General features: G+C 51.9%; 118 protein-coding genes, 1 tRNA gene and 1 pseudogene (2 of these 120 running past the window's edge). 10 read left to right on the forward strand and 110 right to left on the reverse strand.

The features are described 5' to 3' along the window. The 76 genes and pseudogenes from NSS83_RS05460 to NSS83_RS05835 all read right to left on the reverse strand — a co-directional run. On the reverse strand, nt 1–1,010 hold the 5' portion of the coding sequence (locus NSS83_RS05460) for an anti-sigma factor (protein WP_341185401.1). It extends 10 nt beyond the left edge of the window; 1,010 of the gene's 1,020 nt are visible here — the first part of the coding sequence; the start codon lies at nt 1,008–1,010; the stop codon falls past the left edge of the window. Further along, nucleotides 1,007–1,507, reverse strand: coding sequence for an RNA polymerase sigma factor (locus NSS83_RS05465; protein WP_341185400.1), 501 nt, complete (start codon nt 1,505–1,507; stop codon nt 1,007–1,009). The genes NSS83_RS05460 and NSS83_RS05465 overlap by 4 nt, the downstream gene beginning before the upstream one ends. Before the next feature lie 153 nt (nt 1,508–1,660). Beyond that, on the reverse strand, nt 1,661–3,346 hold the full coding sequence (locus tag NSS83_RS05470; RefSeq protein ID WP_036692641.1) for a ribonuclease J: 1,686 nt from the start codon (nt 3,344–3,346) through the stop codon (nt 1,661–1,663). 579 nt (nt 3,347–3,925) lie between these two features. Next, nucleotides 3,926–4,801, reverse strand: coding sequence for a 4-hydroxy-tetrahydrodipicolinate synthase (dapA, locus tag NSS83_RS05475; RefSeq protein ID WP_341185399.1), 876 nt, complete (start codon nt 4,799–4,801; stop codon nt 3,926–3,928). Nucleotides 4,802–4,817: 16 nt separating this feature from the next. Continuing rightward, complete coding sequence (gene dapG, locus NSS83_RS05480) at nt 4,818–6,038, reverse strand: aspartate kinase (protein WP_036692638.1); 1,221 nt, start codon at nt 6,036–6,038, stop codon at nt 4,818–4,820. Between the two features lie 218 nt (nt 6,039–6,256). Then, a complete protein-coding gene (locus tag NSS83_RS05485) occupies nt 6,257–6,853 on the reverse strand; it encodes a dipicolinate synthase subunit B (RefSeq protein WP_341147960.1) in 597 nt (198 codons plus the stop codon). Further along, entirely contained in the window at nt 6,854–7,750 is an 897-nt protein-coding gene (dpsA, locus tag NSS83_RS05490; protein WP_341347831.1) for a dipicolinate synthase subunit DpsA, read from the reverse strand. A 179-nt stretch (nt 7,751–7,929) separates the two neighbouring features. Next, complete coding sequence (gene dut, locus NSS83_RS05495; RefSeq protein WP_209879021.1) at nt 7,930–8,376, reverse strand: dUTP diphosphatase; 447 nt, start codon at nt 8,374–8,376, stop codon at nt 7,930–7,932. After that, the gene (locus tag NSS83_RS05500) at nt 8,354–9,619 is read right to left on the reverse strand and encodes a pitrilysin family protein (RefSeq protein WP_341185397.1); all 1,266 of its coding nucleotides are present in this window, start codon (nt 9,617–9,619) and stop codon (nt 8,354–8,356) included. Before NSS83_RS05500 ends, dut begins: the two co-directional genes overlap by 23 nt. Before the next feature lie 79 nt (nt 9,620–9,698). After that, complete coding sequence (locus tag NSS83_RS05505; RefSeq protein WP_341185396.1) at nt 9,699–10,685, reverse strand: polysaccharide deacetylase family protein; 987 nt, start codon at nt 10,683–10,685, stop codon at nt 9,699–9,701. 264 nt (nt 10,686–10,949) lie between these two features. Then, nucleotides 10,950–13,052, reverse strand: coding sequence for a polyribonucleotide nucleotidyltransferase (pnp, locus tag NSS83_RS05510; RefSeq protein WP_341185395.1), 2,103 nt, complete (start codon nt 13,050–13,052; stop codon nt 10,950–10,952). Nucleotides 13,053–13,276: 224 nt separating this feature from the next. Further along, nucleotides 13,277–13,546 carry a 30S ribosomal protein S15 gene (rpsO, locus tag NSS83_RS05515; RefSeq protein ID WP_019910460.1) on the reverse strand — a complete coding sequence of 90 codons (270 nt, stop codon included), beginning with the start codon at nt 13,544–13,546 and terminating at the stop codon, nt 13,277–13,279. Between the two features lie 149 nt (nt 13,547–13,695). After that, nucleotides 13,696–14,643: a bifunctional riboflavin kinase/FAD synthetase gene (locus NSS83_RS05520; RefSeq protein WP_341185394.1), complete on the reverse strand. Its 948-nt coding sequence runs from the start codon at nt 14,641–14,643 to the stop codon at nt 13,696–13,698. Between the two features lie 36 nt (nt 14,644–14,679). Further along, on the reverse strand, nt 14,680–15,594 hold the full coding sequence (truB, locus tag NSS83_RS05525) for a tRNA pseudouridine(55) synthase TruB (RefSeq protein WP_341185393.1): 915 nt from the start codon (nt 15,592–15,594) through the stop codon (nt 14,680–14,682). Beyond that, a complete protein-coding gene (locus tag NSS83_RS05530; RefSeq protein WP_341185392.1) occupies nt 15,591–16,568 on the reverse strand; it encodes a bifunctional oligoribonuclease/PAP phosphatase NrnA in 978 nt (325 codons plus the stop codon). Before NSS83_RS05530 ends, truB begins: the two co-directional genes overlap by 4 nt. 26 nt (nt 16,569–16,594) lie before the next feature. Beyond that, nucleotides 16,595–16,942 carry a 30S ribosome-binding factor RbfA gene (rbfA, locus tag NSS83_RS05535; RefSeq protein WP_173133324.1) on the reverse strand — a complete coding sequence of 116 codons (348 nt, stop codon included), beginning with the start codon at nt 16,940–16,942 and terminating at the stop codon, nt 16,595–16,597. Nucleotides 16,943–16,960: 18 nt separating this feature from the next. Next, complete coding sequence (gene infB, locus NSS83_RS05540; protein WP_341186782.1) at nt 16,961–19,609, reverse strand: translation initiation factor IF-2; 2,649 nt, start codon at nt 19,607–19,609, stop codon at nt 16,961–16,963. After that, a pseudogene (locus tag NSS83_RS05545) lies at nt 19,607–19,925 on the reverse strand (YlxQ family RNA-binding protein); the annotation flags it as partial. The pseudogene NSS83_RS05545 and the gene infB, both read right to left, overlap by 3 nt. Further along, complete coding sequence (locus NSS83_RS05550; protein ID WP_036692616.1) at nt 19,918–20,226, reverse strand: YlxR family protein; 309 nt, start codon at nt 20,224–20,226, stop codon at nt 19,918–19,920. The gene NSS83_RS05550 and the pseudogene NSS83_RS05545, both read right to left, overlap by 8 nt. 30 nt (nt 20,227–20,256) lie before the next feature. Then, the gene (gene nusA / locus NSS83_RS05555; protein WP_036692613.1) at nt 20,257–21,354 is read right to left on the reverse strand and encodes a transcription termination factor NusA; all 1,098 of its coding nucleotides are present in this window, start codon (nt 21,352–21,354) and stop codon (nt 20,257–20,259) included. Nucleotides 21,355–21,380: 26 nt separating this feature from the next. Further along, complete coding sequence (rimP, locus tag NSS83_RS05560) at nt 21,381–21,848, reverse strand: ribosome maturation factor RimP (protein ID WP_036724721.1); 468 nt, start codon at nt 21,846–21,848, stop codon at nt 21,381–21,383. A 202-nt stretch (nt 21,849–22,050) separates the two neighbouring features. Beyond that, entirely contained in the window at nt 22,051–26,382 is a 4,332-nt protein-coding gene (locus NSS83_RS05565; RefSeq protein ID WP_341347832.1) for a PolC-type DNA polymerase III, read from the reverse strand. A 174-nt stretch (nt 26,383–26,556) separates the two neighbouring features. Beyond that, a complete protein-coding gene (gene proS / locus NSS83_RS05570; protein ID WP_341347833.1) occupies nt 26,557–28,005 on the reverse strand; it encodes a proline--tRNA ligase in 1,449 nt (482 codons plus the stop codon). Between the two features lie 94 nt (nt 28,006–28,099). Beyond that, complete coding sequence (gene rseP / locus NSS83_RS05575; RefSeq protein WP_341185389.1) at nt 28,100–29,374, reverse strand: RIP metalloprotease RseP; 1,275 nt, start codon at nt 29,372–29,374, stop codon at nt 28,100–28,102. A 147-nt stretch (nt 29,375–29,521) separates the two neighbouring features. Continuing rightward, nucleotides 29,522–30,661: a 1-deoxy-D-xylulose-5-phosphate reductoisomerase gene (locus NSS83_RS05580; protein ID WP_341185388.1), complete on the reverse strand. Its 1,140-nt coding sequence runs from the start codon at nt 30,659–30,661 to the stop codon at nt 29,522–29,524. Nucleotides 30,662–30,684: 23 nt separating this feature from the next. After that, nucleotides 30,685–31,488 (reverse strand): phosphatidate cytidylyltransferase, encoded by an 804-nt coding sequence (locus NSS83_RS05585; RefSeq protein WP_341185387.1) that lies wholly within the window; start codon nt 31,486–31,488, stop codon nt 30,685–30,687. 20 nt (nt 31,489–31,508) lie between these two features. Further along, nucleotides 31,509–32,276, reverse strand: a complete 768-nt coding sequence (locus NSS83_RS05590; RefSeq protein WP_341185386.1) for an isoprenyl transferase — start codon at nt 32,274–32,276, stop codon at nt 31,509–31,511. A gap of 78 nt (nt 32,277–32,354) precedes the next feature. Beyond that, nucleotides 32,355–32,909, reverse strand: a complete 555-nt coding sequence (gene frr / locus NSS83_RS05595) for a ribosome recycling factor (protein ID WP_036724711.1) — start codon at nt 32,907–32,909, stop codon at nt 32,355–32,357. Then, the gene (pyrH, locus tag NSS83_RS05600) at nt 32,910–33,638 is read right to left on the reverse strand and encodes a UMP kinase (protein WP_036692582.1); all 729 of its coding nucleotides are present in this window, start codon (nt 33,636–33,638) and stop codon (nt 32,910–32,912) included. 102 nt (nt 33,639–33,740) lie between these two features. Then, on the reverse strand, nt 33,741–34,391 hold the full coding sequence (gene tsf, locus NSS83_RS05605) for a translation elongation factor Ts (protein ID WP_036724710.1): 651 nt from the start codon (nt 34,389–34,391) through the stop codon (nt 33,741–33,743). A gap of 146 nt (nt 34,392–34,537) precedes the next feature. Next, complete coding sequence (gene rpsB, locus NSS83_RS05610) at nt 34,538–35,239, reverse strand: 30S ribosomal protein S2 (RefSeq protein WP_036692565.1); 702 nt, start codon at nt 35,237–35,239, stop codon at nt 34,538–34,540. A 161-nt stretch (nt 35,240–35,400) separates the two neighbouring features. Continuing rightward, complete coding sequence (locus NSS83_RS05615; protein ID WP_341347834.1) at nt 35,401–36,012, reverse strand: hypothetical protein; 612 nt, start codon at nt 36,010–36,012, stop codon at nt 35,401–35,403. After that, the gene (locus NSS83_RS05620) at nt 36,009–36,581 is read right to left on the reverse strand and encodes a hypothetical protein (RefSeq protein ID WP_341185384.1); all 573 of its coding nucleotides are present in this window, start codon (nt 36,579–36,581) and stop codon (nt 36,009–36,011) included. Before NSS83_RS05620 ends, NSS83_RS05615 begins: the two co-directional genes overlap by 4 nt. Nucleotides 36,582–36,649: 68 nt before the next feature. Beyond that, complete coding sequence (locus NSS83_RS05625) at nt 36,650–36,958, reverse strand: hypothetical protein (protein ID WP_341185383.1); 309 nt, start codon at nt 36,956–36,958, stop codon at nt 36,650–36,652. A 69-nt stretch (nt 36,959–37,027) separates the two neighbouring features. Continuing rightward, the gene (locus tag NSS83_RS05630) at nt 37,028–38,431 is read right to left on the reverse strand and encodes a FapA family protein (RefSeq protein WP_341185382.1); all 1,404 of its coding nucleotides are present in this window, start codon (nt 38,429–38,431) and stop codon (nt 37,028–37,030) included. A 30-nt stretch (nt 38,432–38,461) separates the two neighbouring features. After that, nucleotides 38,462–39,250: a FliA/WhiG family RNA polymerase sigma factor gene (locus NSS83_RS05635; protein ID WP_341185381.1), complete on the reverse strand. Its 789-nt coding sequence runs from the start codon at nt 39,248–39,250 to the stop codon at nt 38,462–38,464. 78 nt (nt 39,251–39,328) lie between these two features. After that, on the reverse strand, nt 39,329–39,739 hold the full coding sequence (locus NSS83_RS05640; RefSeq protein WP_341185380.1) for a hypothetical protein: 411 nt from the start codon (nt 39,737–39,739) through the stop codon (nt 39,329–39,331). Between the two features lie 2 nt (nt 39,740–39,741). Then, the gene (locus NSS83_RS05645) at nt 39,742–40,239 is read right to left on the reverse strand and encodes a chemotaxis protein CheD (RefSeq protein WP_036724701.1); all 498 of its coding nucleotides are present in this window, start codon (nt 40,237–40,239) and stop codon (nt 39,742–39,744) included. Beyond that, nucleotides 40,232–40,858 carry a chemotaxis protein CheC gene (locus tag NSS83_RS05650; protein ID WP_339310138.1) on the reverse strand — a complete coding sequence of 209 codons (627 nt, stop codon included), beginning with the start codon at nt 40,856–40,858 and terminating at the stop codon, nt 40,232–40,234. The genes NSS83_RS05645 and NSS83_RS05650 overlap by 8 nt, the downstream gene beginning before the upstream one ends. A gap of 3 nt (nt 40,859–40,861) precedes the next feature. Beyond that, nucleotides 40,862–41,323, reverse strand: coding sequence for a chemotaxis protein CheW (locus tag NSS83_RS05655; protein WP_036692546.1), 462 nt, complete (start codon nt 41,321–41,323; stop codon nt 40,862–40,864). A gap of 27 nt (nt 41,324–41,350) precedes the next feature. Then, complete coding sequence (locus NSS83_RS05660; RefSeq protein WP_341347835.1) at nt 41,351–43,441, reverse strand: chemotaxis protein CheA; 2,091 nt, start codon at nt 43,439–43,441, stop codon at nt 41,351–41,353. A 34-nt stretch (nt 43,442–43,475) separates the two neighbouring features. Beyond that, entirely contained in the window at nt 43,476–44,870 is a 1,395-nt protein-coding gene (locus tag NSS83_RS05665; protein ID WP_341185378.1) for a chemotaxis response regulator protein-glutamate methylesterase, read from the reverse strand. Nucleotides 44,871–44,905: 35 nt separating this feature from the next. Beyond that, nucleotides 44,906–45,787 carry a MinD/ParA family protein gene (locus tag NSS83_RS05670; protein WP_341185377.1) on the reverse strand — a complete coding sequence of 294 codons (882 nt, stop codon included), beginning with the start codon at nt 45,785–45,787 and terminating at the stop codon, nt 44,906–44,908. Then, nucleotides 45,784–47,202, reverse strand: coding sequence for a flagellar biosynthesis protein FlhF (gene flhF / locus NSS83_RS05675; RefSeq protein WP_341185376.1), 1,419 nt, complete (start codon nt 47,200–47,202; stop codon nt 45,784–45,786). The genes NSS83_RS05670 and flhF overlap by 4 nt, the downstream gene beginning before the upstream one ends. Beyond that, the gene (gene flhA / locus NSS83_RS05680) at nt 47,199–49,232 is read right to left on the reverse strand and encodes a flagellar biosynthesis protein FlhA (RefSeq protein ID WP_036692533.1); all 2,034 of its coding nucleotides are present in this window, start codon (nt 49,230–49,232) and stop codon (nt 47,199–47,201) included. Before flhA ends, flhF begins: the two co-directional genes overlap by 4 nt. A gap of 20 nt (nt 49,233–49,252) precedes the next feature. Then, on the reverse strand, nt 49,253–50,347 hold the full coding sequence (gene flhB, locus NSS83_RS05685) for a flagellar biosynthesis protein FlhB (RefSeq protein WP_083677977.1): 1,095 nt from the start codon (nt 50,345–50,347) through the stop codon (nt 49,253–49,255). Between the two features lie 22 nt (nt 50,348–50,369). After that, the gene (gene fliR, locus NSS83_RS05690; protein WP_036692526.1) at nt 50,370–51,161 is read right to left on the reverse strand and encodes a flagellar biosynthetic protein FliR; all 792 of its coding nucleotides are present in this window, start codon (nt 51,159–51,161) and stop codon (nt 50,370–50,372) included. A 4-nt stretch (nt 51,162–51,165) separates the two neighbouring features. Beyond that, the gene (fliQ, locus tag NSS83_RS05695; RefSeq protein WP_036692523.1) at nt 51,166–51,435 is read right to left on the reverse strand and encodes a flagellar biosynthesis protein FliQ; all 270 of its coding nucleotides are present in this window, start codon (nt 51,433–51,435) and stop codon (nt 51,166–51,168) included. 22 nt (nt 51,436–51,457) lie between these two features. Next, entirely contained in the window at nt 51,458–52,222 is a 765-nt protein-coding gene (fliP, locus tag NSS83_RS05700) for a flagellar type III secretion system pore protein FliP (protein ID WP_341022677.1), read from the reverse strand. Continuing rightward, nucleotides 52,219–52,749: a flagellar biosynthetic protein FliO gene (locus NSS83_RS05705; protein WP_341185375.1), complete on the reverse strand. Its 531-nt coding sequence runs from the start codon at nt 52,747–52,749 to the stop codon at nt 52,219–52,221. The genes fliP and NSS83_RS05705 overlap by 4 nt, the downstream gene beginning before the upstream one ends. A 9-nt stretch (nt 52,750–52,758) precedes the next feature. After that, entirely contained in the window at nt 52,759–53,124 is a 366-nt protein-coding gene (locus tag NSS83_RS05710; protein WP_036692515.1) for a response regulator, read from the reverse strand. Between the two features lie 26 nt (nt 53,125–53,150). After that, nucleotides 53,151–54,485 (reverse strand): flagellar motor switch phosphatase FliY, encoded by a 1,335-nt coding sequence (fliY, locus tag NSS83_RS05715; RefSeq protein WP_341185374.1) that lies wholly within the window; start codon nt 54,483–54,485, stop codon nt 53,151–53,153. Continuing rightward, entirely contained in the window at nt 54,475–55,473 is a 999-nt protein-coding gene (fliM, locus tag NSS83_RS05720; RefSeq protein WP_036692509.1) for a flagellar motor switch protein FliM, read from the reverse strand. The genes fliY and fliM overlap by 11 nt, the downstream gene beginning before the upstream one ends. A 39-nt stretch (nt 55,474–55,512) precedes the next feature. Then, nucleotides 55,513–55,980, reverse strand: coding sequence for a flagellar basal body-associated FliL family protein (locus NSS83_RS05725; protein WP_036724673.1), 468 nt, complete (start codon nt 55,978–55,980; stop codon nt 55,513–55,515). Next, on the reverse strand, nt 55,977–56,201 hold the full coding sequence (locus tag NSS83_RS05730; RefSeq protein WP_036724671.1) for a flagellar FlbD family protein: 225 nt from the start codon (nt 56,199–56,201) through the stop codon (nt 55,977–55,979). Before NSS83_RS05730 ends, NSS83_RS05725 begins: the two co-directional genes overlap by 4 nt. Nucleotides 56,202–56,314: 113 nt before the next feature. After that, nucleotides 56,315–57,133 carry a flagellar basal body rod protein FlgG gene (gene flgG, locus NSS83_RS05735; protein WP_341185373.1) on the reverse strand — a complete coding sequence of 273 codons (819 nt, stop codon included), beginning with the start codon at nt 57,131–57,133 and terminating at the stop codon, nt 56,315–56,317. 125 nt (nt 57,134–57,258) lie between these two features. Next, complete coding sequence (locus NSS83_RS05740) at nt 57,259–57,642, reverse strand: TIGR02530 family flagellar biosynthesis protein (protein ID WP_341185372.1); 384 nt, start codon at nt 57,640–57,642, stop codon at nt 57,259–57,261. Continuing rightward, nucleotides 57,639–58,175 carry a flagellar hook capping FlgD N-terminal domain-containing protein gene (locus tag NSS83_RS05745; protein ID WP_341185371.1) on the reverse strand — a complete coding sequence of 179 codons (537 nt, stop codon included), beginning with the start codon at nt 58,173–58,175 and terminating at the stop codon, nt 57,639–57,641. The genes NSS83_RS05740 and NSS83_RS05745 overlap by 4 nt, the downstream gene beginning before the upstream one ends. Before the next feature lie 27 nt (nt 58,176–58,202). Then, nucleotides 58,203–59,678, reverse strand: coding sequence for a flagellar hook-length control protein FliK (locus NSS83_RS05750; protein ID WP_341185370.1), 1,476 nt, complete (start codon nt 59,676–59,678; stop codon nt 58,203–58,205). A 22-nt stretch (nt 59,679–59,700) separates the two neighbouring features. After that, nucleotides 59,701–60,645 carry a kinesin gene (locus tag NSS83_RS05755; RefSeq protein ID WP_341185369.1) on the reverse strand — a complete coding sequence of 315 codons (945 nt, stop codon included), beginning with the start codon at nt 60,643–60,645 and terminating at the stop codon, nt 59,701–59,703. Between the two features lie 18 nt (nt 60,646–60,663). Then, nucleotides 60,664–61,107, reverse strand: a complete 444-nt coding sequence (fliJ, locus tag NSS83_RS05760) for a flagellar export protein FliJ (RefSeq protein WP_340940068.1) — start codon at nt 61,105–61,107, stop codon at nt 60,664–60,666. A gap of 6 nt (nt 61,108–61,113) precedes the next feature. Next, nucleotides 61,114–62,439, reverse strand: coding sequence for a flagellar protein export ATPase FliI (gene fliI / locus NSS83_RS05765; RefSeq protein ID WP_305954387.1), 1,326 nt, complete (start codon nt 62,437–62,439; stop codon nt 61,114–61,116). Beyond that, a complete protein-coding gene (locus NSS83_RS05770; RefSeq protein WP_341186781.1) occupies nt 62,420–63,268 on the reverse strand; it encodes a FliH/SctL family protein in 849 nt (282 codons plus the stop codon). Before NSS83_RS05770 ends, fliI begins: the two co-directional genes overlap by 20 nt. Further along, nucleotides 63,261–64,277 carry a flagellar motor switch protein FliG gene (gene fliG / locus NSS83_RS05775; protein WP_036692485.1) on the reverse strand — a complete coding sequence of 339 codons (1,017 nt, stop codon included), beginning with the start codon at nt 64,275–64,277 and terminating at the stop codon, nt 63,261–63,263. Before fliG ends, NSS83_RS05770 begins: the two co-directional genes overlap by 8 nt. A 4-nt stretch (nt 64,278–64,281) precedes the next feature. Further along, nucleotides 64,282–65,871: a flagellar basal-body MS-ring/collar protein FliF gene (fliF, locus tag NSS83_RS05780; protein ID WP_341185367.1), complete on the reverse strand. Its 1,590-nt coding sequence runs from the start codon at nt 65,869–65,871 to the stop codon at nt 64,282–64,284. 34 nt (nt 65,872–65,905) lie between these two features. Then, nucleotides 65,906–66,214: a flagellar hook-basal body complex protein FliE gene (fliE, locus tag NSS83_RS05785; RefSeq protein ID WP_036724654.1), complete on the reverse strand. Its 309-nt coding sequence runs from the start codon at nt 66,212–66,214 to the stop codon at nt 65,906–65,908. Between the two features lie 29 nt (nt 66,215–66,243). Then, entirely contained in the window at nt 66,244–66,690 is a 447-nt protein-coding gene (gene flgC, locus NSS83_RS05790; RefSeq protein WP_341185366.1) for a flagellar basal body rod protein FlgC, read from the reverse strand. 6 nt (nt 66,691–66,696) lie between these two features. Further along, entirely contained in the window at nt 66,697–67,104 is a 408-nt protein-coding gene (flgB, locus tag NSS83_RS05795) for a flagellar basal body rod protein FlgB (RefSeq protein ID WP_341185365.1), read from the reverse strand. Between the two features lie 376 nt (nt 67,105–67,480). Further along, nucleotides 67,481–68,881 (reverse strand): ATP-dependent protease ATPase subunit HslU, encoded by a 1,401-nt coding sequence (gene hslU / locus NSS83_RS05800; RefSeq protein WP_036724651.1) that lies wholly within the window; start codon nt 68,879–68,881, stop codon nt 67,481–67,483. 33 nt (nt 68,882–68,914) lie between these two features. Beyond that, entirely contained in the window at nt 68,915–69,457 is a 543-nt protein-coding gene (gene hslV, locus NSS83_RS05805; RefSeq protein WP_341147949.1) for an ATP-dependent protease subunit HslV, read from the reverse strand. Between the two features lie 40 nt (nt 69,458–69,497). Continuing rightward, a complete protein-coding gene (gene trmFO / locus NSS83_RS05810; protein WP_341185364.1) occupies nt 69,498–70,886 on the reverse strand; it encodes an FADH(2)-oxidizing methylenetetrahydrofolate--tRNA-(uracil(54)-C(5))-methyltransferase TrmFO in 1,389 nt (462 codons plus the stop codon). A gap of 23 nt (nt 70,887–70,909) precedes the next feature. Beyond that, nucleotides 70,910–73,006, reverse strand: coding sequence for a type I DNA topoisomerase (topA, locus tag NSS83_RS05815; RefSeq protein ID WP_341347836.1), 2,097 nt, complete (start codon nt 73,004–73,006; stop codon nt 70,910–70,912). Nucleotides 73,007–73,105: 99 nt separating this feature from the next. Continuing rightward, the gene (gene dprA / locus NSS83_RS05820; protein ID WP_341185362.1) at nt 73,106–74,224 is read right to left on the reverse strand and encodes a DNA-processing protein DprA; all 1,119 of its coding nucleotides are present in this window, start codon (nt 74,222–74,224) and stop codon (nt 73,106–73,108) included. Between the two features lie 251 nt (nt 74,225–74,475). Further along, nucleotides 74,476–75,405, reverse strand: a complete 930-nt coding sequence (gene sucD / locus NSS83_RS05825) for a succinate--CoA ligase subunit alpha (protein ID WP_341185361.1) — start codon at nt 75,403–75,405, stop codon at nt 74,476–74,478. Nucleotides 75,406–75,471: 66 nt separating this feature from the next. After that, a complete protein-coding gene (gene sucC / locus NSS83_RS05830) occupies nt 75,472–76,629 on the reverse strand; it encodes an ADP-forming succinate--CoA ligase subunit beta (protein ID WP_036724647.1) in 1,158 nt (385 codons plus the stop codon). 415 nt (nt 76,630–77,044) lie between these two features. Next, entirely contained in the window at nt 77,045–77,512 is a 468-nt protein-coding gene (locus NSS83_RS05835; protein WP_341185360.1) for a MarR family transcriptional regulator, read from the reverse strand. A 148-nt stretch (nt 77,513–77,660) separates the two neighbouring features. On the opposite strand from NSS83_RS05835, the gene NSS83_RS05840 reads away from it, so the two are divergent. Next, entirely contained in the window at nt 77,661–78,089 is a 429-nt protein-coding gene (locus tag NSS83_RS05840) for an organic hydroperoxide resistance protein (RefSeq protein WP_036692467.1), read from the forward strand. 103 nt (nt 78,090–78,192) lie between these two features. Here the strand turns inward: NSS83_RS05840 and NSS83_RS05845 are convergent, their stop codons facing one another. The 13 genes from NSS83_RS05845 to NSS83_RS05905 all read right to left on the reverse strand — a co-directional run bounded on the left by NSS83_RS05845 (nt 78,193) and on the right by NSS83_RS05905 (nt 88,112). After that, on the reverse strand, nt 78,193–79,890 hold the full coding sequence (locus NSS83_RS05845; RefSeq protein ID WP_341185359.1) for a YifB family Mg chelatase-like AAA ATPase: 1,698 nt from the start codon (nt 79,888–79,890) through the stop codon (nt 78,193–78,195). Between the two features lie 211 nt (nt 79,891–80,101). Continuing rightward, on the reverse strand, nt 80,102–80,611 hold the full coding sequence (locus NSS83_RS05850; RefSeq protein WP_341185358.1) for a phosphoesterase: 510 nt from the start codon (nt 80,609–80,611) through the stop codon (nt 80,102–80,104). A gap of 34 nt (nt 80,612–80,645) precedes the next feature. Continuing rightward, nucleotides 80,646–80,900, reverse strand: coding sequence for a hypothetical protein (locus tag NSS83_RS05855; RefSeq protein ID WP_083684912.1), 255 nt, complete (start codon nt 80,898–80,900; stop codon nt 80,646–80,648). Nucleotides 80,901–81,197: 297 nt separating this feature from the next. Continuing rightward, on the reverse strand, nt 81,198–81,584 hold the full coding sequence (locus tag NSS83_RS05860) for a YraN family protein (protein WP_341185357.1): 387 nt from the start codon (nt 81,582–81,584) through the stop codon (nt 81,198–81,200). Continuing rightward, a complete protein-coding gene (locus tag NSS83_RS05865; protein ID WP_341347837.1) occupies nt 81,581–81,883 on the reverse strand; it encodes an EscU/YscU/HrcU family type III secretion system export apparatus switch protein in 303 nt (100 codons plus the stop codon). Before NSS83_RS05865 ends, NSS83_RS05860 begins: the two co-directional genes overlap by 4 nt. Beyond that, on the reverse strand, nt 81,880–82,512 hold the full coding sequence (locus NSS83_RS05870; RefSeq protein ID WP_341347838.1) for a hypothetical protein: 633 nt from the start codon (nt 82,510–82,512) through the stop codon (nt 81,880–81,882). Before NSS83_RS05870 ends, NSS83_RS05865 begins: the two co-directional genes overlap by 4 nt. Before the next feature lie 19 nt (nt 82,513–82,531). Next, nucleotides 82,532–83,071 (reverse strand): hypothetical protein, encoded by a 540-nt coding sequence (locus NSS83_RS05875; RefSeq protein WP_341347839.1) that lies wholly within the window; start codon nt 83,069–83,071, stop codon nt 82,532–82,534. After that, nucleotides 83,065–84,258, reverse strand: a complete 1,194-nt coding sequence (locus NSS83_RS05880; RefSeq protein WP_341347840.1) for a hypothetical protein — start codon at nt 84,256–84,258, stop codon at nt 83,065–83,067. Before NSS83_RS05880 ends, NSS83_RS05875 begins: the two co-directional genes overlap by 7 nt. Nucleotides 84,259–84,425: 167 nt before the next feature. Further along, the gene (locus NSS83_RS05885; RefSeq protein WP_341185354.1) at nt 84,426–85,058 is read right to left on the reverse strand and encodes a ribonuclease HII; all 633 of its coding nucleotides are present in this window, start codon (nt 85,056–85,058) and stop codon (nt 84,426–84,428) included. Between the two features lie 488 nt (nt 85,059–85,546). Further along, on the reverse strand, nt 85,547–86,410 hold the full coding sequence (ylqF, locus tag NSS83_RS05890; protein WP_340753151.1) for a ribosome biogenesis GTPase YlqF: 864 nt from the start codon (nt 86,408–86,410) through the stop codon (nt 85,547–85,549). A 40-nt stretch (nt 86,411–86,450) separates the two neighbouring features. Next, a complete protein-coding gene (gene lepB, locus NSS83_RS05895) occupies nt 86,451–87,071 on the reverse strand; it encodes a signal peptidase I (protein ID WP_341185353.1) in 621 nt (206 codons plus the stop codon). Nucleotides 87,072–87,327: 256 nt separating this feature from the next. Continuing rightward, nucleotides 87,328–87,672, reverse strand: coding sequence for a 50S ribosomal protein L19 (rplS, locus tag NSS83_RS05900; protein WP_036701215.1), 345 nt, complete (start codon nt 87,670–87,672; stop codon nt 87,328–87,330). A 146-nt stretch (nt 87,673–87,818) separates the two neighbouring features. Continuing rightward, entirely contained in the window at nt 87,819–88,112 is a 294-nt protein-coding gene (locus NSS83_RS05905) for a hypothetical protein (RefSeq protein ID WP_341347841.1), read from the reverse strand. A gap of 274 nt (nt 88,113–88,386) precedes the next feature. On the opposite strand from NSS83_RS05905, the gene NSS83_RS05910 reads away from it, so the two are divergent. Beyond that, complete coding sequence (locus NSS83_RS05910) at nt 88,387–89,334, forward strand: hypothetical protein (RefSeq protein ID WP_341185351.1); 948 nt, start codon at nt 88,387–88,389, stop codon at nt 89,332–89,334. An 80-nt stretch (nt 89,335–89,414) separates the two neighbouring features. Here NSS83_RS05910 and NSS83_RS05915 read toward each other — a convergent pair whose 3' ends face one another. Further along, complete coding sequence (locus NSS83_RS05915; protein ID WP_076078592.1) at nt 89,415–89,672, reverse strand: hypothetical protein; 258 nt, start codon at nt 89,670–89,672, stop codon at nt 89,415–89,417. Between the two features lie 227 nt (nt 89,673–89,899). Here NSS83_RS05915 and NSS83_RS05920 point away from each other — a divergent pair, with 227 nt between their 5' ends. Next, nucleotides 89,900–90,094, forward strand: coding sequence for a hypothetical protein (locus NSS83_RS05920; protein ID WP_036701210.1), 195 nt, complete (start codon nt 89,900–89,902; stop codon nt 90,092–90,094). Between the two features lie 100 nt (nt 90,095–90,194). Here NSS83_RS05920 and NSS83_RS05925 read toward each other — a convergent pair. From NSS83_RS05925 to NSS83_RS05965, 9 genes are all read right to left on the reverse strand, one after another. Further along, nucleotides 90,195–90,268 (reverse strand) — tRNA-Pro (locus NSS83_RS05925). A 919-nt stretch (nt 90,269–91,187) separates the two neighbouring features. Continuing rightward, entirely contained in the window at nt 91,188–91,982 is a 795-nt protein-coding gene (gene trmD, locus NSS83_RS05930) for a tRNA (guanosine(37)-N1)-methyltransferase TrmD (RefSeq protein ID WP_341348712.1), read from the reverse strand. Further along, on the reverse strand, nt 91,982–92,506 hold the full coding sequence (gene rimM / locus NSS83_RS05935; protein WP_341185350.1) for a ribosome maturation factor RimM: 525 nt from the start codon (nt 92,504–92,506) through the stop codon (nt 91,982–91,984). The genes trmD and rimM overlap by 1 nt, the downstream gene beginning before the upstream one ends. Nucleotides 92,507–92,610: 104 nt before the next feature. After that, the gene (locus tag NSS83_RS05940) at nt 92,611–92,841 is read right to left on the reverse strand and encodes a KH domain-containing protein (protein WP_020432321.1); all 231 of its coding nucleotides are present in this window, start codon (nt 92,839–92,841) and stop codon (nt 92,611–92,613) included. A 22-nt stretch (nt 92,842–92,863) separates the two neighbouring features. Beyond that, nucleotides 92,864–93,136: a 30S ribosomal protein S16 gene (gene rpsP, locus NSS83_RS05945; RefSeq protein WP_036701203.1), complete on the reverse strand. Its 273-nt coding sequence runs from the start codon at nt 93,134–93,136 to the stop codon at nt 92,864–92,866. A gap of 352 nt (nt 93,137–93,488) precedes the next feature. Then, nucleotides 93,489–94,880, reverse strand: coding sequence for a signal recognition particle protein (gene ffh, locus NSS83_RS05950; protein WP_076160340.1), 1,392 nt, complete (start codon nt 94,878–94,880; stop codon nt 93,489–93,491). 21 nt (nt 94,881–94,901) lie between these two features. After that, nucleotides 94,902–95,258 (reverse strand): putative DNA-binding protein, encoded by a 357-nt coding sequence (locus NSS83_RS05955; protein ID WP_341185349.1) that lies wholly within the window; start codon nt 95,256–95,258, stop codon nt 94,902–94,904. Between the two features lie 170 nt (nt 95,259–95,428). Beyond that, nucleotides 95,429–96,076, reverse strand: a complete 648-nt coding sequence (locus NSS83_RS05960; RefSeq protein ID WP_341185348.1) for a hemolysin III family protein — start codon at nt 96,074–96,076, stop codon at nt 95,429–95,431. A gap of 150 nt (nt 96,077–96,226) precedes the next feature. After that, complete coding sequence (locus NSS83_RS05965) at nt 96,227–97,744, reverse strand: carboxypeptidase M32 (protein ID WP_341347842.1); 1,518 nt, start codon at nt 97,742–97,744, stop codon at nt 96,227–96,229. Between the two features lie 232 nt (nt 97,745–97,976). Between NSS83_RS05965 and NSS83_RS05970 the strand changes: the two genes are divergently transcribed. The 3 genes from NSS83_RS05970 to NSS83_RS05980 all read left to right on the forward strand — a co-directional run bounded on the left by NSS83_RS05970 (nt 97,977) and on the right by NSS83_RS05980 (nt 99,426). After that, on the forward strand, nt 97,977–98,540 hold the full coding sequence (locus NSS83_RS05970) for a carbonic anhydrase (RefSeq protein WP_036701195.1): 564 nt from the start codon (nt 97,977–97,979) through the stop codon (nt 98,538–98,540). A 164-nt stretch (nt 98,541–98,704) separates the two neighbouring features. After that, nucleotides 98,705–99,139: a hypothetical protein gene (locus NSS83_RS05975; RefSeq protein WP_200869617.1), complete on the forward strand. Its 435-nt coding sequence runs from the start codon at nt 98,705–98,707 to the stop codon at nt 99,137–99,139. Continuing rightward, nucleotides 99,139–99,426 (forward strand): YxcD family protein, encoded by a 288-nt coding sequence (locus NSS83_RS05980; protein ID WP_036701193.1) that lies wholly within the window; start codon nt 99,139–99,141, stop codon nt 99,424–99,426. The genes NSS83_RS05975 and NSS83_RS05980 overlap by 1 nt, the downstream gene beginning before the upstream one ends. A gap of 85 nt (nt 99,427–99,511) precedes the next feature. On the opposite strand, the gene NSS83_RS05985 is transcribed toward NSS83_RS05980, so the two are convergent. The 3 genes from NSS83_RS05985 to NSS83_RS05995 are packed head-to-tail and all read right to left on the reverse strand — an operon-like array spanning nt 99,512 to nt 103,026. Beyond that, nucleotides 99,512–100,471 carry a pectinesterase family protein gene (locus NSS83_RS05985; RefSeq protein ID WP_341348713.1) on the reverse strand — a complete coding sequence of 320 codons (960 nt, stop codon included), beginning with the start codon at nt 100,469–100,471 and terminating at the stop codon, nt 99,512–99,514. Nucleotides 100,472–100,522: 51 nt separating this feature from the next. Further along, a complete protein-coding gene (locus tag NSS83_RS05990; protein WP_341185346.1) occupies nt 100,523–102,025 on the reverse strand; it encodes an extracellular solute-binding protein in 1,503 nt (500 codons plus the stop codon). 41 nt (nt 102,026–102,066) lie between these two features. Further along, the gene (locus NSS83_RS05995) at nt 102,067–103,026 is read right to left on the reverse strand and encodes a sugar ABC transporter permease (RefSeq protein WP_341147936.1); all 960 of its coding nucleotides are present in this window, start codon (nt 103,024–103,026) and stop codon (nt 102,067–102,069) included. 278 nt (nt 103,027–103,304) lie between these two features. On the opposite strand from NSS83_RS05995, the gene NSS83_RS06000 reads away from it, so the two are divergent. After that, nucleotides 103,305–104,189 (forward strand): carbohydrate ABC transporter permease, encoded by an 885-nt coding sequence (locus NSS83_RS06000; RefSeq protein WP_340753137.1) that lies wholly within the window; start codon nt 103,305–103,307, stop codon nt 104,187–104,189. A 141-nt stretch (nt 104,190–104,330) separates the two neighbouring features. Here NSS83_RS06000 and NSS83_RS06005 read toward each other — a convergent pair whose 3' ends face one another. The 3 genes from NSS83_RS06005 to NSS83_RS06015 form a co-directional block, all read right to left on the reverse strand. Further along, nucleotides 104,331–106,574 (reverse strand): helix-turn-helix domain-containing protein, encoded by a 2,244-nt coding sequence (locus NSS83_RS06005; RefSeq protein ID WP_341347843.1) that lies wholly within the window; start codon nt 106,572–106,574, stop codon nt 104,331–104,333. 182 nt (nt 106,575–106,756) lie between these two features. Beyond that, nucleotides 106,757–107,125, reverse strand: a complete 369-nt coding sequence (locus tag NSS83_RS06010; protein ID WP_341347844.1) for a hypothetical protein — start codon at nt 107,123–107,125, stop codon at nt 106,757–106,759. A 181-nt stretch (nt 107,126–107,306) separates the two neighbouring features. Then, nucleotides 107,307–108,146, reverse strand: a complete 840-nt coding sequence (locus NSS83_RS06015; protein ID WP_341185342.1) for a DegV family protein — start codon at nt 108,144–108,146, stop codon at nt 107,307–107,309. Between the two features lie 151 nt (nt 108,147–108,297). Here NSS83_RS06015 and NSS83_RS06020 point away from each other — a divergent pair, with 151 nt between their 5' ends. Then, nucleotides 108,298–108,528: a hypothetical protein gene (locus NSS83_RS06020; protein WP_341185341.1), complete on the forward strand. Its 231-nt coding sequence runs from the start codon at nt 108,298–108,300 to the stop codon at nt 108,526–108,528. A 159-nt stretch (nt 108,529–108,687) separates the two neighbouring features. On the opposite strand, the gene NSS83_RS06025 is transcribed toward NSS83_RS06020, so the two are convergent. After that, nucleotides 108,688–109,557, reverse strand: coding sequence for an aminoglycoside phosphotransferase family protein (locus tag NSS83_RS06025; RefSeq protein WP_341347845.1), 870 nt, complete (start codon nt 109,555–109,557; stop codon nt 108,688–108,690). Between the two features lie 117 nt (nt 109,558–109,674). On the opposite strand from NSS83_RS06025, the gene NSS83_RS06030 reads away from it, so the two are divergent. After that, nucleotides 109,675–110,484, forward strand: coding sequence for an alpha/beta hydrolase (locus NSS83_RS06030; RefSeq protein ID WP_341347846.1), 810 nt, complete (start codon nt 109,675–109,677; stop codon nt 110,482–110,484). 105 nt (nt 110,485–110,589) lie between these two features. Here NSS83_RS06030 and NSS83_RS06035 read toward each other — a convergent pair whose 3' ends face one another. Next, the gene (locus NSS83_RS06035; RefSeq protein ID WP_341347847.1) at nt 110,590–111,276 is read right to left on the reverse strand and encodes a metal-dependent hydrolase; all 687 of its coding nucleotides are present in this window, start codon (nt 111,274–111,276) and stop codon (nt 110,590–110,592) included. Between the two features lie 195 nt (nt 111,277–111,471). Here NSS83_RS06035 and NSS83_RS06040 point away from each other — a divergent pair, with 195 nt between their 5' ends. After that, nucleotides 111,472–112,269 carry a PaaX family transcriptional regulator C-terminal domain-containing protein gene (locus NSS83_RS06040; protein ID WP_341347848.1) on the forward strand — a complete coding sequence of 266 codons (798 nt, stop codon included), beginning with the start codon at nt 111,472–111,474 and terminating at the stop codon, nt 112,267–112,269. Between the two features lie 48 nt (nt 112,270–112,317). Here NSS83_RS06040 and NSS83_RS06045 read toward each other — a convergent pair whose 3' ends face one another. The 3 genes from NSS83_RS06045 to NSS83_RS06055 all read right to left on the reverse strand — a co-directional run. Beyond that, nucleotides 112,318–114,240, reverse strand: coding sequence for a thioredoxin domain-containing protein (locus tag NSS83_RS06045; protein WP_341347849.1), 1,923 nt, complete (start codon nt 114,238–114,240; stop codon nt 112,318–112,320). Between the two features lie 37 nt (nt 114,241–114,277). Next, on the reverse strand, nt 114,278–114,439 hold the full coding sequence (locus NSS83_RS06050) for a DUF255 domain-containing protein (protein ID WP_341347850.1): 162 nt from the start codon (nt 114,437–114,439) through the stop codon (nt 114,278–114,280). 147 nt (nt 114,440–114,586) lie between these two features. Then, nucleotides 114,587–115,343 carry the 3' portion of a reverse transcriptase family protein gene (locus NSS83_RS06055; protein ID WP_341347851.1) on the reverse strand. 272 nt of this gene lie beyond the right edge of the window, so only the last 757 of its 1,029 coding nucleotides appear in the window; its start codon lies beyond the right edge, outside the window; it ends in the stop codon at nt 114,587–114,589.

Here is a 115,343-nt window from a genome sequence, read left to right on the forward strand (position 1 = left end):
TCCGCCACTGCTCCCAGTACAGCTCCGTGCACATAAGCTTGGCCTTTCAGACTTTTCAAGCTGCCAGCCGTGCCGGTCACAACTACGCCCAATATCCGGACATCACCGGCTTCCGGCGCCGCTTTGTCCTTTTTCAAATAGTTGTATATCCGTTCGTACTCGCTGTGATATTTGTCCCTTTTGTCCTTACCAATGGTTATGGCTCCGATGAAATCCTCGGGGTCCGCCTGATCCCAGTCCGGCTGGACGCCGAAACCGTAAACTCCGTAATTCGCACTCATCGGGGTCGGATAGTTCATTTTAGCGGGATCATTCTCATTTGGATACGGCTTGAAGCTGAACCCCTCACGGTCATCATACGTATCAACCCAGTACCAGACGGGCTTTGCGCCTGCGGGCAGCAGCCTTTTCACCTCATCGAACGAATAATCCTTGTCAAAAGATACGCCCAGCTCCACCCGCTTCTCTTCGTTCATCTTGTCCAGCTCAGGAAGATCATTGATGATTTTTTCGTTGTAATCCACTCCCGGGATATAGAAGGCCATCTCTCTTTGACCATTTTCAGAATTATACGCCCGGTAATACTCATAGCCTTCCTGCTTCATCTTGGCATCCTGTACGGTTAGATTATTAGAGCCTCCATAAGCACCTGTGGTGAACGGGAACCACCAGGCGTTGTAATTGAGCCATCTGTTCTTCCAGGGAACAGGCACATCATCGACGATTTTGTAGGTTTGAAGTTCAAGGACTCCTGATAAAAAGCCCCTGTTGTCCTTAAAACCTGAATCGAATTCATTAGGGCTGCTAATTCTCATATACTGCTGCTCGCTGTACAACGTATTGTTGGAGAGCTGGTTTACGAGCTGTGCCGCGCCAATGAACACAGCGATTAATACTACCGCACTGACCACAACTGAAATCAGAATACTGCGTATCAGGCTCTTACGTTTGGTCTTCTTCAAGGTCTGGATAATATTCTGGTCCTCTGCTTCTTCCCATGGGGCTGTCATTCGCCCTCACCTCCGTATAATTGTTGAAATTGCTGTCTGGCCCGGTAGAGCGTAGCTTTCACTCTTCCTTCAGAAATGCCGAGCATAGCGGAGATCTCCTTGTAGGATAGCTCCATTTCATATTTCAGCAGAATCAGCTGCTTATTCACCGGATGGAGCCGCGCCAATACTCCCTCCATCTCTTCCTTCCGTTCCCTGCGCAGCAGCACCGCTTCCGGCAGCTCCTGCTCACGGGCTGGATGTTCCTCCACTTCCTCGCCGCTATACTGATATCTCTTCTGACTGCGGCAATGGTCAAAATACCGGTTAATTGCGACCTTGTACAACCAGGCGCTGAATTTGCGCTCATCGATTGCATCCAGATACAGCAACGCCTTGTACAACGTATCCTGCACAATATCTTCTGCATCTGAGGCCCCGGCGCCGAGGCGGATCAAGTAGCGGCGGACCTCCGCCATTTTGGGTTGGAGCACCTTCTCCATGTCTCTTGGCTCCATGCTGCACCTCCTTGCCTGTATAACGGTCAGGTTGCCCAAATGTTGTTTTGTGCAGCGAAAAAAACATAAAAAAGCCCCTTCCCCCTGGAAACCGTCCAATATTTCCGGGAAAAGAGGCTATTGCCAAAGCTATATTGTTAAGGAATGCTTCTCTTATACTTCCATAATAATCGGCAGGATCATCGGTCTGCGGCGGGTCTGCTCGTAGAGGAAACGGCCGAGCGAGTCTTTGACACTGGTCTTCAGGGAAGCCCATTCATTGACCTTCTCACTCATCAGACGCTGCAGCGTTCCCGAGACAATGCGGTTCGCTTCATCCAGGAGACCTTCTGATTCCCGCACATACACGAATCCGCGTGAGATGATGTCAGGACCGGAGACAATTGCTCCGTTCTGCTTGCTGAGGGTAACCACTACCACCAGAATACCATCCTGCGACAACAGCTTACGGTCACGCAGTACAATGTTACCTACATCGCCGACACCCAGTCCGTCGATCAGTACGTTACCGGCAGTTACTTTACCCGCTCTGCGAGCAGCTCCTCCGGAGATCTCAATCACTTCACCCAGCTCGGTGATGAAGATATTGCTTGGCTCTACACCAACAGACTCCGCCAGAAGTGCATGCTTGCGCTGCATCCGGTATTCACCGTGGATAGGCATGAAGTATTTCGGCTTCATCAGGTTGAGCATCAGCTTCAGCTCTTCCTGGCTGCCGTGACCGGATACGTGAACGCCGGAGTTGGAGCCGCTGTAAATAACATTGGCACCCAGACGGAACAATTCATCAATGGTACGGCCTACATATTTCTCATTCCCCGGTACTGGTGTAGCTGCAATAATAACAGTGTCGCCCGGCATAATATCTACCTTGCGGTGGCTGGAACGCGCCATGCGTGTCAGTGCCGACATCGGCTCACCTTGGCTGCCTGTACATAATACTACTACACGGTTGCCTGCCATTCTGTTCATCTCTTCAGGCTCAATGAGCATGCCGTCAGGGATATGCAGATAACCAAGCTCGGAAGCAATGGATACTACGTTAACCATGCTTCGTCCAATAACGGTGATTTTGCGTCCGGTTGCTTCAGAAGCGTTCACTACCTGCTGAATACGATGCACGTTGGAAGCAAAGGTTGCCACTACCACACGCTGTTCAGCTTTGCGGAAAATATCCTCCAGCACGATGCCGACATTCTTCTCCGAAGGCGTGAAGCCCGGCTTCTCGGCATTGGTGCTGTCTGACAGCAGGGCCAGAACGCCCTTCGATCCGATCTCAGCCATGCGGTGCAGATTGGCAAATTGACCGTTGACTGGCGTGTGGTCGAATTTGAAGTCACCGGTGTGGACAACGTTGCCCTCTGGTGTCTCAATGCATACCCCGACTGAATCCGGAATACTGTGATTCGTTCTGAAGAACGTTACCTTAAGCGATGTGCCCAGCTCAACCTCGGAATCCTCGTTAATCAGAATCCGCTTCGTTTCACCCAGCAGGTTCGCTTCCTTGAGCTTGTTCTCTACAAGGCCCAGGGTCAGTCTTGTTCCATATACAGGAACATTCAGGTTCTTAAGCACATAAGACAATCCGCCAATGTGATCCTCATGGCCGTGGGTAAGAACAATCCCTCTTACCTTGTCACGGTTCTCAGTGAGGTAGGAGATATCCGGTATTACGATATCAATACCCAGCATATCTTCTTCAGGGAACTTCAGACCGGCGTCTACGACTACAATGTCGTTGCCGTACTGAACTACGTACATGTTCTTACCAATTTCACCGACTCCGCCAAGTGCGAATATCGTCAGTTTGTCGTTGTTGTTATTGTTTTTTTTGGACAAATGAATCTAACCCTCCTATGATGTTGGACGTCATACTTTTTATTTGTTAACAATGAGCTTCAATATTTCAGCGGCGCTGTAATATACATCAAATTGCTGTTAACTCCTTATTTCGACAAGGAATTCCCGGTAAGTCTGTATACTTGCGCAGGTCTAAACTCCCGAATCCGGGCAGTAATATCCTCTTGAAGCGGGCAAAAGCCCTCAAAATTCCACCACCGCGCCCCTCGCGCGTAAATCCGGCATATTTAGCACAGACTTATTCAAGGACCTATCCTGTCTTACAATGCAACAAATCCGCATTGCCGGAAGATTACCGCATATTCAATTAACCGCACCAAGTCACTTAAGTTCATTATACATGATTTTTTTGGCAAAAGACAAGTCACCCTGTACCTGGTCCTATTGTTTCCTTAACAAACCGCCAATATTTGAGGAAAAGACAAGCAAAAAAACGCAGTAATGCCTGACTTTTTTAACATGGAGTTAATGCAGGAGAAATAAAAGGAGCGGTCCTCCAATAATGGAGAATCGCTCCTTTTTCACATGTTAAATTGTATAAGAAGATCCTGGTCTATCTTATCTTAGGAGTGAAGCAATGAAAGCCGCCTCTTCTTCCGTCGGCGAAACCAGCGGCAGACGGACCGAGCCGACATCCATCCCGCGCAGCCCCAGCGCGTACTTCACGGCTGAGGGATTGGGCAGCGGCTGCGGACACTCGAACATTCCCTTGAAGACCGGAAACAGCTGCCGGTGAAGCTCGCCTGCACGTCGGACATCGCCGGAGTTAAAGGCCTCGATCATCTCCGACATCTGTGCTCCCACAACATGGCTGGCCACACTGATGATACCGTGGCCCCCCACAGCAAGCGTCGCGAGGCCGGCGGAATCATCTCCGGTGTAAACATGGAAGTCTTTAGGACAAGCCGAGGCAATCCAAGTAATCTGGTCTACCGAAGCACATTCCTTCGTGGCCACAATATTAGGAATCTCCGCCAGACGCAGGGTGGTAGCTACACTCATGCTTACTGTCGTTCGTCCCGGCACATTGTACAAGATGCAGGGCAGTGAAGTCGCGGCAGCAATGGCAGAGAAATGCTGGTAGAGCCCTTCCTGATTCGGTTTATTGTAATAAGGGACGACCAGAAGCACACCGTCCACGCCGATTTTTTCGGCTTCCTTAGTGAGCTCTATGGAATGTCTGGTACTGTTGCTGCCGGTACCGGCAATAATTTTACAGCGTCCGCCTGCTTGCTGCTTCACGTAGGAGAACAGCTTCAGCTTCTCCTTATCGGTTAAGGTCGGCGATTCACCGGTTGTTCCGCAAACTACTAGCGCAGCGGACTTTTGTTCCTCGATCAGGTAATCGACCAGCCTTGAAGTTGCTTCCCAGTTGATTTCTCCTTCCCCGTCAAACGGGGTTACCATTGCGGTGATCAGTCTTCCGAAATCCACTTTGAATTCCTCCTTGTCAGCGGTGCAATTCAAACTTGGCATGCAGGGCGCGAACCGACTGCACCATATCTTCTTTTTTCACGAGAACCCAGATGGTTGTGTTGGAATCGGCAGACTGCAGAATCTGGATGTTCTGCGAGCTGAGCGCTTCGACGATATGCGCCATGATTCCCGGAACACCGTTGATGCCTCCGCCGATGACGGAGACCTTGGCACAGCCGGACAAGCTCTTGGGACGCAGACCCAGTTCTTGCAGCGCGGCAATCGCCTGCTCTGATTTGTCATCGAACACCGTATATACAGCCTCGGTCGGCGTCACATTGATGAAGTCCACGCTGATTCCGTTATCGGCCATACTCTTGAAAATCTGCAACTGCACGCCCGTTCCGTTGCCCTCCGGACATTCCACCGAGATCTGCGTAATATTGCTGACATAGGCAACACCTGTGACGAACCGGTCTACGACTCCATGGGACACATCGCTGAAGCCCTCGGGATGGGTCACAAGCGTCCCTTCCGCTTCGGAGAAGGTCGAGCGTACACGCACCGGAATCTGGGCCTGCATGGCAATCTCCACAGCCCGCGGATGAATAACCTTGGCTCCCTGATACGCCATGTTACAAATCTCGGTGTAGCTGACATAAGTAAGCTGTCTTGCATCTTCCACAATCCGCGGATCAGCAGTGAGTATTCCGTCCACATCCGTATAGATGTCTACCATATCCGCACGCAATGCGGCCCCAAGGGCTGTGGCTGAGGTGTCGCTTCCTCCGCGGCCCAGCGTGGTGAAATCACCCGCTTCAGTCTGGCCCTGGAAACCGGTTACTATTACTACTTTATGCTCACGCAGTTCCCGTAGAATGCGTTCTGTCCGCACATCCAGGATTCTGGCATTACCATAGCTGTTGTCGGTCAGGAATCCGGCTTGCGCCCCTGTCAGCACCGTCGAACGAATGCCCTCCTGCTCCAGCAGACCGCACAGATTGGCCGCCGAGATGATCTCCCCGCAGCACATCAGCAGATCCCGTTCCCGGTCCGGCAATGAATTCCCGCTCTGAACCGCCAGATCAAGCAGTGTATCGGTAGCATAGGGTTCCCCCTTGCGGCCCATAGCCGAGACTACAACCACCAGGCTGAACCCGCTGGCCAGCTCCCGTTTGACATGACGGATTACGTGTTCTCTGGCCACTGGTGTGGAGAGTGAGGTTCCGCCGAATTTTTGCACCAAAATACCCATGTATAATTCCTCCATTACTTCTCTCAGCAGAACTACTGAACTTTACGTGAAATAAATCACCCCGCGAGGCAAAAGTGTTCGTAGCCGCGATAACCTGACTCTTATTATAGCGTAAAATTGTTTGTGCCGCCCCCGGGATGAGGACGGCAGAAATGAAGCTTATGGGTCCGTCAGCTAAAATTCGCTCTTCCGGGACAATCCTGTGCTGTTTATATAAGCTATGCAGAATGAATTCGTTGTACTAACATAGGCTGTAACTGGTGACCCTGCAGGGCGGCGTAACAGGCTTCAGGAATAAGATCCATCTGCGCCACCAGCGAATTTGGCTTACCCTCCGGATTATCCTGTCCGAACGGGACGAAATAAATATGTTTGGCTACCAGGAGCTTCGCAATATTCGCGGCGTTAAGCCCAAGTCCGTCATTCGTCGAGATCGCCAGCACCAGCGGACGCCCGTTGCGCATCTGCGATTTGGCTGCCATCAGCACCGGACTGTCCGTCATCGCGTTCGCCAGCTTGCTTGTTGTGTTCCCTGTGCAGGGAGCAATCGTCAGCACATCCAGCAGCTTGGAAGGACCCAGCGGCTCCGCTTCAACAATTGTAGAAATGATATCATTCCCTGTTATATCTTTCAACTGTTTTAGCCAATTTTCCGAGGTTCCAAAGCGGGTATCGGTATTCAGTACCGAAGCAGATACAATCGGCACCACATTCGCCCCTCCATCCATGAACCGCTGAATCTGCGGCATCACCTCAGCGAAGGTGCAGTGTGAGCCGGTAATGGCATAACCTACTGTTTTTCCGTGCCAATCCATTCATTCATCCCCCCTGATTAAAGTCTCGTCCGATATCGACTGTACCAGTGCACCTGCCATAATGATTCCGGCGCTCTTGGGGGCAACAATCCCGGGCAGGCCCGGTGCCAGCATCGCCTTGATCCCGCGCTTCTCGGCATAAGGGAAGTCGCATCCGCCCGGTGCGGACGCCAAATCAATGATCACGCAGTGCGGCTGAAGCCGGGACAGGACCTGAGCGTTGATAATCATAGCGGGTATGGTGTTGAAGATCAGATCCGCCTCTGGTGCATGCAGCAGCAAATCCTCTGTCATAAAAGGCTTCCAGCCCATTTCCGCCGCTCTTGCAAAGTGCTCCTGCTTCCTGACGCCTACTTTGACCGTTGCTCCCATTCCCTGGAGCGTTCTGGCCATGGTGAACCCGGTCCGGCCCATTCCCAGCACCATCGATGTGGAGCCGTGTATGGTAAAGTCCGTGTTCTGTACGGCCATCACCAAAGCTCCCTCCGCTGTCGGAATAGAGTTATAGATCGCCACATCGTCCCTGTTCAGCAGTTCCACCAGCTTCAGCGAATGTCCGGCACACAGGCTGCGCAAATAGCTTTTAGCCATGCCGGTGTACACCAATGCCCGGGACGGCAGAGCCGCTACATGCTCCTCCCGCAGCTGAAGGCGTTCCGAAGAATACAGCGCGTTAATGTAACCCTCATCATCGCAGCCGACCGCCGGCAGCACCAGTACATCCGCTTCACCTAGCAGCTCGGGCGACAACAGTTCCAGGCTTACCCCCGGGCATGGGGCATCCCATGTATCGAATCCGGCAACGCTTACGGCCGCATCCAATTCCACACATTTCCGAATCACTTCAATTTGTCTCGCGTCCCCGCCCAGGAACACGATCCTGATGCCAGTAAGCATAGGGATGACGCTCCTTTCCACAACCACATTCGACTATAGAGCATCTTATGCCGGAAGCCGCCGATGGGTGAAGAGCGGAGAGGAATTCCCGTTTCACGACAAAAAAAGCCTGCAGCCGCACACCCGAAGGCGCGTGATCCGCAAGCTTTTATTAAATTCACAAATAGGATTCCCGTATGCTATTTGCCGGTATGCCCGAAGCCGCCGGCTCCGCGCACCGTGTCAGACAGCTCATCCACTTCCACCAGAGTCACTTCCGGCACAGCCTGGAATACCATCTGGGCGATCCGCTCGTTGCGGGCAATTGCAAACGGCTCCTGACCCAGATTGATCAGCAGTACCTTTATTTCACCCCGGTAATCCGCATCGATGGTGCCCGGTGTGTTCAGGCAGGTGATGCCATGCTTCAGGGCCAGCCCGCTGCGCGGACGGATCTGCGCCTCCAGCCCGCCTGGCATAGCCAGTGATATACCCGTGGGGATTAGCGTCCGCTCGCCCGGAGCAAGCACCACAGGCTCTCCTACAGCGGCATACAGGTCATACCCCGAGGCCTGTTCGGACATTTTGCAGGGCAGCAGGACATCCTCATTCCCTGGTAGTTTGTTAATTTGTACGTAATGAGGCAAGATCATCTCTCCTAACATTGGCTATCGCTTTATCTGTGGAACCAACCATTGCCAAAGACAACGGCTGTGCGAACATAAAGTCCAGCAGAGCATCGATATCTTCCATGGTTACAGCTCCAATTTTGGCTATCATTTCATCCAGCGTATCCTGACGGCCGAGCATCAGCTCATTTTTGCCCATCCGGTTCATCCGGCTGCCCGTACTCTCCAGACTGAGAATCAGGCTCCCCTTAAGCTGCTCTTTGCCTTTACGCAGTTCGTCTTCACTCAGGCCGTTCACAGCCAGATCACGCAGCATCTCTTTAATAAGCTCAGTTACTTCCTTGGTCTGCTTCGGTGCTGTCCCGGCATAGACCGTGAACAAGCCGCTGTCAGCCTGGGCACTGTGGTACGAGAAGACGGAATAAGCCAGACCGCGCTTCTCACGGATCTCCTGGAACAGCCGGGAGCTCATGCCGCCGCCGAACGCATTGTTAAGGAGCGCCATCGGATATTGCAGCGGCCCGCCGCTGCGGACACCCGGCAGGGAGATGCAGATGTGATTCTGCTCGGTTTTCTTTTTGTGGAATACCAGTTCCCCATGATATGCAGGCTCAGTCAGCACCGGCGACTCCCCATGATTCGTGAAGGAACCGAAATGCTGCTCCAGCAGCGGGATCAGCCCGTCATTAATATTACCGGCTACGCTTATGACTGTATTCTCAATGGTGTACTGCTCCTTCATGTAAGCACGGAGATCATCCGGCGTCATCTCCAGCAGGCGTTCCTTGAGCCCGAGGATTGTATAGGCCAGCGGGTGCTCGCCGTAGGCGGCAGCACACATCAGCTCATGGACAAGATCGTCCGGGGTATCTTCGCACATGGCGATTTCCTCCAGGATTACGTTCTTCTCCTTAGCCAGCTCTTCGGCATCCATCCGTGAGCGGAAGAACATATCTGCCAGCACATCCACGGCTATCGGCAGATGCTCATCCAGCACCTTCGCATAAAAGCATGTATATTCCTTCGAGGTAAACGCATTGACGTTACCGCCAATGGCATCGAACTGTTCGGCAATATCCTTGGCGCTATAGCGGTCAGTTCCCTTAAAGAGCATATGCTCGATGAAATGGGAAATCCCGTTGTTCAGCGGGTTCTCATTGCGGGAGCCCGTCTTGACCCAGATTCCGAAAGATACGGACCGGCCGGTCGGGATCTTCTCGGTCACCACCCGGAGTCCGTTCGATAATAATATTTTGTCCAATGTGTAATCCTCCTGGCACAGCCCCTGGTTCTGTCTGTATTTGTTATTCGCGCCTTTTATCCTATCAGAAATAAGGCGTTCACTCAACTTCCGGCGGTATGATACGCTCAGGAGAGAGCGTCTGACTGACGGTTCCCAACTGCAGGCCCTTGGCTCTGATCCCCCGGATCATCCCCCTAAGCGCTTGCGAAGAGGACGCCGTCGGATGCATCAGAATCAGAGTTCCCGGCTCTACCCGGCTGCTGATCTTGGCAACCACCGATTCCGGGGACGGATTGCGCCAATCGACTGTATCCAGCGTCCACAATACCGTCTTCAGCCCCAGTGAGGCGGCGATCTCCACCGTCTGCTGGTTAAAGTCTCCTGACGGCGGAGCAAACCACTTATTCGTCACACCCAGGCTTTCCTTCAGCAGCTTCTGCGTCTTCTCAATCTCGGCAGTGGCACGCGTCCGGCTGAGAATACTCATCTTAGGGTGCGTATACGCATGGTTCTCTATCTCATGCCCGCGCTTCAGCATCTCAGCTGCAAGCTCCTTGTTGCGGCTTAACCAGCTTCCGTCCAGAAAAAAGGTGACCTTCACCTTCTCCGCATCCAGAATGTCCAGCATCGGACGGATATACTCATTCCCCCAAGCCACATTAATCATCAGCGAGACCATCGGCTTCGCCGGATTCCCCCGGTAGATCGGCTGCGCCCCCAGATCATCAAGTGATACCTTAGGCTTAAGCTGGCGGTACATCAGTTTGAGGCTTGCTTCGGGTCCACGTAAAAGTGCGCTCCGGTAGGTTGCCTCCACATCGACCTCCAGCCCGTTATACCCCGGTATGGCTTTCCATACCCGGTCAACAACAGCATTCACAGGCTGCGCATTCAGCGCCTCGGCCCGGCGGGTAATCTGCGTGCGCAGATCATCCTCTCTCTGATTCAGTGCATAGCTCATCACGGCTGCATCCGCCTGAGGCTTAAGCCCGGCAATCATCTCTTTCACGGGTCCGTTCGTACTGCCGATTCCAATTACTACTGCGATGCAAGCCAGCACGAGCGCCGCCTTGTCCGTCTTCATGACGTTTTACCTCCCCGGCACAAACGGTCTGTTCCGTCTCCGCACCAGGGTCAAGCCGTGCGGAGACGCTTTGTCCCAGCCTATGTATGCAGAGGGCAAATTATGCATACTGCATCGATGCCGCCTTCAAGCGGATAAGGTATAACCGTCAGTCAGGATGGTACCGCAGCGTATACTTTTCCAAAAAAAAGAGCCAGAACTGTACTGCTTCTGTCTCTTCTTATCTATAGTTAAAATAGCGGTGAAGCGGCAGCGTAATACTTCTTACGCCTTCGCTCCGCTCTCTGAAGTCAGCACAGCTTTGCGTGACAGGTTGACACGGCCCTGCTGGTCGATCTCCGTTACCTTCACGGTAATCGTGTCGCCAATCGCCACAACATCTTCAACCTTCGCAACACGCTCTGTAGACAGCTGGGAAATATGCACAAGACCGTCTTTGCCAGGGATCAATTCAACGAATGCGCCGAATTTCTCAATGCGTCTGACCGTACCCACATAAATCTCACCAACCACTACTTCCTTCACAATACCTTCAATGATGCCACGGGCCTTCTGGATCATAGCTTCGTCAGAAGAACCGATAAATACGCGGCCATCCTGTTCGATGTCGATCTTCACGCCGGTTTCTTCAATGATCTTGTTGATGATTTTACCGCCGGCACCGATCACATCACGGATCTTATCCGGGTTAATATTGATGATGATGATCTTCGGAGCATATTTGGACAGGCTCGGTCTTGGAGCTGCGATCGCTTCATTCATTTTGCCCAGAATGAACATCCGGCCTTCTCTTGCCTGCTCAAGCGCCTCCTGCAGAATCTTGCGGTCGATACCGTCGATTTTGATATCCATCTGAATCGCCGTTACGCCCTCTGCTGTACCTGCTACCTTGAAGTCCATATCGCCGAGGTGATCTTCCATGCCTTGAATATCTGTCAGGATGGATACATGCTCCCCGTCCTTGATCAGACCCATCGCTACACCGGCTACAGGCGCCTTGATAGGTACCCCTGCATCCATCATCGCGAGAATACTGGCACAGATACTTGCCTGGGAGGTGGAGCCGTTGGATTCAATCGCTTCGGATACCAGACGGATGGTGTACGGGAATTCAGTCTCACTTGGAATGACCTTGGATAATGCACGTTCACCTAGTGCCCCGTGGCCGATCTCGCGGCGTCCCGGTGCTCTTAGCGGACGGGCTTCCCCTACGCTGAACGGAGGGAAGTTGTAGTGGTGCATGAAGCGCTTGGTTTCAGCCGGATCGATACCGTCCAGAATCTGCACATCGCCCAGTGCGCCCAGTGTACATACGCTAAGAATCTGTGTCTGGCCGCGTGTGAACAGACCGGAACCGTGCGTACGCGGCAGCAAAGCTGTATCACATTCGATCGGACGGATCTCATCTAACTTACGACCATCCGGACGAACCTTGTCATGCGTGATCAGACGTCTGACTTCATCCTTCACGATATCATGCAGGGCTTCCTTAACATCCTTAAGAAGCTCTGGGGTTTCTATGTATTTCTCTGCGAAATACGCCACCGCTTCGTTGTTCACCAGATCGATAGCATCCTGACGGGCATGCTTCTCGGCAATTCTTACGGCTTCCACCAGACGGCTCTGCGCAAAAGCACGAACCTCTGTATTCACATCCGCATTAACCGCATGCAGCTTAACTGCCATTTTCTCTTTACCGGCAACGGCTACGAGCTGTTCAATCACAGCCACAATCTTGCGGACCTCGTCATGTCCGAACATGATCGCTTCAAGCATCACTTCTTCAGTCACTTCATTGGCTTCTGCTTCTACCATCATGATAGCGTCCTTTGTACCGGCCACAACCACATAGATATCGCTGATTGCCTGCTGGGCTTGATCAGGGTTGATGATGAATTCTCCGTTAATCCGGCCTACAGCCACGCCGCCGATGGGTCCGTTGAACGGTACATCAGAGATGCTGAGCGCAGCGGAAGTACCGATCATGGCAGCAATATCAGGCGCGCAGTCCTGATCCACACTCATCACCAGGTTCAAAACTTGAACGTCATTGCGGAACCCTTCCGGGAACAATGGACGAATTGGACGGTCTGTCAGACGGCTGGACAGAATCGCTTTCTCGCTCGGACGTCCTTCACGTTTGATGAATCCGCCAGGGATTTTGCCTACTGCATATAATCTTTCCTCATAGTTCACTGTAAGCGGGAAGAAATCCAGATCTTTAGGCTCACTGGATGCTGTAACCGTACACAATACTGAAGTATCCCCGTAACGCACCATCACGGCTGCGTTCGCTTGTTTGGCCAGACGGCCTGTTTCCAGCACAAGGCGTCTTCCGCCCAGCTGCATTTCCACACGTTGTTCCATAAAACCCCTCCTTGAATGGTAATAATACGTTCCTGTATGTTCTACAAGCAAAAACGGCTTGTCCTCCGCAGAAGTGCTATAGCCGTTTTTGCGAATGCTATCAACTTGTCAATTCTAAAAGTCTACCCTAAATTTTCAAAAAGCAACCCGGCTGTCCCGCTGTCGCTCGTAAGAAGGACATACGGTATACAACCAGGCTGCTTTTGGGCTTAACTTATGGAAAATTAACGACGCAATCCCAGTTTTTCGATCAGGGCGCTGTAACGTCTGATGTCTTTGTTCTTCAAATACGCCAGCAGTTTACGACGTTGTCCAACCATCTTCAGCAGTCCGCGGCGGGAATGATGATCCTTCTTGTGCGTACGCAAGTGGTCAGTCAAATTAACGATGTTCTCCGTAAGGATAGCAACTTGCACCTCAGGGGATCCAGTATCGGATTCGTGAGTTTTGTGCTCGTCGATCAATTGGTGTTTACGTTCTTGAGTCAATGCCATCCTGTTCACCTCCTTCATTATAATCGCCAGTAGCCTCGTCACCGTCGGTGAGAACAAGTAACCAAGCTAAGGTTCATATGCTGTCATTCCAGCAACGTTAATCAGTATAGCACCTTCACAGGCAAAAGTAAACGGCTTGTCCGGAAAGATTAGGAATGATATCCCAGCATCCCTTTGGCCGTCTCAGCATCTGCGCCGATCTGTGCAATCAAAGCATCGATGGACCCGAACTTGCGCTCGGAGCGGATATAGGAGACCAGTTCCACCTTAAGCTCCTGTCCGTAAATATCTGAGGCAAAATCAAACAGGTGCACCTCAAAGCTTGGAGTGGTCACGCCTTCGTGGAACGTTGGCTTCACTCCGACGTTCATCACCCCGTAGAGTACCTCTTCCCGGTAAAAGACCTTGACGGCGTATACGCCCTTGGCCGGAATAACATAGCGGTCTTCGAGCTGCAGGTTAGCTGTCGGAAAGCCGATGGTCCGGCCCCGCTTCTCCCCGTGCCCTACGGTACCGCGCAGGTGATAACAACGTCCAAACCAGGCATTAGCCTTACCCAGTTCCCCGCTCAGCAAGCTCTTGCGGATACCCGAGCTGCTGACCTTCTCTCCTTCAAGCAGGAACGGAGCGACCGTCTCTACCTTCATCGCACCTTGTCCCAGCTCTGAGAGCGTGTCCGCATCCCCCTCACCTTTGTAGCCGAAGCGGAAGTCGAACCCCACAACTGCAGTTACAATCTGCAGCGGCAGCAGCATCACAGAGACAAAGTCCGCCGGACTCACCCGGGAGAGCTCTTCATTAAATTCAATTATATATAAAAGCTCAACACCCATCCCGGCAAGCAGCTCCTGCTTATCCTTAGAGGGGGTCAAATATCCCTCATAATCCCCTTTGCCCATAACATCCTTGGGATGGGGGTAGAAGGTCATCACCGCTGCGGGTACACCTGCCTCACGGGCAAGAGCAACAGCTGATGTGATGACACTGGCATGCCCGAGGTGCAGTCCATCGAACTGTCCCAGGGCAACTACTTGAGGCTGCGCGTACTGTGCTGCCGCCTCAGGCAGCATCGGATAGCTTAACGTTACGGTTCTCACGCTGTTTCTCACCTACATTCGCAAATAAATTAAAGTTTAGACCTGGGCAAACACCTTAACAGGTGCAATAGCTCCGTTAGCCTCCAGAGCATAAATACCGAGGAACTCCCCTTGCTGATCATAGAGACGGAAATCTCCGGCCTGCTTCACTTCCGGCATTACAAACCGGGTCGATAAACGCTGCCCCTGCAGGGCTGCTTTTTTCTTCTCTTCGGCAACGGTATGTCTGGGCAAATGCGAAATCGCCTCGTCAGCAGCAATCAGATGCTCATCCAGTGTGCCGCCTTCCTTGTGCTGCGCAATTTGCTCCAGAGTCAGGCAATGGCTGGCAGAGATCCCGGCCGACATCGTGCGCTCCAGCTTCACCATTACACCGGGAAGACCAAGCTTACGTCCGATATCTACACAGAGGGTACGGATATAGGTCCCCTTGGAGCATAACGCCCGGAAAGTGATCTCCGGATAGTTGCCGTTCCAGACCATTTGCTGCATCTCAATCTCATAAATCTCCACTTCACGGCTCTTGCGCTCTACGGTCTTGCCTTCCCGGGCCAGCTCGTACAGACGCTTGCCGTCCACCTTCACTGCGGAATACATCGGTGGCACCTGCGAGATTACGCCCCGGAAGGAGTTCAGCACAGCCAGCACTTCGGCTTCTGTGACATGAACCTCCTCCACGGATTCCGTAATCGTCCCGGTCAGGTCCTCTGTATCACTGGCCATTCCCAGCCGCAGTGTGGCAACATATTCCTTGGGCAGTTCCTGGATATACTCCACTACTCTGGTAGCGCGGCCCAGACAGAGCGGCAAAACTCCGGTTACCTGAGGATCAAGGGTCCCGGTATGTCCTATCCGCTTCATGCCCAGAATGCGCCGCGCCTTGGCCACAACATCATGTGAAGTGAACCCTGCCGGCTTATATACAGCCAGAACTCCTGTAAGCTCACTCATAAATGACGTTTGACCTCCTCCAGCACCTGTGCCACAGCTTCTTCCAGAGTTCCATTAATACGCGCGCCTGCTGCACGGGTGTGTCCGCCGCCGCCGAAGGCTTGCGCAAGTAGCGCCACATCCACCTTACCTGCTGAACGAAGACTGGCCTTTACCGCATGGTCATCAATAACCTTGAACAGAATACCTACCTCTACCCCGCGGATATTCCGGGGATAGTTGACAATCCCTTCAAGATCCTCATTGGCCGCTCCGGAGTCCAGCATATCCTTAGGTGTAACATACACCCAGGCTATATCTCCTTCAGGACTAAGCTGTAATGTGCTAAGTGCGCGGTTCAGCACCTTCACCTGAGGAAGTGTCATCTCTTCCAGCAGAGTCTCTGCCAGGTCCGGTCCATTCACACCCATTGCCAGCAGCTCGGATACGGCCGCCATCACTTTAGGAGAAGTATTGCTGTAACGGAAACCGCCGGTATCCGTTAACAGCCCGGTATAAATGGCTGTGGCAATATCAATATCCCACTTGAGTTCAAAGATCTTCAGCAGATCGAACAGAATCTCTGCTGTCGCGGCCGCATCCGGCTTGATGAGATTCACCGCGCCGTAGCCGTTGTTCGTTGGATGATGGTCTATATTCAAGATCAGTGCATCACTGGTGAAATGCTGCTGGGTCAGTCCTACACGCTGGAAATCCGCACAGTCAACACAGATCACATGGCTGTACTGGCGGGGCAACGAACCCTCAGACAGATTGACAATCTGATCGGCATGCCATAAATATTCCATTCGCTGCGGAATCTGGCCTTCGTTCAGCATCAAATATTTTTTGCCCAGACATGAGAGAAGCCAGCCCACCGCGAGGGTGGAGCTGACTGCATCTCCGTCCGGCTGAACATGCGACACTACAAGATAATCGTCGTGTTCCAGCAGAAACTTACGCGTCTGCTGGAGACTTTGTTCATAGCTCTGCATTCGCCGTCTCCTTTATGTTCCGTAGCCTATTCGTTTTTGCCGATTTCGCCGAGCAGCTTCTCAATATGACTTCCGTAAGCAACGGATTCGTCAATTTTGAAGATCAGCTCTGGCGTATGGCGCAGGCGGATCGCTTTGCCAAGCTCCGAGCGGAGAAAACCATTCGCTTTCTCAATCGCCTTAAGTGAGTCTGACTTCTGCTCCTCGTCCCCGAATACGCTCAGGTATACCTTGGCCTGCGACAGATCGTTCGTCACATCTACGCCAGTTACAGTTACGAACCCGACACGCGGGTCCTTTAGTCCGCTCTGGATGAGCTGGCTCAGCTCTTTCTTGATCTGCTCGCCAACCCGTCCCGCTCTGATTTTAGACATCTTATTTCACCTCTTCGCTTAGCGCTCTACCGTTTCCATGATGAATGCTTCGATGATGTCACCTTCAAGGACATCATTATAGCGTTCCAAAGTTATGCCACATTCATAACCCTGTGCCACTTCTTTTGCATCATCTTTGAAACGCTTCAAGGTGTCGATTTTGCCTGTGAAGACAACGATACCGCTGCGGATCAGGCGCATTTCAGCATTGCGGGTAATTTTGCCGTCGGTAACCATACAACCTGCGACACTGCCCACTTTGCTGATTTTGAATACGTTGCGCACTTCGGCATGGCCGATAACGTTCTCTTTATAGATAGGATCAAGCATGCCCTTCATGGCACTTTCGATCTCTTCAATGACATTGTAGATGATGTTATGCAGACGCACATCCACCTTCTCCTGCTCGGCTGCCGCTTTCGTCTGGGCATCCGGACGAACGTTGAAGCCGATCACGATAGCATTGGAGGCTGCTGCCAGGGTAATATCGGATTCCGTGATCGCACCGGCACCGCTGTGAAGGATCTTCACGCGTACGCCTTCGACTTCGATCTTGGCCAAGGAGCCCTTCAGCGCCTCTACCGAACCCTGAACGTCACCCTTGATAATAACGTTGAGATCCTTGATCTCGCCGTCCTTGATGTGTTTAAACAGATCATCCAGCGTAACGCGTGTGTTCGTGTTAAGCTCGGACTGGCGCTGCGTTGTAGAACGTCTGTCAGAGATCGCGCGTGCTTTACGCTCATCTTCGAAGGCCATGAACGGATCGCCCGCTTGCGGTACCTCAGTCAGACCGGTAATTTCCACTGGAGTGGAAGGTCCCGCTTCCTTAATTTTGCGTCCCTTGTCATTCACCATGGCGCGTACGCGGCCGAAGCAGTTACCCGCTACAAATGCGTCTCCGACCTTCAGCGTACCATTCTGCACGAGAATACGGGCAACCGGTCCACGGTTCTTGTCAAGCTCAGCTTCTATAACAGTACCGCGTGCCCGTTTGTCAGGGTTCGCCTTGTACTCATTCACTTCGGCAACGAGCAGGATCATTTCCAGCAGCTCTTCAAGGTTAATGCGCTGCTTAGCCGACAGGTTGACGAAGATTGTATCGCCGCCCCACTCTTCCGGTACCAGCTCATAGCTTGTAAGCTCCTGCTTCACCTTGTCAGGATCTGCGCCCGGCTTATCGATCTTGTTAACTGCCACAATGATCGGAAGTCCGGCTGCCTTCGCATGGTTGATCGCTTCAACGGTCTGAGGCATTACGCCGTCATCTGCCGCTACAACGATAATCGTCATATCTGTAACCTGGGCACCACGGGCACGCATGGCGGTGAACGCTTCATGGCCCGGAGTATCGAGGAATGTGATTTTCTTATGATTAATCTCAACCTGATAGGCACCGATATGCTGCGTAATTCCACCCGCTTCGCCGCCGGATACATTCGTGGAACGGATGGCATCGAGCAGGGTTGTTTTACCATGGTCAACGTGACCCATGATCGTTACAACCGGTGGCCGTGTCATCAGATCCTCTTCGGAATCATTCTCTTCCACGGTCTCGAAGCTGTCTTCGTCCACCGGAATCTTCACTTCTACTTCTACGCCGAATTCGCCGGCCAGAAGCAGAATCGTATCGATATCAAGCTCCTGATTGATGGTGGCCATTACCCCCATCGAGATCAGCTTCTTGATCACTTCCGAAGCATCCTTGTGAAGCAGCTTCGCGGTTTCACCCACGGTCATGCTGCCACGGACAATGATCTTCTTAGGTGTGTTGTCAATCTTCTCACGATATACGGTCGGCTGGTTTCTGCCGCGGTTGTTCTTGCCGCCACGGCCGCGATAGTTGCCGCCCTTGTTGTCGTCGTAACGCTTCTGGCCGCTGTTATTGCCGCCAGGTCTGCCGCCAGTGGTATTCTTCTTAGGGCCGTCATTGCGTGAGAAACCTCCGCCTGCATTGCCTTGTCCTTGCGGACGGTCACCTGTACGTGGTGCGCCGCCTTGTCCTTGCGGACGGCTGCCAGTAGAGCTACCCTGTGGGCGGCTGCCGCTAGTAGAGCTGCCTTGCGGACGGCTGCCAGTGGAGCTGCCCTGTGGGCGGCTGCCGCTAGTAGAGCTGCCTTGCGGACGGCTGCCAGTGGAGCTGCTTTGCGGACGGCTGCCAGTGGAGCTGCCTTGCGGACGGCTGCCAGTGGAGCTGCCTTGCGGGCGGCTGCCAGTCGAACTGCTTTGTGGACGGCTGCTGCTTGAACTGCCCTGCGGGCGGGAATTCTGAGCGGAGCCTGATGTTTGTGTTCTGCGGGAATCTTGTCCGCTTTGGGGCCTTGGGGACGTCGTCGATTGGTTGTTGTTTTGGTTACTGTTCATACCTACCTGCTTTTCCGATTGAATTTTGTTGGTATTCTGAGCACTGCGTACTTCGGCGGTTACCGAACCGGTATTTACCGGACGGCTGCTGGTGCCGGTGTCCCGCTTGGCTGCAGCGTTTGACTTGATGTCCTTGAAGAACTGTTCAACTTTGTTCACAGAGCCATTCTCCATGACACTCATATGATTATTCACCGGGACATCCAAACGCTTCAGAATGGTAATAATTTCTTTACTGCTCATGTTCAAAGACTTTGCATATTCGTATACGCGCAGCTTATCCTTATTATCTTCTTTAGTCAATAACTCCACCTCCGACAGTATCTCCAAGCGTTCTGGAGATCATTTCCGCGAATCCTTTATCCGTAACGGCCAGCACAACGCGCTGGTCTTTACCAATACTTGCACCGAGTTCATCCCGGTGAAATGCGATTACTAGTGGAATATCGTAGGTCCCGCATTTATCGCGGAACTTCTTCTGGGTATTATCTGAAGCGTCACCTGCCAGGACGACCAGCTTCGCCTCTGAAGACCGTACTGCCTTAAGCACAGCCTCATCGCCGGTGACAATCTTGCCTGCTCTCATCGCAAGCCCTAAATAAGAAAGTGTCTTACTCATTGTCCTCACTATCCTTCGCTGCCAAAAACTGCTCCTCCACGGATGCAAAATCCCGGGCAAGCTGGGCATAGATTTCAGGACTGACCTGGCATTTCAATGCCCGGTCAAGTGCTTTGGTCTTCTGTGCTAGCTTAAAGTATTCCAGTTTACCGCAAATATAAGCGCCACGGCCCGACTTCTTGCCTGTCAGGTCGATCAGCACCTCGCCTTCAGGCGTTCTCACCACGCGAATCAGCTCTTTCTTGGGCATCATCTCCTGGCTGGCAACGCATTTACGCAGCGGCACCTTTCTTTGCTTCATAACAAAGCACCTCCCGTCAGTCAGCATTCATTAATCGATGGAGACGGAATCCTGATGCATTTCATCATTGGACGATCTGGGTCTGCCGTATTCCTGCTCCGCCTGAGTCTCGCTCTTGATATCGATCTTCCAGCCGGTCAGCTTGGCGGCAAGACGGGCGTTCTGCCCCTTGATGCCAATAGCCAGCGACAGCTGATAGTCAGGAACAATGACGCGGGCCATTTTCTCAGGTTCAAAGACTTGAACCTCAAGCACCTTGGACGGGCTAAGCGCATTGGCTACGTACTCCTGCACCAGTTCGGAATATCTGACGATATCAATTTTCTCACCGCGAAGCTCAGTAACGATGGTCTGTACACGTGTGCCTCTCGGCCCTACGCAGGAGCCCACCGGGTCCACTTCGGGATTGCGCGAGAACACGGCGATCTTAGAGCGGAAGCCGGCTTCGCGGGCAACGGAACGAATCTCCACCACCCCGTCAAAAATCTCCGGCACTTCCAGCTCGAACAGACGCTTCAGCAGACCCGGATGACTGCGGGACAGCATAATTTGCGGCCCTTTGGTCGTGTTCTCCACCTTAGTGATATAAGCTTTGATACGCTCGCTCTGCTTGAACTTCTCTCCAGGCATCAGCTCGCTTAGCGGAAGAACCGCCTCGATTTTGCCAAGATCCACATAGATGTTCCGCATATCCTGACGCTGTACAAGGCCGGTTACAATATCATCTTCCTTGTCGATAAAAGCGTTATAGATCAGGCCGCGTTCCGCTTCGCGGATACGCTGGGTAACCACCTGCTTCGCAGTCTGGGCGGCAATGCGGCCGAAATCACGCGGCGTGACTTCCTGCTCGGCGATATCCTCCAGCTGGAAATGCGGGTTGATCTCCCGGGCAGCCAGGAGCGAGATCTCGGTACGTGCATCGAGAACCTCCTCCACAATCAGTTTGCGGGCAAATACCTTGATTACGCCTGTGTTGCGGTTCATATCCACACGCACATTCTGCGCCGCATTGAAATTGCGTTTATAGCTGGAGATCAGCGCCGCTTCGATGGCTTCGAACAGCACATCCTTGCTGATGCCTTTCTCCCTTTCCAGTTCATTCATAGCTTCAATAAACTCCATACTCATGAAATTCCGGTCCCCCTTTCAAGACGTTAAAAAATAATGGCCAATCTCGCACTGGCGACCTTGGCGTAAGGTACCACATGTTCTTTTTTGCCCGCGGAGATGAGCAGTTCCTCGTTCTCGAATGATAGCAAACGGCCTTCGAATTCTTTGAGTCCTTGAATCGGCTCATAGACCGTTACATATACGTCTTTGCCTACCGCCTTGGCGACATCCGCAGCTTTCTTGAGCGGACGCTCAGCTCCCGGCGAGGAGACTTCAAGGAAATACGCTTCGGAGAACGGATCATTCTCATCCAGCTTCTGGCTGATATATTCGCTGATGGTGCCGCAGTCATCGATATCGATGCCGCCCTCTTTGTCTACGAATACGCGCAGAAACCAGTTGGAGCCTTCCTTCACGTATTCAACATCCACCAGTTCGAAACCATTGTCCTCGAGATAGGACCCGAGCAGCTGCTCTACCGTTTGTTTAATTTTGGATTTGGGTGTGCTCAAAAGAAGATTACCTCCACGAACTTGTCTTTTGCTATATACCAAAGATAAAGAGTGGGTTTCCCCACTCTTTACACAACGGACTTATCTCATTATTACCAAAAAAATTATACCATAGTGAGGCAGCACTGACAAGTACCAGCCCTTGACTCCCCTTTCTATGAGGACATTAAAGGACTGTATATGCTATCACTTGAGCCGATTGTCAGAACAGTGAAAGCTGGTTGCTCTCCGGCAATCCCCGGAAGCAGCCCATTCCCGTGAGCAGCTCAATCACCGTTTTACTGGCCTTGGATTTCTGCTGGAAATCCTCAATGGAGAGGAATTCTCCTGCGTCCTTGGCAGCGGCGATATTAATCGCAGCATTATCCCCGATTCCCGCAAGCGAGGAGAATGGAGGGGTCAGGCTGGTGCCATCCACTGTGAATTTGGTAGCATCCGAGCGGTACAGATCAATGTTCTTGAAGGTGAAGCCGCGTGCGGTCATCTCCAGGGCCATCTCCAGGACCGGAAGCATGGCTTTTTCCTTAGGCAGCGCCTGGAAGCCCTTGGCTTCGATCTCTACCAGCTGGCGCGCAATGGCTTCGTAGCCTTTGCAGCACAGTTCGATATCGAAATCGGCCGCGCGGACCGAGAAGTAAGTCGCATAGTATTCTATCGGATGATACAGCTTGAAGAAGGCTGTGCGCACCGCTGAAATAACATAAGCCGCGGCATGGGCCTTCGGGAACATGTACTGGATTTTGAGACAGGAATCGATGTACCACTGCGGCACCTTGCAATTCTTCATCTCCTCAATCCACTCCGGCGGCAGTCCCTTCCCTTTACGCACGCTCTCCGTAATTTTGAAGGCCAGACTGGCATCCATGCCCGCCTTATAGATCAGATAGAGCATAATATCATCACGGCAGCCGATTACCGTCTTAATGTTGCAGGTATTGTTCTTGATCAGCTCCTGGGCATTCCCCAGCCACACGCCGGTTCCATGGGACAGCCCGGAAATCTGCAGCAAGTCGGCAAAGCTGGACGGCTTCGCTTCCACAAGCATCTGGCGGACGAACTTCGTCCCCATCTCCGGCACCCCATAAGTTGCTACCGGAGTCCGGATCTGATCCGGCCTTACTCCCAGCGCATCTGTGGAGTTAAACATGCTCATCACCTTGGGATCATTCATTGGAATAGTCGTCGGGTCCACACCAGTCAGATCCTGCAGCATGCGCATCATGGTCGGATCATCGTGGCCGAGGATATCGAGCTTGAGCAGGTTGGCATCGAAGGCGTGATAGTCAAAGTGAGTGGTCTTCCACTCGGCTGTAACGTCATCTGCCGGGAACTGCACTGGAGTGATATCTTCGATCTCCATGTAGTCCGGCAAAACAACGATACCGCCGGGATGCTGCCCCGTACTGCGCTTCACACCGGTACAGCCGGCGGCAAGCCGTCCAACCTCCGCGCCGCGCCAGCGCTTCTGGTGATGCTCTTCATATTTCTTGGTGAAGCCGAAGGCGGTCTTCTCCGCCACCGTACCGATGGTTCCCGCACGGAATACATTATCAGGACCGAACATCGTTTTGGTAAAGTTATGAGCATTCGGCTGATACTCCCCGGAGAAGTTAAGGTCGATATCGGGAACCTTGTCCCCTTTGAAGCCCAGGAAGGTCTCAAATGGAATATCCTGGCCTTCTCCCTTAAGCTTGCCGCCGCAATCCGGACAGTCCTTATCCGGCAGGTCGAAGCCGCTTGGCACACTTCCGTCCAGGAACCATTCGCTGTGCCGGCATTCCGAATTGGTACAAATATAATGAGCCGGAAGCGGGTTAACCTCCGAGATTCCAAGGAATGTTGCCACTACAGACGAGCCTACCGAGCCACGGGAACCGACGAGATAACCGTCCTGGTTCGACTTTTTGACAAGCCGTTCCGAGATCAGATAGTTAGCGGAGAAACCGTATTTAATAATCGGGGCAAGCTCCTTCTCCAGACGGGCAACCACAACCTCCGGCAGCTCTTCGCCGTAGATCGATTTGGCTGTGTCATAGCAGGTATTGCGGATCTCATCATCTGCCCCTTCAATAATAGGCGTGAAGAGATCGCTTGGGAACAGGTCGTATTCCTCGAACCGCTCAGCCAGCTCAACCGTATTCGTGACCACAACTTCCTTCGCTTTGGCTGCACCCAGGTATTCGAACTCAGCAAGCATCTCATCGGTTGTACGGAAGTGGGCGTCCGGCTTGTTCTGGTCCTTCAGCGGACTGAACCCGGTAATCCCGTGGATTGTAATATCGCGGAACAGCTTATCGCGCGGCTCCAGATAGTGCACATTCCCCGTGGCAATCACAGGCTTATTCATCTGCTCACCGATCTCACAGATTTTGCGTACAACACTCCGCAGGTCCTCTGGACTCGCTACGAATCCTTTATCCACCAGATGCATGTACATAGTCAGCGGCTGGATTTCCAGAACATCATAGAACTGGGCAACCTCAATCGCCTCTTCCACGGTCTTATTCAGCACAGCCTCGAAGAACTCGCCCCGCTCACAGCCGGATATGACGAGCAGTCCGTCACGATGCTCTTCAAGCTTCGATTTGGGAATGCAGGGTACGCGCTTGTAGTACTCGGTATGAGACATTGAAATCAGCTTATAGAGGTTCTTTTTGCCGATCGGATTCAGTGCATAGATGCCGCAGTGAAACGGCCGAACATTCGACAGGTCATTGCCTACATAATCATTCAGCCGGTCCAGCCGGGTCAAGCCCTTCATCTTCTCAGCATCGGCTAAGAGACCGTTCAGAATCCCGCCCAATGCAATCGTATCATCCACCGCACGGTGATGGCTCTCCAGCAATACCTTGTACTTGTCAGCAAGCGTATTGAGCCGGTGGTTCTTCATGCTCGGGAAGAGCAGACGCGCCAGCTCCAGCGTATCCAGTGAAGGATTCGGCAGCTCCGGCTGACCCAGCTTCTTCAGAGAAGCTTGAATGAAGCCCATATCGAACCGCGCATTGTGCGCAACGAGAATGCTGTCTCCTACGAACTCCACAAATTCCCTCAGTACCGGTTCCAAATCCGGGGCATCTTTGACCATTTCATCCGTAATGTTCGTTAATTGCTGGATGTGGTAGGGGATTTTCTCATGCGGATTAACGAAGGTGGTGTAACGGTCCAGCTCTTTGCCTTCGCACATCTTGATCGCAGCAAGCTCCGTGATGTTGTTGCGTGTAATGGACAGCCCCGTGGTCTCGATGTCGAAGACAACATAGGTTGCAGTCTTGAGCTCCAGCGGCTGCGCATTCTCCACGATATTGACCGCATCATTGACTACATTGGCCTCCACACCGTAAAGCATCTTGAGCTTATGCTTATGGGCGGCGTGGTTCGCATCCGGGAAGCTCTGAACATTGCCGTGGTCGGTCACTGCAAGCGCCGGGTGTCCCCATTTCGCAGCTGTTTTGACATAGGCATCAATCGGTGCTACCGCATCCATCGTGCTCATAGTCGTATGCAAGTGGAACTCCACACGTTTCTCCTTGGCATTGTCCTTACGGGCAGGGGGCGCCGATACCTCAGTCAGATCCGAAGGAATCATCACCAGCTCGGGAATCTGCATGAACCGGTCATATTCCACTTTACCGCGCGCACGGACCCATTTGCCGTTAGCCAGCTGACCCATGATCTTCAGCTCTTCCTTGGTCTTGGCGAACATCTTCATCTGCAGGGAATCTGTAAAGTCTGTGATGCAGAAGGTGAACAGCGTATTTCCGTTACGCAGCTCCTTGCGGTCCAGCCCGAAGATCGTCCCCTGGATTGTAATCTTCTTCTCTTCATCCTGAATCTCCAGAATGGAGACGGCCTGCTCTTTGATGTCATTCCCTACCTGAAGCTTAATGACCTCATTTGGGTCCCCGGCTTCTTCAGGCTCGTCCGGCTCGCTATTCATCATCATCAGCTCTACCAGCTCACGCTGCTCCTGCTGGAGCTTTTGCTGGAATTCCTCATAGGCATCCGCCTTGCTCTTACTCTCGTCCTCGGCCATTTGCAGCTTGACCTTGAGGGGAAGTGCGAAATATTTATCATAATATTTAATAATGGCGGCTTCGATACCCTTCTTGCGGGCCAGCTCAAGTGACATCGAATCATTCAGGCTAAGGATGAGCGTACCGTCCCGCAGCTCCTGACTGGAACGCGTCAGCCAACCGTTGACGGAAGGAATCTCACGCTGGACCCACTCCAGGAACATGCCCCAGTACTCCTGCACAATATCAGCTCTGCTTACAGTATCATCATATAGGAACAAGAAGCTGACCTTGGCAATATGCTGCAGCTTCTCACGCATTCTTAGGATAAAGGCCCTGTAGGTCTGGGCGGGAATTAGGGTTGTCTTCGCAATCACGATATGCCAGTCATGGTTGCCGCGGCTAATCTCCACCCGTTCAATCTGTCCGTCTACAAAATAAGGATCAATCATGGCAGGCGGAATCTCCCCCTGCTTCATCAACAGCTCAAATCTCTTTCTTCTCTCCACGTTATGCTCCATGCATTCCCCACCTAACTCGGCAATAATTGGCGTAAGACTCCGGCGTCATTCTAATGTAATCACTCACTCTATTGTAAGAAAAAGCCTCCGGCTTAAAAAGCATTGGGTACTTGCGGCCCGCCGACTCCTCTCGCCAGAAGCTGATATAAAAATTAACAAATATAAGTCTGCCGATTAATACGCTTTGGCAAATACAACCGTGTGATGAGCAGGTTTGCCGCAGCAAATACAGGTCTCTTTCGTTTCTGACGGGTGGAACGGAATATTACGGCTGCCTGCACCGGTCTCTTCCTTGACCTTGGTCTCACATTCCTCAGAGCCACACCAGCCTGCAAGCGCAAAACCGCGTTTCTCCTCCATAGAATCCTTCATTTGCTCAAGCGTATCTACGGAATAGAAATGATCCTCGCGGAATTTCAGTGCCCGCTCGTACATTTCCTGGTGGACCTGTTCCAGCATAGCATTCACTTCTTCAACCAGGTTCTCCTGCTGAATGACCTTCTTCTCGCCGCTGATCCGGGATACGAGCACACAGACTCCATTCTCCATATCACGCGGTCCAAGCTCCAGACGGACAGGAACGCCGCGCATTTCATATTCATTGAACTTCCAGCCCGGGGTTACATCGGCACGGTCATCTACACGCACACGGATTCCGGCACTCTTGAGTTCACCAAACAGTTCATCGGTACGTCCGATGACAGCTTCGCGGGTCTTAGGCGGTCCGATTGGAATCATAATGACCTGTGTAGGCGCTACCTTCGGCGGCAGAGCCAGTCCACGGTCGTCACCATGCACCATGATGAGGGAACCGATCAGGCGTGTGGTAGAGCCCCATGAGGTGGTATGTGCGTGTTCCAGTACATTCTCCCGGTTCAGGTATTGGATATCAAAAGCAACCGCGAACTTGGTGCCCAGGTAATGTGAGGTAGCGGCTTGAACCGCCCGTCCATCCTTCATCATCGCTTCAATGGAATACGTATCCACCGCACCGGCGAACCGCTCGGATGGCGTCTTCTGTCCGGTCACTACCGGAATCGCCAGAAAAGTCTCCACGAAGTCGCGGTAGTTATCAAGCATCTTCATCGTTTCTTCGCGTGCTTCCGTCTCATTCTCATGCGCGGTATGGCCTTCCTGCCAGAGGAATTCAGTCGTGCGGATGAACGGCAGAGTACGTTTCTCCCAGCGGACTACGTTCGCCCATTGGTTGATTAGCACCGGAAGGTCACGGTAAGACTGAATCCATTTAGAATACATATGCCCGAACATCGTCTCGGATGTAGGACGGATTGCCAGACGCTCTTCCAGCACATCGCCTCCGGCCTCAGTGACCCAAGGCAGCTCCGGGTTGAAGCCCTCCACATGTTCCTTTTCCTTCTGGAAAAAGCTCTCGGGAATGAACAGCGGGAAGTAGGCGTTCCGGTGACCGGTGGCCTTCAGGCGGCGGTTCATTTCCTCCTGGATATGCTCCCAGATCTCGTAGCCGTCCGGTTTGAATACGATACAGCCGCGGACCGGTGAATAATCCATCAGGTCCGCTTTTTTGATAACATCGATATACCAGCGTGAGAAATCCTCGCCCTGCGGCGTGATCTCTGTAACGAACTGCTTGTCTTTGGCCATGTGAAGAAATCCTCCTATTATTCGCCCCTCAGATTGCACATTAGCTATGAAGCCCAATCAAATGCATCACGGGATAAAAATGATATGACATCCGTCAGCCGCTTATGAGGCGTAAAATATCATTATACGTAACAGCGATCATCACCAGGAACAGCAGGGCAAAGCCTACAAAGTGGACCATGCCTTCCCTGCTCGGGTCCACCGGCTTGCCGCGCAGTGCCTCAACACCAAGGAACACCAGGCGGCTGCCATCCAAGGCAGGAATCGGCAGCAGATTAAAGATCCCTAAGTACAAGCTGAGAATAGCCGCCCAGTACGTCAGATACTGAATCCCCTGCTGGGCAATCTGTCCTGTCAACTGGAACGTGCCTACCGGCCCGGAAATATCATCCATATTAAATTTGTTGATCAGCTGTTTGAAGCCGACAAAAATTAACTCCGTGGTGTCCACCATAGCTTTGCTTGACTTGGTAATTGTCTCACCCACTCCGGCCTTTCGGGTAGGCAGCTCCGGCGTAATTCCAACCTTGCCGCCCTGCTCCCCTTCCATTCCGCGGGGAACCATGGTCACACTGAAGGTCTCTTCACCACGTTTTAGCGTCCAGTTCATTTCTTTGCCTTTGGAGGCCGAGGTCAGCTTGATCATCTTCTGATAATCTCCGCCGATGGCCTGCCCGTCCACAGTGACGACAATATCACCCTTCTGAAGGCCAGCTTCCTGCGCAGGCATTCCTAAGCTGACGTCACCGATCTTCACATAGGTCGGGTTCTCCACCGGAATACCGGCCATTTGCAGATGAAGTGCAAATAGCACAAACGCCAGAATGAAGTTCATCACTGGACCTGCCAGGATGGCTATCGCTCGCTGGCCGACGGTTTTGCTCCCGAACTGGCGGTCCTTAGGCGCGATTTGTGTCTGCTGGGTGCCCTTGATCATCATTGCCTGCGGATTCACATCATAGGTGGTCACTTCACCATCTACATCAAGGCGGATTTTCAGATCATTCTCCAGATCTGTGAACTGCGCTTCGCCGCGTATAACATTTCTGCGCGTATCCAGGGAATCAAGGTAAATATTCTTCACCTTGTTGTCCTGGCCCAGCCGGACGGCAATGGTCTGCCCAGGGCCGATCTCAACCATCTCCGGGTCTTCGCCGGCCATACGAGCGTATCCCCCGAAGGGCAGCAGACGAAGCGTGAACTGGGTTTCACCGCGTTTATAAGAGAACAGTTTCGGACCGAAACCGATCGCAAATTCCCGTACAAGAATTCCGGCGCGTTTGGCAAAATAATAATGTCCCCATTCATGGACAGTCACCAGAACAAAGAACATAAACACCGTTAAAAAAACAACTCTTACCATCTCCATAGCGCAACATTCCCCCTTTAGGTGTAAGACCGAAGTATGTCCTCTTAATTTATCATTATTCCAAGGCAGGGCACAAGAGAATCAACAGTCCACACCTATTTTTCAGGGTACAGCCATATTCACCGTTTCCAAAGGCCTCTTATCCCTTTACAGGATAGCCGCAAGCTCCCGGGAAGCTATATCGCTCCTGTGAATCTGTTCCAGACCAGGGTTCGCCTCATTCTGATGACGCTGAAGCACTTCATCAATAATCTCATCAATCCGCAGGAAGGGAATCTCACCGCGCAGGAAGCGGGCCACGGCGACCTCATTGGCTGCATTGAAGGCTGTTGTGAATGTGCCGCCCGCTATGCCACAGTCAATGGCCATCTTCAGCGCCGGATAGCGCTCATAATCCATCTCCCGGAAGGTCAGGCTGGCTACCTGAGCCAGAGACAAACGCTTCGCAGGAGAAGGCCAGCGGTCGGGATAGGTGAGCGCATATTGAATGGGAACCCGCATATCAGGAGTCCCAAGCTGAGCAATAATGCTGCTGTCACAGAACTCCACATACGAGTGAATGATGCTCTCCGGATGCAGAACCACATTAATCTGCTCATACGGAAGGGCGAACAAATGGTGGGCTTCAATAACCTCCAGGCCTTTGTTAACCATGGTTGCCGAGTCAATAGTAATCTTGGCCCCCATGCTCCAATTGGGGTGACGCAGTGCGTCCGCTACCGTTACATTCGTAAGCTGTTCACGCTTATAATCACGGAACGATCCACCCGAGGCTGTAATGGTAATTGAAGCTACATCATTACGGTTCTCGCCATTTAAGCATTGAAAAATTGCTGAATGCTCGCTGTCGACTGGCAGCAGCTTCACGCCTTTGCGTCCAGCCAGCTCTGTAACCAGATGTCCGGCGGTCACCAGTGTCTCCTTATTAGCCAGTCCAATATGTCTGCCGGCTTCAATTGCCGCCAGCGTAGACTGAAGTCCTACACTGCCTACAAGCGCAGTTACGACCGTCTGTGCATCGCCTCCGGCAGCAATCTCCACCAGACCTTCACTTCCGCTATACAGCTCTACACCGGCAGGCAGACTGGATCTGATCTCCTCTGCAAGCTCCTGCGTCGATACCGATACACGGCGAGGCTTGAAACGGCGGACCTGTTCCAGCAGCAGTGAAGTATTACTTCCCGCCGCCAGTCCATCGACTTCAAAAGCTTCCGGATGCATAGCTACCACATCCAGCGTCTGGGTACCGATGGAACCCGTGGAGCCGAGAATACTTATTCTTTTCACAGTTGCTTTCCTTCTCCCTGTCGTTAATAGTAAGGCATCAGCATTACGATATGTACGAAAGGAAATACGATGATCCAGCTGTCGCAGCGGTCCAGGATGCCACCGTGACCCGGCAGAAGTGAGCCTGAATCCTTAATACCGTACACCCGTTTATAGGCAGATTGTACAAGATCTCCAAGCTGACCCAGCACAGCGCAGGCAATTCCAATCAGCAGCGCGCGTCCGATAGTCAGCAGATCAGGAACCAGTAAAGCAAACACAATCGATATGACAGCAGAAATCAATACTCCGCCAAGCGCGCCCTCTATAGTCTTATTAGGACTGATTGCAGGCCACAGCTTGTTCTTCCCGAAGCTTCTGCCGACAAAATAGGCTCCGGCATCACTGCCCCATATACAGCACAGCAGCAGGATCGTCCAGAAGAGGCCATGGCCATCTCCCGCACCGCGGGCGACTCCCATATACGAGAACCCCATTCCTATGTAAACAATGCCAGTGAACATCATCGCGGTGATTTTGATATCCAGCTTATTCTTACTGAACACAGTGACCAGCAGGAACAGCAGCAACACCAGCCATATCCCCTGTTCCCAGGAGAATAACTTTTTCATTTCCAGGAGGTCCCAAGGAATCATAAAGCCTACAACAGAGGCATAACCAAATACAGCCGTCAGCCCGAAGGTTGCTGTACCTGTCATTTTCACAAATTCATAATAGCCGATGAGGGCCATGGCAGTCAGCATCAGCTGATACGGCCAGCCGCCCCAATAGCATAACCCTAAAAACAAGGCTCCGGCAACAATTCCGGTAATCAATCGCTGCTTCAAAGAATCCCTCTCCCATCAGGCTACTTCAATCCACCATAACGGCGTGTGCGGCGCTGATATTCAGCCACAGCCTGCATCAGATGCGCCTTGTCGAATTCCGGCCAGTATGCATCCGTAAACCAAAATTCACTGTATGCGATTTGCCACAGCATAAAATTACTGAGCCGCATCTCTCCGCTGGTACGAATCAGCAGGTCAGGATCAGGCAAGCCGCTGGACAACATTCTGCTGTCAATCAGCTCTGAAGTAATTTCTTCAGGTGACAGGATTCCTGCCTGGATATCCTTGCCCAAGTCGCGCATACAGTTCTCTATCTCTTTGCGCCCGCCATAGTTGAGTGCAAAATTCAAAATAAGTCCAGTATTACTCTGTGTGCGGGCCACCGCTTCTTCCATCGCCTTGCGCGTATGGGAAGGCAGCGAGTCGGTATCACCCATTACGCGAACCTGTACATTCTTTTCAATTAATTCGTCCAGTTCAATCGCCAGGAATTCAACGGGGAGACGCATCAGGAAATCCACTTCATCCTTCGGCCGGCTCCAATTCTCCGTAGAGAAAGCGTACAGCGTCAAAAATTCTACTCCGAGGTCATTCGCTGCAATCGTAGCACGTTTGACTGCCTTCATCCCGTTCTGATGGCCCACAACCCGGGGCATACCGCGCCGTTTCGCCCAGCGCCCGTTGCCATCCATAATTATCGCTACGTGCCGGGGAATATTATCCGGTGAAATCTCGACTGGCTCCTGCCTGTCTTTACGGCTCAGCCATTCTTGAATCCGTTTGATCATTTCCGTTTCCTCCAAGCTCTTATCAGAAAGAGACAAACCCCACCATTAACGGAGGGGCCTGAAGTCTCATGAATTTCGTTATACTTCCATAATCTCTTTTTCTTTGGACAAGAGCACTTTGTCGACTTCAGCTATGAACTTATCCGTTGATTTCTGGATATCTTCCTGATGTCCATGGGATTCATCTTCTGAAATGCCGTTCTTCTCCATCTTCTTGATGTCATCGTTGGCATCGCGGCGGATGTTGCGGATCGCTACCTTAGCTTCTTCACCGAACTTCTTGGTGAATTTCACCAGCTCAGTGCGGCGTTCTTCGGTAAGCGGAGGAATCGACAGGCGGATGATCGTACCATCATTGGCTGGTGTAATCCCGATGTCGGATTTCATAATCGCCTTTTCGATGTCTGACATTGAGGTTTTGTCCCACGGCTGGATCAGCAACGTCCGGGAATCCGGTGTGCTGATGTTAGCCAGCTGATTGATCGGAGTTGGAGCACCGTAATACTCAACCTGGATGCGATCCAGCAGCGACGTCGAAGCGCGTCCTGCCCGCAGTGTTGCCAAGTCGCGTTTCAGCGAGAGAATCGCTTTTTCCATACGCTCTTCAGCATTCTTCTTAACCGATTGTGGCATTTAATTTACACTCCCTTTAACGATCGTCCCGATCTTTTCGCCGAGAACGACGCGCTTAATATTGCCTTGCTCTGTAATAGCAAACACAATGAGCGGTATATTATTATCCATGCAGAGTGAGGAAGCGGTAGAATCCATAACTCCCAGGTTTTTGTTCAGAATATCCATGTAAGTCAGCTGCTCGTATTTAACGGCTGTGCTGTCCTTGAACGGATCTGCTGAGTAGACTCCGTCTACCTTATTCTTGGCCATGAGGATAACCTCGGCTTCAATCTCGGCTGCTCTAAGCGCTGCCGTAGTATCGGTCGAGAAGAACGGATTCCCTGTCCCTGCGGCAAAAATAACTACGCGGCCCTTCTCCAGATGCCGGATGGCCCGGCGGCGGATATAGGGCTCAGCAATCTGCTGCATGGCGATAGAGGTCTGAACCCGGGTAGGGACATCAATCTGCTCCAGAGCGTCCTGCAATGCCAGCGAGTTCATCACTGTTGCCAGCATTCCCATATAATCGGCCGTTGCCCGGTCAATACCGCTTGCACTTCCGGCGATTCCGCGCCAGATGTTGCCACCGCCGCATACAATCGCAACCTGAACTCCAAGCTCCACGACTTCCTTGACCTGCTCTGCAATAGAGATGATCGTATCGGCATCGATGCCATAGCCATTCTGTCCGGCGAGCGATTCACCGCTTACCTTAAGGACTACTCTCTTAAATACCGGTTGTTCCAATTATATACCCTCACTTTCTACAAAAGACGGAACACTACTTGTATGTGTTCCGCTCTTTTGATGCTTGCCTGTATTCAGTTCTTATTCAATGACCTGCAGTTATTATTGTTTTACTTGTGCCATAACTTCTTCTACGAAGTTATCGACTTTCTTCTCAAGACCTTCACCCAGTTCGAAACGAACGAAGCGGCGGATCGTGATGTTCTCGCCGATGGTGCTGATTTTTTCATTCAGCAGCTGGGAGATTGTCTTGTCCGGGTCTTTAACGAAGGATTGCTCCATCAGGCAATATTCTTCATAGAACTTGCTGATGCGGCCTTCCACCATTTTTTCAACGATCTTCTCAGGCTTGCCTTCGTTCAGCGCTTGTGCCTTAAGAATTTCTTTTTCCTTCTCTACGTCTGCAGAAGGTACTTCTTCACGGCGGACATACAGCGGGTTCGCTGCTGCGATTTGCATAGCGATATCGCGTGCGAATTCTCTGAAGGAATCCGTTTTGCCTACGAAGTCAGTTTCGCAGTTGATTTCTACCAGAACGCCAATACGGCCGCCAGCGTGGATATAGGATTCTACAGTACCTTCAGTAGCAATACGACCTGCTTTGTTGGCTGCTGCGGACAAACCTTTTTCACGAAGCAATTCAGCTGCTTTGGTGATATCGTTGTTTGCTTCTTCCAGAGCTTTCTTACAATCGAGCATTCCTGCCCCTGTTCTTTCGCGAAGTTCCTTCACTGCTTTTGCATCTACTGCCATTGTTATTCCCTCCAGGGTCATAGTCGTTGTCATGCGGGGACATCTAGCGATACTTACTTGCATTTTAAAAAAAGGGCAGTGAGAGGTTATCCACCTGCCAACCACCCTTTTCATTTAAGTTCTTATTTATATGTTCCGGTTGCTACTTAAGCTGTAGTTGTGTCTTCGCCCTGATGAGCTTCAACAACAGCATCAGCCATCTTACCAGTCAAAAGCTTCACGGCGCGGATAGCGTCGTCATTGCCTGGAATTACGTAGTCAATTTCGTCCGGATCGCAGTTAGTATCAACGATAGCTACGATTGGAATACCCAATTTGCGAGCTTCTGCTACTGCAATGCGCTCTTTACGCGGGTCAATGATGAACAGCGCGCTTGGAAGACCTTTCATGTTCTTGATACCGCCCAGGAATTTCTCAAGACGATCTTTCTCTTTGCGGAGAAGGATAACTTCTTTCTTAGGCAATACTGCAAAGGTACCGTCTTCTTCCCATGCTTCCAGTTTCTTCAGGCGGTCAATACGCTTCTGAATGGTCTGGAAGTTAGTCAGGGTACCCCCGAGCCAACGCTGGTTAATGAAGAACATACCCGAACGTTCAGCTTCTTCTTTCACGGAATCCTGAGCCTGCTTCTTTGTTCCTACGAATAGGATTGTGCCGTTGTCGCCAGCGACGCTCTTTACAAAGTTGTAAGCTTCCTCTACCTTCTTGACTGTTTTTTGCAAGTCAATAATGTAAATTCCGTTTCTTTCAGTGAAGATATAACGATCCATCTTTGGGTTCCAACGACGAGTCTGGTGACCGAAGTGTACCCCAGCTTCGAGAAGCTGCTTCATGGAGATTACTGCCATCTTCACACACCTCCTAAGTTTGGTTTATTGTGTGTCTCCTCCGCCGCGCGTCATCTTTCAGCAAGACTTTCTTCAGAAGAAAGCACCCCTTACCGAAATCAACCGGCGTGTGTTTTAACACCGTCAATTAATATATCATAATAAAACAACCTATGCAACGATTACTTTTTTACGGTAATCAGCTTGTCAATAATGGAGTTGATGCTCTCTCCCTTGGTGAAGCTGTAGCTGCCGTATTGAATGATAGTATTCACCTTACGGCTGTTTGCCGTCTTGAGGAACTTATTCTTGTCCTCAATTACCCCGGCTTCCGCGAGTAAATCTGCTGTCTGAGCGAGGGTAATTCCAGTGGGGATCTTTAGAGTGATTGCCCCGTCCACCGCAGCCACAGGCGCTTCAGGCGTAGCCGGAGCTTTGGTAACAGGTGCTGCGGTGCTCTGCGGCTGCGCAGGAGCAGAAGGCTTGCCCGGAGTCGCTGCGGCATTTGGCACTGCAGCCGGCTTGGGCGGGACAACAGGCGTAGATGCTGGTGTTACTGGTGTTGCTGCTGGCGCCCCGGATGCCTCAGTCTCGGCCGCTTTCTCCGGGGACGGCGTTGCTGTTGCGGCAGCTTCTGCCGGATCTAGAACGGTAAGGTTCAGACTAGCCGCTTGCCGGATCAGCTCTTCTTTGGTCAGAGGCGCCGCCCGCCCGGCTATCATCAGCTGCAGCAGCAGTGCACCGGCTATCAGCCCGATCCCTAATCCCAGCATAAAGAACCGGTTTTTCATCATATGGACTCCTCCTGCTGGGCAAGCTGCAGGATCAGCTGCACCTCGCCCCGCTGAAGACCGGCGGTCTTAGCGATAGAGTCGATCGATTTCCCCTGCTCATGCAGCTCGAACAGCCGGGGATACCGCAGCTTAATGGAGCTCACGGGTCTTGGCTTAACAGGAGATACTGCCTCAGTTGCCTGCTCCGTGCCCTGAGGCTTCTCCGCATGGCCGGACGAAGCTTCCCGAGAGAAGGTAGCTGCCAGCTGAAGCAATCCCTTCTCTTCCGCAGTCAGACGCGCATCCATCAGCAGCAGGCTCTTCTGCAGCTCGCCCACCTGCTCCCGCAGTACACCGATTTCTTCCTGAAGGGCTGCCTTATTGCTCTGTGACTGTGTCTTAATGCTGCCCACCAGCTTCAGCAGCTCGGAGTTCTCATGTTCGATATCGGCCATGTAGAGCTCCAGAGCTGCCTCCGTCTCCTTCAGGCTCTTCTTCTCCGAATCTTCCTTACCCGTCCTGGCCGGCAGCCGCAGGGCATAAACAATAGCAACTACGCCTACCAGCACGATGTATACCCATGGTTCCAAGTGTGTAATCTCCTTCTGCGTTTAATTCGTAGGATGCCTTAACTGCATTTGCGGTTATCCTGTCCCAATCAGAGACTGAAATCAATACGGTGCCCTTTATAGGGATGTTCGGCATCATGGGTGTTCTCCTGCTTGTCCGGTTTGCGCGGATGAGGCTGACTGCCAGAGCCGTTCCCATTGCCGCCGTCCCGCAGGGCCGATTCGGCAGACTCGTCAACCTCAGTGCTGCGCAGCGAGATTTCCTGGCTATGCTTAACATTCTGGCCTGCCAATTGCTGCTGGTCGAGTGCAGGACGCTGCTGAAGGTTGTTCTGAACTTTGCCCGCATCATGGGTACGGGGCAGTGCAATTTGCAGTTCCACCGGTTTCAGACTCATAAGATCCCTCTTCTCCGCTCATTGGTTTCAGAATCAAGGAATGGCAGGCCGCCACGGCTGCCCGCCTGATTAAACGTACGGTATGATAGATATATCCCCTTCACTATAAATGAAGGTTACCCGCTCCGTCGGGTCCTTGACGAACCTCGTGTATCTGCCGATTACGATCTTGGAGCCTCCATAGATCGTCTTGACGACATCAACCTTAGCTCTGCCGGTGTCCTCCAGCATGCGCTCGATCTCCAGCACACGCTCTTTAATTCTCTTTTCATCACGCATATGGGACTGCTTGGTGGCATTAAGCTTGACGCGAAGCGCCACCTTGTCCGGCGATAGCTGCCCATTGTTCGCCAGCTGATTAAGCAGATACAACGCCTTATTGGTCTTGTCCTCATTCTCGAGAAGCTGCCGCAGCTCCTGGCGCAGTTCGTTGATCTCATTTCTCAGCTCGGGAACAACGCCCACTTCAATCGCTGTAGCTGTAGACATGGTATTGCCGATGGTACGGGCAATCACGCGCTCACCTGCCTGTACGATACCGCCGACGATTAAGCCTTTGGCCCCGTTGCACAGAACATCATGACCTGCCCGGATGCTGGAATGCATAATGCTCTGGGAGACGATAATATCCTCCCCGGCCACAACATTGCCCTCCTGGATGAACGAGACCTTAACATTTTTACCGGCGCTTACGTGGCCTTTATTATATCCGATGATGCCGCCCGTAATCTCGATGGACCCGCCCGATATCAGTTCGGCCCCCTCTACCCCGCCGACCACACGGATATCTCCTGCCGATTTGACGGTGAAGCCGGTAAGCACATTGCCGCGGATGACCACCGTGCCCACGAAATCAATATTGCCTGTGCTGTAATCCACATCCCCATTGATTTCATACACCGGAAATACATTGATTTTGCCCTTGTCTGTCAGCGTAACCAATCCGTCAATCGCCGAATACATGGAGGTCTCTTCCTGATCCACCACCACATTCTTGCCTACTTTGAAATGAGCCTCCTTCCCTGCCCGGAACGGAAGCTCTTCCCCGGTTACCATTTTTCCGCTCACGCCGTTCTCTGCCGGAATAACCTTGGCAATAAGCTGGCCCTTCCTTACGTTATGCAGCCGGACCAGCTCTTTGTAATCCACTTTGCCATCCTCTTTCTCCAGAGGCTTGCGGTCCTCCTCCATATCAACGGTCAGCACAACCCGGCCGTCCTTACCGTTGACAGCAGGCTGTCCAATCGCGATAGGCACCCGGTTCCAGAAATATTCTTCCGGGTTACTGCTAATCCGCTGAACAATATCATGCTGGATACCGAAACGAATATTGTGACTGAACAGGAAGCTCTCAAGGTCTTCGACCGAACAGGTGAAATTCTCATCCTTCTTGGTGAACTGAAGGTAAGCGATCCCCTTATCCTCCGAAAAAGTAATGCTCAGGTATTGGCTCAATACATATTGACCGATCAATTTCTGCTCCCCCTTGTCACCGTCACCCGGTTAATCATTTTGCATTAGAAGGTCCCGGTTCTTCTCAAGTGTTCCTCTTAGCCGCAAAATAGCTTTGGAATGAAGCTGGGAGATTCGCGAAGGAGACAGTGACATCACTTCCGCAATCTCGCTTAAAGATAAATCCTCATAATATAAAAGGGACACGACGGTCCGTTCTTTCACTGTTAGTTTCTCGATGCCTTTGGTTAGCGTATCCCGCAGATAGAACTCATTCACTTTACGGTCCGGATTCTTGGCCTTGTCATCTACCAATATGGACATTCTTGTCTCTGATTCTTCTTCGCGTATAGGATCTTCCAATGAACAGAGCGACATTACTGCGACATCCTGCAGCATCGTCTGAAACTCCGTTTCCGAAATATTCAGATATTGGCTCATTTCATCATCAGTTACTGACCTCAAATACTTCTGCTCCAGCTGCTGGTAGGCATCCTCGATTTTTTTCGCTTTTTCGCGTACGGATCTGGGAACCCAGTCACTTTGCCGCAGAGAATCAAGGATTGCTCCCCGTACCCGCCACGATGCATAGGTCTGGAATTGAAGCCCCCGCTTGTAGTCGAATTTTTCGATGGCATCAATGAGTCCCATGACGCCGTTGCTGGCCAAATCGTCCTTGGAGACGTTTTTGGGCAGTCCTACTGCCAGACGGCTGGACACGTAATCAACAATGTGGAGATAACTCTCAATCAGCTTTTTTTTAGCTTCAGGATCGCCGTGCTCTTTCCACTGCTCCCAAAGCATATCTGTTTCCGACTGAGCTGCTTTACGCTCGTTCAACGGCTTTCACCCTTCCCAAAGTTTAGTCAGCGGGCAAACATGCGGCGCAAGATGACGGACTTTCGCCGCAGCACTCGCTTATTCTTCTTTCAGGTGACGAACGGCCTTGGCCAATTCTTCAGGATCTTTCATAGAGACTAGCTTCGGAGGCTGCAAAGGCGTGAATCCCCCTGGCTCTTCACTGACCGCCTCCCGTTTTGGGGTGAGCAGGTCCTTGAGCTCCTGATCCTCTTCAGGTGTACTAATATCAAGCTTCACGCCAAGAGACTCTCCGTTATCGAACAAACCGGCTTCCGGATCTGAGGATTCTTTTCCGATAATAAAACCCAATACCCATCTCAGGCAGAAAGCAAGCACAAACCAGATAATAAATCCGTACATGCCCCGGATCAGGCTGGTACCCAGCAGGTTCTGTCCGTTGTTCGCAAGGAAGGTTAGTACAAATCCGATCAGTCCGGCCACAATATTCAGCAATAGTTTCCTGCTCATGGCTAAATTTCCTTCGGGCCTTTTTGAACGCTGCGGATAAAAATGACTCCGGTATTGCAGGAGATTTCTATCGTGCGCCCATAATTGCCGCCCGTGTCCTCCGCGATAAGCGGAATATGAAGGCTCTCAAGAGCAAGCTTGCAGGATTCCACATTCCGAGGCCCGATCCTCATGGTGTCACTCCCTCCGGCAAAAGCAAACATCTGCGAGCCTCCGGCCATCTTGGCCACAATCCGGCTTCTAACCGCCCCCAGCCCCAGCAGGCGGGCTAAAAGCTCAGGCACAGCAGTATCTGCGAACTTGGCGATATTCAGCTGTCCCTCCCGGGCAATCTCTGACGAAGGCAGCATGACATGAGCCATCCCCGCCAGCTTTTTACCGGGATCAAACAGAGTCAGACCTACGCAGGAGCCAAGACCGGTCGTACGAATAAGGCTGTCCTGGCTGCCTACGTTCAAATCCGCCATACCTACTTTAATGATGCTCTGCTCTTCAATCATTGTCGAACGGTACTCCTAAAGCCTTGAATATTTTGGGGAACGATTCCGGATCGGGAATAAGGAAGAATTGTCCTTCAATTTCATTTTGGCCTTCTAAAAAAGTCGTATCGATCAGCAGCGCATCATCGCCCATCTGACCGAACTGCAGCAGCCCGTAGCCAAGAATGGCTCCGGCCATATCCATCGCAAGCGCCGGCACTGTCGGATACATGGTCAGGGAGGTGAAATCCGCCAGGGAAGAGAGATAAGAACCGGCCAGAATATTGCCGATCTCGCTTAGTGCGGATAATTCCATCTCACTCAGCTCACCGCCGCCGGAGACTTCAATGCCGGCAATCCGGCTGAGCAGGTTGCTTGCCGCTTCCGGGGTAAGAATGAAGAACAGGTTGCCCGGGGCTTCACCTTCCACACGCAGGAATACCGCGTATACCAGCTCCTCCGCTCCGCCCACCTTATCGGTGATTTCCTCGAAGCTGAGCAGCTGTACCTTAGGCACGGCCATGTCAATCGGCTTATTGAGCAGCTGGGACAAGGCGGTGGCTGCATTGCCGGCCCCGATATTCCCGACTTCCTTAAGCACATCCATTTTGAAGTCTTTGAAATTCTTGAATAGCTCCATAGGCTAGCCCTCCAGGCTTTCCAGCTGCACGATTTCACTCTTGTTCAGTACTTCAGACAGGTTGAGCATAATCAGCAGACGGTCATCCCCAATTTTGGCCACCCCGTCCAGATACTTCGCCTTGATGCCCCCTACAACATCCGGCGGTACATCGATAATGTCACGGTTCAAGTCAATGACATCGTTGGCTGAATCGACAATGAAGCCCACTTCCATCTCATTCACATTGACGATAATGATCCGGGTCTGATCCGTGTGTTCCGCTTCCTCAATGCCGAAGCGTCCGCGCAGATCGATAACCGGAATCACGACGCCGCGCAGATTAATCACACCTTTGATGAAGGAATAGGTCTTCGGTACGCGGGTAATCGGCATCATACGTTCAATCGTCTGGACCTTCTCTACTTCAATGCCGTATTCTTCAGTGCCAAGCTTGAATACAATTACTTTGATATCTTCAGCCATGGAATGAGCCTCCCTGTTCTAACCTGATTATTTGATAAAAGCATTCGGATCGATAATAAGCGCTACCTGCCCGTCTCCAAGAATCGTGGCTCCGGAAATTCCCTGTACCTCAGGCAGATACTTGCCGAGGTTCTTGATTACGATTTCGTTCTGGCCAATGAAGTCCTGCACAGCCAAGGCAACCAGCCTTTCTCCTTTGCGGACAACCACGATCTCCGTCTCCTCTTCCGTGCTTTCATCATAGTCGGGAATGGAGAAGATCTTGCTCAGGGAGACCAGCGGAATATGGCTGCCCCGGAACTCCAGCATCCGGTTGCCGTGAATGGTGCGGATCTGGGCTTGCTTCACAATTCCAGTCTCCACGATGGAAGAGAGCGGAATGGCATATTTCTCGGAGCCCAGCCGAACCAGCATCGCTGCAATGATCGACAGGGTCAGCGGAAGCTGAACGGAGAAATTCGTGCCTTTGCCCGGTGTTGAATAGATGGTGACGTTACCGCCCAGGGAAGAGATTTTGGATTTGACCACATCGAGACCCACGCCCCGGCCCGATACGTCAGAGATGACCTCAGCTGTACTGAATCCAGGCGCGAAGAGCAGCTGGTACGCTTCGTCATCTGTCATCGTGCCCGCCTGCTCCTGGGTAATCACACCCTTTTTGACGGCAGAGGCCAATACATTCTTCGGATAGATGCCCTTGCCATCCTCTTCAATCTCAATGAAGACATGATTGCCGCTGTGGAAGGCCCGCAGCTGCACAGTGCCTGTCTCCGGCTTTCCGGCAGCAACCCGGTCCGCGATCGATTCAATCCCGTGATCCACTGCATTGCGCAGCAGATGCACCAGCGGATCGCCAATCTCATCAATCACCGTACGGTCAAGCTCCGTATCGGCTCCGGTGATGATTAAATCTACCTTCTTGTCCAGCGACTTCGCCAAATCGCGAATCATCCGCGGGAACCGGTTAAATACGGTATCTACCGGAACCATACGGAGCTTCATGACTATATTTTGCAAATCTCCGCTCACCCGGCCCATATGTTCGACCGTTTCGGTAAGATCACCGTTCTGCACCTCTGAGGCCAGCTGCTCCAGCCGGACACGGTCAATCAGCAGCTCGCTGAACAGATTCATCAGCACATCCAGCCGCTCAATATCAACACGGATGGTGCGGGAAGGCGACGGCGCTCCTCCAGCCCGGGCCGGGGCAGCTTTGCCGTTCTCTTCCTTGGGATGCAGAGAAGCCGCAGGGGAAGCATTACCAGCTGCTGCCGGAGCAGCCTCTTGCACCGGAGCCGAGGCAGGCGCTTCGGCTGTAGCTGCTGCAGTGTCTTGTCCCATTTGGCGAAGTGACTCCTGATCAAGCGCCACAGCGGTGACCGCTTCAATCTCCGACAGATTCAGAATCATCTTCTGAATTTCACTTGCATCCTTTTGGGTTATGTAGTAGAGGGAGAATCCGTAATCGAATTTCTCCTGTTCTATGTCCTGAACCGAAGGGAAGGATTTCACGACTTCTCCTGAACGCTCCAGAAGGTCGAAGACCATATAGGCACGTACGGCTTTGAGCTGACAGTCCTTGCGGATCGCCACATCCACATAAAGCACCTGATGGCCTTCCTGAAGGGATTGCTCCAGCACAGAGTACTGGAATTCATCCAGGAACACCTGGGCCGCGCTGGCATTGCCGGACGCAGCAGCCGTGACTTCAGCAGAAGCATTGCCGGCAGAGGGAACCTCTCCGCGAACGATGGCCTGCAGGGACGAGACAATGGCTGTTACATCGGCCTTGCCCGCTCCCCCGCCGGTAATATCCTCCACCATGGATTCCAGAGCGTCAATACTTTTGAACAGGGTATCAAAAATGAAGTCTTGCATCCGCAGTTTGTTATTGCGCACCAGATCGAGCACATTCTCCATTTGGTGCGTAAGCGAAGCCAAATCTTCAAAACCCATTGTAGCCGCCATACCTTTCAAGGTATGGGCGGAGCGGAAAATCACCTGAACAATACTCAGATCCTCCGGATTCGCTTCCAGCCCCATCATGCTATCGTTCAAAGACTGAAGATGATCATTTGACTCATCAATAAACATGGATAAGTATTGGTTCATGTCCATGAGCGGGTACCTCCCCTTCGAGTTCGCTATTCCATTATTTAACGGCTTGTACCAGCCTTGGAGCAATTTCTTGCAAAGGCAGGATGTGTCTTACACACTTCAACTCTACTGCAGACCTCGGCATTCCGTAAACCACACAGGTTTCTTCACTCTCTGCAAAGGTAGATGTCACCCCCGAATCATAGAGTGCTTTCATCATCCGTGCTCCGTCGCTGCCCATCCCCGTCATAATGACGGCATGACGTTCCAGCGAGGTAAGCTGCAATACCGATTCAAACAGTGTATCTACAGAAGGACGATGTCCATTGCGGACCTCTTCCTTAGTAAGCTCTACCATGTATTGGCCGCCAGGCGCAGGTACCACTGTCAGGTGATAGCCGCCGGGGGCAATATACGCCGCTCCCTGCCGGAGAACCATACCGTGTTCCGCTTCAGCGACTTCCAGTGCGCTAAAGGTATTCAGGCGCTGGGCCAGCGACTTGGTGAAGTTAGGCGGCATATGCTGGACAATGACAATCGGTGCCGGGAAGTCGCCAGGGATGTTCTCTAGGAACGCCTTCAGCGCTCTCGGACCTCCGGTTGAGCAGCCTACAGCCACCAGCTTGCGCACGCTCCGGCTTCCGCTTGTCTGGCCTCCTGCTGCTGCAGGAGGCTCCACGAATGAGCCAGCAGCAATTTCAGCAGCCGCCCGTTGTCCAGCCCATCCGCTGCCCTGCGCCTCCTGGTGGGAGCGGCCTTTGAGCCTGTCGGGAGCCGGTTTGGGCACTGCTGGTGCAGGCTTGACCACCCGCTTTGCATTGGGCGGCTCAGTGCGGGCTTCCGGCTTCCGTTTGTCAGCCGGCGGTTCAAGCGGCGCTCTGGCCCTCGGCTTCTCCGTGCCCTGAAGCGGCGCTTTATCCGCCTCCTTCTTGGACGGCTCCAGCTTCCGCCTCACCGGTTCCACAACAGCCCGCGGAGCAGGCAGTTCGGCAGCGGGAGGAGGAGGCTCAGGCAACTTGACGGCGGAAGCGCGGGCTTCACGGCGCTCACGCGCCATCATGGCCTCTTTCATCTGCTCCCGGAGGGATTCTCCGACAGCGATGATATCCTGGGAGTTTGAAATGGACGGCTTTCGGATGAAATCGAAAGCCCCCCACTCCAAGGCCAGAATCGTCTCCTTCATACCCTCTTCATTGATGCCGGACAGCATAATTACCGGGAGCGGACGCTGGGCCATGATACTTTTGAGCGCCTCCAGGCCATTCATCTCAGGCATCTCCACATCCATGGTTACGAGATCCGGACGAAGCTCGTTCACCTTCTCAATCGCCTCGCGTCCGTTGGCAGCTGTCGCTGTGACTTGAAAGTCGGCATCATTCTCTATTAAATCCGAAATGATTTTGCGCATGAATGCAGAATCATCAACAACCAGAACTTTATATGGCCTCATAGCTTTTCCACCTCTGTCCCTCAAATTCAGAACAATTATCTGTTTCGTTTCAACCACTTGCTGATGAATCCCTTGATGCCTTGTACTTTAGCGGTTTCTACTGAATCCACAGCCAGATAGCTCTGCGCAAGCCTCTGCACATCCCTGGCTGCAATACTGTTCGGAAAAGCCACTGAGAATGGAATTTGTTTCTTAACGGCCTGTACTACATGCGGGTCACTGCTGATGTAACCGAGGAAGGGAAGCTCTAGCTGCAGGAAGCGGCTGGCTGCCATCCTAATTTTGTCACTGGTGGCCCGTGCCTCCCGTTCATCCCCTGCCTGATTGACAATCAGCCTGAACGAGACCTCCGGATGACTATTATGAACAACCTTCATCAGTGCATACGCATCTGTAATTGCGGTAGGCTCGGGCGTGGTCACCACCAGGCAGTCGTCGGCAGAAGTGATGAATTTCATCGTTTCCTTGGACAGCCCCGCCCCTGTGTCAAACAGGATAAAATCCATGGTATCGGCAATGCTTGCAATCTGTGTGGTAAAGTAGTTCAGATCCGCCTCAGAGAGTGTGAACAGCTCGTCCATCCCGGAGCCCCCTGCAATGAAGGGTAACGCTTGCGGTCCGAGTTGAATGATCTGTCCGATCTCCGCCTCCCGCTTGAGCAGGTGGTACAGATTGTATCTGGAGGAGACTCCCATAAGGACATCAATATTGGCCATGCCGATATCGGCATCGAACAAAAGCACTCTCCGGCCCATGGCCTTCAGCGCAAGCGCGAAGTTAAGGGTGAAATTCGACTTCCCGACGCCCCCCTTCCCGCTGCATACTGTGATGATCCGGGCGGAGGCACCGCTTCCGGGAGCCTGCCTCGTATCCTGGCTGGAGACCAGCCGCCTTAATGCCTGCGCCTGGTCCATCACCCGCCCCCTGTTCCCAGCAGCATGCCGCCAATCTGCTCCCCAGTGGCCATAAGAAGATCATCCGGAACATTTTGTCCGTTGGTAATATAAGAGAGCTTCAGCGGGTAATCATTCAAGACATTGAACAGCGGGCCATAGCTGCCCGTTTCATCCAGCTTAGTGAATACTACCTTGTCCAGCTGGTATCTGCCGAAGTGCTCTGCAATCTTTTTCATGTCACGACTCTTGGAGGTCAGGCTCAGCACCAGCAGGGTCTCGCTCTTAAGCTCCTTGGCGAGCAGGCTCTGCAGTTCAGCCACCAGGATTTCATTGCGGTAATTCCGTCCGGCAGTATCCATTAACACCAGATCACAGCTCTCCAGCCGGAACATCGCCCGCTGCAGATCACCCGGCGATTGCACAACCTCCAGCGGCATGTTGAGAATGGAGGCGTAGGTTCTAAGCTGTTCAACGGCCGATATCCGGTAAGTATCCGAGGTAATCAGCCCAACCTTACGGCCTTGCTTGAACAGCTGCTCCGCTGCCAGCTTGGCGATCGTTGTCGTCTTGCCGACCCCTGTCGGCCCGGCAATATATACAATCCGCGTATCCGGGGCAATACCGCCGGCAATTCGTCCCGCCAGAAAACCGTCAATCTGCTCTCTAAGCACAGCCTCGAATTGCTCCGGTCCCCAGCTGCTTCCTTCCTCACGGTAACGCTCCAGAACGTATCCGATCCATTCCTCTACGAGAACAGCGTCAGTCTCCTGGTCAATCAGGCGGCTACGTAAGGATTCCAGCGCATCCGGCAGCTCGGCAGCCCCTGAGGAATAACGTGCGATACGTTCCATCCATTGCTTCATATCCCGGATCTCCCGCAGGACATCACTCTCAGTCGCAGAGGCACTCTCAGGTTCAGGCTGTTCTGCCGCAAGCGATTCATAGATGGCTCCAAGCTTCTTCCGGCTCTCCTCCGGCTGCGGTACAGACGGCTGGCCTGCTGCAATATCCTCAGTGCGCATATCCGGCGGATCAGTCTTGGTCAAAGGCGGCATCACAGCGACACCTCCGCCCTGCTCCAGCGGATCAGCCAGTGCTGCGGCAATCTCGGCAAACGACTTGGCGGCTGCCGCCTCCCTTACCGTCACAGACGGCGGGAGAGGAGGAGCAGCGGCTGAGGCAGCCTTCTGATAGGCCTCTGGCACTGCATTTCGCGGTACGTTCATTGGCGGTGCAGGAATCTTCTCCTGCGCAGCCGCCTTTGCCCCGTTCTCCACAGCAGCTACAACCTCGATCTTCTTTTTCGTGAACATGCCCATGAATCCGCCAACCTTTATTTCTTTGGTGCTTAAAATAACGGCATCGCTTCCAAGCTCGCTGCGGATCGAATGCATGGCGTCAGGCATCGTATCGACCACATAACGCTTCACTCTCATAAGTTCACCACCCCGACGCTTTGAATTTCAATGTTTGGCTCCAGCTCGCTGTAGGACAGCACCGGGATATCCTGCATGGTCCGCTCAATCACCTGGCGCAGATACATGCGAATCGTTGGAGAGGTCAGTACAATCGGCTGCTGGCCGGATTGCAGGAGACGGTTGATCTGCTCCGTAAGCCGCTGATAGACGGTTTGGGTAGAGACCGGATCAAGCGCCAAGTAGCTGCCTTGCTCCGTCTGCTGCACGCTCTCGGAAATTTTTTTCTCAAGTCCGGGACCTACGGTAATGACACGCAGGGTCTCTCCCGTCTGAGAGAACTGCTGTGTAATCTGTCTGGAGAGGGATTGCCGCACATATTCAGTCAGAATATCCGGGTCCTTGGTATACGTGCCGTAATCGGCAAGCGTCTCGAAAATGGTGACGAGATCGCGGATGGATATTTTCTCCCGCAGCAGCTTGCCCAGCACCTTCTGAACATCCCCTACAGCAAGAATGGAAGGAATCAGTTCATCCACCAGTACAGGGTAATTCTCCCTGAGATTGTCGACCAGCTGCTTCGTCTCCTGACGGCCCAGCAATTCGTGTCCATACCGTTTGATCAGCTCGGTCAAATGCGTGGCTACAACGGAAGGCGGGTCGACCACGGTATAACCGGATAACTCAGCCCGCTCCTTCACCGACTCATCGATCCATAGGGCAGGCAGCCCGAAGGATGGTTCAATAGTCTCAATCCCGCTAATCGACTCGTCATCATAACCAGGGCTCATGGCAAGATAGTGATTAAGTAATAATTCACCGCCGCCAACGTTATTTCCTTTAATTTTGATGACATATTCATTCGGTTTTAGTTGAATATTGTCGCGTATGCGAATAACCGGCACGACTAGACCCATCTCCAGCGCACATTGCCGTCGAATCATGATGATACGGTCGAGCAGATCGCCGCCCTGTCCCGTATCCGCCAAAGGAATCAGACCATAACCAAATTCGAATTCGATCGGGTCCACCGTAAGCAGATTAATAACACTTTCGGGACTGCGTACCTCTTCGATCTGCTTCTCCTCGACCAGTTGTTCATCGGCAATCTGCTGCCTGCTTGCCTTCTGTCCCATACTGTAAGCCGCATAAGCCATCAGCCCCGCCAAAGGAAGCGTGGACATAATCGTAATCGGGGTAAAGAACCCCAGAAACGCAATGGTCGCAGCCACTATGTATAGAAGCTTCGGATAGGACAGCAATTGTCCGGTCAGATCCTCGGCCAGATTGCCCTCCGAAGCCGCACGGGTAACGATGAGACCGGAAGCCGTGGAGATCAGCAAGGCCGGAATCTGGCTGACCAGACCGTCACCGATAGTCAGGACAGAGTAGGTTGAGAGTGCTGTCTGGAACGACATACCATGAACGGTCATACCGATAATGAAGCCGCCGATCAGGTTGATAATGAGGATGATGATACTGGCAATGGCGTCCCCTTTAACGAACTTACTCGCACCATCCATGGCTCCGAAGAAATCCGCCTCGCGTTCGACATTACGGCGGCGTTCCCGTGCCTGCTGCTCATTTATCATCCCCGCATTCAGATCCGCGTCAATACTCATCTGCTTACCGGGCATCGCATCCAGCGTGAAGCGGGCGCCTACCTCGGCCACGCGCTCCGAACCCTTGGTGATAACAATGAACTGAACCACAACCAGGATCAGAAAGACAATGAACCCGATAGCGATCTGTCCCCTGGCAATCCAGCTTCCGAAGGTCGCTACGACCTCCCCGGCATGGCCATCAGCCAGAATCAGCTTGGTTGTTGACAGGTTCAGCGCTAAGCGGAACAGCGTTGTGATCAGGAGCAGTGAAGGAAATATTGAGAACTGCAACGGATCTCTGGTATTCATGGCGACCAATATAATGGTCAGGGCTATCGAGATATTGACAATTAACAGTACATCCAAAAGCCAGACAGGGATGGGCAGAATCATCATAAGCACAATACCGATAATGCCCAGTAGAACTGTTAGATCTTTAGCTTTCAATGTCCTTAACCTCCCCCGGCTTATCTCCTCTTGCCTTTAAGCTTATATACATAGGCCAGCACTTCGGCAACTGCCTGGAACAGATCGGCCGGCACTACATCACCGATCTCCGCTCTCTGGAACAATGCCCGTGCCAGCGGCTTATTCTCCATCGTTACAACACCATGCTCCTTGGCCAGTTCCCTGATGCGGAGTGCCACATAATCCTGGCCCTTGGCTATAATCTGAGGAGCCTCCATTGTGGAACCGTCATACTTCAGGGCGACTGCAAAATGGGTCGGGTTCGTGATGATAACATCAGCCTTGGGGACCTCCTGCATCATCCGCTGCATCGCCATTCTGCGCTGACGTTCCCTGATCTTGCCTTTGATGATGGGGTCGCCCTCCATCTTTTTGTACTCATCCTTAATGTCCTGCTTGGACATCTTGAGACTCTTCTCATGCTCGTATTTCTGATAGATATAGTCCAGTACAGCCATTATAAAAAGAGCCGCTGCAATCTTGATGCCCAGGCTCATGGTCAGCTTCGCAACGAAGGCGTATGCCCCTTCCGCATCGACATGCGAGAGGCGTGCAAAACTCTCCTTCTGTCCCCAAAGCGTACTGTAAACCAGATAGGCAATCAGGATGAGCTTAAAGATAGATTTGAGGAACTCTACTACGGAACGCATGGAAAAAATATTTTTGAAGCCTTTGATGGGGTTGATCTTGCTGAACTTAGGCGTAATTCCTTCGCCTGAAGCCATGAAGCCTACCTGTGCGAAATTAGCCACGAGCGCCAGCAGGAAGGTGATGCCCAGCAGCGGAGCGAGCAGAATGAGGATCTGCAGCCCGTACTGGTTAAACAGCGTAGAGATATTCTCCGGTGTTACCTCAAGCATCATCCGGTTCTGGAACACATCTGTGTAGAGCTTGATAAACCGTTCTTTCATGAAGCCGCCGAAGACGCTCAGTGACAGCAACGCCGAGAAGAGGACCACTGCGCCTGACATTTCAGCACTTTTGGCAACCTGCCCCTTCTTGCGGGCATCCTGCCGTTTCTTTGGAGTGGCTTTCTCTGTCTTATCTCCCCCGAACAGCTGAAGGTTCAGTTTGTATCTTGCCTGTTTTGCCAAGACAATCTCTCCTTACCGTAGCCTAAGGACTCTTCCCAATGAGGCCAAGCAAGTTGTGCATGGACTCGAACATAATCTCGAAGAGATTCTGGAACAGCGCAGCCATCCCCGGCATCAGTATAAGAAGCAGCGCCAGACCGATAATGATTTTGAGCGGAACACCGATGACAAACACATTATATTGCGGAGCCGTTCTCGCCAGGAAGGCCAGGCCTACATCCGTCAGGAACAGTGCAGCAACCAGCGGAGCCGACATTTGAAAGGCCAGCATAAAGGATTGAGCAAAGGTGCGGATCAGAAACTCTGACAAGCTTCCGCCGATCATTTTGAGGAACAGATCATTATCGATCGGCACCCATTTATAGCTGTATACAATAGCATCCAGCAGGTAGTGGTGGCCATTCATGCTCAGGAACAGCAGCAGCGCAATCATATACTTGAAGTTACCGATAATCGGCGCCGAGGCCCCGGTCATCGGGTCAATGACGTTCGCAATCCCGAACCCGATCTGAATATCGATAAAAGAGCCCGCAGTCTGAATCGTCATAAACATCAGGTAGGCGATAAACCCAAGCAACAGCCCGATTAATGCCTCCCTGATAATCAGGAGGATAAACCCCAGATCCTGCGGAACTGTAATATTCATGCTGCCTGAGCTGAAGATGACCATCGATACAAAAAAAGACAAACCAATTTTGAACGTTGTCGGCACGCTTTGCGACGAAAAGACAGGAACGACAACAAAAAAGGCGGTAATTCGACAAAAAATCAACAGAAAGACAGGAAAACTTTGCACCAGGGTCTCTATATTCATAGACTCAACCGATATACATATAGAGACTGCCCAGAATTTGGCTGGTGAAATCCACCAGCTTCGTTATAATCCACGGACCGAACAGCAGTAAAGCAAGCAGTACGGCAACGATTTTGGGAACAAACGCCAGGGTCTGCTCCTGAATCTGGGTTGTGGCTTGAAAAATACTGACGATCAGTCCTACCACCAGACCAAGAATCAGCATGGGGGCGCTGGTCTCCAGCACTAAATATACGGCTTGGCCGGCCAGGCCGATAATAAACTCCGCATTCATCCCATGTACCTCCTCTTACAAGTCAGGTGTTAAAACTCAGCAGCAGTGATTTGACTACTAGGTACCAGCCGTCCACCAGCACAAAGAGCATAATTTTGAAAGGCAAAGATATCATTACCGGCGGCAGCATCATCATCCCCATGGCCATCAGGGTGCTGGACACCACAATATCAATAATAAGAAAAGGAATAAAAATCATAAAGCCCATGGTAAACGCCTTTTTCATCTCGCCGATTGCAAAAGCAGGTACCATTACTGTTAAAGGAATATCATTATAGCTGGCGGGCTTCACTGTAGCATTATTGCCGGTATAGTTCATGAACAGCAGCAGGTCCTTCGTATTCGTCTGCTTGAACATAAACTCCTTAATCGGCTCCTGCGCTTTGTTCAGTGCCTCGCTCTGGGTCAGAGTGCCCTTCATATAGGGCTGTAAGGCCGTCTCGTTCACAGTTGCCAGCGTCGGCGACATAATGAACAGGGTTAAGAATAAAGCCAGTCCTACAAGCACCTGGTTCGGAGGCATCTGCTGTGTACCCAGTGAGGTTCTCACGAACCCCAGTACGATCACAATCCGCGTGAAGCTGGTCATCAGCACCAGGAATGAAGGAGCAATGCTAAGCACCGTTACCAGCAGCAGGATAGAGATGGAGCTCGTCCCTCCGCTTGAAGCATCGTTGTCCCCCACCGAGATATTGATATTAGGAATCGGGTCAGCATGAACCGGATGCAGGAGCAGCACGCTGAAAATACCAAGCAACAGAAAAGAAAGAATCAGCTTTTTTTTCATAAATCCTCCGACTCTTTCCTGAGATCCTCATCCCTGCGCAGTTCCTCCAGCTTCTCCTTGCGCTCTGGCGCCAGGGCAAGCTTGGATTGCAGCGTCTCATAGAAAGACGAAGTCTCATGAATCTCAATTTCCTGGGACGGCACCTCACCGCGCAGCTTGGACTTGATTTTGGCGATAAGCGGTGAAATGAAGTTGTCCGTTCCTGAGGCCTGGTCTTCAAAGGCGGATATAATCAGCGCCACCTCTGCCGGATCGGTGATCTTGTCCATCATGGTGATGTCCTCGCCTACTCCGATCAGATAGAGGCTGCCGCCCAGCTCAATGACCTGAATCGACTTATTCGGACCCAGCCCCAGCGCACCCAGCGTGCGGATGGAACGGCCGCTCATCAGAGTCTGATTGCGGCGTCCCAGAAAACGGATCAGCAGCACGATAAGAATAACAATGACTGCCAGAAAAAAAACAACCTTTAATAAATTCAGCAGGGCATTACTACTGTCTCCGAGCGTTCCGGAAGCAAATAACATACCTCGTTCCTATATACCCAGCGTTTTGTTGATGGCTTCAATGACACGGTCTGCCTGGAAAGGCTTCACAATAAAGTCCTTGGCACCGGCCTGGATTGCATCAATAACCATAGCCTGCTGACCCATGGCTGAACACATAATGACTTTGGCATTGGCATCTACTTTTTTAATTTCCTTAAGGGCGGCGATTCCGTCCATTTCAGGCATGGTGATATCCATCGTGATCAGATCCGGACGCAGTTCCTTAAATTTCTCTATAGCCTGTGAACCGTCCTGGGCTTCACCCACTACCTCAAATCCGTTCTTCGACAAAATGTCCCGGATCATCATTCTCATAAATGCTGCATCGTCCACGATTAGAATTCGGTTAGCCATTTTTACAAAATCCTCCCTAAGTATGCTTATTGTAATTTTTGTATACGGTCCCACTGGCTGACGATATCCGTAACGCGGACACCGAAGTTTTCGTCGATAACTACGACTTCCCCCTTGGCAATGAGCTTGTTGTTAACCAGAATGTCAACAGGCTCACCTGCCAGCTTGTCCAGTTCAATAATTGAACCTTGCGACATTTCCAGAATATCTTTGATCTGCTTCTGGGTCCTTCCTAATTCTACGGTTACCTTCAGTGGTATGTCCATCAATAAATTTAAATTATTTTCGTCAATATTGCCAAAAGCCCCTGCACTCAGATTCGCAAATTGCACAGGCTGTACATTTACATTACGGCCCTGTGCCGGATTCTGCGGCTGAGCCTGCGGGTAGGGCGTGCCTTGCGGCGGCATTCCGTAAGGCGGCATGCCCTGCATCCCATAAGCCGGCATCCCTGCCGGAGGATAATAATATCCCCCTTCCGGCATTCCCGGATAAGGCGGCATTCCCTGACCCTGCGGCGGATATTGCGGCGGGTACCCTCCCGCCTCCGGCGCAGGCATCTGCTGCTGAGCTGTAGGCGGCGCCTGCGGTGGTTCCGGTGCAGGCGCTGGTGCGGCTGCCGGAGGCGGAGTCGGCGTTGCTTCCGCAGAGGAGACGGCCGCTTCCTGGTCAGCCTGGCTGACATCGCCAAGCAGCATGGTCACCATATCCTTGGCGAATTGTACAGGCAGCAGCTGCATGATGGTGGAATCAATCAGATCGCCGATCTTGAGGCGGAAGGAAATCTGGATTAGAGTCTCATCATCCGGCAGACTGCCTACACCTTCTCCGCTAGACATGTTAAGAATGTCAATGCCTGGCGGAGAAATGTTGACGAATCTGTTGAAGATCGTTGACATTGAGGTAGCGGACGAGCCCATCATCTGGTTCATCGCTTCCTGCACAGCACTGATATGAATTTCGTTCAGTTCCTCGTCTTTGGGATCTCCTTCCCCGCCGAGCATCAAGTCGGCAATGACCTGCGCATCCCTGATCTTGATAACCAGAGAATTGATGCCCTGGAAACCGTCGACATACTGTACGTGAACAGCTACATGAGGTTTGGGGAAAGCTTCCTCGAACTCTCCGCGTGTAATAATGGATACCTTAGGGGTAGTAATGTCAACCTTCTTACCCAGCAGGGTAGAGAGTGCGGTTGCCGCACTTCCGAAGGTGATATTGCCGATCTCTCCCAGTGCATCCTGTTCAAAAGGTGTTAAGTAATCATCCACGGTCTTCGGTGAAGGAGCCAAATTGCCTTCCGCAGACTGTCTAAGAAGAGCATCTATCTCTTCCTGGGACAAATAATCTTTACTCGTCAAACTCTTCAACCCCTTCGCTGACAATCTCGTCTATTTGCACAGCCACACGTTCTTTGATCATCCCCGGACTTCCAATGAATTTCAGCTTGTCTCCCACCTTAATCGACAGACCGGAATCCACCGTCTTGTTAAGAGAAATCACGTCGCCGATGCTGAGCCCGAGAAATTCAGCAATGGATAAATTCGATTCGCCCAGCTCAGCCACGATTGGAAGCTGCGCCCGGTGAACTCTGGCCCGGATGGCCTCGAGCTCTACCTCATCCCGCACCTTTTTCTCGGAGACAAACCACTGGTGCACCGAGAGCCTTGACATAATCGGCTCCAGCACAACGTGCGGAATACAGAGGTTGATCATCCCCGTCGTGTCTCCTATTTTGGTACTGAGGGAGATCAGGGCAATCGTTTCATTGGGCGATACAATCTGCATAAACTGCGGATTCGTTTCCAGCGCCTCCATCCGGGGATGGATATCAAGCACCGTCTTCCAGGCTTCCTGCAGACTTTCAAAGCATCTGCTGAAAATCCTCTCCATAATAGTCGTTTCGATTTCAGTTAACGCATTGATTTTGGAGGGTGCTGTTCCGAAGCCGCCAAGCAGACGGTCCAGCATGGCAAAAGCAATATTCGGATGCACCTCCATCACCATCCGGCCCTCCAGCGGCTCGGCCTCAAAAATATTCAATATCGTCATTTTGGGAATGGAGCGGATAAACTCGTCATAAGGGAGCTGCTCTACTTGAACGACATTGATCTGCACGAAGGTGCGCAACTGGGCCGAAAAGTACGTTGTAAGATAGCGGGCAAAGTTATCATGAATCCGGGTTAAGCTGCGGATATGATCTTTGGAGAAGCGTACGGCCCGTTTGAAATCATAGGAGCGGATCTTTTTAGTGGTTTCTTCTTTTTTAAGTTCGTCGGCATCCATTTCACCGGATGAAAGTGCAGCAAGCAGAGCATCAATTTCGTTTTGTGATAGTACATCAACCAATTCAATCACCCCCCTATCAAAGAATAGACCCGCCTGCAGCTACATTGGTGCCATTATGAATTTGGTGAATTCAATCTGGGTAATCGAACCTTCTGTCAGGTTTTTATTAATGATGTTCACCAGTTTGCTGCTGAACTGATCTTTGCCGCTGGCCCCATTCAGCTCCTCGGGTTTGGCATCGGCAATCGCTTTGATAATCAGCGGTGTTATTTTAATCGATTTTATTTTTTCGAATTCTTCCTTGGACGCCGCCGAATCTAATTGAAGCGCGATGTCAACTGAAAGGATGTAATCGGGATCGGCGAGATTAGTTTTGATATCCTGGATTTCGGCCGTCATCTTAACAATTTCATCAGCAGTCATCTTCTTCGTCTCCACGTTCTGAACAGCCTTGTTCACTTCATTCCCGTCACTTGGGAAAAACCTGTCCATCAGCAAGAATGCAGCGACTACGATAAGTGTAACGGCCAGCAATATCGTGATGAGCCATGGCAGCATCTTTTTCATGAAAGCTCCTCCATTGACTGGACTTTAATGGTGGCAGCGTGTGTGCCTATGTCCCTGTTATATTCCTTGATCTTGCTAATGACTTCATCGGCCTTTTCAAGCACGATCAGCCTTTTGCCGGTTACCAGCGTAATGTACGTGTCCGGTGATTCCTCAACCATTTCAACCAGCAGGGCATTCAGCCACATCCCCGCCCCGTTCAATCTTGTTACCGAAATCATGACAGGCCTCCTAACCTAAATAGGGGGAGGAGTTCCTCCCCCACGACTGCAATAACATTTCCGCTTGCAGGCAAAACGTTATTATTCAGCAAGTTACATATTATGGTTCAAGCTTAACGCTTCAGATTAACCACTTCCTGCAATACTTCATCGGAAGTGGTGATAATCCGCGAATTCGCCTGGAATCCACGCTGGGTAACAATCATTTCCGTGAACTCGCCGGTCAGATCCACATTGGACATTTCCAGCTGGCCGGCAACGATGGTGCCTGTCCCTACTTCTGCATCATTGGCAGTTGTCGGTTCCAGAGCGCCTTCAGCATTTGCATTTAAGGACATACGGTACAGGTTGCCGCCGATCTTCTCAAGCCCCTGGGGATTGCTGACTTTACCCATACCGATCTGAACGCCAGCTGTCGTTGTGCCGTCTGCCATCGTCTGCACAATTGTTCCGTCACTGGAGATGGAGAATGCCGTAACATCGTCAGCGAGCTGAATGACTTCGCCTCCGGAGTCAACGACATGTAAACCATCCGATGTAATCAGATTCCGGCTGGCATCCACATGGAAATCTCCGGCGCGGGTCAGGAACGGTACATCCTGGTCACCCGTGAGCTTCACCAGAAAGAACCCGTCTCCGTCGATCCGCAGATCTGTAGGATTATTGGTAGTCATCGCACTCCCAGCTGTATGCATGGTGTCGACAGAACCGATGGACACCCCAAGACCGATCTGCTTGGCATTGACACCGCCTTGTCCGCCATCAACCGGTGCTGTAACACCTGAAACGGTCTGGCTCATGATATCCTTGAACATCACGCGTCCTGACTTGAAGCCGATGGTGTTAACATTCGCAATATTGTTACCAATGACATCGAGCTTCGTCTGAAATCCGCGCATACCTGAAACCCCTGAGTACATAGATCTTAACATTAATAATCGTCCTCCCGGTTATAGAGTCTTCTGACTCTTAAGAATTTAAAAAGATGCAGCTGGAACGGTGGCCGCGTCAGTCGGTCGGCAGCCACTGTCGGCTCTCCAGTAAGGACCAGCCGATATCAAGATATAATTACTGCACTGTCTATCTGTGTGAATACATTGTCTTTCATTGAGTTGCCGTCCATCGCAGTAACAACTGTCCTGTTCTTTACACTTACAATCAATGCCATATCCTTCATAAGAATCAGAGATTCTTTGCTGCCCTTAGCGGCTGCTTTGTCAACCGCAGAGGAGATCTGATCCAGTTGGCGGCTGCCAAGCTCGATTCCCCGCTGCTCCAGGCGTTTGGCTGCATGGTTGCTGAACTTCAGCATATTCTTCTGCAGTACGCTCTCGAACGACGCTTCAGGACCTACCGAACCCTTAACAGATTGCTGACGCTGCAGAGCGGAAGGATGAACCGCTGCCGGATACAACTGGCCGATGGTTATTCTGTCGCTCATGTTGTCTCCCCGCTCTCCCCGCCACCTGCTGGAGGTGTACTGCTTGCCGGAGACTCGTTGCTTGCCGGAGTCTCACTGGGCGCTGGTGTCTCGCTACCTGGCGGAGGTGTAGTGCCGGCATTCTGGATTTGCATAATATCCGTTAGAGCAATCCGCTCCTTGCCTACCACTGCGTATTGCACACCGCTGCTGACTACAATCGATTCAACATTGCCGGATTTAGGCAATTTCGTCTCGGCATCCGTCCAGGTGATATCCTTCCCGATCAATCCGGATACAGAGCCAAGGGACTGATTCAGCGCTGTAAGCTGGGTGGATATGTTCATAAGCTGCTCTACGGATGAGAATTGAGCCATCTGGGCGATGAATTCCTTATCCTCCATCGGCTGCATCGGATCCTGATTCTGCAGCTGGGTAATCAGTATTTTCAAGAACTGATCCTTGCCCAGTGTAGAGGTGCCTGTGGTCTTGGGTGTTTTATCATCCGCTACATAATTCCATTGGTTGCTGTTAGACACGGGATTCGTTGCCATATCATTTCACCTCGCTTGTTCTGTTCATCAAATCTTGGTTGAGAATCCGCCGCTCTGGTTACTGTCCTGCTGAGCTGCTGACACCCAATCCTTCCATTCTCCATTAAGCTCTGCGGCAAGCACAGCATCTGCCGATTCTTCCTGGCGTTCCCGTGAACGTCTGCCTTGCTGCTGTCCGCCTGCGCCTGTCTGCTGGCCCTGCCCTCCGGTCCACTGTGACTGAGGAGAGTTGTTGTTCTGCGTCACTTCGAGGCGCTCTACCTGAAGCCCCTGGGACTGTAAGGCCATACGAAGCTGGCTCATCTGCTGCTCAAGCATATCCTTGGTTCCGGCATGCTGGGTCATGAACTGTGCCACCAGATTTCCGTTTTGCATGGTAATCTTCACATCAACTTGTCCAAGATTCTCCGGGAACAAGGTGATCGTAGCTTCAGCTACTCCACCCTTCTTGACAATCTCAAGCTTACCGCTGATGAAGGTATTCATCTCCTCGGCGAATTGCTGGACTGGCACTGGCGCGGCTTCCGCCTTGAGCGGTGCAGTAATTCCGTGCCGCAGGGATAATTGGCCGGCCGTTACAACCTCCGGCTCCTTAGTCGTCCCTTCGCCAGCGAGCAAAGGATCTTCGGCATGCACTGTCTCCTTCATTGCGGAAGTCAATACTGTGGCAACAGGAGTGGAACCCTCAGGTGCAGTTACCGTTTCGGAATTGCCAGCCGCAGCTGCTGCATCCAACATGGAACGAGTGCTGGCTGAAGCCCCCAGTAATCTGCGGACATCCGTTGCCAAATCTGCCTTGCTATACATTTCCACCTTCGGCTCGCTTCCCGTGGCCTGCTTAAGCGGCACCGCTGGAGTATCAACAACTGCTGGAGCCTTGTTAGCCATAGACTTGTGATTAACAGGCGCACTCTCCGCCATAATAGCCGAGAATTGATTCAGAAGTGCCGCTCCTTTGACAGCAGTCTCCTGATCGCCGCTAACAGCTGCCGTCTGAACCAGTTGAACCAGGCTGTTCACTTCATCCTGAACGGCAAAGCGCAGGGTTTCTGGGTTCTGAGCAAGCGGTGACAAGCCTGTTGAAGCTTCAGAAGCAGTCGATCCAGCATCCTGCGACCCTGTAGAGGGATTACCGGACACAAGAGCAGATACTTGAAGCAGCCAGCCTTGAAGCGCTGCGATTAGCGCCGGATCAGCTTCCAGACTGGTGTCCAGCTTCTCTATATCCTGCACCAGACCTTCCAGCAGATTCGTTTGCTTGACATCTGTACTGCCTGCCTCTTCTCCCTTAGCCTGAACAGCACTCAGAAGTCCTTGTAATAATGAAGCCAAATTACCGGCTACTGGAGTCTCAGTGCCTTTGACAGCCGTAACTCCTACCATGCTCTGCACAAGCGTCTGGGCAAATGGCGTCGCCGGATTAACCGTTCCGGTAGTTCCTGGCGTTGTTCCGCCTGAAGCAGCCAGATTGCCTGCGGTTAAGGTTTGTAGAATAATACTCATCTTTTTCACCTCCCTTCAAGGTTTATTTTCCGCCCATCAGACGGTTGACGATTTTGGCTGTCTGCTTGCTGTCTTTCTTGGTCATTTCCCCCAGAATGGAGGAGCGGACCGAGTCACTCACTGTATTCAGCACAGTGATGACCTTATCCGGACTAAGGCTGTACATGGAACCGAGCAGGACTGCTGCATCCGCAGCGGGCATGCTGGTGAAGGTCTGGCCTAGCTTCTCCTGATCCAGATTAGCTGAAGGCTTGGGAGTTACCGTACCCGTCTCCTGCTTTAGCCGGGATTGCAGGGCTGCAATAGCCATATCGGTTGAATTTGTGGTTTCTTTTAGCTTTATGGAGACATCTGCCGCTTTCTTGGCATCCATTTTTTCCAGGATGGCCGATTTGCTGGCATTATTCATCACACTGAAGATTTGAACCATCTCTTCGGTAGTCAAATTCTCCATAATCGGTGCCGCTTTGGAGGCCTTCATCCCGGCATACAGCTTGGCCAGATCCGTCACCTTCTTCAGATAAGGATCTTCCTCCTCTTCGGGGGCTGCGGCCGTTTCAGCAGCGGTCTTTAACTCATCCACCTGCTTTTGAAGCGCTTCTGCCTTGGTGACCTCCGCTGCCTTGTCTTCCTCCGCCTTTTTCAGCTTCTCCTCCCCAGCAGCAAGCTGAGCTTTGAGTTCTTTAATCGTGCTAGCAGAGCTGGCAGCCTGTTCTTTGCTCTCTGCTGGCTTCTCTGCGGCATCACCCGGCGCTGCCGGGTCCGCCGGCGGATCAGGCACCCATTTTTCTATAATAGGAATTTTGTTGGCAATCGCCAGCACGTTATTGCGGATATCCATATTAAATAGGGTCAACAATACCCCAAGCAGTACAAGCGTGAAAATGATTGGAATCATCAAGAACAAGAAACGCTCTAATTTGCCTGCCGACCCTTCATCTTCAAATTCCATCTGATTATTTGCCACTAGCGGAAACCTCCCGGGTTAGAGGGATTTCATCGCGAAGCGGACGGTAGCCATCTCATCCAGTTCGTTTTGTTCCCGTAAACTCATATTCTGCAGAAATGCGGTTTGTGCTTTGTCTTTAGCTTTGAGCCATACCTTCTCATCCAGAACCTTCGTACTCAGATGATCCTGCTTATTCTGAACCTCAACATGTGCCCGGCTAATGTCAGAATGCTTGCGGGCAATGCATTTGTCGAGATAATCCACGTAATCCTGCATTTCGCGAAGCTTAGCCATCGGTGTCTTCTGCTGTGCTGCACTTTGCAGGGACAACATCAGCGTACTGCGCTGGCCGATTAATTCATCAAGGCTTTTTTCCTGTGCCTGCAGTTCTCCGAGTGCGCTTGAGAGCATCCACTCTGCCTGTGTTTTTTCGTTACCCTTCAAGTCCACCACTTTTTGAAAAGTATAATGGAATCTCATGATCAATCAACTCCTCGAGAACTGTGAAATTAAAGTCTGCTGCACTTCGCTAAGGGTTACCTTCTCGTTGACCTTTTGTTTGGTGAAATCCCAGATGCTGTCGATGTAATGCATCGACTCATCGATTTGCGCGTTCGAGCCCCGCTGGTAGGCCCCGATGTTAATCAGATCCTCGGAATCCTTATATACGGCCATCAGGCGTTTCACATTCTCGGCTGCAGCAATCTGCTCCTCCGGGGCGATATCCTTCATCACCCGGCTGATGCTGGCGAGAACGTCAATCGCCGGAAAATGTCCTTTGTTGGCTATATTCCGGTTCAGAACAATATGTCCGTCCAGAATACCGCGTACAGCATCTGCTATCGGCTCGTTCATATCATCACCGTCAACCAGCACCGTGTAGAACGCGGTGATTGAGCCCGTTGGACCCGTCCCGGCCCGTTCCAGCAGCTTAGGCAGACTGGCGAATACAGAAGGTGTGTACCCTCTCATCGCCGGCGGCTCGCCGACTGCCAGCCCTACCTCACGCTGGGCCATCGCATAACGTGTTACCGAGTCCATCATCAGCATGACATTCAGACCACGGTCGCGGAAGTACTCGGCAATTGTAGTAGCGATCAGCGCCCCCTTGATCCGGATCAGCGCAGGCTGATCGGAAGTGGCCACAATGACCACCGAACGCTGTAGACCTTCGGGTCCCAGATCCCGCTCAATGAAATCAAGCACCTCTCTGCCCCGTTCACCGATCAGCGCAATCACATTGACATCTGCCGAGGTGTTGCGGGCAATCATGCCCATCAGAGTACTCTTCCCCACACCCGAGCCGGCAAAAATCCCTACACGCTGCCCCTTTCCGATCGTCAGCAGTCCATCTATAGCCCGGACTCCAATACTGATCGGTTCGGCAACCCGCGGGCGGTTAAGCGGATTGGATGGAATGTTGAAGGTGGAGCTATGCGGCATTCTGGCCGGTATCAGAGAACCGTCCAGCGGCTGTCCCAGTCCGTCAAGTACCTTCCCGAGCAGCTCCGAGCCGACTTGAACGCTCAGCGGCTTGCCGGTGCCCACCACATCACAGCCAGGTCCGATAGCCTGCAGTTCGCCAAGCGGCATTAGCAGCACCTTGTTATCGCGGAATCCTACAACCTCTGCCTGGAGCGGCTTACTTCCTTTGGCAGGATAGATATAACAGACATCACCGATGCTGGCGTCAGGCCCTTCCGACTCCACCATCAGCCCGATAACCTGTGTAACCTTGCCGTTAATCCTTACCGGATCGAAGTTACGCAGCTGATCTTTGTATCTTCTGCTGTCAAGCATCGTCGTCCCCATTTCTGTGTTCATCCGAGTCCAGAGCGATTCTTAGCAGTTCTTTTTTGATTTCGGCAAGCTGGGTATCGACACGGGCATCGATGCTGCCGAAGGAAGACCGGATCACACACCCCAGATCTCTGACCGTTGAATCCGGGAGAATCTGCAGCTCAGCCTGTGAGTCCACCGCAAGCGAGAGTTCTTCCCGGGCTGCATTGACAAAAGCAAACTGTGCAGGAGAGACACAGAGTGAGATCAGCCCCTGCTCGCGTTTGCGGGCCAGATTCTTACGGATCAGATCCATTGCAAATTGCGGTTCTATGGTTAGCTGCTTGTCCACGATTTTCTCAGCAATATCGCAGCTCAGCTCCACAAGGAAGGGTTCCGCCTCCTGAATAATTACATCTCTTGCCCGGTAGGCTTCCTGAAGCACGGTCCGCGCTTCTTCCATCATCTCGGCGAGACGCCGGGACATCTCCTGCTCTGCTTGAGCCAGACCTTCCTGGTACCCCTGCTGATAGCCCTCGGATTTGACGGCTTCGATCAGCAGCTCATCCTGTTCCCTGCGCTCACGCCACCATTTTTCAGCTTCAGTCCGCGCTGATTCCACAATATTCTCCGCTTCCTCGGAGGCGCTGCGGACTTGACTCTCCGCGAACTCCTGAGCATCCTTCAGCATTTGCTTGCGTGACTGCTCCGCTGCCTCCCTGGCGGGGTCCTGGTAGTGGACTTCACCCGGAGGCTCTTCTGGAGCCGGCTCTTCAGTCAGACCTGCATGATGCCTGGCCTGTTCAAGACGCTTCAGCACATCTACCGGAATATATTGAGAATGTTTGATCAGCTTAGACAATAATGTCATCTCCTCCGCCACGGGCGATGATAATTTCACCAGACTCTTCGAGTCTGCGGATCGTGCCTACGATGCGGGTCTGTGCTTCTTCCACATCACGCAGCCGCACGGGCCCCATATACTCCATTTCCTCGCGGAAGGTCTCGGCCATACGCTTGGACATATTGCGGAAGATAACATCCCGCACTTCCTCGCTGGCCACCTTGAGCGCAAGCTGCAAGTCCGCGTTGTCGATATCCTTGATAATCCGTTGAATCGAGCGGTTGTCGACATTGACGATATCCTCGAAGACGAACATCCGCTTCTTGATTTCCTCGGCCAGCTCCGGGTCCTGAATTTCCAGGGAATCGAGAATAGTACGCTCTGTACCGCGGTCTACGCCGTTCAGAATCTGTACAATCGATTCGATACCGCCTGCGTTCGTATAATCCTGGGTTACTGTAGCAGACAGCTTCTGTTCCAGGACACGTTCGATCTGTGTTACCACCTCTGGAGAGGTGCTGTCCATGATCGCTATTCTTCTGGCTACCTCCGCCTGCTTCTCCTGAGGCAGGGAAGACAGAATGGAGGCCGCCTGTTCAAATTGCAGATAAGAGAGTACAAGGGCAATCGTCTGTACATTCTCGTTCTGAATGAAGTTGAGAATCTGGTTCGGATCTGCCTTGCGGGCAAAATCGAAAGGCCTTACCTGCAGCGTTGCTGTCAGGCGGTTGATAACTTCGAGCGCCTTGGCTGAACCGAGAGCTTTCTCGAGAATCTCCTTGGCGTAATTGATACCGCCCTGCGAGATATATTCCTGGGCGAGACAGATCTGATGGAATTCGGACATGATCGACTCTTTTTCGCCGCTGTCCACTTTGCGTACATTCGCAATCTCCAGCGTCAGCTGTTCGATTTCCTCATCCCGCAGATGCTTGAATATTTGTGCCGATACTTCAGGCCCTAGTGTGATAAGCAGGATCGCCGCCTTTTGACGGCCGCTGAGTCCCTGCTGGCTAGCTTTTGCCATTTCTTCACCTCTGTTCTTCAGCAAGCCAAGTGCGGAGCAGATTTACGAATTCATCCGGCTTCTTCTTCGCCAGACTTTCCAGCTGCTTGCGGACCTGACTTTCATTCGTCACGCTATCCATATTAATTGAAGGGAACTCGGTAGGAACCTGCAGCGGAATATCTTCTTCCACCTCTTCCTCCTGCTTGTTCTTGCGGCTGCGGTAGATTAGATAACCTCCGCCTGCACCGACGAGCAGAGCAGCAGCACCGATCGCCCAGATCATCCAGGTTGCCAGTCCGCCGGTTGTATTCTCGGCAGCGGCACCTCCAAATTGTTGTGAGAATACCGAAACTTTTTTGGTCAGGTCGGCGTCTGTATAAGTAATACCTGAATCTGCCAGGGACGCGCGGACAATGTTGACCAGAATGTTCTGGATGGCTCCTGAGGTAGCATCGTCCAAAGTTGTTTGTCCTGCAGGTGGTTCAACCGCGACATTTATGGTTAAATCTTTTACAGTATATGGACTTGCGATAATATCTTTAGTGATTCTAGTAACTTCATAGTTCCTTGTCTCCGATGATTCCTCAGAAGAAGAAGCACCTGTGTCAGCCCCCGCAGGATAACCTGCAACATCTTCAGATCCTGTACCTGCGACTCCTCCGGAAGTGTTCCCTTGGCCCGAGAATGTTTTGCTGATAATCTGCGAGCTGATCTCAATCCCCTTCATATTCTCAGCATCCACCGGTACTACGACATCTTCCTTTCTGTTCTCCTTATCGAAATTAAGCTTGGAGAACACCAGAACATCGACCTTATCGGGACCTGTGAGGGTACTCAGGAATTGCTTCACATCTCGCTTCACATCATCTTCGAATTTCTTCTTGAGGGCGAAGTTCTCTTCAACTTGGCTTGCGATCCCCGCCTGGCCGCCCTTGGCCGTGGGTTTCAGCTCCACCTCGTTGTTAGTGATCGTAATGTTGTCGATGGGAAGATTCGGAACAGCAGTCTTCACCAGATTGAAGTAGCCGTCAATATTCTCCTGAGAAGGTCTGAATCCCGGATCAAAGCTCATCACCACGGAAGCCTGCGCTTTCTCCTGATCCTCTTGTGAGGCGAATACCGTCTCCTTCGGCAGGGTAATGAGAACCTTGGCGTCTTTAATCCCCTGCATCCTTCTCATCAGCTGTTCTACTTCACCATTAAGCGCATTGTTGTATTTAACATTGAATTCACTGTCTGTAGTCCCGATCATGGACGAGGATTCATTGAATACCTTGTACCCGATCGAGCCCTGCTGAACGATCCCCTGAGAACCAACAGCTATCTTGATACGTGCAGCATCCGTGCTGGGAACGGAGATGCTTTTGCCATCCGGGCTTAAACGGTAAGACACCCCTGATGTATCCAAGTAACTCATAACTCCCGCTGAATCGGTACTGTCCAGGTCCTGAAAAGCAACCTCATATTCAACCTTCGATAACTGCATAGTTGTAACTACGATTACTATAATGATAATAAACAGAGTGGAGAAAAACATTATCTTCTGTTTACCGCTGAATCTGTTCCAATACTGGGTTATCTTCTCCCGGTACTGGGCCAATCTTTCATTCACAGTGTCACCCCATCCGAAACGTAGCTAGGATTATTTAGATTTGAGTTCTCATAATTTCCTGATAGGCTTCAATCACTTTGTTCCGGACTTGTGTAGTCAACTGCAAACTCAGCAATGCCTGTTGGGACGAAATCATAGCCTCATCAATGTTGACCTCTCCCAGTACAAATTTGTTACTCATGTCTTTCGCCTGCTGTTCCTGATCTGCTACCTGGTTAAGCGCATTCTCCAGATATGAACCGAAGCTCTGTCCCGGCTCTTGCACGGCTGATGATTCTGCAGCTACGGATTTCATAGCGAGAGGCTGAACCGCCTGGTTCCCGATCAATAAATTCTGTATCAATTCTTCTCCCCCTAGACAGTCAATTCATTCTAACGGCCAATTTCAAGCGCCTTGGTCACCATCGATTTGGATGCATTCAGCATCGTAACATTCGCTTCGTAAGAACGGGAGGCAGACAGCATGTCCACCATTTCCTTGGTCACATCCACATTCGGCATATAGACATAACCGTCAGCGTCTGCATCAGGATGGCTCGGATTATATACCGGCTTCAGCGGAGAAGAATCCTCAATAATCGACTTCACCTTGACGCCATCATTGCCGCCGCTCATCTTGGAGCCGAGTATATTCGCGAAGCTGTCAGCCTGGGTAGTCTCCAGAACTGTGAGCTTACGGCGGTAAGGTACGGCTTTGCCGTCTACCACGGAGGCCCGAGTGGTCTCGGCGTTGGCGATATTGGAGGAGATCACATCCATCCGCAGTCGCTGGGCGGTTAAAGCCGAGGCGCTAATACCAAAGCTGTTGCCAAAGTTCATTATTTATTACCCTCCCTGTACAACTGTACGCATCATTGTGATCTGACTGTTCAGCTGTTCTACATAGGAGTTGTATCTCAGCTGGTTCTCGGCGCTCAGCGCCTGTTCACGATCCATATCCACATTATTGCCGTTGTTATTCATAGATGTAGTCTCATCGGTACTGACTACAGCGGCCGGCATGCCGGTCACTGTCCCGAAGCGGAAATGACGGGAGTCTGATACCTTCGCACCCAGTGTAGGTTTAAGTCCGCTCTCCTGATCTCTCAGGAAGCTCTCAAAGCTAACATCTGAACGTTTAAAATTTGGTGTATCATTATTTGCTACATTATTAGCCAGAACACTTTGTCGTTTGGTGGCGGCATCTAGGCCTCCTTGTAATCTTTGAAAACTGACACTGTTCAGCAAACCCATAGTAATCCCCCTTCCAAACCTATCATAATGAAAAGAATTCCACAACTTTGTTCAAATCCCTGCTTATTTTCGACAAATAAAGTCATTTTTTTCACAACATATTCGCCTTAAAGTCGAACCATGTCGAGGAATGATTCTTATGTCAATCTCACATACATTGATTCTCTTAGAATTTGTATATTATTACAATAAGAAATAAGCCCTATCTTTTCAGAAAAGAGAGGGCTTAAAGCATGTTTTTACAATTATTTTCCTTTTTTATTACATTTTCTGCTTTATTATAGATTTTTTTAACTTTTAATGCATGAATTTAGAATCAAATTTATATAACCTTAATTCTAATTACCTATATTGAAGATTTTGTGGCTCTGTCAGCTTAGAGGATATATTGGCTTAAGTCGCGGTCCTGCGCGATTCCTGCCAGTTTTTCGCGAACATACTCCGGCGTGATGACCATTGTATCCAGCGTCAGCTCAGGTGCCTCGAACGATAGATCCTCCAACAGCTTTTCCAGGATCGTATGAAGACGCCGCGCTCCGATGTTCTCCATATTCTGATTCACGGAGGCCGCGATCTTGGCAATTTCCTGAATGGCTTCCTTCTGGAACTGGATTTCAATGTTCTCTGTCTGCAGTAAATGGACATACTGTTTCGTAAGTGCGTTCTCAGGCTCCGTAAGAATAGATACAAAGTCCTCAAGTGTAAGACTGCTCAGCTCCACACGGATCGGGAAACGTCCCTGAAGCTCAGGGATCAGATCTGAAGGCTTGGCGATATGAAAAGCGCCTGCAGCGATGAACAGCACGTAGTCTGTCTTCACAGGCCCGTATTTGGTCATGACAGTCGATCCCTCGACGATGGGCAGAATATCACGCTGCACGCCTTCGCGGGATACATCGGGACCTGAGCCCTTGCCTTGGCTGGCTACCTTATCGATCTCATCGATGAAAATAATCCCGGATTGCTCTGCGCGGGCTACGGATTCCTGAATCATGTCGTCTGTGTCGATCAGCTTGGCCGCTTCATCCTGGATCAGTACCTTGCGGGCCTCACGGATCGGCAGCTTGCGCTTCTTCGTACGCTTCGGCAGCAGGTTACCGAACATCTCCTGCATATTCATGCCCATCTGGTCGTTGCCCTGGCCCGCGAACATATCCATCATGGAAGGCGTCGTGTCCTCGACATCAATCTCAATGACGTCATCCTCTAACTGGCCGGCAAGCAGCTTGAACTTGATCCCTCTGCGGCGTTCGCTCAGGCTTCCGTCCTCCGGCTCTTCCTTGGATTCTTCCGCCCCGCCGTTGTTTCCGCCAAAAATCATCTCAAACGGATTGCGCTGCGATTTGCCCTTCGAGGAGGACGGAACCAGTATTGCCACAATCCGGTCATTCGCCAGCTCTTCTGCGCGGTCCTTCACCTTTTCGGTGCGCTCCAGCTTCACCATACGGATAGAGGTCTCCACCAGATCACGGACCATAGACTCCACATCGCGCCCCACGTAGCCGACTTCCGTAAATTTGGTAGCCTCTACTTTGATAAACGGGGCATTAACAAGCTTAGCCAGACGCCGGGCAATCTCTGTTTTACCTACACCGGTAGGTCCAATCATCAGAATATTCTTCGGCACAACCTCATCCCGCAGCTCCTCGGACAACAGACTGCGCCGATACCGGTTGCGGAGGGCAACGGCCACTGATTTCTTGGCCTGCTTTTGACCTACGATATATTTGTCAAGCTCTGTTACGATCTGGCGTGGCGTAAGCGATTGATTCACCATTGTGACTTCCTCCCTTTATATATGGCACCTTGCCTATAGCTCTTCGACAATAATATTGGAATTGGTATATACACAGATCTCGGAGGCAATTTGCAGCGCTTCTCTGGCAATGTCACCGGCACCGAGCTGCGGAGCATGGCGCTTAAGTGCCCGCCCGGAAGCCAGCGCAAAGTTCCCGCCGGAGCCGATCGCCAGCACATCATCATCCGGCTCGATAATTTCACCGTTGCCGGAGATCAGCAGCATGCCTTCCTTATCCATTACGATCATGAGGGCCTCCAGCTTGCGCAGAATACGGTCCTGACGCCAATCCTTGGCCAGCTCCACCGCCGCCCGCTGCAGATTGCCGTGATGCTCCTCAAGCTTGCCCTCGAACTTCTCGAACAGTGTAATTGCATCAGCCACGGAGCCTGCGAACCCGGCAATGACCTGGCCTCTGTACAGGCGGCGGACTTTCTTGGCCGTTGTCTTCATAATGACACTCTCTCCGAATGTAACCTGGCCGTCACCGGCAATCGCCGCATGGCCGTTATGTCTTACCGCACAAATCGTAGTTGCATGAAAGCTGGGTAACATGATGGGCACCCTCCTCAGATTAGGTGATACAGGTCTGGACCTATTGAGCCGGTTGTGCCGGACTATCCGCTTCTGCCGGATCAGCATCCACCGGCTCCGGCTCTGTATACGTCAATTCATGGGCAGCAGCATAAGCAGCAAGGCTGTCAAGCGCCCGGTGAGCCAGACGTTCGTTTTTCTCTTTTTTGCTGCGGAACCGGGTCTCAAGCTTCGGCAGCAGGCCGAAGTTGGCATTCATCGGCTGGAAGTGCTGCGGATCGGCCGAAGTGATATAGGCGGGCATGCTGCCCAGCACCGTATCCTCGGGGAAGATCAGGCTCTCTTCTCCAAGCGCAGCTCTCGCTGCATTCATACCGGCGATCATACCGGAAGCCGCAGATTCTACATACCCTTCCACCCCGGTCATCTGGCCGGCAAAATACAGCCGTTCCCGGCCTTTCATCTGGTAAGTGGGCTGCAGCAGCTTGGGAGAATTAATAAAGGTATTGCGGTGCATAACCCCATAACGCACATATTCCGCCTGCTCCAGGCCCGGAATAAGTGAGAATACCCGCTTTTGCTCGCCCCACTTCAGATGGGTCTGGAAGCCAACCAGATTATACAGCGTACCGGCAGCATTGTCCTGGCGCAGTTGCACAACCGCGTAAGGCAGCTTGCCCGTGTGAGGATTGAGCAGCCCTACAGGCTTCATAGGGCCGAACAGTGCCGTCTGCTTGCCGCGTCTCATCATAATTTCAATCGGCATACAGCCTTCAAAATAAATCTCTTTCTCAAAATCTTTGAGTGCAGCCGTCTCAGCCGAGATCAGCGCATCATAAAAAACATCGAATTCCTCTTCCGTCATCGGACAGTTCAGATAGGCGGCTTCGCCTTTATCATAGCGGGAAGCCAAATAGACCTTGCTCATATCGATGCTGTCTTTCTCAACAATCGGAGCCGCTGCATCATAGAAATAAAAGTATTCCTCGCCAAGCAGTCCCTTAATCTCCGAGGACAGGGAGGGTGAAGTCAGCGGCCCGGTAGCAATAACAACAATCCCTTCCTCCGGTATATGCGTAAGTTCTTCGTTTATGACTTCCACCAGAGGGTGGTTATGCAGCATGGATGTAATTTCACCGGAGAATCCGTCCCGGTCAACAGCAAGAGCGCCTCCCGCCGGAACGGCATGTCTGTCGGCTGCACCCAGTACCAGGGAGCCCAGGCGCCGCATTTCTTCCTTAAGTACACCCACTGCATTCCCGAGGCCATTCGCCCGCAGTGAGTTGCTGCAGACCAGTTCGGCGAACTGATCTGTATGATGCGCCGGTGTCTTCACAACCGGGCGCATCTCATACAATCTGACTGGAACTCCGCGCGAAGCGATCTGCCAGGCGGCTTCACTTCCGGCCAGACCTGCTCCGATAACGGTTACTTGTGCTTTTTGTGTCAATTTCCGTTCCTCCTGTAACCCTATTATTCTGCTAACTCATCGCTCTCGATTACAGCTTCTGTATGATCGCATGAAGTACACTGCAGCTTGGTTCCCTGCTTGTTGCGTTTCTCTATCATCCAGGAGCCGCAAGCCGGACAAGGCTTCACTGATGGCTTATCCCAGGAGACAAAGTCACAGCCCGGATATTGGTCGCAGCCGTAGAAGACACGTCCCTTCTTGCTGCGCCGCTCCACAACCTTGCCTTCATGGCATTTCGGACAGCTTACACCGATATCCTTAATGATCGGCTTGGTGTTGCGGCATTCCGGAAATCCGGAGCAGGCCAGGAATTTGCCGAACCGGCCCAGCTTATAGACCATGGGCTTGCCGCATTTCTCACACAGCTCATCGGAGACCTCATCTTCAATCTCGATTTCCTTCATTTCTTCTTCCGCATATAGGAGTCTTTTCTCAAAGGATTCATAGAACTGGGCCAACACCTTCACCCAATCCTCCGCGCCTTCCTCCACATGGTCAAGGTCTCCTTCCATATGGGCAGTGAATTCCACATTGAGAATTTCCGGGAAGAACTCTTCCATTTGCTCTATGATCAGTTCTCCAAGCTCAGTCGGCATGAACTTCTTCTCTTCAATCGCCACATACCCGCGCTTCTGTATCGTCTCCAGGGTCGGCGCATACGTACTTGGACGGCCTATGCCCAGTTCTTCAAGCGTCTTGACGAGACGGGCTTCTGTATATCTTGGCGGCGGCTGGGTGAAATGCTGCTTCGGCTCAATCTCGCGCTTCACCAGCTCATCGCCTGCCTTCAGCTGCGGCAGGAACTTCTCTTCGTCTGTTGTGCCGTCGTCATTGCCTTCCACATACACTTTCATGAAACCCGGGAACGAGACCTTGGACCCTACCGCTCTGAATATCGCTGTTCCGGCTGTAATATCTACCGACAACGTATCCAGCAGCGCGGAAGACATCTGACTGGACACAAAACGCTCCCATACCAGCTTATACAGCCGGAATTGATCACGGCTCATGAATTCCTTGACCATTTCCGGCTCACGCAGCGCAGAGGTCGGACGGATCGCTTCATGCGCATCCTGTGCGCCCGCAGCCTTCTTGGAATATTGGCGCGGCGTCTCGGGAATGAACTTCTCACCGTATTTGGCTTGGATCAGCTCCTTGGCTTCATCCTGGGCCGTAGTGGATATACGCGTAGAATCCGTACGCATATAAGTGATTAACCCCACAGTGCCTTCCTTGCCCAGCTCGACTCCCTCATAGAGCTGCTGTGCGACAGACATCGTCTTGGACGCGCGGAAGCCCAGCTTGCGGGCAGCCTCCTGCTGCAGTGAGCTTGTCGTGAACGGAGCGGATGGATGACGCTGTCTCTCCTTCTCTTTCACTTCTTTGACCTGGAAGGCAGCGTTCTTTATCGCTTCCAGCACTTCCTGCACATCGCTCTCCTGGCCCAGTTCCTTCTTCTCGCCGTTCAGCCGGTGGAACTTGGCTTCGAATTCAGAATCCCGAATCGCTAGCCGGGCAGTAATGCTCCAGTATTCTGTAGGAACGAATTCGGAAATTTCATTCTCCCTGTCCATTACAATCTTGACCGCTACCGATTGTACCCGTCCGGCGGAGAGGCCTTTTTTGACTTTCTTCCATAATAGAGGGCTAATCTTGTAACCGACAAGCCGGTCCAGAATCCGCCGCGCCTGCTGGGCATTCACCAGATCCATATTAATCTTGCGCGGTGTCTTGAAGGCATCCTTTACCGCCTGCTTCGTGATTTCATTGAAGACCACCCGGCATTCCTGAGTGTTGTCCAAATTCAGTGCATTTGCCAAATGCCAGGCAATGGCTTCCCCTTCGCGGTCCGGGTCAGCTGCGAGATAGACTTTCTTGACTTTTTTGCTGGCATCCTTAAGTTCCTTCAAGATAGAACCCTTGCCCCGGATCGTTATATATTTGGGATTGAACTGATTCTCCACATCCACACCGATCTGGCTTTTTGGCAAATCTATGATATGCCCCATTGATGCCTTAACAATATATTTGCTGCCCAGATATTTACCAATCGTTTTCGCTTTTGATGGTGATTCTACAATAACCAACGCATCTGCCATAGGTTTTCCTCCCAAAAGTTCGTAAGCAGGCAACCTCCTGAACCCGTCCTCAGACCAGCCCGAACCAGGAAGTGCAAGCTTACCACAGTTACTTCTATATTAAATTACCTTATAAATTGCACCCGGTAATTGTGTTACCGCTTTTTTTATGATTAAAGATAACAGAACTGAATGCAAATGTCCAAAATCCCACCTCGTTGACGCCAGCAGCTCATCGAGTGTAAACGGGCCTTGATGCAGTATATGGTAAAGGTGCAGCTCCTCACTTGTCAATTTCTTTTCCATCAGATCGGCCGGACTCTCTTGCTCTAGTGCTCCTGCTGAGGCTGTTCCAATCCCCTTGGAAGGCAGGCAGGAGACGTATTCTTCCACAATATCTGAGGCACAGGTTACCAGCTTCGCACCTTGCTTAATCAACTCCAGTGCCCCTCTGCTCTTGGGAGAGGTCAGCGGCCCCGGCACGGCAAATACATCCCGGCTTGCTTCAAGCGCAGCATCGGCAGTAATCAGGGACCCGCTGCGGCTGTCTGCTTCTACCACCAGTGTTCCCAGTGACAGACCGGCGATAATCCGGTTGCGCTGCGGGAATAGTCCAGGATGGCTCGGAGTTCCGAGAGGATATTCGCTAAGAACCAGCCCGCCCCGCGAAATTTGCCGCTCCAGCTCACGGTTATCCGGAGGATAGACCTTATCGAGGCCGGTTGCCACCACCGCAATGGTCCCCCCTGCTCCGTCTAGCGCCGCTTCATGACAGACACTGTCAATCCCCCTCGCCAGGCCGCTTACAACCGTGAGACCGGCTGCACTTAGCTGTCCCGCCAGCATCTCTCCCACCTTACGCCCATAAGCAGTAGGTACCCGCGTCCCAACCATGGCAACAGAGGGACGGGAAGCCAGCTCCAGGCGGCCACGATAGTACAATACCCAAGGCGGCTGAGGGGTTTCCCGCAGCTGCACGGGGTATTGTTCGTCCAGAATGGTGACCATCGCTACACCGCTTTCTTTCATTAAAGAGTAGCGCTTCAGCACCCATGCTTCAGTAAATTCTGCCGCCAGCCGTGCAGCTACTACGCTGCTGATTCCAACCCGCTCCCATTCCTCAGCAGAACAGGAGAAGACAGCATTCGTCAAAAGACCCGCCCGGCGGATCTTGTCGATACTTTTCCACCCAATCCCCTCCATCTCATGCAGACCGAACAACAGCTCCCGAATTTCCATATGTATTCTCTCCCCGTGCGGAAGGGCCAGCCTTCCTTATTGTCTTAAACCAAATGGTCTTAAACCAAAAAAAGCAACCTTTCATCCGCGTAATACGGGACAAAAGGTTGCTTACCTTCAATATTCATTATACCTGCTTCAGCAGGAAAAGCTGTGACTAAACAACCCCACAAAGTGGAGATTTAGCTTGGATGATAACTCAGGTACTTGGCGGGGACCCCAAAACATTTCGAACTAGCGTAAGAAGTGCTCTAGTGGGTTGTGAAAGCATTCAGGATGCCGCGTTCCTCAAGTACACTGACGAGGGTAGAGCCCATTTCGGCAGGCGTTGGCGCTACCTTGATGCCGCAGGACTCCAGCACAGCGATCTTCTCGCTCGCCGTACCTTTGCCGCCCGAAATAATCGCCCCGGCGTGGCCCATCCGTTTGCCTGGAGGTGCAGTAACCCCGCCGATGAAGCCCACTACAGGCTTGGTCATATTCTCTTTGATCCACAGCGCAGCCTCTTCCTCTGCCGTCCCGCCGATCTCACCGATCATAATGACAGCCTTCGTGCCCGGATCTTCATTAAATAGCTTCAGAATATCGATGAACTCCGAGCCCTTCACCGGGTCGCCTCCGATGCCCACCGCCGAGGATTGGCCGATTCCGCGCTCTGTCAGCTGATGAACAGCTTCGTAGGTCAAGGTGCCGCTTCGTGAAACTACACCCACATAACCCGGCTTATGAATATAACCCGGCATAATGCCGATTTTACATTCTCCAGGCGTGATGACACCGGGACAGTTGGGACCGATCAATACCGTGGAGCGACCTTCCATGTATCTGGACACTTTGACCATATCCAGCACCGGAATGCCTTCCGTGATACAAATGACCAGTTCCATCTCCGCATCCACTGCTTCCATAATGGAATCTGCGGCAAAGGCAGGCGGTACATAAATGACGCTTGCAGTTGCGCCTGTGGCTGCTTTGGCGGCAACAACCGTGTCGAAGACAGGCAGACTTTTCTCCGTGCCGTTGTCCAGGGTTATCTGAACCGTAGTCCCCCCCTTGCCAGGAGTTACCCCTCCAACCATCTGAGTACCGTAATCCAGCGCGCCTTTTGTATGAAATAAACCCGTAGCGCCGGTAATTCCCTGGGTGATGACTTTCGTATTTTTATCTACAAGAATGCTCATGCGATAGGTCACATCCTCACTTATATTGTCGAATACGAGACTGGCTCCCCACAAAGGCAGCTATGATTACACAAGAGCAACGATTTTGCGGGCACCGTCCGCCATGGAATCAGCAGCAACGATATTCAGTCCGGAGCCGGCGAGAATCTCCTTGCCCAGTGCCACATTCGTGCCCTCAAGACGTACGACCAGCGGCTTGGTTAAGCCAAGCTGTCTCGCCGCTTCGACCACACCGGTAGCGATGACATCACAACGCATAATGCCGCCAAAAATATTAACAAAGATACCGTTCACCTTGTCATCGGACAGGATGATTTTGAAGGCTTCTGTTACCTTCTCAGTCGTCGCACCGCCCCCTACATCGAGGAAGTTGGCCGGTTCGCCGCCATAATATTTAATGATATCCATAGTTGCCATCGCCAGGCCCGCACCGTTCACCATACAGCCGATGTTGCCGTCCAGTGCGATGTAGCTGAGGTCGAATTTGGACGCTTCGATTTCTTTGGCATCCTCTTCGTCCAGATCACGCAGTTCCAGGATATCCTTGTGGCGGAACAGACTGTTGGAATCGAAGTTAAGCTTGGCATCAAGCGCCATGACATTACCGTCAGCAGTAACGACCAGCGGGTTGATCTCCGCAATCGAGCAATCTTTATCCACAAAAGCCAGATATAGCGCTTGCATGAACTTGACCGCTTTGTTCACCAATTCGGGAGGAATAGCGATACTGTAAGCCAGCTTACGCGCCTGGAAGGTCTGAAGCCCCACCGCCGGATCAACAATTTCCTTGAAAATCTTCTCGGGATGTGTCGCTGCCACCTCTTCAATCTCCGTACCGCCCTCTTCAGATGCCATCATAACGACACGTCCTGAAGCACGGTCCACAACCAGACCGATATAATATTCTTTGACAATCTGACAGCCCTCTTCAATCAGCAGCCGCTTCACTACCTTGCCTTCGGGTCCCGTCTGATGGGTCACCAGTGTCTTGCCAAGGATCTCGGACGCATACGCGCGTACCTCATCACTGTTCTTCGCCACCTTGACGCCGCCGGCTTTGCCGCGTCCGCCAGCATGAATCTGCGCTTTGACTACAACCACAGGTGTACCCAGCGCTGCGGCAGCTTCCACTGCTTCGTCCACTGTATAAGCAACTTTTCCGTTCGGTACGGCTACGCCATACTTCTTAAGTACTTCTTTTCCCTGATACTCGTGGATATTCATTCCGGAAGCCTCCTAAAGTGTTGCGGTGACCTGTGCAGGCAGCCTGCGGTCATTCCGCATTCCGTTTTGATTGTCCAAAGCCGGGTCCAGACCGGTTGTTAACCGGCAATATCCCGGTACAAGCAGAGCGCCGGCGCCTGAAGCATATGCTGCAAACGTTACAGTTCTCTGCCAGTAGCATATAGTTCCTATCACAAAGTGATATCTATAATTACCTATATGCCAGAATGTGAAACCCAGAATATTGTAACATGTTTTAAAAACGCTTTCCTTAAAAACTTTCACTATTTATACATACATTTTCGCTCGGTTTCATGCCGGAATGCGAACGATTGCATTGACATCCATGCTGAAACGGCTTTACCGCCCTTATTCAGGACGGCGAAACCTATACTCTTGTATGGGAGCGAGACTACTATTTTGAATTGCTGACGTTAGCTTCATGCACCCGGTCCAGGAGATTTTTGAATTGTCCCAGCAAATCTATGAACTCTACCGGGGAGAGCTTCGTGCCTTCTACCATTTTGCCGGGAATGTCCATAGCATCCAGCTGAAGCGCCAAGCCTTGGGGGGTTAATGAAATCAGTACCTTCCGCTCATCCTGCAAAGAACGTTCACGCAAAATTAGTCCTGCAGCCTGCAGACGCTTGAGCAGCGGAGTCAGCGTACCTGAATCGAGGAACAGAGCTTCACCCAGCTCTTTGACTGTACATTGCTGTCTCTCCCACAGGACCAGCATAACCAGATACTGCGAATACGTTAATCCGATCTTATCCAGATGAGGCTGGTATAGCTTCGTAAATTCACGCGAACAGGCATAAATCGTAAAGCAGAGCTGGTTCTCCAGCATAAGCTCAGGGGTTGTTGTGGATTCTTTTTGCATTTCTTCTTCACCTGCCTTTGTGACAATAGTTTATCACAATTCATCCATAATATCATGTTAATAGCGGAAAATAGATTGACTTTAATTTTAATTGTGTTAAATTAAGTTGTGTACAATACATTATGAAAACGAACGGGAGCGATTTAATATGATGACCATCCAACAGAAAATGTACGAAACAACAGTAAAAGCCGTAGGCGGCAGACAGGGTTCTATCGAATCCGACAGCCCTAAGCTGAACCTTGCGATCAGCACACCACGCGAAATGGGCGGCGCCGGCGGTGAAGGCACGAATCCTGAGCAGCTGTTCGCAGCCGGATATTCCGCTTGCTTTGACAGCGCGCTAAACATGGTTGCACGTATGGGCAAAGTAAAGATCGAAGGCTCTGAAGTAACAGCTACCGTCAGCTTCGGTAAAGTGGAAGACGGCGGCTTCGGCATTGCCGTGAAGATGGATGTTCTGGTCAAGGGTGTCGATCGTGAAACCGCCAAACAGCTGGTAGAAGCGGCTCATGGCGCATGTCCTTACTCCCGCGCAACCCGCGGCAATATCGAAGTTGAACTGAACGTGCTGTAAGAATAGCTCCACAAGTGGAGACGGCATTGCAGTCCTTTTAAAGGACAGTACCGTTTCAGCATCCAACCCCTGTCCGGCGGCCCTGGACGGGGGTTTTGGCGTGTCAGGCTTCCTCCTCCACCATGACCTGCCTGTCCAGATTGCGGTATTGGACCGCTTCGGCAAGATGAGCAGCGCCAATCCCCTCCGTGCCTTCCAGATCGGCAATCGTACGGGCCAGCTTAATAATCCGGTCATGCGCCCGCATGCTGAGTCCGAGACTCTCCAGAATACTGCTTAGCAGCATCTCCTCTTCCGGCCGCAGTTCAGCATAACGGCGAAGCGCCGCCCCGGACAGCTCGCTGTTCCAGGAGATCGGCAGAGTCTTATATCGCTCCGCCTGAATGGCCTGAGCCCGCATAACCTCAGAACGCATCTGTGCTGTCGAGACCGGAGGTACACTCCGGTCTCCTGCTCCTGGACGCGGTACATCAACCTGCATATCCATCCGGTCCAGCAGCGGGCCCGAGATTTTGCCACGGTACTGGGCGATTTTGGCCGGACTGCAGCTACACCGCTGCTCTGCACTGCCATTGCCCAGAAATCCGCACAAACAGGGATTCATGGAGCAAGCGAGCAGGAACTGGGCAGGAAAAGTAAAGGATGCCCGTGCCCGGCTGATGGTGACAATCCCATCCTCCAGCGGCTGGCGGAGCACTTCGAGCACATTCCGGGAGAACTCGGGCAGCTCGTCCAGGAAGAGAATGCCGCGGTGTGCAAGGCTAACTTCCCCGGGCTTCGGAATTCCGCCCCCGCCGATCAATCCGGCTGCCGAGATGGTATGATGCGGTGAACGAAACGGGCGCTCACGCAGTAAGCCGCCTCCGCCGTCCCTAAGCTTCCCGGCAGCACTGAATATCTTCATCACCTCAAGCGATTCTTGATCGTTAAGCTCGGGAAGAATTCCGGGTAACCGCTTAATCAGCATCGTCTTCCCCGTACCAGGCGGGCCGATCAGAATTATATTGTGCATCCCGGCAGCCGCAATCGTTAGCGCCCGCTTCACATGATTCTGGCCGATAACATCACTGTAATCCTCATTCATTAGCTGCTTCAGCCCAAGCGGGGAGGGAATATTCTCCGCTGGCTCAGAATGATATCTCAAATGATCCAGGGACAACACCAGAACGGGCGGACGCTTCCTGGAGGACGCTTCAGCACTCACAGATACTGAAACCGGAAACGGCAAATCAGCCTGCGGCAAGGGCAAGTCTGATCCGGCTGCTTCAGACTGCTCAACCGGATTCGGCGGAGGAAGCTGACCGGGCTGAGGCAGCTCACGCAAATGTCCGGCAGTGTACACCTTCATTCCCGCGATTAACGCAGCTTCAGCCGCGTTGCCGGGCGGCACCAGAACAGCATGAATCCCGGCCTGCCGCGCAGCCTGGGCCATGGATAATACCCCATTTACCGGCCGCAGACTTCCATCCAGCGCAAGCTCACCAATCAGCAGCATCTGCCCGGCTTCCGGCATGATAAGCTGGCCGCTCGTCGTCAGTATCCCGAGGGCAATCGCCAGATCAAACGCCGAGCCCTCCTTGCGCAGATCCGCCGGAGCCAGATTAATCGTCACCCGCTGCTGGGGATAACTATATCCGCAATTTTTGACGGCGGCCCGTACCCGTTCGACCGCTTCCCTGACTGCCGAATCCGGCAGACCGATAATATGAGTCTGCGGCAAACCATTAGCCAGATCCACCTCCACTCCGATCATTACACCTTCAATGCCATACAGGCATGCGCTATGCATTTTTCCGTACACCAAATAAGCACCTCTTCTCCAGAAATACACCCGCAGCGGGCGTTCGTTTCCAGGAAAAAAGGTGCTTCCTCTTTTTCCGTAATCTTAATTGCTCTAAGTATATCCACAACCCTACACAACATGCAAGGTTATTGCGCATAAATCACTGCACAAAATTTAGATTTTAATCGTCTTGCATAATTGTGCAATCACGACTAAAGGATCATTTTAATCAGCCTTCTTCACTGGCTGCCACCGACTCCCTGATCTGTTCAAAAGATAGCGGGGTGTAATTCCAGTGCTCCACACAAATATTAAAGTGATGATTCCCCTCATACTTCTGTCCATGAATATGTCCGTGCACATTCACGTAAGGCATATGCTTGTTCATATACATCGGCTCATGGGAGAGCAGAAAAAACTCCTTGTATATCATTGGATACTCACTGACCTCATCAAATCCGGCTTCAAGCCACCAGTCCCGTCCCCGTCCACGGTCATGGTTGCCAAGAATCAGAATTTTGTACCCGTTCAGCGCAGCCACAATGCTCCGGGTATCCTCTTGATTCCTGAAGGAAAAATCCCCAAGATGAAAAACCGTATCCTCCTTGCTTACGACAGCATTCCAGTTCGCAATCATCACCTTGTCCATCTCTTCCGCACCGGCAAAGGGCCGCGATTCAAAATCAATGATCAGCTTGTGGCCAAAATGATGATCCGAGGTAAAAAATACTTTGGACAAGACCGCTCCCCGCTTTCGCTAAGTGCTTGATTCCTTATTCATTCCACTTCCGTTTGGCCCCGCGCCGGTTCACATCCATTTGTATTAATTCCGCCACCGGCGGCGCTTCCTCATGCTCGATCAGCCATTTGCGCATTTCCTTAATGGCCTCCACTTGTCCGTTGCCCTTGTCGCGCCAGGTCAGCAGCTCGATCACATTGATGACCAGTGACAAGAGGCTGCTGTTGCTGTCTTGGGTTTTCTCAGCACGCATCTTGTGGAATAACGCTTCATTCTCCCAGTCAATCAATATCTCTTCCGCTATTGCAGGCCGCATAACGGTAAATGTCTTATTACAATTACTGCAGCAAACAACGGATAAGGGCTCTGCGCCAAGTTCCGCTACTATATTATGCTCACAATTTTGGCAAGTAAAGCTTACCTGTATATTCATTGGTTGATTCCTCATTCCGGCAGCCCTCCTCATGGTGGCATTAAAAGTTACACTAATGTTTACCCACTTCTTTTGAGAAATGACCCATGAAGTCCGGCATCTGTCAAGGATAATTGTATAATTCTACCCGATTTTTCAAAAAACAGAGAACCGCTAAAAGGCGTCCCGGAGATGACGCAGGGAGCCGATGCTTAAATCCGGCTGAAGCTGTACAGCAATCACATCGAAGGCAATTGCATTCGGCTGCAGTCCCTGCATGTGCAGGTAGACCCGGGCCGTCTCTCTCACCTGACGTATTTTGCGCGCATCAACTGATTCCTCCGCAGTGCCTTGTACAGCTGATCCGCTCCGGCTGCGGACCTCAATGAAGACCAGAGCGCCTTCATACTCTGCGATAATATCCAGCTCTCCGCTACGGCAGCGCCAGTTATAATCCCGGATGAGGTAGCCCCGTGAAGTCAGATACATTCGGGCCGCCTGCTCGGCAGCAGCGCCCTTCTCCTGGCGGGTGTAGGTTCCGCCATCCCCGTTATGGCTCACTTCAGTCTCCGTTCCCCGGCTGTCCGGTCACTCTGGTATACATAGCTGAGAATCTCAGCCACCAGCTGGTAGAGCTGAGGCGGAATCTGGTGGTCGAGATCCAGCTTCGACAGCACCTCTACCAGCGCAGCATCCTCCTGGACCGCTACTCCGTTTTCCTTTGCCTTTTGCAGGATGATGTCCGCAACCGAGCCTTGCCCCTTAGCGACAACCACTGGCGCTTCACTCTGCCCCGGAATATATTTGAGCGCCACTGCCTTCTTGAGATTTTGCGGAACCTTCTGCTCAGACTCACTCATATGCGGTAATCTACTCCTTTGTACTCCTGAGGAGCATAATCGGACGGCTTCACCGCAGCAGCGGCCACGCTCCGTTCCGGCAATGCCTCCGTGCGCAGGCTGGACAGCTGATAGCCTATGCCTTCGACCGCCGCTTTCATCTCCTCGCGGCGGCCCTCCAGCAGCTCCAGTACCCAAGGTTCATCGTTATGCAGCTTCAGGCTGACGATGCGGTCCACCACCTGCACATCGACCAACGTCTGGCCGAGCTGCTTCATGTCAAGATCGAACCACAAGCGGCAATTCGCCGCGTCGAGTTCCCCTTTGCTGCCGCGCCGCGACTGGATCTGGACGGAGGCCGTCTCCCGGCCATCCGGTCCGTGCAGCGGCAGGAACATCGTCACCTGCGCGAACGGCGCGGTGCGGTCTGTATTCAGCAGCAGCTGCTGGCCCGTCAGCTGCTGCACCAGCTGGCCCGCGGCTTCCTTGACCGCGGGCGGGGCCTCGCTGCTGCCCAGTACCTGCAGCAGCACGCCCTTGAGCGTACCGGCGGCATCTTCTGCGCCGCCGGACGCTGCCTGCGCAGCGGCGGTATGCGCCCCGCCGCCGCGCAGGATCTGCTGCTCGTGCTCCGCACCGAGCAGCTTCAAGATCCGCCCCACCCAGGGGTCAGTCCCCTGGGTGGCGGCGGGGTCCCCCCTGCGGCTGCGCCGACGCAGGGGCTGCACTGCCGCCCGCCGCGCCGGAGGCGGGCGGGGCTTCGGCGAGCTGCGGCAGAGCGCCGCGCAGCTCGGAGAGCACGCCCTGCAGCTTCGCGAGCAGGGCAGGCCCCGCAGCGCTCTGCGCCTGCGCGGCAACGCCCGCGCCCTCACGCACTCCAGCTGCGGTACCCGCACCTTCGCCGCGCGCTCCCGCTACAGTTCCCGCACCTTCACCACGCGCTCCTGCGGCGTTCACCGCTCCTTCACGCGCTCCCGTTACAGTTCCCGCTCCTTCACCACGCGCTCCTGCGGCATTCACCACTCCTTCGCGCGCTCCCGCTACAGTTCCCGCTCCTTCACCACGCGCTCCAGCAACAGCTCCCGCTCCTTCACGTGTTCCTGCTACATTCCCCGCTCCTTCGCGCGCTCCAGCCACGCTTCCCGCTCCTTCACGCGCTCCCGTTACAGTTCCCGCTCCTTCACCACGCGCTCCTGCGGCATTCACCACCCTTCGCGCGCTCCCGCTACAGTTCCCGCTCCTTCACCACGCGCTCCAGCAACAGCTCCCGCTCCTTCACGTGTTCCTGCTACATTCCCCGCTCCTTCGCGCGCTCCAGCCACGCTTCCCGCTCCTTCACGCGCTCCAGCTACAACTCCCGCTCCTTCGCCACGCGCTCCAGCTACATTCCCCGCTCCTTCACCACGCGCTCCTGCGGCGTTCACCGCTCCTTCACGCGCTCCAGCCACGCTTCCCGCTCCTTCACGCGCTCCAGCTACAGTACCCGCACCCTCACCACGAGTTCCTGCTACGTTTCCCGCGACTTCGCCACGCATTCCCGCCGCGTTCCCTGCACCTTCACGCGCACCCGCAGCATTCCCGCTGCCTGCCGGCTCTGCATCTCCCGCTGGTACTAACGCAGCTTGTCCATTAGCCCCGGAAGCTTGCGAAATGCCCGCATTACCCGTCTGTCCCGCCTGAGCATTCGCCCCGGCAGTCCCTCCATTGCCAGCCAGCCCGGCATTCACTCCGCCTGTCAGCAGCCCTGCCGCAGGTCTGCTATTGCCCGCTGCTTGACCTGATCCGTCGCCGTCCGCCCCTTGCTGCACCCAGGCGTTCAGTGCAGTCTCCAGCTTCGCCAGCAGATCGTGCAGCTTCGGTCCGAATACAGCCTGCTGCAGCCCCTTCACTGTCTCCGCCGTTACAGGCAAGCCGCGCTTCACTGAGATTACAGCCGCCTCCAGCCACTCTGAGGCAGGGACACCGGGGGGTTTGGCATTCATTACAGCATCCAGCTTCGCCGCAGTCTCCTTAGTGAAGGCTAGTCCTCCGGCTTGCATCGCTTGAACAATCTCCCGTCCCGCCTTGGAATTGGCAAGTCCAAGCGACTCCAGCGCCTCACCCATACTCTGCGGCGAGACCATAGCCGCCTCCCCTAGAGAGACCGGCTTAAGCACCGGCAAACCTCCTTCTCCTTGTGCGCCCACCTGCAGGTTCAGCGTCTGACCGGCTGCCAGCGGTGTCTCCAGTTCAGCCCGTACCGGCGTTCCCTGAATCTGCACCACCGCTTCTTTTCCGGAATCGGATACGCTTAGCACAACGCCGCGAACAACCTGACCTTCCTTAAGCTCTACAGATTTGGCCTCTCCCGCCTTGCTGTCGCCAAGCAAACCGCGAACCAGTGATCCGATGTTCATGTTGTCCGCCTCCCTTCTTTCTATTTATATCGGTATTTCACCTTCATTTGTGATTATCTGGATGACACGCCAAGTCGAAACTGCTATGCCATCCTTTTAGAGGACGGCACCGTTTCAGCGAGAAATAGAAGGATAATGTATACGTGAAACTATACATTCTTATATTTTTAGAATAAAGATAACTGTTCCTGCTCCGCCAGAATATTGCCGATAAAGCTGCGCCGGTGCATCGGAGTTACACCAAGTAGCTTGATCTGTTCACGATGCAGCTTGGTAGCATATCCTTTATGTACTTTGATCCCGTAATCCGGGTACAATTCCTCCCACAAGCCCTCACAGAGCCTGTCACGGGTCACCTTGGCTACAATGGAGGCGGCAGCAATCGACTGGCTGTTGGCATCCCCTTTAATGATGGCGCGCTGCGGCAGGGGCAGGTCCACCTTCTCCGCGTCAATCAGCATATAGTCCGGCTGCTGGCTTAACCCTTCTACCGCCAGGCGCATCGCCAGACGCGAAGCCTGCTTAATATTAATTTCATCGATTACCGCCGCCTCCACATGCCCTAAGCTTACCGCCAGCGCCTGCTCCATAATGGTCTCATACAGAGCATCCCGCTTTTTGGCCGTCAGCTTCTTCGAGTCATCCACACCCTCAATAATCAGCCCCGCCGGCAAAATTACCGCTGCAGCCACCACATCCCCAAATAAACAGCCCCGCCCTACTTCATCCACACCTGCGATGTGACGGAAGGATTGCCCCCAGCCTTCTTTTTCGTACCCAAGCATATCTAACTCACTCATCATCTCTCCACCTGCCCACTAAAATTAAAATAAGCTACATCTATGATCTTCCTACGAATATATGACATAATGCGAATCGTAAAGTTCCATCACTATCCATCATTTTCCACCTAATTCCAATCTACAAAATTAAAATTCTGCACTAAATACAACAATCCCTTCATTAATACTGCGTAAATCCAAAAAAGTTGTATGAATAACAGCATTTCTCTTCCCCCAAATAGCCCAAACGAGAACATTCCTGCATTTCCTACAACAATTCTGTTACACTGCATCATATCAATAGAGAAGAGTTGCAATTCTTACAACATAACTTCGCGCATCCCCTTATGCCTCCATCCCCCCCATACTTCCGACGTCTTTTCGCTCCTTCTCACACTTCCCAGCACCTTCTAACGCCTTTCAGCTCTTTCTCCCCAACCCTCTACACGCAAAAAAAGAACCACCCCTCATTCACGGATGGCTCTTCCATTCCATACTACATTCTACTATTCAGGTGTCTCCAGCGTGAAGCGTCCAAGCTTCCCGGCACGCAGCTCATGCAGCAGCGCGCGTGAAGCCTTCTCCAGGTCTACACGGCCGCCGCTCATTAGACAACCGCGCTTACGTCCAACCGCTTCCATAACGGCTACGATTTCGTCCGGGTTCTCTAAGTCCTCCGGCAGCTTACTAATATCGAAGCGCTCCTGGAACCGGCTTCCGTAATCCTTCACCAGATATTTCACCGCATAATAAGCGATATCCTCAATATTCAGGATTTCTTCCTTAATGGCCCCGGTTACTGCCAGCTTATAGCCTACCGTCTGGTCCTCGAATCTCGGCCAAAGAATCCCCGGCGTATCCAATAGTTCCAGACTGCCGCCGGTCTTAATCCATTGCTGGCCCTTGGTAACCCCCGGACGGTCACCGGTAATCGCAATATTTCTTCCAGCCATCCGGTTAATGAGAGTCGATTTGCCTACGTTGGGAATGCCCACAATCAGGGCCCGCATCGCACGCGGATTCATACCCTTGGCAATTTGCCGGTCGATCTTGTCCTTCAGCAGCAGCTTCACCTGCTCCGGAATTTCTTTAATCCCGGTGCCAGTAGAAGCATCTACCGGATAGGCAACATGACCTTGCTCCTTGAAATAAGCCAGCCACTTGCGCGTAGCTTCCGGATCGGCCAGATCTGCTTTATTTAGAATAATCAGTCTTGGCTTGTCCCGCAAAATATCGTCAATCATCGGATTGCGGCTCGATATCGGCAGACGGGAGTCAAGCAGTTCTATTGCAACATCAATTAGCTTCAGCTTATCCTCGATTTGCCGTCTAGCCCTCGTCATATGACCAGGAAACCATTGAATGGCCAATGCCGTCACCTCCTTTGACTTCTGTCAGCTTCGTAATGAATTAATGATTTATTAATGAGATATTCTTCACCGGCCAGAAAATAAGGTCTGCACGGCCGACAATATCCCCCAGCGGCACATAACCGATCATCCGGCTATCCGTACTGTCAGAGCGGTTATCCCCCATTACGAACACATGGCCTTCCGGCACCTTGTTGTCGGTAAACTGCTCATTCGGGAAGTTCTTATTGTTATACAAAATGTTGTTATTATGTGCATCATCAATCGCGCCCTGGATATACGTTTCGTTCACAGGCTCTCCGTTAACTGTAACGACATCCCCTTCAACTGTGACTGTATCGCCTGCCACACCAATGACACGCTTAATGAAATCCCGGCCTTCTGAAGGCACATGGAACACAATGACTTCCCCGCGCTCCGGCTTGCGGATATCGTAGAGAATTTCGTTAACAATCACTCGTTCGCCGGTATGAAAGTTAGGCTTCATAGAAGGGCCGTCTACGATAAACGGTTTGAACAAAAGCCAGCGTATTAGAATAACCAGAACCAATGCAATCGCTATCGCTTTAATCCATTCCAGGACTTCATTCTTTGGCTTCCGGGGGCTCTGGCCGTTAGAATCAATCATTTCGCCTTGCCCTTGCTGCAAATCCTGCTGCATAGTTCACCGTCCTCTCCAATAATTGTTATCTCCACTATACAATACAAAAAAGCTCCTGCCAAAAACTCCCCCGCGATTACTCCTTCAGGAGGCCTTTTCGGAGAAGCTGTTCCTAAGGCACATATGTCTAAAAACCCCATAAAGTGATGCTTTAACTTCGACGCTTACTCAGTTACTTTACGGGGAGCACAATTCTTTAATTACAAGAAATAAACGAAAGGGGCTTGAATTCAAGCCCCTTTCCTTTGTCACTATTCTAGCGACGAATTTCTTTAATTCTTGCAGCTTTACCGCGCAGGTCACGAAGATAGTACAGCTTCGCACGACGAACTTTACCGCGGCGAGCCACTTCGATTTTCTCGAGTTTAGGGGAGTTGACTGGGAATGTTCTTTCCACACCAACACCATAAGAGATTTTACGAACCGTAAAAGTCTCACCGATACCGCCGCCGCGACGTTTGATTACAACGCCTTCGAACAACTGGATACGCTCACGAGTTCCTTCGATAACTTTTACATGCACCTTCAAAGTGTCACCCGGGCGAAAACTCGGGATATCTTTTCGAAGTTGCTCTTGTGTAATTGCTTGTAGGATATTCATTAAGGACTTCCTCCTTCCGTACAGGTGTTCTTGCCTCTTCCGGAGAGCCGTTGCTCTCCCTCATTATCCGCAGAGGACCACCGTATTCCACACAACAGAAGTAATTTTATCATAAAAGACAGGCCCATGCAACATATATTTATTCTTTAAAGCGGCAGCATATCCCGTTTCTTCGCCTTCACCTTGCAGTCCTTGCAAAGTCCGACCACACTTCCGTCATCCTGGGCGTAAAAAATCAGCTTGCCGTTCTTCTTCTTGCAGGAGGAGCACTGCTGATCCGCAGCATTCTGCTTGGCCCTACGGTGCCCTTCCATAGAAATTACATTACTGGCCTTCCCCTGCTTCGGCGCTTCAGACTGTTCTTGGCTCATCCGGCTGCGGTACACGGTATAGACAACTGCGCCCACCAACACAACGATCAGGAATGCTGCATACTGCATTTGGCTCATCCGCCCCTCTGACTTATTCAGTCAAAATAGTAAACAGACCGTTTCCCGGGTCTGCTTCCGTGCCGGCCCTCCAGCTGTCTTCATTCTTCCGGTCCTTCATCTAACGCTAGTGTACCATAATGCAGAGTTGAAATGTAGCCGCAGGCTTACTGGACTATAGTCCAGTAGAACAACCCGCCGCCAGGCTGTTATCCAGTGTTTTCCCATAATATATAATACTGAGTATACATAAGCAAATAATCATGCCTTTAGGAGGGCCTATATAATGAAGAAACATCACAGCACAGCAATTATTGCAGCAATGGCCGTATTTTCTATTGCACTTACCGGCTGCCGGGAGCTTCCCGGCAAGGAAGCGGCGGATAACCAGTTGGAGCAGACGATCTCCGGCAGCTTCACCCAGGAAGCGGCAGAAGCCGTGAAGCAGAGTCTCAGCGATGCCAGTGATGCTGTAGGCGACGCCATCGAGAACACAGCGGGCATGATTGAAGATCAAATAAACACCAGCGGAATCAGCCGGAAGTTCTCCACCTCCCTGCCTATTGCTTCGGCTTCTGTCCTAAAGTTAGATAATGCGGTGGGGGAAGTCGCAGTGGCGCCCGCTTCAGGTGACGAGATTACTGTCCAAGCCACCGTCATAGTCCATGAGCAGACAGGCCACAAGCTGGTATCCGGCGTACTGGATCATACAGAAGTTTCTATTGAACATAAAGGTGACGCTCTAATCGTCTCTGCTCATGGTGAAGGCGATGCGAAGAAGGATCTCTGGGAATGGGCGCAGCATGAGTACGGCGATTCCAACCTCAGCATTAATTATGTAATCGGGATTCCAGAGACCGTTGACCGGTTTGAGATTGATAATAATGTAGGCACCGTTCAGCTCCGCGGGCTTGAGGGGACTTTTGAGATTAACAGCAATGTGGGAAGTATCATCCTGCAAGACACCGTGTTCACAGGCAAGTCCAGTGTGGAGTCGAATACAGGAAGTATTGAGCTTGGAGTATCCAGCATGACCAAGGGCAGCAGCCTCAAGGCCAAGAGCGATATCGGAAGAATCTCCGCCGATCTGTCAGCTTCAACCGCATGTACGGTCAAAGCCCGCAGCGAACTCGGCCACATCTCCGGCGCTGACAACGGTAAATCGAAGGATTATAATGGCGGCGGTCCGCTGCTATCGTTAACCACACAGATCGGAGCCATCTCCGTTAATTAAATCATCCAATACTAATGATTACGCCAAAAGTGGGCCTCCCTGACTTCCAGGAGCCCACTTTTGTTTTGTTCAAGCCATCGTCAGATTAGCGCAATCGCCAGAAGCGTGAACAGGCTCAAGGTAAGAATCTGGCTGCCGTAACCATAGTATCCGCCATAGTAGTTCCCCGCACCGCCCGGATAAAAGGCTGAGGTTTGCATTCTGCCATTACCTTTTGTTTTCAGATACACATTGTTCCGGTCCACATCCACAATAATTCCTTCATGGCGTTTGCCGTCAGTAGTCATAATGCGTACACGCTTGTCTTTGCAATGGAGACAATTATAATAAGCTTCCATCTGCTGTTTCCTCCTTAATCGTGGTTCTGTATCTTATGAGGGGAGGGATAAGCCGGTAACGGCTATCGTCACGCAGCAGGTGTCTATAATTAAATCAGCTGTGAAATGAATAATTTGTGAACATTGTGTATCAATTTTGTGTAAAAAGGGGTAATATTAAAGTAACAAAACAATTAACCGCTTACGGTTGTGAACAATCTTCTACAATCCATAAGGAGGCAGGAATCATGAGTACAGCAGGCAGACGTTTTATTAATGAAGGAGTACTGCGGATCGCCTGGTTTATCATCTTCGCTTCGCTCACCTACACGGTGCGCAATTATACTTGGGCCATTGTATTGCTTATGGTTGTTGCCTTGTATTCACTGGTTACGGGAGTCATTATGCTTACCCGCCGGGATAGAGACAGGGGCAGGTTCTAGATTAACCGCACATGGCTCTTATCCTCAAAATAAAAACACTTCCTACAGAGCGTGCTGCGCTGACGGAAGTGTTTTTTATTTTGAACGAAAACGGGAATAATCGGAGTAACAGGATTTGAACCTGCGACCTCACCCACCCCAAGGGTGCGCGCTACCAGGCTGCGCTATACCCCGACATTTCAAATCAACCCAATACTTCATGCCTACGTTTGCCGCATCCTCACGATTAACATACGTTCATCTTATTCTTAATATGCCGGAAAGCGGTTACTTGCTGCTTATACTATAAATATACCCTACTCGTGATGTGGTTTCAAATAGAGTTTAGTATTTTTATGGAGTTCAATATTTTTTCGGATGTCATTAAAATTTAATGGATTTTCCGTAAAGGCTGTGCTATACTCTTGGCACAAGGAAAGGAGGTGCGTTCACATCAAGCATGACATGCTGAACGTATCCCTTACCCGGACCAACGGCTGAATGTTTTAGCCTTGGTGGCGCGGGATACGGATCAAAGTTACAAACTAGCGCCTCGGGTAGAGAGACCGTCTTCGGACGGTCTTTTTTATTTTCCAGGTTATTATTAAAAATAACCGCTTGAGCCATCAGGACCTTACGTCCTTCTGCTCAAGCGGTTATTGGTGTAATCTGCTGTATTACTGAGGCTATGGAACCTGATACCAGGGTCTAATTCATTCCTTGCAATGTATTAGTTATGATTTACGATTCTTATAGAAATCGATAATATCACTCACTGTGCGGAGCGGCTCCGCTTCTTTATTGTGGACTGTGTCCACGGCTGGCTTGAATGTTTCATGCGTATTCGTAGTCACTTCAGTCATTCCTTTCGATAGTTAAGCTAGCTGTGTCTTAAGCTGCATCTACTCTTGCGGCGCCTCTTATTATTACCCTTGGACAAGGGTACCGACACACCCCTGCTTCTATTTTCAAATAAAAATCTACTTTTCCTGCCTATCTGTCACATTCATGAAACATGTCTTACAATCCCCAGCACACAGCAAAAAACGCCTCCCTAACGTAATATACGTTAAAAAGACGCCAGCTATGACTCTATTCAGGCCCAAATTTACAGTTAATTATTATCGAGGCTTGCCTGCTCCTGCAGCCGCTTCAGCGTCTGCTTGTCCTTCACTGTCAGCTCAGCCGTCTCCAGCAGATCCGGTCTGCGTTCGAGGGTACGCTGAAGCGCCTGCTCACGCCGCCACAACTCGATATTGGCATGATGTCCGCTGAGCAGCATGTCCGGCACCTTCCAGCCCCGGAACTCTGCCGGCCGGGTATAATGCGGGTACTCCAGCAGCCCGGTGCTGAAGGAGTCAGAGATTGCAGAGGTTTCGTTACCCAGTGCCCCCGGCTGCAGCCGCACGATCGAATCTATTACGGTCAAGGCAGGCAGCTCGCCGCCGGTTAGCACATAGTCGCCAATCGACAGCTCGTCCGTCACCAGATGCTCACGAATTCGCTCGTCATAGCCCTCATAATGACCGCAGATGAAGATCAGATGCTGCTCCTGGGCCAGCTCTTCGGCGATCTGCTGGTTATAGGTCCGTCCCTGGGGGCACATGAGAATAATGCGCGGCTTCACCGCCGCTGTGTCCTCAGTGTCCGTGGCCCCTTGCTCACCGCCAGCGCTGCTCTGGGCTAGAACATGCTCCACCGCTGCGAAGATAGGGTCAGGCTTCAACACCATGCCTCCCCCTCCGCCGTAAGGCGTATCATCCACGCTATTATGCTTGTTGCCCGAGAAGTCGCGGAAATTCACAGTGTTCAGTGAAGCAATGCCTTTCTCACGGGCCTTACCAAGAATGCTGGTGCCGAAGACGCCTTCACACATATCCGGGAACAGCGTCAGCACGTCGATGCGGATCATGGGAGCAGCCCTTCCATGAGGTGTACAGTGATTTTTTTGTCTGCAATATTGACGTCCAGTACTACATCATTAATGACCGGAATCAGAATATCCTGGCCCTTCTTCGGCTTCACTACCCAGACATCGTTGGCCCCGGGCTGCAGAATCTCTGTAATCGTTCCCAGCGGCTGGCCGGCATCTTCATCCGTGTAGACTTCACATCCTACGATCTGGTGGAAGTAATACTCGTTCTCCGGCAGCTCAACCAGATCATCACTTGGCACCTTAAGCATACTGCCTTTATATTTCTCGATCTCATTAATATTCGTATACCCCTTAAGCTTGGCGATATACATCCCTTTGTGCTCTTTTGCCGATTCTATCGTAACCTCGAATTTCGGGCTTCCGTCTGCGGGAATCAGCAGCAGCTTTTTGCCGGGTGCAAACCGTACTTCCGGGAAATCGGTATGCGACAGGATTTTGATCTCCCCGCGGATGCCGTGCGTATTGACCAGTCTGCCTACGGTTAACTCTTCTGTCATGTGTTCATCTCCTTCACGTTGATTACGAACAGCTTATAAATTCTTATATTTTCAACAAAAAGGAGCCGGGATATACTATCCCTAGCCCCTCCTTGTGCGCATCCTTAAGATAAAATATCCACGGTAACGCGTTTATCACTTTTGACTGCTGCAGATGTGACTACGGTACGAAGCGCTTTGGCGATCCGTCCCTGCTTGCCGATGACCTTACCGACATCATCAGGATGCACGGAGAGCTCATAGACAATCAGGTGATCCTTCTCCACAGTCCGTACGGCCACATCCTCCGGATGATCCACTAAAGCCTTAGCAATAACACCAACTAATTCTTCCATAGAGGACCCTCGCAATCAGTCATTATTTCTGAAGCTTTGACTCATGGAACTTCTTCATCACGCCAGCTTTGGAAAGCAGGTTGCGGACGGTATCAGATGCTTGTGCACCTGTCTGAAGCCATTTAAGAGCCTTCTCTTCGTCAATCTTAACGACTGCCGGTACTTCGATCGGATTATAATAACCGATTTCCTCGATAAAACGGCCGTCACGAGGAGACCGGGAATCGGAAACCACTACACGGTAGAAAGGCGCTTTATGTGCTCCCATTCTTTTCAAACGAATACGTACTGCCACGAAATTCACCTCCTTAAAAGAATATCGTTGTCGATCCCTCCCAAACCCTCCCTTCCCGAAGGGAGGACCCCAAGGGCTCTGCCCTCTGGACACCCGCTAAGTGCAACTAGCGTAGGCGTTCAGATTGGCGGGACCTCAGAATGGGTTCGAGCGGAGACCGCTTTTCCTCCCTGCGGGATACGCTTGACTGGCGGCGTTCCCTGGCAACGAGGTTTTAAAGATTTTAAGATCGAAAGACTAAGATCAAAAGATTAAGGTCAAAAGACTATTCGATCTTCTAATGTTGTACTATATCAGATCTAGGGGTAAATCTTAAACCTAGAACCTAAACATTAAACCTTAAAGATTAAGGTCAGCGGAACGGGAACTTCATGCCGCCTTTGCCGGCAAGGCCCTTGAGCTGCTTCATGGCGTTCTTCTTACCGCCCTTGCCGCCTCCGCCGCCCATCATGCCGGAGAACTGCTTCATCATCTTGCGCATTTCATCGAATTGCTTAATGAGCCGGTTCACCTCAGCGACGTTGGTACCGCTGCCTGCTGCAATACGCTTGCGGCGGTTGTGGTTGATAATCTCAGGCTGGGCTTTCTCGGCCTTGGTCATCGAATGAACAATGGCTTCAACGCGGCCCATCTGCTTATCGTCCACCTTCAGATCCTTCATGCCCTTGGCCTTGTTCATGCCTGGCAGCATGTCAAGAATCTGGTCGATCGGGCCAAGCTTCTTCACCTGATCCATCTGCTCCAGGAAATCATCGAACGTGAACTCTGCATTACGCATCTTACGTTCCATTTCCTTGGCTTTCTCGGTATCGATGTTGGCCTGAGCCTTCTCGATCAGCGACAGCATGTCGCCCATACCAAGTATCCGTGAAGCCATCCGTTCCGGATGGAACGGCTCCAGCGCATCGATCTTCTCGCCGAGAGCGGCGAATTTGATCGGGCAACCGGTGACCGCCTTGACGGATAATGCAGCACCACCACGGGTGTCGCCGTCAAGCTTCGTAAGCACTACGCCGGTAAGCTCCAGCTGCTTGTTGAAGCTGTCCGCCACATTCACGGCATCCTGACCGGTCATAGCATCGACTACCAGGAGCACCTCGTCTGGAGTTACAATGTTATGGATCTGCTTCAGCTCTTCCATCAGCTCTTCATCAATATGCAGGCGGCCTGCCGTATCAATAATCACATAATCCAAGTTATTATCCTTCGCATGCTGAACACCTTGTCTGGCAATCTCTACCGGACTGGTCTGATCACCCAGCGAGAAGACAGGAACCTTGATCTGTTCTCCGAGCACCTGCAATTGCTTAATCGCAGCCGGACGGTAGATGTCGGCGGCTACGAGCAGCGGGCGGTGATTGCCCTTCTGCAGCAGCTTCGCCAGCTTACCGGAAGTGGTCGTCTTCCCTGCGCCCTGCAGACCCGTCATCATAATGACTGTCGGCGGCTTGTTCGACTTAGCCAGCTTCGCCTGGCTTCCGCCCATCAGCTCAGTCAGTTCCTTGTTCACAATATCGATGATGACCATGCCTGGCGTGAAGCTGTCCATCACTTCCGTGCCAACAGACTTCTCTTTCACCTTGGACACAAAGTCCTTGACGACCTTGAAGTTAACATCGGCTTCCAGAAGGGCCAGCCGCACTTCACGCATCGCTTCGTTTACGTCATCTTCGGATACTTTCCCTTTGCCGCGCAGTTTGCTGAACACATTCTGCAATCTTCCGGTTAATCCTTCAAATGCCATAGGCGGCTCGCTCCCTTCTTCCTACTCTAACTTCTGCAGCTGTTCCATGAGTTCCATGAACTGCTGTTTATATTGCTCAGGCAGCATTGCCGTATCCTGCAATCTGCGCAGTTCTTCTAAGTATTTGTTGCGGTCTTCATGCTTGGACAGGAGTCCAAGCTTCTCTTCATAATTCTCAAGCACTTGCTCCGCCCGCTTGATATGCTCGTACACAGCCTGGCGGCTAATTTCAAATTCTCCTGCGATCTCTCCCAGGGAGAAATCATCATGGAAATAATATTTGAGAAACGTCTGTTGCTTGTCAGTAAGCAGCCGTTCATAGAAAGCAAATAACAGGTTGATCCGGTTGGTTTTCTCGAGCCTATTCTCCTGACTCATTAAGGGCACTCCCTTCGTCAAGGAAAAACACTTTACAGCTTCACAACGTCCCTTATGATACCGAAAACAAAGAAAGATGTCAAGTCTTTTTACTTGTCATCTTTTTCTTTGCTCAAAAACGGCATTCCCGCCCTGAAATCCTGCACCAGTACTGCCCTATACCTCCCGTATTAATGAATAGGGAGAATGTATATCAATACAACGAAGAAGTGCAGAACGGTTCCGGCAAGCACGAATAAATGCCAGATCGCATGATGATACGGAAAGCCGCGCCACACATAGAACACGGTGCCCAGAGTGTACAGCAGTCCGCCGATCATCAGCAGAGTCATACCGCCGCTGGCGACTGCCTGGGACAGCGGGCTCCAGGCGATTACGATCATCCAGCCCATCGCAATGTAGAAGATGGTGGACATGAACAGGAATTTTTTGACGAAAAAGGCCTTGAAGAAGACGCCGAATACCGCCACTCCCCAAGCAATGCCGAATAAGGTCCAGCCCAGCGGTCCACGGATCGCCACCAGCATAAACGGTGTGTACGTTCCGGCAATGAATAAATAAATCGAGGAGTGGTCAAGGAATTCAAAGAAATCCTTCGCCTTCCCCTCCCTGAGACTATGCACCATCGTTGAATTAAAATACAGCAGCAGCATAGTAGCGCCATAAATGGAGAAACTGACTACATGCCAGGCCGTGCCGTTCTGAACAGCATATACAACCAGCAGCACCAGCGCAGCAATGCTTAAGACGGCGCCGATCCCGTGCGTAACCGCGTTAGCGACTTCTTCCTTGCGGCTGTAAGTGTGAGTATTAGCCATACCACGATTCCTTCCGTTTACGGTTTCCCTCTATTATAGCTGTTTCTCCGAAGTCCTTCCAGCTTATGGACGCCGAAGGGCAGGCTGCTGCTGTATCATTCAACCGCCTAGAAGCCATCATTTGCTGATGCAGCAAGGCTTATTTAATTCTTATAGCTTATAAAGCTCGGTATACTTCGCTTCCAGATAATCTGCCAGATAATCGGGATTCAGCGGTTCGCCTGTGACTTGCTCAATAATCTGCGAAGGGGTCAGGCTCTGGCCGTAGCGGTATACCTTGCCCGTCAGCCATTCCTTGATCGGCAGCAGGTTACCGGCGGCAATCAGCTCCTCGAACTCCGGTAGCTCCTTACGCAGGGTGTTCAGCATCTGGGCCGCATACATGTTACCCAGGGAATAGGAAGCAAAATAGCCGAAATCTCCACCGGACCAATGCACGTCCTGCAGCACACCAAGCGCATCCGTAGGCGGTGTAATACCTAAGTATTCCTGATACTTCGCGTTCCAGGTCTTAGTCAGGTCCTTGACTTCAAGCCCTTCATTGAAAATCAGCTTCTCAATCTCATAACGCACAATAATATGCAGGTTATACGTCAGTTCATCAGCTTCGATCCGGATGAAGGAATTGCCTACACTGTTGATCGCCCGGTAAAAGTCTTCCATCTCCACGTTCGCAAGCTGCTCCGGGAAATGCTGCTGCAGATCGCCGTAGTAACGCTGCCAGAAGGCCCGGCTGCGGCCGATCATATTCTCCCACAGTCTGGATTGGGATTCATGAATTCCCATGGAGGCACCCTGTGCCAGCGGCGTACCGATCAGCTCTTCCCCGAAATTCTGCTCGTACAGGGCGTGTCCGCCCTCATGCAGCGAGCTGAAGATGGAGCTGGTCACATTGTCGAGCAGATAGTTTGTTGTGATGCGGACATCGCCAGGATTCAGACCTGTTGCGAACGGATGCACACTCTCATCCAGACGTCCCGCCTCGAAATCATAGCCCATCTGTTCAAGTAAGAAGAGGCCGAACTTCTCCTGTTGCTCTTTAGGGAAGATCTGGCTCAGGAATTCGGTGTCCGGCTTATTCGGCGAAGCATTGATCGCTTCGGCCAGCGGAACAAGGCGGCTGCGCAGACGGGTGAAGATGGCATCCACCTTCTCAACCGTCAAATCGGGCTCGTACATATCCAACAGTGTGTCATAACGCGAGCCTTGTACGCCCCAATAATCAATAAACTCTTGTTTGAGGGCCACAATCTTGCTCAGATAAGGCTCGAAGGAGGCAAAATCATTATCATCCTTAGCCTCTTCCCAGATCGTCTGCGCGTGGGCGGTGAGTACCGAATATTCCTCGAAGGTCTTGGACGGAATACTCTTACTGCGCTGGTACTCCTTGCGGGTATCCTTCACAATCTTATTCTGATTACCGTCCAGATGCTCCGCTACTTCCGGGCGGCTGAGATACTCTGTGAACGTCCCGATCTCCTCCGATACCTGGAGTTTGAACGCCTCTGCACTCAGCATACCAAGTGTGGCGGAACGGGTCTCTACGCCTTTGCGGGGCGCGCCTGTACGCAGATCCCAGCCCAGAAGTCCAATTGCTTCATAATAGCCTTTGATTTTAGATAATAGCTCGCTGAATTTATCCCATTGTTCCCGGACCTGCTGTTCCATGTCTGAGCACCTGCCTTGTCATTTTTTTCTACTCCTCTTGATGATACTTTTTATAATCGTTATAATCAAATTCGGGCTGTTTCTCTTCAAATTTGAAGTAGTCAACGGCTCACAGGCACGGAGACAGACTCCGCTTGGATTTTGCAATATTTGATTACAGCAAGCCCTTTATGTTCACGGCTAGACGCAGTACAATGGATTACAGTTTAATCAATTAAGGAGGCGCATGCTCATGAGTCAGATTACAGACATTATGGAGTTCAACAAGCATTTTGTAGAGGAAAAGGCATACGAGAGCTATCTGACCAGCCGCTTCCCGGATAAAAAAATGCTGATCATCACCTGCATGGACACAAGGCTTGTTGAGCTTCTGCCCAAGGCCATGAATTTCAAGAACGGCGATGTCAAAATCATCAAGAACGCCGGAGCCGTCATCTCCCAGCCGTTCGGCAGTGTCATGCGCAGTGTCATGGTTGCGCTATACGAGCTGGATGCAGACGAAGTCATCGTCGTCGGGCATTATGAATGCGGCATGGCTTCCCTGAACGCAGACAAGATGATTAACTCCATCAAGGAACGCGGCGTGTCAGATGAAGTGCTCAGCACACTGGAGAATTCGGGAATTAAGCTGACGAAATGGCTGCGCGGGTTTGACAATGTTGAGGAGGGGGTAATTCAGACTGTGGAGCTGATTAAGCGCCACCCCTTACTCCCCCCAAACGTACCTATTCACGGCATGATCATCGATCCGGCTACCGGAGCGCTTGAGCTTGTCTCGGACGGATACGCGGACTAAGGCAACTCTCTGATACTGCTGTTTGCGCGGGTCCCGGACCCGCGCTTTTTTTGTGTAAATTCTTATTTATTAAAAATTGAAACCTTAGCCTCCGCTATGCGTATTACCGGGCAACAGCCAGGTAAGCTGGGTGTTACCAAACTTCTAGGAGGTTCTCGTACTCAATGAAACCAATGAAACGTGTAATGATGATCGTCATGGCCTTCACACTGTTCTTCGCCGTCACTGTTCCTGACTTCGCAGATGCCCGCCGCGGCGGGGGCTTCAAATCAGGAAGCCGGGGATTCACAACGACCCCGAAGAAATCGACCACTGATAATGTGAAAAAAAGCGATAGCACCAAAAGCAACACCAACGGAACTGCAGCGAATGCGAACCGCGGCTTCTTCAGCGGCGGCAGCCTGATGAAAGGCCTGATGATCGGCGGGATCGCCGGCTTCCTCTTCGGCGGAATGTTCGCCGGCATGGGCGCTTTTGGAAATATCATCGGATTCCTGATTAACATGCTGGCCATCTACTTTGTAATTACGCTGATTATGTCCTTCTTCAAGCGCAGACAGGAGCGACGCCGGTTGGAAGAAAGAGACGGACGCTACTAATGGGTGTTACTGTTCTCAGTATGGACGAGATTATCAATGCGATCTGCCTGCATATGGCGGAACGTAAAGCTGTACGGGTGGAGGAAGTCCAGGTGGAACTGAGCTGGGATGAGGACACCGGCTACACCGCAGAAGTCTGGATACAGGGAAGAAGCCAGTACCTGGTGGAGTCCAACATGATTGAGTCCATTCTTCGCTACGTACACAGCGAATACGGCATCCGTGCCTACCGCGAAGATGTACGGCTGGAGCTGGACGAAGAGATTACAGCGGTTGTGAACACGTAAGCGTTGCGATACTTTTGAATAAAGGGATGACCCTGATAGCGGGGTCATCCCTTTTATTGTCACTGCGTCATATTCACAAGAGTTCTTATCCTTCCGGGGTATGGAACCCGGCCAATACATCGTCCCTGCCGACCCGCGCTGCGCTGCTTCCATGCAGCTCAGCCCAAGGCACACGCTGCTGCCGCAGAATCGCCGCAGTTCCTTCAGAAGTGTACTCCGCATACCTGACCGTCTGCTCATTGTCAGGCTCGCCCCAGTTATCCCAGCCTTGGGGATGGATATGCTGGCCCATCCTGCAATCCACAAAAGCGGTCTTGGCATGCTCCCGCCAGGGGCGGCCCAGGAATACCGGTGCCGTTCCCGGCTCAGCGCTCAGATAACATTGATTGAACACGTAGCCGTAGGCCTGCCCTTCGGGAGTGGATGCTGCCGTAATATAACCTCCATGCCCTCCGCTATTCCGCAGGCTGTGCAGCGTACAATGCTCGAAGTAGGCCGCTGCTCCGCCAAAGATAAAGTCTACGGTTCCCTCAATACAACAGTGCTGGTACAACTGGCGGTACTGTGCATGATGCTCCCGCAGCGGAACCCCGCCGAACAGCAGACGCTCTCTGGGAGCCGGCGGCAGCGGGCCGGTGAACAGCGTGTCCTGATGGCCCTTGAAGGTACAATTTCGGAATACCGTCTCATCACAATGGGCGTACACCGCCACTGCCTGCCCTACCTCGCTGCCTTGCCCCGCTGTATTGGAGACGGTCAGATTCTCCAGGACCAGCTTCCGGCCACCCAGGAAGAGGGTGGGAGTTGCAAAGGTCCCGATCTCCTCCCCCTGCTCATCCAGCTCCCGGGCATAGCGGTTCATCGTGATCTCCACTTGTCCGATGCCGACGATACGGAGACAGGAGCGGTAGACCCGCACCTCCTCCTTGTACACGCCCGGCATAATGTAGAGCGTGGCCTCTATGTCCGGGTCCAGATGTTCCAGGGCATCAACTGCCGCCTGAATGGTAGAGTAATCGCAAAAGCCCTCTTTGCCCACCAGCATTCCTTTTCCCATCCTCTCTCACACTCCGGACTTTGTGTAAAGCCTGCTTACTTACTTCTTTGTCAGTTTGTATGCAGCTTCATATTCCTCAGTGATCTTGGTTCCGCCGGAATCCTTCCAGGTCTGTACAGCTTTCTTGAATGCCGCCTCATCCGATTGGCCCATGATATATTTGAAGGTAGCATCTGTGATAATCTTTTGCAATTCCGTTCCCTGCTCATTATTGGTTGCCGAATCCAGCGGAACGGTTGGATCAAGCACAGCGAACTTGTCATTCTCACGGATCAGCTCATTGGCCAGCTGCTTCTCAGGGTTCGCATCCTTAAGCGTATAGGCAATTTCACTAGGTCTGCTAGAGGAGAAAGGCTGTACATCCGCCTGCCACAGCTCGGTGTTCAGGATCTTGAAGGCGCCATTCTCATCATATTCATAGTGAGTGCCTTCGATCCCGCCGGTCATCAGCATGAACGCCTTCTCATCAATCAGGTCATTAACGAACTTCAGCAGCCGCTTGAGCTCTGCTTCGGTCTTCACCTCTGATTTCGGAAAAGCCATCAATCCGCCGATCCCGCTGCCCTCGGACCAGATATGATACTGTCCATCTCCATTAGAAATCTTGTTCACCGGCACCAGCTCCATGCCCGGCTGCAGATCCTGCGCCAGTGTTCTCAGACTGGTGATGTCCACCATACCGGTATAAATCCCGGTTTTACCCTGCGCGAATTGCTGCTGCTGGTCTGATTTGGCTGTAACTGCGAAGTCCTGCGCCAGATATCCGTTCTCGTAGAGCTTTCTGGAGTAATTCATCGTGTCGATATACTCTTGGGTATCGAATTCAGGGGTAAACTTGCCGCTATCATCCACCTTCCAGCCATTCGGCGTGCCGAAATAGGAGCTTAGTGTTTTGAAGCTGCTGTATTTCAGCTCTGATCTGTCCCCGAAGCCTGTCGTATCCTTCACGCCGTTGCCGTCCGGGTCGTCCTCTGTGAACGCTCTGGCTACTTCATACACCTCATCCAGCGTCTTCGGGACCGGCAGACCCAGCTTATCCAGCCAGTCCTTGCGGAAAATCAGACCGGAACGCGCCAGATTCTTCTGGAAAGGAACGCCGTACAGTACGCCTTCAATCGAAGCCGCTTCCTTCAGCTCAGGAGCAATCTTCGCCAGATTACTGAACTCTGCGAGATACGGCCCCACATCCCAGAACAGCCCTGATTTCAGTGAGCTTCTAACCGATGAATTGGTCATCATGGTCAGCGTGACAATGTCTGCAAGCTCCCCCGAAGCCAGCGCCGTAGTGATCCGCTCTTCCTTGGAAGCATCGGGCACCCAGTTGAAGGAGATTTTGCTGTTGGTATATTCCTCAAGCAGAGATTTGATCGTATCGGTTGGCGGCGAAGCGGTGTGCAGAATATTCAGCCAGGTTAATTCGAGTGTCGAGTTCAGATCCTCTGCAGCGGCAGTCTTTTTCTCTTCCTTGTCTCCGCCGCATGCCGAGAGCATAGTGGTAGCCATTGTAGCGATTGCAAGTAGAGTGACCCATCTTTTGTTCATAACACTTCTCCTTTGGTAGATAGAAATAGTTAACCTTAGCCTTAATACACGCCGTCTTCGCCCATTCTTTTGGCCAGCTTGTTGGAGAGCATCACGAGAATCAACCCGACAACACCCTTGAACAAACCTATCGTGGTGCTGAAGCTTAATTGCCCGTTCTTGAGGCCCGCCGTATAGATATAGGTATCGAAAATCTCGGCGACACTGCGGTTCAGTGAATTCAGCAGCAGATACATATGCTCGAAGCCGAGATCCAGCGTGCTGCCGATTTTGAGAATCAGCAGAGTAATAATCACGGGACGGATGGCCGGCAGTGTAACATGCCAGGTCTTGCGCAGACGGCTGGCCCCGTCCATCTCTGAAGCTTCATAGAGCTGCGGGTCCACTACAGTGATAGCTGCCAGATAGATAATGGTCGACCATCCGAGCTCCTTCCAGATAATCTGCAGGATATAGATCGTCCGCAGCCACTCGGAGGAGGTGAGAAAGCTGATCTTTTTGCCGCCGAGACTTGCGATCATCTCATTGATAACCCCGCCATCCACCGTCAGGAACACATACGTAATAGAGACAATGATGACCCAGGACATGAAGTGCGGGATGTAGATAATCGTCTGAATCCAGTTCTTGAGATAGCGTCCCTTCAACTCATTAAGCATCAAGGCTACAATTATCGGCAGAGGGAAGAAAATCACAATGTTCATGGCAAACAGAATCAGGGTATTGCGCAGCAGCTGCATGAACGTAGGCTCCGTAAATAATCGGATGAAATGCTTCAGGCCGACCCATTCACTCCCGGTAATCCCCTGGAACGGCTGATAATTCTGGAACGCAATAATCAGCCCGCCCATGGGCAGATATTTGAAAATGATGAAATACAGCAGCCCGGGCAGGATCATCAGATACAGCAGCTTGTATTTGTTCAGAGCCGTAAGAGCGCGTGCGCCTTTCCCCTTTTCTATGGTTAGATTTGGTGTTGCGGTGATGCTTGTTGCTTTCACATGTCTGCCTCCTTTGCTCGTTCCTGTTACAGTCTCAGCGTAAGAAATTTCTTACATTACGTATATAATCATTATGTGATAGCGTTTACAGAACCCGCATGGCTGCGCGGTTAAGGCCGATCAGATCTCCTCTGAGGATTACCCGCCTAGGCTAATGATTATTCTGCGGAGACGCGCTGGACAGGGCTGGCCTGCGAACACCTCATGCCCGGATTATATACGTAATTTCCGCTCCTTGTTACAGTGAAGAGGTACTGAAATACGAGGAGGATCACAGAATGAACCATAGCTCACGTAGAAAAGAATCGGTCGGCGGAAGGATCTTCACCTTCGTTAATACAGCCATACTCGTTCTGATTGCGCTTGTCTGCTTATTGCCCTTCATCAATATCATTGCCAGCTCCTTCGCTACCACCCAGGAGGTCATGGCCAAGCGGTTCATCTTATTCCCGACCACCTTCTCCCTGGACGCGTACCGCTACATCCTCTCAACGCCTACCATCTTCCGGGGACTCGGGGTATCCGTGGGTGTCACTATTGCAGGAACCGTAGTCAGTATGCTGCTTACCGCGCTGATGGCCTACGGCTTGTCCAGGAGATACCTGCCTGCCCGCAATACGATTAACTTCATCGTCGTCTTCTCCATGCTGTTCAGCGGCGGAATGATCCCCACCTTCCTGGTCGTCAAAAGCGTCGGCCTGATCAACTCGTACGGGTCCCTGATCTTCCCGGTTGCCGTCAATGCCTTCAACATGATTATCATGCGCAACTTCTTCCAGGCGCTGCCTGACAGTCTGGAGGAGTCCGCCAAGATCGACGGAAGCAATGACTTCGGAATCTTCATGCGGATCATGCTGCCGCTGGCCCTGCCTTCCATTGCCACCATCTCCCTGTTCTATGCGGTGGCTTACTGGAATACGTACATGAACGCGATCCTCTACATGAATGATTCGGCCAAATGGCCGATCCAGGTGCTGCTGCGCCAGATCGTCATTGTCTCCAGCGGGATGCAGGCAGAGGGAAGCTCGGTCGATATTGTACCGCCGGCCCAGACCATCAAAATGGCGGTCATTGTCATCGCCACCGTGCCGATGCTGGCCGCTTATCCTTTTGTACAGAAGCATTTCACCAAGGGCGCTCTCCTCGGAGCAGTCAAAGGCTGACGGCCCGCCGTTCAGCTTCCATCCAAATGTATAGAGCATATGCAGAAACGGTACCGCCTTGAAGCAAGGACGGTACCGTTTCTCTATGAACACCTGATACAAGCTCCTATGCCAATCCCCAGTTCCCGCTAAAATCCACCGCTACTCGCCCTGCTTCAGCTTCCGGTAAGCACCAGGCGTAACCTGCTCCTTCTTGCGGAAGGACCGGATGAAATTCTGCGGATTATGATACTGCAGCCGCTTCGCAATCTCCTTGATCGTCATATCCGTCTCCGTCAGCCACCGTTTGGCCATCTCCAGGCGGTAGTTCATGAGGTATTCGCTGAAGGCCGTGCCGTACTCTTTTTTGAAGATGCTGCTTAGATAATTCGGATTGTAATGCAGCCGCTCGCCGATCCCCTCCAGTGTAAGCTCACGGTCATATTCCGCGTGCACTATATCGGTGATCTTATCCGAGAGACAGCGGAACTGCTGGCTGGTCTTGTCCTTCATACTGTACATCATGGGGTAAATAACCTCCTGCACCAGCATCCGCTCCATCTCTTCGGGATTACGGATGTCCAGCAGGCGGTGATACAGCTTATTGTTATCCTGGGTCAACAGGACGCTAACTCCCAGATGCTGCTCCAGCTGAATCAGATTATTCACGAGCCGCACCAGCATAACCTCGAATTTCAGGGTACTTTTGTTCTTGCCCATCAGCTCCGCCAGGAACGGATAGAGCGCAGCGGTGACTTGCTCCTTGTCCCCCAGCCGAATGGCGTTGAACAATTGCGTCTCCAGCTCTGCCGGATAATGCAGCGACACCGGGCCGGAGACAACCATGGATATATCCTCATAGAAAATGATCGATTCCTTGCCCAGATTCAGCCGCTGATGCAGTGCCTGCTTGCTCATCTCCCCGGCTTCCTTACTCTCTAACAGATTGCTGTAAAAGTTGCTGATGCCGATGCTGATCGACACCTTCAGATAATCGCGCACTGCCTTCAGCAGGGCTGCCGCATAATCCGTCACTTCCTTGTTCATCGCGGCATCACTGTACCCGGCGAAGGTCAGGATCGTGGCTTGGGTATCATCGTTCAGGATAATTGGCAGCAGCCGGTGCCCAGCCGGGATCAACTCCTCCACCATTTTATTAACGGCAAGCAGCAGAACATCCTTGTCCGAGGCCTCCCGGTCGCCCAGGCTGTCCAGCTGAATCAGCATCGCCGCATAACGGTGCTGATCTGACAGGTTATACCCGAACCGGAGCAGACTCTGCTCCAGCTCCTCTGCCGAGACACGGCTGCGGAACAGATTCAGGATCAGCTGCGTCTCCAGCCGGGGCATTTCCGATTCGATCAGACTCTCAAGCGAAGCCTTCTCCGAGATAATCGTATCAATGGAATGCCGGATATATTCCAGCTCATTCCTGGAATTCACCTGCGGAATAACAGGCAGACTGCGCTTAAGCTGCTCTATCGGCTTGGTGAAATATTGGGAGATCATATAAGCCACCACCCAGATCAGGAGAATCGACAGCAGTCCCATCGCGGAGATCCCGAACTTGGTCATCTCCAGGGAGCGGGTAATCTCCGTCTGATCCAGCACAGTCAGATAGATCCAGTTATTATACGAGGACTTGGCATAGATAAGCTTCAGACTATCATGGCCGGAGATCTCCTGCTGGACCGTCCCCTTGTCCTCCATGGAATTAATGGTCCCGGCAAGCTGGCCGAATTGCTCCGGGGCTAGAAGCCCTTTGCCAGGATAGGATTCATACATCAGTTCACCATGCTTGTTCAGAATGTAGACATAGGCATCCTCCCCGCTGTTTATCGTGGCATTCAGGGTATGTAATGAAATGTCGGATAAGGCAATCGCCTGCTTTTTACTGGAGAACACCGGCAGTGTATTCACGAACCGGATGCCCTTGTCCGTCTTCATCCAGAAGAGGCTCTGCTCCTGATTCTCAATATACTGCTCCCGGAGCTGCTGAACGTCCCCGGCACTGAGATTGCTGAGCTTCTCATTCAGGATCTGCCAGTTCTGCACCAGACTGATCAGCGAATATTCCGTCCCTTCAGCCGCCATGGAGGCGATATAATTCAGCTGCGAGTTCACATTCCGGTAGGCGATGAAGTCCTGCTCGGTAATCGGATGCGTCACAACCTCCTGAAAAGAGCTGGTGGTGCTGTAGGTGTTGAACGCGTATTCTATCGTTTGGATCTTATGCTCCAGATTGTTCTTGATCTGCTCGATATAGCTCTGCTTGCTGCTGGAGAACCGCTCGACCACAGAATCGATGGTACTGATGTAGATATAGCTTCCGAAGCCGACCACCAGTCCCACGCCCAGAATTAAGATAGGAATAAAGATGCCGTAGAACATTCTTCCTTTGCTCATTGTGTTTCCCCTTTGATTTGATAGACTCCATTAAATTATAGCGCTTTCATGAATGCGGTTCCATGATTATTTTCACGTGTGCAATTTGCAGACCGCCCGGTGAATACCGTCCGCGCAGCTAAAAAACCGGACCAGCGATAGGCTGATCCGGTCTGTTCACATCCTGGGGCTATGAGCCTTGCTTAGAGCAACGAAATCGTCAGCAGCTCGAACAAGACCAGCGGCATAATCACATTGCTGTTCACCGTTCCGGGATAAGGGTAGCCCGGGCCCGGATATCCCGGACCTGGATAAGGCTTGTAATACGGATTGTAATATCCGCGGCCCATATCTGTGGCTATGGTAACAACCAGGTACATATTCTTACTGTCCATACCGGCAAGCGTGCCCTCATGCATCTGACCGTCAAGGGTCTGCACCTGCACTTTGTGATTCAGATACGGCTTACAGGACTGGTGAAGTGAATCGCGGACCCCGTTCAGATGCTGGACCACCGCCGGGTCTGCCTGATAGATCACCGGTGTTTGCGTGCCGGAAGAAGTTGTCGACATAGGTGTATGACCTCCGTGTAATTGGATTTGCTTCATACTATGCACCTGCCCAGCCCAGTGTGCCTAGCCTGCTCCCCGGCGTACCTTCGATCCGCATACGCAGACCAAACAGCCGTATACCGGAAAGTCCGGTATACGGCTTAGTGATCACTACTATACAAGTGCTGTGCGTTCAGAACACTTAAAAAGCCACGCCGATCCCGCCCTGACCGGCATAGGTTCCCATCACGGGTCCCATCGTGGACAGAAGAACCTCCTTGAAGGGGTGCTTCTCCAGAATACGCCGCTTGATCTCCAGTGCCAGCGTCTCACAATTGCTGTGAACAATCGCGATTACCGCCTGCTCATAATCATGCTGCTTCTGGTCCAGCTTGGCCAGCAGATGAGTCAGCGCCTTGGGCAGTCCGCGCGTCTTCTCGACCACTTCAACAATACCCTCGTCGCTGATCTTCAGCAGCAGCTTAATGTTCAGTACGGAAGCCACCGCACCGGAGATCCGGCTCAGCCGTCCGCCCTTAATCACATTCTCCAGGGTATCCAGCGTGAAGTACGCAGTCGTCTCTTCGACCTTCTTCAGCACTCTGTCCTTCAGTTCAGCCAGACTTGCTGCGGTAAGTGACCACTTGGCCGCCATGGCGACAATCAGGGTCAAGCCCCCGGAGAACAGCTTGGAATCTATAATTTCAATTGCATTCGGATGTCCTTCTTCCTCGTACATCTCCTTGGCAATCATTGCTGTCTGATAAGTACTGCTAATATTAGAGGACATGCAGATGACCAGAATGTCAGTGCCTGCTTCCACTTGCTTGAAGCTGTCCAGGAAGGTCTGCGGACTCGGGCTTGCAGTCGTAGGCAAATCCTTCGATTCATGCATTTTGTCATAGAAATCCTTGGCATTCATTTCATCCGGCATCAGCTCATGGCCGAAATGGACCGGCAAATGAACAATGGAGATGTCATACTGCTTCGTGTATTCAGGGGGTAGGTCCGAACCGCTATCCGTTATTATCTTGATGGGCATCAGAATGCTCTCCTTTCAATTCTATACCATTATAGTTACCCTTTAAGGAAATCAATAGTACAATTTATAACTTGTCAAAAACAATGTTTTGTGCTAATTGTTACTTGTGATATGGTTTAAGCATAAGCGAACAGAAATGGAGTGTACCAGGATGAGCAAGAACAGAGTATGGAACAGAGGCAAACATAATGGTGCCGGACTGTCCAAAAAAGCCCCGGCTGCCGTGGAATCTGAGGTTGGTGCCGAGACCGCAGCGCCAGAGGACCACAGCGCCGAGGTGATAAACGAGCGGATTGATACGGTCAAGCCGATGAACCGCAGCAACTGGGTCACCCGGCCCGCCCGCGTGAAGCCGCAGAACCCGGAGCGTAATAAGAAGTAAGTTAACCGCTGACATGCTATATTCCCCCGCCAAGCAGGCTTCCCGCAACCCGTGTTATTTATGGCAGACACAAACGGCTACGCCGTCCTTATGAGGATGACGTAGCCGTTTCTGCTTGCGAGGGCAGGTGCCCGGGAGAGTATCCGGCCGGGTATCCCGCTACAGGGATTCAGACAGACTATCCGGCATATACCGGTTGTCCCGTATTAGCGCCCGGATCTCCTTCAGCGTATTCCGCTGAACCGGGACACCCGTTGTCCGGTGCAGCTGAAGCCAGCGCAGGGCAGCCAGTGCCTCGAACAGCTCCAGCTCTGCCGGGCTATAACTGCTTGTGGCAGCAAAGGCTGACCGGTAGACACTGGCATTCCGCTCCGACAAATACACTCTAAAGAGCAGAATAGACCACGCAATATCATACCTCGGATCGCCAAGCTGGACATTGGTCCAATCGATGATAGTGAATGTCCCCGAAGCCTCCAGAATATTGCCCAGATGATAATCACCATGAATAAGCTGGTGAGAGGTCAGCTTGGCCTGCTCCGCCAGTTCCTGCGCCAGAGTTCGGATCTCCGGCTGCTCCGCCCAGACAGGGAAGAAGTAATCTGCGAAATCATATGCAGGAACCTTCAAGCTGCTGGAAGAATCGATCTCCATCTTATGTACATTAAGCAGATTGGCTGCTATCGCTGTAAGGCTATCCACATTTACCTTCTTAACAGGTATACCATCGAAGCTGGTTAACAGCACTTGATGACCCTCAGCATCTAGACCCCAGGCGTAAGGCCGTGAGACCGCGCAGCCCTGCCGGAACAGCTGCTCCAGCACTTGATACTGGATCGAGACGTCCGGCCTGGACTCGCGGTTCCAGATTTTCAGCACAAGCTTCGTACCCGGCAATGTAATTCTATGTACTTCAGCTTCCAACCCGCCCTTCATCGGGGTTACGGCCGCCTCCTCCAGCCTTGCTATTAGGCCTTCACTATCTGCGCCCTGCTCTTGCCAGCGGATACTGCTCAGAACATTGTTCATAATGATGTAATCCCCTTTCGTATAGATGACCGGCCTAAGCCCGTCTTCTAGGCACTTTCCCCAACATGCTGAATACAATGAGGCAAACAGACAACTCCAGTAAATGAGGGAAGCGAAATGGAACATTGGATTAGAGTAGAGCCGAACGTGAAGATCTATGTCAATGATATCAATCCACGAGGCAGTAAAACCATCCTGTTCATTCACGGCTGGCCTGCCAACCACCAGATGTTCGAGTATCAATACAACCAGCTGGTACCTCAAGGGTATCGCTGTATTGGTCTTGACATGAGGGGCTTCGGCAAATCAGATAAACCGCTGGGCCGTTACGATTACAACCGTCTCGCTGATGATATCCGCTGCGTAATCGGCGCCTTAGGGCTGAGCAATATTACGCTGGGCGGGCATTCTACCGGCGGGGCTGTAGCGATCCGGTATATGGCAAGGCATAAGGGATACGGGGTTTCCAAGCTGGCCCTATTCGCTTCGGCAGCCCCCAGTCTGATTCAGCGGCCGGGCTTCCCTTACGGCACAACCAGAGAAGTTATAGAGCAGATTATTAAGTCAACTTATGAGGACCGGCCAAAGATGCTGCAGGATTTCGGCAATATTTTCTTCTATCACCAAGTCTCTCCGGCGTTCTCGGACTGGTTCTTCCTCTTAGGACTAGAGGCGGCTAGCTGGTCCACTATCGCTGTCTCTGAGGCTTGGCTGCAAGAAGAGCTGTTCCTGGATCTCCCTCAAATTCATGTACCTACGCTGATTCTTCACGGCATCCATGATCAGGTCTGCTTATACCCGCTCGCGGAAGCGCAGCACCAAGGGATCAGGAATTCAGTACTTATTCCGTTTGAGAACAGCGGACACGGATTATTCTATGACGAACGGGAGCGGTTCAACCGGGAGCTGTCGCGGTTCGCCCAGTAGATTATACGCATAACCTAAACTGGACTGCTCCAAAAGCCATGACATAGCGATTTGGGGCAGCCCTGTGGTTAATGCAGAAATTATACGGCGGCTAGAGGTCGAACGCTACAGCTCCAGCGTCTCTCCATAGCCAAGCACCGTGCCGCGGATTCCCGCCTCTTCCAGCGCCTGAACGAAGGCCCCCGCATCCTGCCGGATCGGCGGGAAGGTATTGTAATGTACCGGGAGCACATGACTGGCTCCCAGCCACTTCGCCGCGATGAGGGCATGCTCCGGCCCCATGGTGAAATGTCCCCCGATGGGCAGGATCGCGAGATCAATGTCATACAGCTCCCCGAACATTTTCAAGTCGCCGAACAGCCCTGTATCCCCTGCATGCAGTACCGTGTGTCCGTCCGCCTCAATAATGAAGCCCGCCGGTGTGCCGCCATAGATACTCTGTCCGTCTTCGAGGGTGATGCTTGAGGTATGGAAGGCATGGATCATCGTCGCCTTGGCGAAGCCCAGATCTACCGTCCCCCCGATGTTCATGCCAATCGTCTGTGCGCCTTGGGATTCAAGGTAACCCGCCAGCTCCACAATCGCTACTATCGGCACATCATTGCGCTTAGCAATCGGTGCGGCATCCAGCATATGGTCCATATGGGCATGCGTCAGCAGCACCGCATCGGTCTTAATCTCCTCTACAGTCGTTACCGCCGCCGGATTACCGCTAATGAACGGGTCGACGATCAGCGATTTGCCGTTGACCTCAATTTGAACACAGGAATGGCCGTGGTAGGTAATTTTCATAGAATTCCTCTCCTCTTCTTGATTAGATTTCAATAGTCCTAAGGAATGCATCGTGCAAAAACCCAAGGTTTACGATACAATGACACCAAGTTGCTCTACATCCAAATCCAGCAGTGCGATTGACGAATATAACATAAATAATAACGTTCGTTAGTTTTTATGATATATCTATTCCTGCCAGCTGTCAAGAGAGGTGTGAAGAAGTTGCTGTCCGTTGAGAAAACAATGCTGTTTCTGTTATCTAAGGTGAAGCAGATGGGCGCCCAGCAGATTGTCGAGATCTATGAACAAAGGGGGTATACCTCCACCTATATCCGCAATGCCCTATCCCGCTTGAAAAAAGAGGGCTATATCGCTTCCCCGGCACGCTCCTGGTATAACGTCACTGCCGAGGGCCTCGCCTATATTAAGGCGATTAACAGCAAGCCTGCCCGTTACCAGGAGCAGTGGGATCATACCTGGGATGTGGTGATGCTCGAGGTTCCCGAATCCGAACGCAAGAAGCGCGACCTGTTCCGCTCAGCACTCGGGCAGTTGGGTTACGGGCTTTTATATAACAGTGTGTACATCTCACCGTGGAACTATCAGGACGAGGTCGCAGCCCAGATCCAGAAGCTGGAGCTGGATGGCAAGGTGTCCATCCTGCAAGGCCAATTCCAGGAAGGCACCATTACACCGCTCAAAGCGCAGGCCATCTGGCACCTGGACGACATCGAAGCCTTATACCGGAAGAAAGCAGTCTGGCTGAAGGAAGAATTCGCTCCGCGATTAGCGGATACCCTTCAGGCGGGGCAGCCGTTACAGCTGTTCCTGCTATATTTGCAAATGGGAGAGGAGTTAAGCGGACTGTTCATGGCCGACCCCTATCTCCCGGATGAGCTGCTGCCGGACCATTGGCCGGGCAAACAGGTCCTCTCAGACATGAGAGAATACATGGTTAGAGCCGCTCAGGCGATACCTGCGGATTCGTTCTATGCTCCCTTCGTTCAATAAGGTATGGCAAAGAGCAGCCCGGATTCAGGGCTGCTCTTCGTATGTGAACTACTCCTCACGGCTGCCGGAAGCCAGCAGCTCCCGGACCGCTTCCTTATTCGTAAGCGGGGCCCGGCAGGCAAAGTTGCGGCAGACATAGGCCGTCGCTTCGCCGCGGATGGCCGGTTTATCAGCCAGATGCGGCAGCAGGCGGAGCATCTCTCCGCTGTCCTCTTCCCAGTTGACGATGAGCGCTGCGTCCGGCAGATAGGTCTGCTGGACCTGGGCGAGCATGGCGTGCAGCGCGGGATCTTCTTTTTTGCCGGAGAGGACCCATTCTCTGCCGCCGGAGACCATCCCCAGATGGGCCTGCAAATACATCGCATATCCCGGCGGATACTCCGAAGCAGCGGAAGCAAGCACCGCAGCGGTGCGCTCCGCGATCTCTTTTAACTCCATGTCCTGGGTAATAACCGACAGCTTCCAGAGCAGCTTCGCCGCCACCGAGTTCCCGGACGGAATCGCCCCGTCATACAATTCCTTCGAGCGGACCGGCAGCTTCTCCCCGTCGTGACCCGTGAAGAAGAACCCTCCGCCTTCCGTATCATGGAACAGCTCCAAGAGTCCGTCCTTCAGCACCAGCGCCCGTTCGAGATAGACCGCTTGACCAGTAGCTTCATATAATTCGCTGAAGCCCCAGATCAGGAAGGCATAATCATCCACATACGCCGGAATCGCCGACTCCCCGTCACGGTAACGGGCCAGCAGCCGTCCATCTTCACACCGCAGGTTATCCCAGATAAAGTCCGCTGCACGTTCGGCGGCCTTGGCATACTCCGGCTTCTGGAGAGCTTTGGCTCCGAGGGCCAGCGCAGCAATCATCAGCCCATTCCATGAGGTCAGCACCTTATCGTCCTTAAGCGGGTGAATGCGCTGCTCCCGGTACTCGAACAGCTTCCCGCGCCATTCGTCCATCCGGGTCCGCAGACCAAGCGGATTCATGCCCATACGCTCCGCGATCTCCTCTGGCAGACCTTGGAGCAGATTCGGAATATTTTCACCTTCGAAGTTACCTTCCGGCGTAATCCCGTACACATGGCAATACGAATGCATATCCTCCAGCCCCAGAGCTTCCTCAATCTCCTCGCGGGAGAAGACATAGAACTTGCCTTCCACCCCTTCGGAATCGGCATCCTCCGCAGAGTAGAAGGCGCCTTCCGGCGATGTCATATCGCGCAGCACATACGTGAAAATCTGCTCGGCAATCTCCGCATACAGCGACTTCCCCGTAAGCTGGAAGGCTTCCAGGTAGACATTCGCCAGGAGAGCGTTATCGTAGAGCATTTTCTCAAAATGCGGCACCAGCCACTCCCGGTCTGTCGAATAACGAGAGAAGCCGAAGCCCACATGGTCGTACATGCCGCCCTTATACATCGACTCCAGCGTATGCTCCACCATCCGCAGCGCTTCCGGCTGGTCGTGCAGCTGGCTGTACGCCAGCAGGAAGGACAGATTATGCGGCGAAGGGAACTTCGGCGCATTGCCGAACCCGCCGTATTCCTCATCGAACTGCCGCCGGTACAGCTCATACGCCTCATGCAGCAGCTCCGCTCCGGGAATGCCGCCCGCAGTATCAGGGTTGTACGCATTCTTGCGGTCAAGCGTGTGCAGCTCAGCCAGCAGGTCGTCGCCCAGCTTATCCAGCGCCTCGCCGTCCAGCTCCCACTTCGTATGAATCTGCTCCAGCACATCCATCAGCCCGATCCGCCCAAACATCTGCCGCTTCGGGAAATACGTCCCGGCATAGAACGGCTTCTTCTCCGGCGTCAGCAGCACCGTCAGCGGCCACCCCCCGCTCCCCGTCAGCGCCTGACACACCGACATATACAGCGCATCAATATCTGGCCGCTCCTCGCGGTCTACTTTGATCGCTACGTAGTGATTATTGAGGAGCTGGGCGATTTCGGTGTCTTCGAAGGACTCGCGTTCCATTACGTGGCACCAATGGCAAGTTCTTGAGTATCAACAACTAGCTATACCCAACAGATAGGAAGATCGGCTTGTTGTCGCGCTTGGCGACTTCAAAAGCCTCTTCCGACCAAGGGAACCAGTTCACCGGATTATGAGCGTGTTGCAGCAGATACGGTGACTTCTCCTTGGCTAATCTATTGGGTATTTTTTGAGTTGTCATGGGGCATCACCTCTTTTCGTTGGCATTTGAGTAAAGTATTGCTTAAGGTTAGTTTACCCAAAAAGGTGGGGGAAGGCGCAAAAAAAGAAAAAGGCAACTCCAAAGGATTGGGTTCACCTTAATCAGGGCTATCTTAAATGGTTTTAATTAATTCAGCCTATTCACACTTAGAATTAAATTCTCTATTCTACCTATCATATTGCAGATGACTTCATAATATTCTTCATCATTTTCTGGAATCCAATCTATTAAAAATGATCTGTAACCAGTAAGATAATTAATTACACTCGATTTATTATCAAATTTACTCACTCTATAATTTAAATTAGCCAAGTTCAATCGATCTATGTATTGTTTAATGTTTTTTGGTTGTCCCCCAGATTGAAATAGAAAAAGCGCATTAGAAATGTCACTTTTTTTCTTCCTTGAAATCCTTATATTTCCACCTACTACAAAACCATTTAAAGAAATTTCATTAATACCTTTTCTAATCTTGCTATAATTAATCTTAAAATTTTTTGATTTTAAAATCCAGTAGATTTTTTTCATAAAATAATCTTCATTCAAAAACTTACTTTCAGAAGAAAAGAGCATGTCATCAGCATATCTTGTATATGTAATATTTAGTTTATCGCAATATCTTTTAATTCTCAAATCCAGTTGCCTAAACACTATATTGGATACTACCGGAGATGTCACTGCACCCTGTGGTAAAGCATCATTAAGAGTTATTAGGTCGACTGTATTTTTTAATAAAGTGCTATTTGAAACTTCATCCGTTGTTTTAAAATAATAAGACAATGTTTCATTAAGTAATTTTGTTGTTATTGAATCAAAAAAAGAATCAATATCTATCCTTAAATAATATCTATCTGATTTCCCAGTTTTTCTATGAGGCAATAAA

It is taken from the genome of Paenibacillus sp. FSL H3-0469, assembly GCF_038051945.1.
Taxonomy (GTDB): Bacteria; Bacillota; Bacilli; order Paenibacillales; family Paenibacillaceae; genus Paenibacillus_AQ.

Excerpts from the sequence above, each read along its gene's own strand:
- NSS83_RS06045 (WP_341347849.1), bottom strand. The coding sequence starts at position 114,240 with ATGGAACGCGAGTCCTTCGAAGACACCGAAATCGCCCAGCTCCTCAAT.
- NSS83_RS05905 (WP_341347841.1), bottom strand. The coding sequence starts at position 88,112 with ATGCAGTATGCAGCATTCCTGATCGTTGTGTTGGTGGGCGCAGTTGTC.
- rseP (WP_341185389.1), bottom strand. The coding sequence starts at position 29,374 with ATGGAGATGGTAAGAGTTGTTTTTTTAACGGTGTTTATGTTCTTTGTT.
- NSS83_RS05835 (WP_341185360.1), bottom strand. The coding sequence starts at position 77,512 with ATGCAAAAAGAATCCACAACAACCCCTGAGCTTATGCTGGAGAACCAG.
- NSS83_RS05530 (WP_341185392.1), bottom strand. The coding sequence starts at position 16,568 with ATGCAGAGCTATGAACAAAGTCTCCAGCAGACGCGTAAGTTTCTGCTG.
- NSS83_RS05885 (WP_341185354.1), bottom strand. The coding sequence starts at position 85,058 with ATGAGTGAGTTAGATATGCTTGGGTACGAAAAAGAAGGCTGGGGGCAA.
- NSS83_RS05915 (WP_076078592.1), bottom strand. The coding sequence starts at position 89,672 with ATGGAAGCTTATTATAATTGTCTCCATTGCAAAGACAAGCGTGTACGC.
- NSS83_RS05985 (WP_341348713.1), bottom strand. The coding sequence starts at position 100,471 with ATGCTGGTGGGCAAAGAGGGCTTTTGCGATTACTCTACCATTCAGGCG.
- NSS83_RS05965 (WP_341347842.1), bottom strand. The coding sequence starts at position 97,744 with ATGGAACAGCAGGTCCGGGAACAATGGGATAAATTCAGCGAGCTATTA.
- NSS83_RS05740 (WP_341185372.1), bottom strand. The coding sequence starts at position 57,642 with ATGAGCGACAGAATAACCATCGGCCAGTTGTATCCGGCAGCGGTTCAT.
- NSS83_RS05705 (WP_341185375.1), bottom strand. The coding sequence starts at position 52,749 with ATGTTATTTGCTTCCGGAACGCTCGGAGACAGTAGTAATGCCCTGCTG.
- NSS83_RS05910 (WP_341185351.1), top strand. The coding sequence starts at position 88,387 with ATGAAGAAACATCACAGCACAGCAATTATTGCAGCAATGGCCGTATTT.
- topA (WP_341347836.1), bottom strand. The coding sequence starts at position 73,006 with ATGGCAGATGCGTTGGTTATTGTAGAATCACCATCAAAAGCGAAAACG.
- NSS83_RS05970 (WP_036701195.1), top strand. The coding sequence starts at position 97,977 with ATGAGTCAGATTACAGACATTATGGAGTTCAACAAGCATTTTGTAGAG.
- NSS83_RS05640 (WP_341185380.1), bottom strand. The coding sequence starts at position 39,739 with ATGAGCAGGAAACTATTGCTGAATATTGTGGCCGGACTGATCGGATTT.
- NSS83_RS05465 (WP_341185400.1), bottom strand. The coding sequence starts at position 1,507 with ATGGAGCCAAGAGACATGGAGAAGGTGCTCCAACCCAAAATGGCGGAG.
- NSS83_RS05645 (WP_036724701.1), bottom strand. The coding sequence starts at position 40,239 with ATGATTGAAGAGCAGAGCATCATTAAAGTAGGTATGGCGGATTTGAAC.
- NSS83_RS05650 (WP_339310138.1), bottom strand. The coding sequence starts at position 40,858 with ATGGAGCTATTCAAGAATTTCAAAGACTTCAAAATGGATGTGCTTAAG.
- dapG (WP_036692638.1), bottom strand. The coding sequence starts at position 6,038 with ATGGGTATTTTGGTGCAAAAATTCGGCGGAACCTCACTCTCCACACCA.
- dpsA (WP_341347831.1), bottom strand. The coding sequence starts at position 7,750 with ATGCTTACTGGCATCAGGATCGTGTTCCTGGGCGGGGACGCGAGACAA.
- proS (WP_341347833.1), bottom strand. The coding sequence starts at position 28,005 with ATGGCCAAAGACAAGCAGTTCGTTACAGAGATCACGCCGCAGGGCGAG.
- NSS83_RS05730 (WP_036724671.1), bottom strand. The coding sequence starts at position 56,201 with ATGATTTCGGTAACAAGATTGAACGGGGCGGGGATGTGGCTGAATGCC.
- NSS83_RS05485 (WP_341147960.1), bottom strand. The coding sequence starts at position 6,853 with ATGGATTGGCACGGAAAAACAGTAGGTTATGCCATTACCGGCTCACAC.
- fliP (WP_341022677.1), bottom strand. The coding sequence starts at position 52,222 with ATGAAAAAAAAGCTGATTCTTTCTTTTCTGTTGCTTGGTATTTTCAGC.
- NSS83_RS05660 (WP_341347835.1), bottom strand. The coding sequence starts at position 43,441 with ATGGACATGAACCAATACTTATCCATGTTTATTGATGAGTCAAATGAT.
- hslV (WP_341147949.1), bottom strand. The coding sequence starts at position 69,457 with ATGTTACCCAGCTTTCATGCAACTACGATTTGTGCGGTAAGACATAAC.
- pnp (WP_341185395.1), bottom strand. The coding sequence starts at position 13,052 with ATGGAACAACGTGTGGAAATGCAGCTGGGCGGAAGACGCCTTGTGCTG.
- lepB (WP_341185353.1), bottom strand. The coding sequence starts at position 87,071 with ATGCAGCAGGATTTGCAGCAAGGGCAAGGCGAAATGATTGATTCTAAC.
- NSS83_RS06025 (WP_341347845.1), bottom strand. The coding sequence starts at position 109,557 with ATGAACAATGTTCTGAGCAGTATCCGCTGGCAAGAGCAGGGCGCAGAT.
- NSS83_RS06000 (WP_340753137.1), top strand. The coding sequence starts at position 103,305 with ATGAACCATAGCTCACGTAGAAAAGAATCGGTCGGCGGAAGGATCTTC.
- NSS83_RS05550 (WP_036692616.1), bottom strand. The coding sequence starts at position 20,226 with ATGAAGCAAAGAAAGGTGCCGCTGCGTAAATGCGTTGCCAGCCAGGAG.
- NSS83_RS06030 (WP_341347846.1), top strand. The coding sequence starts at position 109,675 with ATGGAACATTGGATTAGAGTAGAGCCGAACGTGAAGATCTATGTCAAT.
- rpsB (WP_036692565.1), bottom strand. The coding sequence starts at position 35,239 with ATGGCAGTAATCTCCATGAAGCAGCTTCTCGAAGCTGGGGTACACTTC.
- flgG (WP_341185373.1), bottom strand. The coding sequence starts at position 57,133 with ATGTTAAGATCTATGTACTCAGGGGTTTCAGGTATGCGCGGATTTCAG.
- sucD (WP_341185361.1), bottom strand. The coding sequence starts at position 75,405 with ATGAGCATTCTTGTAGATAAAAATACGAAAGTCATCACCCAGGGAATT.
- rimM (WP_341185350.1), bottom strand. The coding sequence starts at position 92,506 with ATGACAGAAGAGTTAACCGTAGGCAGACTGGTCAATACGCACGGCATC.
- hslU (WP_036724651.1), bottom strand. The coding sequence starts at position 68,881 with ATGGTGAATCAATCGCTTACGCCACGCCAGATCGTAACAGAGCTTGAC.
- NSS83_RS05975 (WP_200869617.1), top strand. The coding sequence starts at position 98,705 with ATGAAACCAATGAAACGTGTAATGATGATCGTCATGGCCTTCACACTG.
- fliR (WP_036692526.1), bottom strand. The coding sequence starts at position 51,161 with ATGAATATAGAGACCCTGGTGCAAAGTTTTCCTGTCTTTCTGTTGATT.
- rpsO (WP_019910460.1), bottom strand. The coding sequence starts at position 13,546 with ATGGCATTGACTCAAGAACGTAAACACCAATTGATCGACGAGCACAAA.
- NSS83_RS05880 (WP_341347840.1), bottom strand. The coding sequence starts at position 84,258 with ATGAACATCGGATCACTGGTTCGCGGTTTGCTTGGCGACAGCAAGGCG.
- sucC (WP_036724647.1), bottom strand. The coding sequence starts at position 76,629 with ATGAATATCCACGAGTATCAGGGAAAAGAAGTACTTAAGAAGTATGGC.
- NSS83_RS05725 (WP_036724673.1), bottom strand. The coding sequence starts at position 55,980 with ATGAAAAAGATGCTGCCATGGCTCATCACGATATTGCTGGCCGTTACA.
- fliJ (WP_340940068.1), bottom strand. The coding sequence starts at position 61,107 with ATGAGATTCCATTATACTTTTCAAAAAGTGGTGGACTTGAAGGGTAAC.
- ffh (WP_076160340.1), bottom strand. The coding sequence starts at position 94,880 with ATGGCATTTGAAGGATTAACCGGAAGATTGCAGAATGTGTTCAGCAAA.
- NSS83_RS06015 (WP_341185342.1), bottom strand. The coding sequence starts at position 108,146 with ATGCCCATCAAGATAATAACGGATAGCGGTTCGGACCTACCCCCTGAA.
- NSS83_RS05940 (WP_020432321.1), bottom strand. The coding sequence starts at position 92,841 with ATGGAAGAATTAGTTGGTGTTATTGCTAAGGCTTTAGTGGATCATCCG.
- flhF (WP_341185376.1), bottom strand. The coding sequence starts at position 47,202 with ATGAGAGTGAAGCGTTATGTGGTCGATACGATGCCTGACGCCATGCAT.
- NSS83_RS05745 (WP_341185371.1), bottom strand. The coding sequence starts at position 58,175 with ATGGCAACGAATCCCGTGTCTAACAGCAACCAATGGAATTATGTAGCG.
- nusA (WP_036692613.1), bottom strand. The coding sequence starts at position 21,354 with ATGAGTATGGAGTTTATTGAAGCTATGAATGAACTGGAAAGGGAGAAA.
- fliQ (WP_036692523.1), bottom strand. The coding sequence starts at position 51,435 with ATGAATGCGGAGTTTATTATCGGCCTGGCCGGCCAAGCCGTATATTTA.
- NSS83_RS06010 (WP_341347844.1), bottom strand. The coding sequence starts at position 107,125 with ATGTCGACAACTTCTTCCGGCACGCAAACACCGGTGATCTATCAGGCA.
- NSS83_RS06005 (WP_341347843.1), bottom strand. The coding sequence starts at position 106,574 with ATGAGCAAAGGAAGAATGTTCTACGGCATCTTTATTCCTATCTTAATT.
- NSS83_RS05665 (WP_341185378.1), bottom strand. The coding sequence starts at position 44,870 with ATGAGGCCATATAAAGTTCTGGTTGTTGATGATTCTGCATTCATGCGC.
- dprA (WP_341185362.1), bottom strand. The coding sequence starts at position 74,224 with ATGGAAATTCGGGAGCTGTTGTTCGGTCTGCATGAGATGGAGGGGATT.
- flgC (WP_341185366.1), bottom strand. The coding sequence starts at position 66,690 with ATGAACTTTGGCAACAGCTTTGGTATTAGCGCCTCGGCTTTAACCGCC.
- NSS83_RS05625 (WP_341185383.1), bottom strand. The coding sequence starts at position 36,958 with ATGAGTCTGAAACCGGTGGAACTGCAAATTGCACTGCCCCGTACCCAT.
- frr (WP_036724711.1), bottom strand. The coding sequence starts at position 32,909 with ATGCCACAATCGGTTAAGAAGAATGCTGAAGAGCGTATGGAAAAAGCG.
- NSS83_RS05980 (WP_036701193.1), top strand. The coding sequence starts at position 99,139 with ATGGGTGTTACTGTTCTCAGTATGGACGAGATTATCAATGCGATCTGC.
- NSS83_RS05615 (WP_341347834.1), bottom strand. The coding sequence starts at position 36,012 with ATGATGAAAAACCGGTTCTTTATGCTGGGATTAGGGATCGGGCTGATA.
- NSS83_RS05750 (WP_341185370.1), bottom strand. The coding sequence starts at position 59,678 with ATGAGTATTATTCTACAAACCTTAACCGCAGGCAATCTGGCTGCTTCA.
- NSS83_RS05960 (WP_341185348.1), bottom strand. The coding sequence starts at position 96,076 with ATGGCTAATACTCACACTTACAGCCGCAAGGAAGAAGTCGCTAACGCG.
- NSS83_RS05865 (WP_341347837.1), bottom strand. The coding sequence starts at position 81,883 with ATGAGTGAGTCTGAGCAGAAGGTTCCGCAAAATCTCAAGAAGGCAGTG.
- NSS83_RS05990 (WP_341185346.1), bottom strand. The coding sequence starts at position 102,025 with ATGAACAAAAGATGGGTCACTCTACTTGCAATCGCTACAATGGCTACC.
- NSS83_RS05590 (WP_341185386.1), bottom strand. The coding sequence starts at position 32,276 with ATGATCAAACGGATTCAAGAATGGCTGAGCCGTAAAGACAGGCAGGAG.
- NSS83_RS05920 (WP_036701210.1), top strand. The coding sequence starts at position 89,900 with ATGAGTACAGCAGGCAGACGTTTTATTAATGAAGGAGTACTGCGGATC.
- NSS83_RS05505 (WP_341185396.1), bottom strand. The coding sequence starts at position 10,685 with ATGAAGACGGACAAGGCGGCGCTCGTGCTGGCTTGCATCGCAGTAGTA.
- fliI (WP_305954387.1), bottom strand. The coding sequence starts at position 62,439 with ATGGGGACGACGATGCTTGACAGCAGAAGATACAAAGATCAGCTGCGT.
- tsf (WP_036724710.1), bottom strand. The coding sequence starts at position 34,391 with ATGGCAGTAGATGCAAAAGCAGTGAAGGAACTTCGCGAAAGAACAGGG.
- rbfA (WP_173133324.1), bottom strand. The coding sequence starts at position 16,942 with ATGTCTAAAATCAGAGCGGGACGGGTTGGCGAGCAGATCAAGAAAGAG.
- NSS83_RS05710 (WP_036692515.1), bottom strand. The coding sequence starts at position 53,124 with ATGGCTAACCGAATTCTAATCGTGGACGATGCAGCATTTATGAGAATG.
- flgB (WP_341185365.1), bottom strand. The coding sequence starts at position 67,104 with ATGGGTTTGCTGAACAGTGTCAGTTTTCAAAGATTACAAGGAGGCCTA.
- NSS83_RS06035 (WP_341347847.1), bottom strand. The coding sequence starts at position 111,276 with ATGAAAATTACCTACCACGGCCATTCCTGTGTTCAAATTGAGGTCAAC.
- NSS83_RS05840 (WP_036692467.1), top strand. The coding sequence starts at position 77,661 with ATGATGACCATCCAACAGAAAATGTACGAAACAACAGTAAAAGCCGTA.
- NSS83_RS05565 (WP_341347832.1), bottom strand. The coding sequence starts at position 26,382 with ATGGAGCATAACGTGGAGAGAAGAAAGAGATTTGAGCTGTTGATGAAG.
- truB (WP_341185393.1), bottom strand. The coding sequence starts at position 15,594 with ATGAGTGAGCTTACAGGAGTTCTGGCTGTATATAAGCCGGCAGGGTTC.
- NSS83_RS06020 (WP_341185341.1), top strand. The coding sequence starts at position 108,298 with ATGAGCAAGAACAGAGTATGGAACAGAGGCAAACATAATGGTGCCGGA.
- NSS83_RS06050 (WP_341347850.1), bottom strand. The coding sequence starts at position 114,439 with ATGACAACTCAAAAAATACCCAATAGATTAGCCAAGGAGAAGTCACCG.
- NSS83_RS05955 (WP_341185349.1), bottom strand. The coding sequence starts at position 95,258 with ATGAGTCAGGAGAATAGGCTCGAGAAAACCAACCGGATCAACCTGTTA.
- NSS83_RS05655 (WP_036692546.1), bottom strand. The coding sequence starts at position 41,323 with ATGGCTGAAGATATCAAAGTAATTGTATTCAAGCTTGGCACTGAAGAA.
- fliG (WP_036692485.1), bottom strand. The coding sequence starts at position 64,277 with ATGGCAAAAGCTAGCCAGCAGGGACTCAGCGGCCGTCAAAAGGCGGCG.
- rplS (WP_036701215.1), bottom strand. The coding sequence starts at position 87,672 with ATGAATATCCTACAAGCAATTACACAAGAGCAACTTCGAAAAGATATC.